Source organism: Sphingobium indicum BiD32, assembly GCF_000382885.1.
Taxonomy (GTDB): Bacteria; Pseudomonadota; Alphaproteobacteria; order Sphingomonadales; family Sphingomonadaceae; genus Sphingobium; species Sphingobium japonicum_C.
In genome coordinates this window covers 1-106,718 of sequence record NZ_CAVK010000061.1, presented here as the reverse complement: position 1 = coordinate 106,718, position 106,718 = coordinate 1, and the positions used below count along the sequence as shown (strand labels likewise).

Sequence of the window (106,718 nt, the reverse complement as noted above, 5' to 3'; positions counted from 1 at the left end):
TCCGTTGCTACTCAACCCCCTACAAGCACAAGACGGTAAATGACTTTCTCCGCTTGCTTGAGCTTGCCGTCCGGCGAGACGGGCCGCCATCACCAGGAACCCTGCCCGATGATTGAGATGCTCCAGAGGAAACTGCGCGACTATGGCGCGACCAACGCCGTCGAGGAGGAGAATGCGACCAAGGAGATCCTCCAGGAGATCGCTCTCTATGCCCTCTGGCGCGCCGACTTTTTCGATGTGGCGCTGTTTCAGGGGGGCACGAGTTTGCGCATTCTGCATGCCCTCCCCCGCTTCTCGGAGGATCTCGACTTCCTGCTCCGCGCACCCGACCCCGATTTCCAGTGGTCCCCCTACCTTTCGGCGCTCGTAGACATCTTCGGTCAGTTCGGGCTTAAGCTGGACGCGCAACCCAAGGACAAAATGGACAGGGTGGTGCGCGAGGCCATCCTCAAGGACGATTCAATCGCAAGCCAGCTCAATCTGAGTTTCGCCGGATCAGGACGCGCCAAAACGATCAAGATCAAGCTTGAGATAGACACCAATCCGCCAGCGGGCTCCGGTGAGGGGGCGACCTTCCTCGATTTTCCCGCCGACTATGAGGTGCGGCATCAGGATCTTCCTTCCAATTTCGCGCTCAAGATCCACGCGCTGCTCTGCCGACCCTATCTGAAAGGCCGCGACTGGTTCGACTTCTCCTGGTATGTCGCAAATCGCACATCTCCAAATCTCCCGCTCCTTTCTGCCGCTCTGCGCCAGGCGGGGCCGTGGCAGCATGAGCTTGGTCTTTCGATCGACGACGCGTGGGTAATCGCAACTTTGAAGGCGAAGATCACCTCGATCGACTGGGATGCGGCGGCGGCCGATGTAAGCAGATTCCTGCGTCCGGCCGAGGAGAAGTCGTTGAGCCTGTGGAGCGAGCGCTTCTTCCACGCCAAAGTCGATCAGCTTGCAAATAGCATGCTCAGATGATGGCCAGCTACGGGCACCGGGTTGAGGGCAGCTCTGGAACATTGGTTTGATAGGGCAAGATTTCCTACCACTTTCGGTCGGACTCCTTGCGGATCTGCTCGCGGAGATCGAGGGTGCGTGCGACACGCTGGCGGCGTCCAAGGCCCGCTCTATCCAAAAGGAACTCAATGGCTCGTTGAGGGCCGTCGAGCACTATACGCTGTTCCGCGTTAGCGGTTGTGCGAGGCTGCCGACTATGCCTGCTATTGCCCTCCGCAGGTACAGGGGGTGGCATGGGGAGCGGTTCGCGGCAGGTTTCTGTGGTTGTGAGGTGACGCCGGCTCCGATGCTACCGGGCAAAAAAGGCGGAAACGCGCAGCGATGGAAATAAACAGAAGACATGCAAGAAAGTGTTCGCAGGTCTGAAAATCTTTCGTTGATTGTCTCGCGCCTTCAAATGGTAACGTGACCACCAAGCGTAAGAGAAGGAGAAGGTCGCGGTGCCGAACGATATCGCTTATTCGCGCAAACTGGGTCCGCTGACACCACTCGTCGGTGAGTGGGAAGGCAATGTCGGGGTTGATCTTTCCTATCACAATAAGGATGATTGGACGACCGAGACGACCTATTTCGAAAAGGCGTCGTTCAAGCCGATTCCTGTGCAGGAGAACGGTCAGCAAACGCTGTGGGGGCTGAACTATAGCATGACTGCCTGGCGTCACGGCGAGGAGGCCATGGACCCCTTCCATGATGAAATCGGCTTTCTGCTCTGGGATAAGGCGCATGGCGAGCTCATGCGTACAGTGGTATTCGGGCGCGGGATCGCCATCCTTGCGGGCAGCAACGCCAGGCAGGAAGACAAGATCCTGACCTTCGATGCCAAGCCAGGTTCGCCCTGCTACGGCGTTTTGCAGAATAAATATCTTCTTGAGCGCGCCGAAATTCGCGACTTCAAAAGCTGTTTCACGATCAACGACGACGGTACCTTCAGCTATACATCGGACTTGTTGCTAAAGCTCGCCGCCACGGGCACTGAAATGCATCATACCGATCGAAACACCTTGCACCGTGTCAAGCGCTATCATCCGAGTGCCGAGGGCTGACCGGGCAACGATTTACTCGGTAGGGACTTCCCAACGACCGTGGTGCAAGACGAAAATGCGCCTCGGTGCTGGTCCGCATAATCGCCGAGCAGTGCCTTGCCTGGCGCGCTGATCACGGCCGTAGAGCCGGTGCATCGAGATGGACACGTCAAAGAGCGCATTTCAGCTGCATCGTATGTATCCATCCGGCGGGTCCCGCCTTGTCGATGAGGTGAGCGACCGGTCTTAAGCGTGCTCTTAAGAGTGCGCTTAGGAGCGGTCGATGGGGCAGATCACGGTGTTTTCCGGGCCGGAGCGGCGTCGACGCTGGAGCGACGGGGAGCGGCTAGAGATCCTGACCGAGGCCTTCGCGCCCGGCGCTTGCGTCGCCGAGGTCGCGCGGCGGCACGACGTATCGACGGCCCTGGTCTACACTTGGCGGCGTAAACTGCGCGAGGTTCATGCCGAACCGGAGCCTGATGATTTGGCGGCTCCCGGTTTCGCCGCGGCCGTGATGATCGAGGACGAAGGTGTAGCTCACCCCGGTCTGCAGCCCGCAATCGTCATCGACCTGGCACGGGGCAAGCGGATCAGCATCTTTGCCTCGGCATCCCCGGCGCTGGTGGCCTCAGCGTTGAAGGCGCTGCGATGATCCCTTCGGGAGCCCGCGTGTGGATCGCGATGGGCCACACCGATATGCGCAAGGGGATGCAGGGGCTCGCTTTGTTGGTCCAGCAGGGCCTCAAGCGCGATCCCCATGGCGGCGACCTGTTCGTGTTCCGCGGGCGGGCTGGATCGCTGGTGAAGCTGATCTGGCACGACGGGATCGGCATGTCGCTCTATGCCAAGCGGCTCGAGAAGGGCCGGTTCGTCTGGCCGTCGGCGAAGGACGGCATGGTGTCGCTGACAGCCTCGCAACTTGCCTGCCTGCTCGACGGCATCGACTGGCGTAACCCGCAGTATTCCTGGCGCCCCCAGAGTGCCGGATAGGGCGCGCGATTTCTTCACTACCCTCGCATTTTGCGCTTCATTCGGGCGCTTTTCTGTGATTCCATCGCGGTCATGGAAGCAGCCGTTTCGCCCCTTCCTGACGATATCGAAGCGCTCAAGGCGCTGCTGGCGAGTGCGACCCAGCGGGCCAATGAGGCCGAGGCCAAGCTCGCCAATGCCCATGCTCGGGAGAGTGCCACCGAGGCGGTGATCGCACACCTCAAGCTGCAGATCGCTAAGCTGAGGCGCGAGCAATACGCCGCCAGCGCCGAGCGTACCCGCCGGCTCCTCGACCAGATGGAACTGCAGCTCGAAGATCTCGAGGCCGACGCGGCCGAGGACGACGTTGCTGCTGAGGCCGCGGCCGAGAAGACCGCAACCATCTCCGCCTTCGAACGCAAGCGGCCGGCCAGGAAGCCGTTTCCCGAACACCTGCCGCGCGAGCGGGTCGTCGTGCCGGCACCGTGCTCTTGCCCGGCCTGTGGCGGCAGCCGGTTGTCCAGGCTGGGCGAGGACATCACCGAGACGCTCGAGGCGATCCCGCGCGCCTGGAAGGTCATCCAGACCGTGCGCGAGAAGTTCTCCTGCCGGGACTGCGAGGCGATCACGCAGCCGCCAGCGCCCTTCCACGTCGTACCGCGTGGCTGGGCGGGACCAAGCTTCCTCGCCATGCTGCTGTTCGAGAAGTACGGGCAGCACCAGCCGCTCAACCGCCAGGCCGAGCGCTTCGCCCGTGAAGGCGTCCCGCTCAGCACTTCGACGCTCGCCGACCAGGTCGGTGCCACCGCCTTCGCGCTGATGCCGCTCTACCGGCTCATCGAGGCGCACATCCTCGCCGCCGAGCGATTGCATGGCGATGATACGACCGTGCCCGTCATGGCCAAAGTGAAGACCGATACGGCCCGATTGTGGGTCTACGTGCGCGATGATCGACCGTTCGCCGGCGCCGATCCTCCAGCGGCGCTATTCCACTACTCGCGCGATCGGCGCGGCGAACATCCAAGGACGCATCTCGCATCCTGGTCAGGGATCCTGCAGGCCGACGCCTATGGCGGTTACGGCGAGCTCTACGCCCCCGGTCGCTTGCCTGCACCCGTGCTCGAGGCCGGCTGCTTCGCCCACGCGAGGCGCAAGTTCTTCGAGCTGGCCGACGTTGCCAGCGCGGCCCGCAAGAAGAACCGCGGTGAACATGCCGGCATGATCTACCCGATCGCGCTCGAGGCCGTGCAGAGGATCGATGGCCTGTTCGACGTCGAGCGCGCCATCAATGGCAAGGATGCTGCCGAGCGGCTCGCTGCGCGCCGCGAGCTGAGCGCGCCGCTCATGGCCGAGCTGCACGCCTGGCTCACTACCCAGCTCGCCAGGCTCTCGCGCAACCACGACCTCGCCAAGGCCATCAACTACATGCTCCGGCGTTGGGATGCCTTCACCCGCTTCCTGGACGACGGCAGGGTTTGTCTCACCAACAACGCCGCCGAACGCGCCCTGCGCTGCGTGCCGCTTGGAAGGAAGGCCTGGCTGTTCTGCGGATCTGATCGCGGTGGCCAGCGCGCTGCCATCATGTACTCGCTGATCGGTACCGCCAAGCTCAACAACGTCGATCCCCAGGCCTGGCTCGCCGACGTCCTTGCCCGCATTGCCGAGCATCCCGTCAGCCGCCTCGACGATCTGCTGCCCTGGAACTGGAGCGGCCCCGTTCAGCTGCCCGGAGCCGCCTGAGAGTCCTCCCTGCGGGCGAAAAGGCGATAAAAGGCCGCCTCACTGCGCCGGCGTCCTTCTTCCGTGATGACAACTGACTTGGTCTTGCCAACCGGGTCGAGGATAAGATCCTTCTCGTAGAGCCGGCCCATCGCGGCCCAGTCGAATGACTTCCACGCGCGCCAGATCGGAAGCTGACGATCGTCCCTCTGCACCGTCAAAAACATCAACGCCAAAATCGCCTCGTCGATCAGATCGACGTCAATCTGCGGATCATCCATCGGCAGACTCCCGCTGAAACCGGTAACCTACAGCAGCCAGCTCCATTCTTCATGCGGTTCTCACCGGATGGATACCATCGTATGGATTTGGGCATGGATCAAATGGACGGTATACGGGATGGAATTCAGTCCTGATCTCGGATGGCTTGTCACCGGCGCTCACAGTGATCCCCTCGTGCCAGATAGTTCAGGAGACAGGCTGGCTAGGCTCGATGGACGTACGCCGCGGGAAAGCCATCAAATCCACATGACCTCGTCACTGGGGAGTCGCACTGGCGCGCGCCGGAAAGAAGAGGTCGAATACGCTTCCAGCCCCGATCGCACTATCGATTCTCATGAAACCACCAGCCTGCTTCACAAAGGCATCCACCTGCGGTAGCCCCAGCCCGGTTCCGGTTTCGGCCTTGGTCGTAAAGAAGGGATCGATGATTCTGCGCATGACGCTCGCCGACATGCCAGTCCCGTCGTCCTGCACGCGGATTTGGACATAAGCCTCGAGGTTCACGCCGGTAAATGCCGGTTGGGTGACCAAATCTGTGCTGATTTGGATGACTCCACCGTCTGGCATCGCATCTCGAGCGTTGATGACGAGATTCATGATCGCTGCATTGAATTGCGGACGATCGAAATCAAAGTCCGGGACATTGGAACCGAGTTGCAGGATCAGTCGGGTATCGGCACCGGCGGCATACCGCAGAAGTGCTTCCGACTGCCGCAGAGCGTCATTGACGTTTTCGGCATGGACTTCACAGTCATGACCGCTCGTAAAATCCAGCAATCGCGTCGCCATTTTCAACCCGCGATCCACCCCTTCTTGAGCTCCTGCAAGGAATCCATTTGACGCAACCGGGTCAGATTCGTGACGCCTTGCCAAGCTCAGTCCAGCGGAAATCACGGCGAGGATGTTTCTGAAGTCGTGCACGAAGCCACTGCTCATCTGCCCCAAGGCGATCATTCGCTGAATGGCAGAAGCACTCGCTTCCTCAGCGGCAGCTTCTTCGCTGTCTACCGTCGGCAAGTCGCGGACACGATCTGGAGCCTCATGCTCACTTGAGGATTTCAAAGATGTCTCAACCGACATACCGGGGCTCCTCCCTGCCGCTTGGTGCCCAGCGCTATTTGGCGGTCGCATCGTAAGTTGAAAGGTGAACGCAAATTTAAGATAAGTCGAATTAATATTATTATCACTTAGCATCAATATTTTGATGGTTTCGAACGTCATAATCGCCGTGGCTGACGACCTCCTGCCGGTTGCTTCAGCATCAGGCGGACAGCTAGTCCAACCATCGGTTCATGTGTCGGCGTCCATGGTGCCAGGCGCGGTGATGGCATCGGCTTTGGCTTTGCGCAAGACCGTGCCGACGCTGTTACATATCTCGAACTAGGCGGTTCTTTCCGGCCAGCGCCAGGCCTCAATCGCCTGTTCGGCGGCGTTGGTCCTGTTCGTCACTCGGAGTGCAGAACTGGCCAAGGTCGGCCATACGGCCCAGGCTTGGTCTGAAATATGGAACGCGGCAGGCGCCGACGGCGTGCGTCAGATCGCTGTACGTATCATCATGCGATCATGGCACCCCGTGACATCCGGACGGGTCATCAATTCCCGGGAACCAATCCGGCCGATCGTTATCAATAGTAGAGGGAGCCAAGCGGCGCCTGCTTGCGTGACTGGGCTGTCAGGCGAGTGCGCCAACAGCGCGAAGGAGTATCGCATGACCACCGAAACGCCCGCCTTGTCCGGACCCGATCTTAGCCTCGGAGTCTCACTTGCATCGCTGCCGGAGGGAACCATGCTCCAAGGACATTCGGGGGGTGACGCTGTCTTGCTTGTTCGACGTGGGGGCCGCCTGTTCGCGGTTGGCGCCTTTTGCACGCATTACGGAGCGCCGCTCGCCGATGGGGCTCTTGTTGATGAGACCATCCGGTGCCCATGGCACCATGCTTGTTTCGACCTGCGCACGGGCAGCGTGCTTCGCGCACCGGCTCGTGATCCCCTGCGGCGTTGGCGCGTGGAGGAGGTCGGCGATATCGCTTTTGTCCGGGAAGAGCTCCACGAGCCGGAGGCGCCTGTACTGGCAGGCGAGGCCGGGGTGCCAGCATCGGTTGTCATTGTCGGCGGCGGCGCGGCCGGCAATACCGCTGCAGAAACCCTTCGGAGGGAGGGCTATACTGGGCCGATCACGATGCTGAGCGCTGACGATGCCCTACCGTGCGATCGGCCAAATCTATCCAAGGGTTATCTGGCTGGCGCGGTCCCCGAGGATTGGATCCCGCTTCGATCAATCGAATTCTATCGCGAGCACAAAATCGATCTGCATCTGAACGCGCTGGTGACCAGCCTCGATCTGGCGGCTCGGCAGGTGATCTTGGCGGACGGAAGCCGCTATCCCTATGATGCTCTCCTGCTTGCTACCGGCGCCAGGCCTGTGCAGCTCGATATCCCCGGTGCGTCCCTCGCGCATGTCCACTATCTGCGCACCGTATCCGACAGCCGCAATCTGGTCGCAGCCGCAACCTCGGCGAAGAGCGCTGTCGTGATTGGCGCAAGCTTTATCGGTCTTGAGGTCGCCTCTTCGCTTCGGGCCCGTGGGATTGACGTGCATGCAATCGGCCGTGAGGCGGTTTTGATGGAGGCCGTCCTGGGGCCGCAGATAGGCAGGTTTCTGCAGACCTTGCACGAGAGCCACGGCGTCACCTTCCATCTCGAAACAACGGCTACCGAGATCGATGACGAGGGGGTGACGTTGACGAATGGCGAAAAGATCGCTGCCGACCTGGTCGTTATCGGCGTGGGTGCGCGCGCTGAGACGGCGCTGGCCGAGGAAGCGGGCCTGGCCATTGATCATGGCGTGCTGGTGAACGAATATCTTGAAACGAGTAGGCCTCATGTGTTTGCGGCGGGGGATATCGCGCGGTGGCCGGACCCGCTCACCGGCGAGACAATTCGCGTCGAACATTTTGTCGTGGCCGAGCGTCAGGGCGAAACCGCGGCCCGAAACATTCTCGGACGCCATGAGCGATTTGCGGCAATCCCCTTCTTCTGGACCGAGCAATATGATCTTGGGATCGCTTATGTCGGTCATGGCGCGGGCTGGGATGCGATCGAGGTAGATGGCGACCTGCAGGAGCGAATTTGTTCGATCATTTTCAGGCGCGGCGGGAGGAAGGTTGCAGCAGCATTCGTCCACCGTGATCTCGAAGGCCTGTGCACTGAACTCGATTTTGAACGGTCGATCGTTCGGCGAGAAGGCAGGCCGGACCCAGGCGGTTCGGCCTTGCTGCCAATGGGCGACTAAAACCTGACGGCTGCAGAGGGGTGCATATTATCGATGGCCGCGCCCAAGATGCCAAGATTTGGAGGAACAATCATGGGAATTGATCAGGCGTCAGGTGCGCTGCGGGAAGCGGTAGGTATTTTCCACAGTCACCGAGGACTTCAGGATGCGATCGACGAGCTGCTGAGCTCGGGCTTTCACCGCGCCGAACTCAGCTTGTTGGCAAGCGAGCGCGCCGTGGAGGAGAAGCTGGGCCATCGATATTCCAGGGTAGATCTGCTGGCAGACGATCCCGAGGTGCCACGCACGGCCTTTGTATCGACCGAGGCCATTGGCGACGCGGAGGGCGGGATCATTGGCGGGCTCGTCTATGTGGGGGCACTCGCCGCGGGATGCGTCATCGTGGCGACAGGAGGGAGCTTGCTCGCTGTTATTGCTGGCGCAGGATTGGCCGGTGGCGCCGGCGGTCTTGTTGGCTCGATGCTCGCCAACAAGCTTGGCAACCATCATGCAGAGTATCTTGAGGAGCAGATTGTACGAGGCGGTCTGCTCTTATGGGTACGCGTCCGGGACCCGCTCCATGAAGAACGGGCGATGGCGATCCTCAGGAAGCATTCCGCAGACAAGGTTCACACCCACATATTGCTGCGCGACGTTGAGGATACCTGACCGGACTGCGCGGCTCATTGGTATGGGCCATCAAAAGCCCTGCGAGCGAAGTTCTCGGTGCCGATCCGGGGCTGAACGCGTCGACCAGATTGTGATTGGGCAGCATCAGACCGGTCGGTCGTGCCTGTCCATTAAGCTGGTCATCATGTTGGGCGGTGCGGAACCATCGGGGTTTTCCCGTGACGGAGCCAGCGCACGAGTTCGTATCAATTAAATTGGTCTCAAATAACAATTATATTCTCTTGCTTCATATTAATGGCGGGGCGATCATGACGCTCCGGCAAAAGCTCGGCGGCGCCTGCCCAAGCATTCGTGGCGCTCTCTCTGAGAAAACCAAGCGATCGGAACAATGTTGGCAATATAATGACGGGTTTCTTCATTGTCTGTCGCCTGCGAATCCATCCAGGCAGGAGCATCGTCCAAGTGTTGAGCGGTGTGGGCGTCATGATCCCAGCGATGACAGAAAGTATGATCTGACGTGGAATCAGGCCTTCGCAACCTTCTGTGCCGGATGAGCGTTTGAAAGGAGGCCGCCGTGTTTGGATTATGCTTTGGGATAATTGGGGAAATGGTGTGAACGCCAAGACCCCGCCTCTTCCTGAAGCGCATTCCGGCCTTGGATTGGGGACAGAAGCCGAGCGCGTTGACTCAACGACGCTGGGTTTTGTCATGCAACGCAATCATCAGCGTCTGTTTCGGGCTGCATGGCGGATCGTAGGCAATCGCGAAGACGCCGAAGACGCGGTGCAAAGCGCTTATCTTAGCGCCATTGCGGCAATTGGCAGCTTCGAGGGACGAGCTACGCTTTCGACTTGGTTGACCCGTATCGTCATCAACGCGGCTCTTGCACAGGCCAGGAGTCTCCGCCGACGTCGGGTATGGCTCGAAAAGCACTCCGCCAGCCTGATTGAGGATTACAACGAATACCTGATGCGCGGGTCGATGTCGGGATCGCCTGAGCATGCTTTGGCATGCCGCCAGATCAAGCGGTTCATCGACGATGCGATCGATCGGTTGCCGGCACAATTCCGTACGGTCTTCGTTTTGCGACAAATCGAAGGATGCGATGTTGGCGAGGTCGCCCAAACGCTCGGCATCAACACCGCTACCGTCAAGACCCGGCACTTTCGTGCACGGCGGAGACTTCATCGCGCGTTCGTGGGCAAGTTCGGGAGCGCACTGTCCGATATTTTGCCGTTCGCTGGCGAAGCTCGCGACCGATCTGACGGTCGATCGTCGGGGGGCACACTACACGGCGCCTGACGCGACGCCCGAAGGAGGATTGCATGAGCCAAGATCGCAGTGGCACTGTTCCAACGCATCCTTCCGCGTCGAGCTTGGGCTTCAGGCATCTGCTGGGCCGCGCGGCCTCCAGGTCACCTTGGGACGATACGGCCGCCATTCGCGAGGTGATCTTCAGCGTCGAACGCATGGAAGAGCATGCTCGGAGTCTGGCGCGGGCGCAGGCGGTCAAGTCGCATCACCAATTGGGTCATCCTTTGCTCGATCGCCTGGCGGCGAATGAAACAAGCCTTATCCAATCCTATCGAGCGATCATGGCGGCCGTCGTCGACAAGGCGGCCATCACCCCGGCTGCGGAATGGCTCATCGATAACTTCCATCTTGTGGAGCGTCAGATTCGAGAAATTCGGTTAGACCTCCCGCCACGCTATTACCGACAATTGCCCAAGCTCGCCGATGGTCCTTTCAAAGGCCTGCCGAGAGTATTCGGCCTGGTCTGGGCCTTCGTTGCGCATACCGACAGCCGGTTCGACAGCAACATCTGGTGCGCGTATATCCATGCCTATCAAGAGGTGCAGCCACTGACGATCGGTGAGCTATGGGCTTCGGCAATCACCTTGCGCATCATTTTGATAGAGAATTTGCGGCGTATCGCAGAACGGATCGTCTACAGCCGCGACGAACGTCGCATCGCCGATGAAATTGCGGACAAGCTGTTGAGCGCTTCTACCTCCGACCAGCCGGAAGTGGACTTCATTGATGAACTCGGCCCAGCGGCGCCTTCCGATGCGCTGGCGCTGCAACTGATCCATCGATTGAGGGATCAGAGCCCGGCCCTTACCGCCATGCTCGATCAGCTCAACGAGCGGCTCGCCGAAGATGGACGGTCGTCGGACAGCGCCATCCATGACGAGCAACAAAGGCAAATCGCGGCCAATGTGACGGTGCGTAACATCATAACAAGCATGCGCCACATCTCCGATGTGGACTGGGCAGTTCTCTTCGAACGCGTCTCGCTGGTCGATCGCGTGCTCGCCGAGAACTGCGATTTCGCTGCGATGGATTTTCCCACGCGCAACCTCTATCGCACGGCGATCGAGCAACTTGCCCGCGGGTCGAACCGTGAAGAGTTGGATGTCGCGCGCCGCGCTGTCTCTGCCTCGGCAGAGGCGGCCGAACGGCGGCGAAAGGATCCCGGCTATTATCTGACTGCCGAAGGTCGCGCGGGTTTCGAAGCCGCTCTCGGCTTTCGCCCTTCCTGGTGGGGGATGGTTAGCCGGGCGTACCGGGCCCTCGGCGTCGGCGGATATGCCGGAGCTGGAGCGCTCGTCGCTCTGTTATTGTTGGGCTTACCCGTCATTTTCCATGTTGAGGCCAACATGGGCTGGCTATTGCTAGCCGTGCTCGGACTCCTGGGGTCGGTGCCGGCGATCGATTCGGCGGTGTCGCTTGTGAACCAGATCGTGACCCGCCAATTCGGTGTGACTCAGGTACCCGGTCTCGAGCTTCGCGGAGGGGTACCCGCCAGCTTGCGCACCCTGGTGGTCGTGCCCACCTTGCTGACCCGGCCCGAAGCGGTTCTCGAGCAGGTCGAGCAACTGGAAATCCATCATCTCGCAAGCGTGAACGGGGACATTCAGTTCGCGCTCCTCTCCGATTGGGCCGATGCCGCAAGCGAGACGGTCGAGGGCGACGAGGCGCTGTTGCAAACGGCCATCGATGCCGTCGCACGCCTGAATAGACAGTACCCGCCGGCGCCCGCCGGGGACAGATTCCTGCTGCTCCACCGCCGCCGTGTCTGGAATGAGAGCCAACGCCAATGGATCGGTTGGGAACGCAAGCGGGGCAAGCTGCATGAGCTCAATCGCCTGCTCGGCGGCGCTGAAGATACCACTTTCATGATGCTCGACGGACACCCGCCAGCAGGTCCCGCGGGCGTGCGCTATGTCATTACTCTGGATGCGGATACCCGCCTTCCTCCAGATACCGTCCGGCGGTTGATCGGCAAGATGGCGCATCCATTGAACCAACCGGTTGTCGATCCCGCCAGGCGCAGGGTCGTCGAAGGGTACGCCATCCTTCAGCCGCGTGTAACACCGAACCTTCCGATCGGAGAGGAAGGGTCGGCTTATCAGCGAGCCTTTTCCAGCCCGAGCGGCATCGATCCGTATTCCGCAGCCGTATCCGATGTCTATCAGGATCTGTTCGGGGAAGGATCATATGCCGGCAAGGGCATCTATGCGGTCGAGGCTTTCGAGGCTGTTCTGGCCGATCGCGTCCCTGACTCGACCCTGCTCAGCCACGATCTGTTCGAAGGCGTGTTCGCCCGCACAGGCCTCGCCTCCGACGTCGAAGTCGTCGAATCTTTCCCGGCCCGCTATGACGTCGCATCGTTGCGGTACCACCGCTGGGCTCGTGGCGACTGGCAATTGCTACCCTGGGTTCTGGGCTGGAGCGCGCTCCTTGGGACGTCCCGGCGCATGCCCGCTGAGATGCCCGCTAGCGGCCGCTGGAAAATGGTCGATAATTTGCGGCGGTCAATCACGCCTTTGACCTGTGTTCTTGCGCTTGTCGCGGGCTGGGCGTTGCCGTTCGAAGCCGCTCTGGTCTGGACGCTCTTCTTCCTGGCGACCATCGCCTTGCCGAGCTTCTCCCCGGTCCTGGCCGCGGTCTGGGCCCGTCATCCCGGGATCCCGGCCCGCGCCCATTTTGCGAGATTCCTGTCCGATCTGGGCAGTGCGTTCTCGCAGACCTTCCTCATCATCATACTTCTCGCGCATCAAGCGTGGTTGATGGCTGATGCCGTCATTCGCACACTGCTTCGTCTGTTCGTCACCCGGCGAAATCTCCTGCAATGGACACCCGCAGCACAGGCGACGATCGGCCGCGATCCCACCCTTGGCGCATATTACCGGTGGATGGCGGGTGCCGCCATGACCGGCGCGGCTGTTATCGCAGGCACGCTCTATCTCGGCGATAGGACAGTATATCTGGCCGCGCCTTTCGGGTTTCTCTGGATCATTTCCCCCGCTGTCGCGCGATGGGTAAGCCGGCCGTCGCGTGCGGTCACGGAGCGTCCGTTGACCGACACCGATCGGCAGGCGCTCCGTTTGACCGCGCGGCGAACATGGCGCTATTTCGAGACCTTCGTAACGCCAAGCGATCACATGCTTCCGCCGGACAATTTCCAGGAGGTGCCATCGCCCGTCCTCGCGAGACGTACCTCCCCGACCAACATCGGCCTCTATCTCTTGTCCACTGCGAGCGCGCACGATTTTGGCTGGATGGGGGCGCTTGATACGGTCGAACGGCTCGAGGCGACGATGACGACGTTGGCCCAGCTTGAGCGATATCGCGGCCATTTCTACAATTGGTACGATACGCAAAATCTGCGTGTGCTCGACCCCCAATATGTGTCGTCGGTCGACAGCGGTAATCTTGCAGGTCATCTCATCGCGCTGGCCGGTGCCTGCGAGGAGTGGTGCACGCGACCCCAGGAAGATGCCAGGCGGCTCTCCGGCATTGTCGATACGCTGTCGCTCGTCCGGGAAGAGGTCGAAACGCTGCGGGATCGTCGTCGCACTGAAACAGTGACCTGGCGCCAGCTCGATGAGGCACTCGCACTCATTCGCGCGCAATTGAGCGCGCCTGCAGTGGACCGAGAACCGCTCGGGGCCCTGCTCGACCGGCTTGCGCATCCCGCCGAACTCCTCGTCGATCTGGCCAAAGCCTTCGCGGTGGAGCGGGGCGAGGATGCCACAGACATCCTCTTCTGGGCGCGAGCGATGTGCCGTACGATTGCCAGCCATCAGCGCGACGCTGGCGCCGGCGACGAGCTCACGGCGCGCTTGTCGGCGGTCGCCCGCGCGGCGCGCGAGAGCGCATTGGCGATGGAGTTTGGTTTTCTATTGAATGACGAGCGCGAGTTGCTTTCCATCGGCTTTGTGGTTCGCGACGGCGCACTGGATGAAAGCTGTTATGACCTGCTGGCTTCAGAGGCCCGGCTGGCAAGCTTCTTTGCCATCGCCAAAGGCGATCTGCCTGCGCGGCATTGGTTCCGCCTCGGACATGGCGTCATTCCCGCCGGCGGCGATGCGGCCTTGCTGTCCTGGTCCGGCTCGATGTTCGAATATCTCATGCCAGCCTTGATCATGCGTGCGCCGAGCGAAAGCATCATAGGACGGACCAATCGCGCGGTAATCAAGAAGCAGATCGAATATGGCAGGAGCCTCGCCACGCCGTGGGGCATATCCGAGTCAGCCTACAATGCGCGCGACCTGGAGCATACCTATCAATATTCCAATTTCGGCATCCCTGAACTTGGTCTCAAGCGGGGACTGGGCGAAGATGCCGTCATTGCGCCTTACGCAACAGCGCTCGCGGCAATTATCGATCCGGTCGCCGCGACGCGGAATTTCTCACGGTTGGCCGCTTACGAGGCCCGCGGGCGCTTCGGATTTTTCGAGGCACTCGATTTTACGCCGCGTCGATTGCTGGACGATCAGAAGGTCGCGGTCGTTCACGCATTTATGGCCCATCATCAGGGGATGACGGTGGTCGCCATCGCCGACGCCCTGCTCGGCGGATTGATGCGCGAGCGCTTCCATGCAGAGCCGATCATCCGCGCGGCCGAACTGTTGCTCCATGAACGAATGCCGCGTGAGGTCGCTAGTGCGCCTTCATGGACAAGCGATGTGAAGTCCAATGCCCGCATCCGCGAGTTCGAAGCATTGGCGGCATGGCGGAATGCCGACCCGCATGCCGCCTCGCCTGCTACGCATCTGCTCTCCAACGGCCGTTACAGCGTTATGCTCACTGCGGCCGGATCGGGCTATAGCCGCTGGCGGGATCTCGCCGTGACCCGTTGGCGCGAGGACGCAACTTGTGACGACTGGGGTTCGTTCATCTATTTGCGTGACGTGGAGAGCGACCTGCTATGGTCCGCAACCTACCAGCCGACGAGCGCTCAACCCGATCAATACTCAGTAGCCTTCAGTGAAGAGCGAGCGACATTCTCACGCCAGGATGGCGATCTTCACACAACGCTTGAGGTGGTGGTCTCGACGGAAGACGACGCCGAAGTCCGCCGTCTGACGCTTGCCAACAACGGCCGGCGACCAAGAGAGATCGAAGTCACATCCTATGCCGAAATTGCCATCGCCCCCCAGGCGGCAGATGCTGCCCATCCGGTCTTCTCGAAACTCTTTGTCGAAACCGAATATGTGGCGCGCTTGGGCGCGATCCTCGCCACCCGTCGCCGCCGATCGCCCGATGAGCCCGAGATTTGGGCGGCGCATCATTCGGTCGCATCGAACGAAGGGGTTGGAAAAGCGGAGTTCGAGACCGACCGAGCCCGCTTCCTCGGCCGCGGACTCGGGGTTCGAACCCCGGCCTCTGTGATCGATGGTCGCCTTCTCTCACGCGCGACAGGCGCGGTGCTCGATCCTGTCTTTGTCCTGCGTCGACGGGTGCGCCTGGCCCCCGGTGCGGCCGTACGCATCGATTTTTGGACATTGGTGGCGGAAACAAGGGACGATCTGATCGATGCCGTCGACAAGACCAATGATATCAGTGCCTTTGAACGGGCAGTGACCCTCGCCTGGACGCAGTCTCAGGTGGAACTCCACCATCTTGGCATCGATCGGGGTGAGGCCGGCGCGTTCCAGCGTCTCGCGGCACATCTCATCTATGCCGGCCCGGCGCTGAGGCCATCATCGGAGGTGATCGTCCGCGGCGCCGGGCCGCAATCGGGCCTTTGGCCGCAGAGCATTTCGGGCGACCTGCCGATCATCCTGCTTCGCATCGCGAATGTCGAGGATATCAGGATCGTGCACCAATTGCTTCAGGCTATGGAATATTGGCATGCGCGTCGGCTTGAGGTGGATCTCGTCATCCTCAATGAACGAGCTTCCTCTTACGTCCAGGACCTGCAAACCACGATCGAGACTGTCTTGCGCACGAGCCAGGCTCGCCAGCCGGCATCCGAGGGGGTGACAGGCCAGGTGTTCGTACTGCGCGCTGACCTGGTGCCCGCCGAAACAACCGCATTGCTGGCATCGGCCGCGCGGGTACGGCTTACGGGCGACGGGGGCGGGCTTGCCGAGCAGCTGGGCCGGCTCAAGGAGCCGGCCGCCCCTGTGCGTGCAGCGCAAAACGCGATGGGACGTAGGCGGCAACCGCGCGTCGCAACCGGTCCTGAACTGGAATTTTCCAATGGGATCGGAGGGTTTGCCGACAAGGGCAAGGAATATGTCATCACTCTCGGACCTGGCCAGTCCACTCCCGCGCCCTGGATCAATGTCATGGCCAATCAGGGTTTCGGATTTCAGGTTTCGGCCGAAGGCTGTGGTTTCAGCTGGTCGGTCAACAGCCGGGAACATCAGCTGACCCCTTGGTCGAACGATCCGGTGACCGACCGTCCCGGAGAAGCCATCTACCTGCGGGATGAGGATAGCGGTGACCTCTGGAGTCCGACAGCGCTACCCATACGCGACGACTCCGGTATCTATGTTGCCCGGCACGGTTGGGGTTACAGCCGGTTCGAGCATGAAGCGCACGGCATTGCGGCTGAACTGCTGATGTACGTGCCCGTGGCGGATCCGATCAAGATCACGCGGATCAAGTTACGCAACACAACGAGCAGACAGCGGCGTCTGTCGATCACAGCCTATGTCGAATGGGTGCTTGGCACCGCCCGGGCGGCTTCAGCTCCATATGTTGTCACCTCGATTGACCCAGAGACGAGCGCGATGTTCGCACGCAATCCGTGGAATGCGGCTTTTGCCGGTCGCGTAGCATTTCTCGATCTTGGGGCGCGGCAAACGAACTGGACGGGTGATCGCCGCGAGTTCATCGGCCGCAATGGCTGTCTGTCGGACCCCATTGCCCTGGCGGCAAGCGCTCCGCTCTCCGGGGCGGTCGGGGCTGGGCTGGATCCATGCGGCGCGATGGGCACGATTGTCGATCTCGGACCGGGCGCCGAAACCGAAATCGTGATCCTGCTGGGCGATACCGATGGCGCGGAACAGGCCTCCGCGCTGATCGCCCGCTATCGCGATGCGGACCTGGACAGTGTGCTTGCCGAGGTTTGCGGGCAATGGGAGGGTTTGCTCGGCACGGTACAGGTCAAGACGCCAGACCGCTCGATGGACATCATGCTCAACGGCTGGCTACTCTATCAGACAATCGCCTGTCGTCTCTGGGCGCGTTCTGGCTTCTATCAGGCAAGCGGAGCTTACGGTTTTCGCGATCAGCTCCAGGACGGCATGGCGCTCGCCGCTCTTCGGCCATCCCTGACCCGCGAGCATTTGATCCGCGCTGCGGGCCGTCAATTCCCCGAGGGTGATGTGCAACACTGGTGGTTGCCGCATTCCGGACAAGGCGTTCGCACCCGGATTTCCGACGACAGGCTCTGGCTTGCTTATTGCGTCGCCCATTATCTTGAGACGACTGGCGACGCCTCGTTGCTCGAAGAGGAGATTGCCTTCCTGGAAGGGCCGGGTCTGAAAGAAGATCAGCATGACAGCTTCTTCACACCGATTGTTTCAGAGCGCATGGCCAGCCTTTATGAGCATTGCGCGCTTGCGCTCGATGCGAGCCTCGCTCGCGGGGTTCACGGCCTCCCCCTGATCGGCGGGGGCGACTGGAACGACGGCATGAATCGAGTGGGGGAGCAGGGCAAGGGAGAAAGCGTGTGGCTGGCCTGGTTGTCGCACATGTCCCTCACCAGCTTCGCGGCGATAGCGCAGGCCCGGGGCGAAACCGAGCGTGCTTCCACATGGCGTGAAGAGGCCTCAAACCTGCAAAAAGCGCTTGAACGTGAAGCCTGGGACGGGAGTTGGTATCGGCGGGCGTGGTTTGATGATGGCGTCGCGATCGGTTCGGCGGCAAACGACGAATGCCGGATCGATACAATCGCGCAATCCTGGGCGGTCATGTCGAACGTGGCCGACCCCGAGCGGGCGCAGCGCGCCATGGCGGCCGTCGAGCGTGAGTTGATCCGGAGCGACGATGGTCTGGCATTGCTGTTCACGCCGCCCTTTGATCGGACTGCTCACGATCCCGGCTACATCAAAGGTTATCCGCCTGGCATCCGCGAGAATGGCGGGCAATATACCCATGGTGCCATCTGGTCGATCATCGCGTTCGCCCGCCTCGGCGAAGGCGAGAAAGCATCTGGGCTCTTCACGATGCTCAATCCGATCAACCACGCCAGAAACCGCTCGGACCTGCGTCGCTACAAGGTGGAGCCTTACGTCGTGGCAGCTGACGTATATGCGGCGCCAGATCATCTGGGGCGAGGAGGCTGGACCTGGTATACGGGCTCTGCGGCATGGCTATACCGGGCTGGGTTGGAAGAGATATTGGGCTTGCGGATGCGCGGGTCGTCGCTCCATCTGGATCCTTGTATTCCGCATGGCTGGCCGGGCTTCGAGATCGCCTTGCGCCGCGGGTCGACGCGCTTCGACATTCGCGTCGCCAATCCTGCCGGTGTCGCAAATGGCATTGCCGAGGCAAGGATGGATGATGTCCGCATTACCGAGCGACCGCTCTGCTTCGACCTGCCGGATGACGGCAAGAGCCATGAAATCCTGGTCACGATGGGGTGAATGATGCCGTGCGCCGCCGGCCATCGGAATGGGATCGCTTGGAAGCTGTTCGATAACGCTGACACTATGGCATGCGCGGTGGCGGACGCTGTGGAATCGATCATAAAGTGCGCGATCGAGGTTCATGGATCGGCGGTTCTGGCGCTTCCAGGTGGGACCACGCCGGTGCCGATTTTTCGGGAGTTGGCCAATCGCAACCTGAACTGGTCAGGCGTAACGTTACTGCCAACCGACGACAGATTGGTGCCGATCGATCATGTGCTCAGCAATGCAGGATTGATCAGGAGGTTTTTCGGCAGCACCGAGGCCAGGCTCGTAACTCTGCTTGATGACGACGACGGTATCGACACCGTCGGCTACTCCGCAAGCAGAACGCTGCGCACGCTTCGTTGGCCGCTCGATCTTGTCTGGCTTGGGATGGGAGAAGATGGCCATACGGCATCGATCCTGCCCGGGCCAGACTTCGAAGCGGCCTTGAACAGATCGTCAGAGCACCGTGCTTGCAGCGTAGTCCCAGATCCGATGCCACTGGAGGCAGCGGTGGCCCGGATCACGCTCACGCGCGCTGCGCTTGTGGCAACCCGCTGCCTGATCCTCACGATCACTGGGGAAAAGAAGCGCCTCGTAGCTGAACGCGCGTTTCGCGAAGGCTGCGCGTCCACCGTGGCGATTGGACGTGTGGTGGCTTGGGCGCAGGCGCCTGCAGTCGTATTCTGGTGCAAGTAAAAGCTGCTTCGCAAGAGCGGTCATCCGAGGCGGGTGTCCCGCGCCGATCGATACAAACGGGAGCGGTCAACCGTTGTCTTGGAGGTGTGCGCTCCCAATATGAGGCTTGATGTCCGAACCGTTAACCGCGTTGCTAGAGGCCATTCGTGCCTGCCGTGCCTGCTCCGACCTGCCGCATGGACCAGGGCCGGTCGTCCAGGCCGGCTATGGCGCGCGGCTGCGGATCATCGGCCAGGCACCGGGGCGCAAGGTTCATGAGAGCCGTGTCCCTTGGGATGACCCTTCCGGTGTGCGTTTGCGTGACTGGCTAGGACTGAGCATCGACGAATTTTATGATCCGGAAAATGTTGCGATTATCCCTATGGGGTTCTGTTATCCGGGCAAAGCGTCTTCGGGGGATAACCCGCCGCGATCCGAATGTGCACCGCTCTGGCATCAACGGCTCATGGCACTGCTGCCAAACGTTTCGCTCACCATCTTGATCGGCCATTACGCCCAGGGCTGCTATCTTGGTCGGAACCGTAAAGGCTCGCTGGAAGAGACAGTCCGCGCCTGGCGCGATTATCTTCCGGGAGGTTGGCTGCCGTTGCCGCATCCGTCGCCGCGCAATCGCCCCTGGTTCGCCAGAAACCCCTGGTTCGAGGCGGAGCTCGTACCAGAGGTACGATCTGTTGTCCGTTCCCTGTGTTTTCAGGAGCGGACCTGATGGAGGAACCAAGGGAGTGTCCCCTAGGAAAGAAGCCACGAGAGTAGGCCGACGCCTGCGATCAGCGGCAAGATGAGCGCTAGGACAAGTCGGAACGTAGGTGCGCGGAGCCGGTCACCATGATCTCGATAGAACGCTCCGAGCTTCGCGGAAAATCGATCATCGGCCGTCATCAAGGCCTGTTCGATCACTGGCATGAATGGAATACGCTCGACCAGTTCGTCGAGCTCCCGCTCGTCCAGATCGGGATAACGCAGAATGAGTGCCTCGATCCGGACTGTTGCCTGCGATGATGGCCGGGCATGGGATAAGGCGTAGCTCGCCATGGGAAACCTCCTTGGGTTGATGGCAACACGCCGGTTACACTCGGTTGCCGTGAAGAAATACCTCGTATCAAACGAGTGCAACCGGGGCGGTATGCAGAAAACATAAGGTCTCCTGCCGAGCCATTGGAGCGTTCTTTAATAGCAATATAGGCATTTCTATAAAAATAGCAAATTTCTGCGGAAATATATGCAAGTCATTGCCGTGTAGAATGTGTCAACAATAATTTATCTATATGTAGAAGAATTATGTATGAATGTTGAACGCTCTGGGGTGTTGGCAGTATTTCATAAGATGAATTTTTGCGTTATTTCACAAACTTGATTTTTTTGCTATCACTATCGCCATGATGCGGTCTGACGCCGCTTGAATCGGCAATGGCGGAAGCTTCGAATGCAGCAGACAGTGACTGGCCTCGAGACTCTCCTTGCGAAGGGGGAGCCTGACCAAATTGCACGGGTGCTCATGCATGAACACCCTGCCGATATAGCCGTTGCTCTTCAAGCCATGCCCCCGGAGGAAAGCTGGCGTATCTTACGGCAGGCCGGCCAGCGGCGTGTGGCCGCTATCTTCAGCTATCTCGACCATGCGTGTCAGATGCAGCTCGCGATGATTGTCCCGCGCGCCGATTTGGCGGCAATCGTAACCGACATGCAATCGGACGACCGTGCGGATCTCTATCACGAGTTGTCCCCTGAGCAGCGGGAGGCGCTCATGCCCGCGCTTGCCCAGGCTGAACGGGAGGATATCCGGCGTCTCACCGCCTATCGGGAAGGCACTGCCGGCGCAATCATGACCTCCGATTACGCGGCGCTGCCGTCCGATATCAGTGCGACCCAGGCGTTGAGACTTTTGCGCCGTGAAGCGCCGGCGAAGGAAACCATCTATCGGGCCTACGTGATTGACGATGAGCGCCGGCTGATCGGTGCCGTTCGGCTCGAGGACATCATTACCGCGCCGCATCGCGCGACCATCGCCGATATCATGGACACCAACTTGCATGCGGTCCGCGTTCACGACGATGAGGAGGCTGCCGCCCGCAAAATCGCGCGATACGATATTATCGCCCTGCCCGTCATCGACGATCAGGATCAGTTGGTCGGCATCATTACGCATGACGATGCACTTGATGTCATGGAGGCCGAGGCTACCGAGGACTTCCATCGCGTGGCAACCATTACCGACCTGGATTCCAGCGTGTCCCGGGCAACAGTGCCCATCCTTTATCGAGCCAGGATTTCCTGGCTTATGATCCTCGTCTTCGGGAACATTTTTTCCGGTGCTGGCATCGCCCATTTCGAGGACACGATCGCTGCACATCTGGCGCTCATGTTCTTCCTCCCGATCCTGATTGCATCAGGCGGAAACGCGGGCTCACAATCCTCGACGCTCATGGTCCGCGCGCTTGCCACGGGTGATATCGCCTTGTCCGATTGGGGGAAGGTCTTCGCACGTGAACTGGCGGTCGCTGTCCTGCTCGGCCTGAGCATGGCGGCCGCGATTGCGGTGATCGGGATCTTCCGGGGTGGGCGTGAAATTGCCCTCGTGATCGCTCTTTCGATGATACTGATCGTCATCGTCGGCAGTCTGATCGGCATGTTGCTGCCGTTCATTCTCAGCCGTTTTCGTATGGATCCGGCTACCGCGAGTACCCCGCTCGTCACATCGATCGCCGATGCGACCGGGGTGCTGATCTATTTCAGCATTGCAAGGCTGGTTCTTGCCATGCCTTGATGGGCGTATCCGGATGACCGCGCCGAGTACGCTATGTTAAGCTCCGCTCGTCGTCGGCGGCGGTTATGTTTCTCAGGTTATCTCATCTATAGGCACGGTTGTGCAACTACTTGTCCAGAATTGAGAGAAGGCTTTGAAATTTTGATTATCTTCAGCAGTCATTGAAAGACCTTCGCATGTCCATAAAGGTGATCGTTGCGGGGATAGCGCTGGAGTGCGATGCGGACCCGGTCTTCGAACGGGCTCTGCAATTGGCACAAATGCATGACGCGCGTCTCATACTTGTCCATGTTCTGGAGAATCTCCTCCTTGTGGAGGACGATATCGGCGCCTGGTCCTCACTTGCCACACTACGTCAGACGTTGGAAGATAACGCACGCGAGCATATCGCTCTGCTCCTTGCTGGTCAGAACCGACAGAATGTTGATGTCGTCGTTGATCATGGACGCGCGCACGAATGCATCGAAGCTGTTGCCCTCGCCCGGGACGCCGATCTTCTCGTTATCGGCCCCGGCAATCCCGCTACGCTTCGCGAGAGGTTGTTTGGGTCCACTGCCGACAGACTGACGCGCAGTGGCCGCGTCGCGGTTCTCGTGGCGAGAGCATCGCCCGAAGGTCCTTATAGCCGGGTCACGGTTGCGATGGATCTTTCGTTGTCTTCCCGACAGGCGCTTGACAAGGCTGTCGCGTTGACGCCGGCTTCCATGTTCGAAATCGTTCATGTCATCGACCTGCCGCTTCCTTTCGAACAGGCTTTACTGAAGGCCGGAACGCTGGCAGCCGAAATCGAGACATACCGCAGAAGCAAAGCGGAGGCCGCGCGAGGCAGGTTGCGCGCGTTACTAATCGATGGCGGGCTTGAGGGGCTGATCTCACAAATCCGTATCGTGGAAGGAGCACCGGCTGAGATCGTGGCGGGGCTCTCGCACGACGTCACCCGGGATCTCCTGGTACTGGGCTCGCACGGTCGCAATGTCGTCACACGGGCCTTGCTTGGAAGCGTGGCCCGGCGCGCCTTGCATAATGCTACTCGCGATATTCTCGTCGTCGCTGCGACCTGATCGGGATGTACCATGCTAGCAGCAGCCCGGCCGGACTATGGGGACAGGGCAGCAGGCGCCGATGCAATCAACGCTTGCGCCTCCGGCCTCAAGCGGGGCCTCGAGTTCTGCGCGGCGGTTCAATCAGGGGAAATAGGACATCATTGATCGCGGTGGCGAGTCCATCGTCGTCATTGGACAGCGTGACACAATCCGCTGCAGCGCGAACAGCGCCGGGCGCCTGTCCCATCGCGATCGAAAGGCCGGCCTTTGCGAACATCGGCAGATCGTTGCACTGGTCGCCGATCACCGCCACATTGGCGAGATCGATGTTTGCTCTGGCGGCGAGAGCCATCACCCCATGCCCCTTGTTTGCGTCCAGCGCCGTAATATCGAGGTAATAGGATTGCGATCGCATGACGGTAGCTTCTTTGCCCAATGTCTGAGTGAGTTCGCTCTCCAGATCGTCCAGTGCCGAAGGATCATCCGACACGGCGACGATTTTGTCGGCCTCAGCGAGAAGATCCGAAAAGTCAGATCGAACACAGGGTTCCTGCCTGGTCGTTACACGCTCTCGATCGGCGTGATGCCCGTCCGCGCTTTGCGTATACCAGCGGCCGGCGCTGAATAGCCATCTGACAATCGCCGGACGTTCGAGCGAATCCCACGCCCGGGTGGCCACCTGTAACGGCAGCCGGGATACAGCGAGTATCGCCCCGTCCTGCCCCACGAGGGTGCCGCCATTGAACGCAGCCATGGCATGCGACAGCCCGAGTTCGTTTGCCAGCCAAAGCATACCGCTCGGCGGCCGGGCACTAATGAGAGCAACCTCGACGCCGCTAGCCATCAGGCGGCGCACGGCGGTGATGACGGGAGGCCCAAGGCTTTTGTCGCTGCGCAAAAGCGTGCCATCCACGTCGGATATCAATAGGCGTAGCGGACCCATCATCGGACAGCGTGCCACGTACGATTATCCCGGGCGATCAGCGCATCCGCAGCATCAGGCCCCGCGCTGCCGGCCACATACTCGTCCGGTTCGCCCGACCGCCAAGCATCGAGCAACGGTTGAATGGCGCGCCAGCCCTCTTCGATCTGATCGGCACGCTGGAACAGGGTCTGATCGCCGACGAGGACATCGTAGAGCAAGGTCTCATATCCCGTACGGTGACCCAGATCGAAAAGGTCAGCATAAGCAAAGCGCAGGCTGGCGGGTGTCGTCTGAAGCAAAGGCCCCGGTTGTTTGACGGCCCACTCCAGCGCCAGGCCTTCACGGGGCTGAATCTGAAGCACCAGACGGTTGGGCGGCAATTTTTGAGCGGGGGCATCCCGGAACAGGCTGAGAGGCGCCTCACGAAAGCGGATGATTATTTCGGTATCGCGCGCTTTGAGGGCTTTACCCGTGCGTAAATAGAACGGAACACCGTGCCAGCGCCACGTTTCCACCATCAGCTTGAGCGCCACATAGGTTTCGGTTCGGCTATCGGTTGCGACACCCGGGGAGCTCCGGTAATTGGCGACCGCCTCGCCGTTGATCGCTCCATCCGTATAGCGGCCCCGCACCGCGTCCATCGGATCGATCGGCCGGATTGCTGCGATGACCTTTGCCCGTTCCGTCCGCAAAGCTTCAGCGTCCAGACTGATCGGAGGCTCCATGCCGATGAGGGCGAGCAACTGGAACAGGTGGTTCGGCACCATGTCACGCAGTGCGCCTGTAGCATCGTAGAAGGCACCGCGGCTGCCAATGGTGACCGTTTCTGCCGCCGTGATCTGGATATGATCGACATAATGGTTGTTCCACACGGCTTCGGTCATTGCGTTGCCGAACCGTGTGACTAGAATGTTCTGAACCGTTTCCTTGCCCAGGAAATGATCGATCCGATAGAGTTGCTGCTCGCTGGCTTGGGCCAGTAGACGCTGGTTCAGTGTTCGAGCTGAAGCCAGATCCGTCCCGAAAGGCTTTTCGATGACGATCCTGCGAAACCCATCCGCTTCATCCAGTAGCCTGGCATGACCCAGGGCCTCGGCGATCGGCGCAAAGAAAGCGGGCGCGGTCGCCAGATAAAAGATGACATCACCCTTGAGACGGTTGGCGAGAAGCTCGTAAATGGCCGGATCTTCGAATTCACCTGCCAGATAGTCTATGTTTTCGCGCCAGGAGTCCCATTCGGCATTTTTCTCAACGAACTGCGAGAGTCTTTCGTACAACGCCACAGCATCGCCCTCGTCATGACTGACGCCCAGAAAAGTGGTTTTCCTGTGTAGCAGCCCGCTTTGCTTCAGATTGACAAGCGCGGGCATAAGAAGGCGACGAGCCAAATCCCCCATTGCGCCGAAGACGACGATTGTCGCGGCAGGAGGAATCGGCGCTTTCCTCATTGCGGGATTTCGACGTGGCCGCCGAAGCCGAAGCGCATGGCCGAGAGCAGCTTGTCGCCGAACGTGCCTTCCACCCGGCTGCGATAGCGCGCGAAAAGCGCGGCCGACAGGACATGGACCGGGATCGCTTCTTCCATGGCGGCCTCGACCGTCCAGTGGCCCTCGCCAGAATCGGCGACTCTCCCGCTGAAGTCGGTGAGCATCTGGTCTTTCGCCAACGCTGCGGCGGATAGGTCGAGCAGCCAGGAAGAGATGACGCTGCCGCGCCGCCACACCTCGGCGATATCGGTGAGGTTGAGGTCGAATCGTACGTCCGCCGGGAGCGTGTCCGATGATCGGCCGCTCAGCACGTCGAAGCCTTCGGCATAGGCCTGCATCAAGCCATATTCGATGCCGTTATGGACCATTTTGACGAAATGGCCGGCACCCGGTGGTCCAGCGTGGATATAGCCCTTTTCGGCACGGGAATCCTCTCCGGTCTGCGCCAGTCGGCCCGGAGTACGGGGGATCGTTCCGAGTCCGGGGGCGAGCGCGTCGAAGATCGGATCGAGCAGGTCGACAGCCGCCTTCTCGCCGCCGATCATCATGCAATAGCCGCGCTCCAGCCCCCAGACGCCGCCCGACGTTCCCACATCGACATAGCTGACCTCCTTCTTCGCTGCGATCCCGGCACGCCGTACGTCGTCCTTGTAGAAGGTGTTGCCGCCGTCGATGATGATGTCGCCCGGACTGGCGAGATGCAGCAGTGCTTCGACCGTGCTTTCAGTGGGGGCACCGGCAGGGAGCATCACCCAGAAGATCCGCGGCTGGGGGAGCTTTCCCGCCACCTCTTCCAGCGAACCGGCGCCAGTCGCACCTTCCTGCTTCAGCGTGTCCACCATTTGTGGTTTGCGATCGTAGACCACGACGCCGTGCCCTCCACGCATCAAGCGGCGCGCGATGTTGGCACCCATGCGTCCCATCCCGATGATCGCGAGTTGCATGTCAGTCCTTCCTTGCCGGGTTACAACGCCGCAGCGATCGCGGCTTGCAGAGCCTCAAGACCGCCGCCTGATTTCTTGAGATGAAGCCGCAGGACGCGGCGGCCGCGCTGCGCCAGTACGGCGGCGTCGCCACGGGCTTGCGCAAGCTGCACGGTGCCGAAACTGGCCTTGTGGCCGGGGATGGCAAGGTCGGGGTCGGGGTCGCGTGTGATGACGAGAAACACGCCGCTGTTCGGGCCGCCCTTATAGGCTTGTCCCGTGGAGTGGAGGAAACGCGGCCCAAAGCCGGCAACGGTCGCCACCCGGCGCGCATCCCGCACCGCGACGCGCATCATCGCCAGCGCGGCCGCATCCGACGCATTGCGTTCCAGATAGGCCAGGAAGCCGGCATAGTTGCCCGGTTCCAGGGCCGCGAAATGCCGGCGCAGCATCGCGATAACGGTGTCGTCCGGTGCGCTTTCATCCTGCAGTGCGAAGATCGCGAAATTCTCATCTTCGGCGACGGGCGTTTCGGGTTCGAGTGTGCCGGCGGTCTCATAGGCGGCGACGAGCTGGCGCGCCGCGACCTTGGCGGCCTCGACGTCGGGTTGGTCGAAGGGATTGATGCCGATGATCGCGCCCGCAATCGCCGTGGCGATCTCCCAGCGGAAGAATTCCTGCGTGATCCGTTCTGGCTGAGCGAGGGAGATGCGCACGATCGGCTGGCCGGCGGCCTCCAGCATGTTCAGCTTCGCCTCCTGTTCCGCATCGACGTCGCTGGTCAGCGCGAAATGAACGAACAGGCGATCATCGCCATAGCTCGCAGGATCACCCAGCGGCTCGAGATCGACGGGAACGATTCCGTGCCCGTTCTTGCCGGTGGATTCGGCCAAAAGCTGCTCGAGCCAGGCCCCCAAAGGTTCCAGGCGGGCGGATGCGACAATAGTCAGCTTGTCGCGGCCTGCGGTGGCAGCTTCGCCGATGATCGCGCCGAGCCACAGGCCTGGATTTTCCTGCGGTGGGACATCACCGCCGCACGACAGGACCATGGGCGATGCAGCCGCATAGAGCGCCATCACGTCGCGACCGATGACGGCTGCGGGCACCATACCGAAAACCGACAGCACCGAATAGCGCCCACCGATTGTGGGATCGCCGGAAAAGATTTGCGCGAAGCGGTCGTTCATGGCGATCTTCTCAAGATCGGACCCCGGATCGGTGACCGCGATGAATTGGTCGCCTTGCCGGCCAGACAGGGCAAAAAAATAGCTGCGCAATAGCGCCGGTTCCATCGTCGAGCCCGATTTGGAGGAGACGATGAACAGCGTTTTCTCCAGATCGATCGACCTGGCGACCTCCGTGATCTGAGCAGGGTCGGTGGTGTCCAGGACATGCAGGCGCGGGTGGCTGGGAGCGTTGCCCAAAATGCGCGCCAGCACTTCTGGACCAAGACTGGACCCACCCATGCCGAGCAGTACGGCATTCGTATTGGTCTGTGCGTGCTCGCGCAGCCGGACGAGCGCGTCGGGGTCGACCTGCCGCTCTTGCCCGGCAGCGAGCCAGCCGAGCCAGTGGTCCTCGCCTTTGCCGGTCCACAGCGATGGATCGCCTTCCCACAAGCGCCGCGGCCACGCTTCCTTGCGCATCATCTCCAGCCGGACCTCGACCTTTTGTCGCAAGGCCTCAGGCAACGTGGCGGTCATCGTGTTGATCGTGTCTCCAACAATTTCTGCGCGCTTCGCGGCTACCGTGCCCAGCAGCGCGTCGGTAGCCTGGGCAAACTGGTTTACGCCGTCACTGACGAGGCTCGCCGTGACCTCGGCGAGGTCGAGCCCGAGCCGGTCGACTTCGGCCAACACATTTTGTGCGCCGATAAGGTCTGCCGCGAGTGTCTGTGCCAAAGTGCCATGGTCGCGGAACGCGGCCATCGTCTGGGGCGGCATGGTGTTGATCGTATCCGGCCCAATCAGCGTATCGACGTAGAGCGTGTCGGGAAATCTCGGGTCTTTTACTCCGGTCGAGGCCCACAGTAGCCGTTGCGGCATCGCGCCCTGCGCCGCGAGATTGCGCCAGCGTTTGCTTTCGATCATCTCCTGGTACCAGGCGTAAGCGAGCTTGGCATTGGCGATGGCGACCTTCCCGCGCAGCGCCGTCAGCGCCTCGGCTTCGCGGTCACCCGCTGCAAGGCGCGCGTCGATCGTCTTGTCGATACGTGCGTCGATCCGGCTGACGAAGAAGCTGGCGACGCTCGCGATCCGGTCGATTGGATCGCCTTTGGCGAGGCGCGCCTCGAGCCCCGCCATATAAGCCTCGGCAACGGCCTGATACGCCTCGATCGCAAACAGCAGTGTGATATTGACGTTTACCCCATCGGCAGTGAGCTGACGGACCGCCGGCACACCGGCCGAGTTGCCCGGCACCTTGATCATGAGATTGGGGACGCCGATCCGGTGCCAGAGCCGCTGCGCCTCGGCAATTGTCGCACCCGTATCGTTCGAAATATAGGGCGAGACCTCCATGCTGACATAACCATCCCGTCCGTTCAGCCGCTCATAGACCGGGCGCAGGTCCGCCGCGGCTGCCCGGATGTCTTCGATCGCTTGGCTCTCGTAGAGGTCCTGGGCACCGATATCGCCTTGCGCCAAGGCAGCGCGGAAGCCCGGGTCATAGGCGTCGCCATGACCCATCGCCTTTTCGAAGATCGACGGGTTGGAAGTTACGCCGGTCACGCCATCGTGCAAGGCGAGCTTGCGCAGCCCGCCCTCCGCGAGGAACTGGCGATCCAGGAAATCGAGCCAGATCGCCTGGCCTGAAGCGTGCAGTTGTCTGAGCAGACTTGTCATCGTTCCACCTACCTAACGTCCCTCCACCAGCTTGCGCGCGGCCAGGCACACCGCATCGAGCGTGAAGCCGAACTTCTCCTGCAGCGCGGCGATTGGCGCCGAGGCACCGAATGTGGACATGGTAATGCTCGCGCCATCGGTACCGACATAGCGGTCCCAACCGAGCGCGCCGCCCTGCTCCACCGCCAGCCGGGCACGGACGCCGCGTGGCAGCACGCTCTGGCGATAGGCTTCACTCTGCTGCTCAAAAAGATACCAACTCGGCAGCGAGACCACGCGCGATCTGATCCCTTCACCGGTGAGCCGCTCATGGGCAGCCACGACCAATGGCAGTTCCGAGCCGGTGCCGATCAGGATGATATCGGCCGTTCCCTCGCTCTCGGCCAGGACATAGCCCCCCTTCTCCAGGCCGCCTGCGTCAACGTAGCGCCTGCGGTCGAGTGTTGGGATCGACTGGCGTGAGAAGATCAGGGCGGTGGGATGATCGGTAGCGTGCAACGCCATTTTCCAGGCGACGGCAGTTTCATTGGCATCGCCGGGACGGATTACATCGAGGCCAGGTATGGCGCGCAGTGCCGCGAGTTGTTCGATCGGCTGATGTGTCGGTCCGTCCTCGCCCACACCGATCGAGTCATGTGTGAAGACGAAGATCACGGGCAGTTTCATGATCGCTGCCAGTCGGATCGGCGGCCGCATATAGTCCGAAAAGACCAGAAACGTGGCAGTGTAGGGCCGCAGATAGGTCAGCGCCATGCCATTGGCGATTGCCCCCATGGCATGCTCACGGATACCAAAATGCATGTTGCGCCCGCTGGGGGTCATCGCTTCAAGTGAGGCGGCGTCCTTGATTTCGGTTTTGGTGGACGGTGAAAGATCTGCCGCACCGCCGATCAGCCACGGGATCTTGGCGGCGATGGCGTTCAGCACCTTGCCGCCGGCGTCACGGCTGGCGATGCCTTTGGCGTCGGGCGTGAAGTTGGGCAGAGCGTCTTGCCAATCGCCGACCATCCGGCCCTCGCATAATGCGTCGAACAACACCGCAAGATCGGGATAGGCCGCGCGATAGTGTGCGAGCATTTTCTCCCACTGCTGGCGCAGCGGCTTGCCGCGCCCCCCAATGGCGCCGGAAAAGCTTCTCCTGGCCTCCTCGGGTACCAGGAAGGAAGCATCCTCGGGCCAGCCATAGCTGCGCTTCGCGCCGCGTATCTCCTCTTCGCCCGGAGCATCGCTATGCGCCTTGCGCGTGCCGGCCCGCGTCGGGAAGCCGATCCCGATCACGGATCGCACGATAACCAGCATTGGCCGGTCGTCGACTGCGCGATAGGTCTCGAGTGTACGGGCGAATGCCTCGGTATCCTCCGCATCCTCAACCACCGCGACCTGCCAGCCATAGGCGACGAAGCGTGCGGCGACATCCTCGTCGAAGGTGAGATCGGTGCCGCCCTCGATGGTGATGCGGTTGCTGTCGTAGATCCAGCAGAGGTTGGACAGGCGCAAATGGCCGGCCAGCGAAGCCGCCTCGCTCGTCACGCCTTCCATCATGTCGCCGTCCGAGCAGATCGTATAGACGTCACCATCGAACAGCGGAAAGCCGTCACGATTGAAGGTTTTGGCGAGCCAGCGCAGCGCGATCGCCATGCCCACTGAATTGGCGCAGCCTTGGCCGAGCGGTCCAGTCGTGGTTTCCACCCCGGTCGTCATACGAAATTCGGGATGACCAGGGGTCCTGGAGCCGAGTTGGCGGAAGTGTCGGATATCATCGAGACTGACCGCAGGCTGGCCCGTCATGCGCCCTTGCGCGTCAATCTCGCGTACATTGGCCAGATGCAGCAGGGCATAAAGCAGCATCGAGGCATGGCCGCAGGACAGCACGAAACGGTCGCGATTGGGCCAGTCCGGCATTTCGGGATCGTAGCGCAAGAACCGTGTCCACAAAGTGTGCGCGACGGGGGCCAGTGCCATTGGCGTGCCCGGATGACCGGAATTGGCCTTTTGTACAGCGTCCATGGCCAGCGTGCGGATCGTGTCGATCGCGAGGCGCTCAAGCGAACCATCTTCGCGCGTATGCGGACGAGCGGGAGGTTTCACGGCATTAATATCCTTGGGTTCTATCTCCCCTAATCCGTAGGCGGTGAGATGGTTTCATAATTTCTTGGAGCTTGCTGACGGCCTGTGGCGCGCTGTCACCAGAGACGCTTTGATGAACACGGACACGCGCGGATCGATCAGGCAGGCAGTGCTCCCAACCCGGCGAGCGGCCGGCTCGCCAGTCTGGGCGACGCTCGCCAGGAGTATGCAACGGCCGCGCTGGAGACCGCATTTTGCAGACACCCGGCAACCAGGAGAAATGCAGACGGCCCGTGTCTGCTCCCGACGGTGCGGCTCTTGGCGAGCGTTCAAACCCGCGGGAGAGGGCGCTGATATTTTCCATCATCCGAGACCTCAATGAGAGAGAAACAAGGCAGCACCGGATTGGCTTTCAAGCAGAAATTGCGTCGTGCCACCGAAAATGAACCGTTGCAGCCGCGGATGGCCAAAGGCGCCGGAGACGAGGAGATCTGCGCCGACATTCTTGACGGCTTCCAGGATCGCCGGACCGGCATCACCGTGCGTGTGAAGAACCGTGGATTCCGCTCGGATGCCTTGGTCTGCCAGATAGTCCACCGCGCGCGACCCATCGCACGGATGGGTCATCGCATGAGGAACGCTCAGGAGGACAACCTTGGCGGCGCCGCGTAGCAATGGGACGGCACGGCGGAGCGCGCGTGAAGCTTCGCGGCCGCCATCCCAGGCGATCGCGATGGTTCCCCCCGCTGGCAGCGGTCTATCGGCGATAAATGCGGGGCGGCGCTCGTCGAGCAGGATTTGCTGGAAGGCGCTAGCAAAGAACCCGTGCCCGCGCGTGGCAGACCGCTCCCAGATCACGACGTCAGCCAGTCTCGACACCGTGCGCAGGCCAAGCCAATCCTCTGCATCAACGGCTTCGAACACGGTCTTCGGATAGCCCAGTGCCGCAAGAAGTTCGCGGCAGCGAGTTCGCCCCATGTCGGCACTTTCCTGCAGCGCTCTGATCGCGACATCTGTCGGGCCAAAGCTGCCTTCTCCCGCCCAACTGAAGAGGCTGAGTGGCGATGGCGATGCGTAGACCATCGTGATTGTGGCATTGAACGGCTCGGCCAGTGCTTTGGCGACAGTCAGGAGTTGGGCGTCTTTTTCGCCGCCCAGTACCGGCACAAGAATGTTGGTCCAAGCCATCGCACCTTCACTTTGCTTCAGTTCGCCGTCAGACAACCCGACTACGCCGACATCTGATCGCCCGATTGATTGCCCGATCTGACATCCGCGACACCCGAAGGGGCACGCACCTGATAGTGAAGCAAAATTAAATGCAGACAAGCGAATGGTATTGCTGTTTGTCAGAAAAATAATTGACTTTGGATTTCAATATCCGATTGCGACGGGGCTTTGACGCGGCCTACCCTGGGGGCGTTAGGCGCATGCACTAGGAATGGGAGCTTTTTAAGGCTTTGCGCGTTTCCACTGATTGCTCGTATCGTCCAGCGGCAATTTTCCAGACAGTGGTCAATTGTGTGGGGTCGCGATCAGGCTCCAATATCATGCAATATGATTGCGTTTATTGAGATATAATATGAAACAGCTCATTGCCTTTGACCTTGATGGAACGCTTGCTGAAAGCAAGCAGCCCTTGGCGGAGGCAATGGGTGAAGCCTTGGCCGATTTACTGCAAGTGACGGATGCGGCGATCATTTCCGGCGGCGACTGGCCACAGTTTCACAAACAGGTCGCCTCGCGATTGCCGCATCGGGCCGATCTTGCGCGCTTGTGGCTGTTGCCGACGACAGGCACAAAACTCTACGTCTATCGTGATGGGACATGGATGGCGCTCTATGCGAACCTGTTCAGCGATCGTCAGAAAGCCGAGATTCTCGAAGCCTTTGACGTAGTGCTCCAAGAGACGGGACTGGTACCGGAACAGTCCTGGGGGGAGCGTATCGAGGATCGCGGAAGCCAGATCACATTTTCCGCATTGGGGCAGCGGGCGCCGTTGGCGGCGAAGGAGAAATGGGATCCTGATTTCCGGAAGCGCAAGGTCATTCAGGCTGCCCTGCGCGCAAGACTGCCCGACGTATCGATCAATATCGGCGGCACCACCTCCATCGATGTTACGCAGGCGGGGGTCGACAAAGCATATGGTCTGAAAAAATTGCGGGATGCGAGCCGTGTCGCTCTGGGCGACATGATGTTCGTGGGCGATGCCGTTTTTCCAGGCGGGAACGATTATCCCGCCAAGCAATTGGGACTTGATACCGTCCGTGTCACCGGCCCGGACGCCACATTGGCGGTGATTGCGACCGTCATTGCCTGCCTGAAATGAGGGGCTCAACGCAAGCGCACGGACTCCGGCTTGAACGCCCCTATCCGTCTGTCGACGATACGAGGGTCTCCATGGACTGCGCGCGGAAAGGCTGTTCGCCGGTTGCGGGCGCTTCCGTGAAAATATGCATCTCATATATGACTTTTGACAAGCCCTCGAGCGTTCGTCAGAATGCGGTACGGCGCAAGCGCGCTGTTTTAGGTTTCCTCTGCTCGGTGCACTGGCATGAGAGCGTGATGGTCGGGGATACTCCTGCAGGCGGATGCTTCGCACAGGAATAACAATGGAAAGGACGCGATATGTCTGAAACCTGGCTTCCTACCCTACGGACCGCAACGCCGCAGGACGGCTTCGACCTGGCTACCAAGTTGGCCCGCATCGGCGTCAAGGTCACTCAACCATCCGCGGAACTGCGGGACAAGCTTCGCTCATCATATGAGCAGGATACGGCCCAATTGATTGCATCTTCGCAGGTGATCGCAACGCATTTTCAAACGGTTGCTGCCGCCAATAACTACTGGCGGGAGTGAAGGGCAGGATCTTGAGTTTTCCGGGCTGCCAGCGAGGCCTCTGCCTATCAGGCAAGCTGATTACGCAAGGCGGGATACTGCGGCAAGGGCAAGGAGAGTTGGCGACATGGCACTAGAACATGCAAAACCTGGCGAGATCGTCGATCTAGCCCCCCTTGGTTCAGGCTTGAGACAGACGCCGTCGACTGCCATCGTGAAAACCGCCCAATTTGAGGCGATCCGTCTGGTTCTGCCCGCGAACACCGAAATCCCGGCGCATCAGGTGCCCGGTAATATCACATTGCATTGCCTGGAGGGTGAGGTTGAGTTGGATATCGCGCCAACGCGCATTCGCCTCAAAGCGGATCAATGGACCTATCTTGACGGCGGGGCATCCCATGGGGTGCGGGCGATTGTCGATACTGCCCTTCTCCTGACGATCTTTCTCGACGGCCGAGGTGCTTCGAATAGCAATCTGTAGGGGGCGCAGAAGGCAGGCGACGACAAAGCGGATTTGGAGCCCTGCCTGAAGGCGCTCGCACGCCATGCATGGCGGCTCGGCACAGCTGAAAGAATGTTCTTGCCGACGTTTACAAGGCCACTGTCACCCCAGGGTAGGTAATCTTCCCATCAGTAGCCCGTTGTGCTCCCGCGGTCGGAGCGGCTGGCTCGGCACGGCCGGGCGCCATCAGATGATCGACTGGGTGACCGTTCAGGAGCAGATAGTCGGTTATGATGCGGCGATGACAGCGCCACCACGCGACTTCCGAACACATCAGCGCAATGCGGCCAGCATGGACGAGGTCAATCAACTCCTCAAGTGCGCTGGCGAAAGAATTACTCAGCGCATAGTCGGCATAGTTGTGAAAGCTCTGCACCCGCCAGAACGCGTTGAGCGCGGTATCGACGTCATTCTGCTTGGGCCTGCGTCCGCCCAGGGACGAACTATGCCGATACCCAATTTGCACCGCGGCCAGCGCAACTGGCAATCGATCAATATTGAAAGCCGGATTGGTCCGCGAGCGGGGAAACGCGCGAACATCAACCAGGGTGGCGACTTGCGCATCACGCAACATAGCGAGGAATTCATCGAGATCGCGATTGGAATGTCCAATGGTGACGAAAGGTGCAGACATTATTCGATCTTTGTCAGCGCGGCTTCTTTGTGAGCAGCGATATGGTCGGTCCTGTCGCTTTTGATTTCATACTGCGGGTCGCTCTTTGAGGCCCGATGCCGGTACCCGCGATAGTCGAAATCGGCGTGATGCACCCGGATGATCCGGCCCGACACACGCCCCGCTTCTGAGTTCCAGCTGACATGGTCGCCAACAGAATATCGCGTCAAGATTGGCCTCCTCTCACCGGAGAAACGACCCGTCATGAATGTTGTTCCGATCCATTGACCTGCGCCATGATGTCTTCGCAACCCCCTATCGCCAACTGCATCCGCGCCGTCCGATGTTTCGGCATGCCGGGCACCGCTCCAGGGCCTCAGTGGTGCATTTGAGTTTTCAAACAGGTTCTTCTTCGCCTGCTTCAACTGATCGGCCAGGTTCCGTGATGGCGCTCCATGTGCTGGCGCACGCGTCTGGAAGCTCGGAGCCCTGAACAGGCGAACGGGCACGATATCCAAGGAGATTGCCGGGAGCAGCGCACAAGGCCATACGGATATAGCGCGACTTTAGTCACGTGAGGCGAAGACGGCCAACCAGAGGCTGAGGGGGCAGTGGGCAAAACGGGCAGGAACGGAAGGCCGCCCATTACCGCGCACAAGGCGAGGTCGTGGCGTGGTCAAGTGCATGAATATTTCCACAGGGGGTGATCCGCGGCTTCTGCCCCATTGCGATAGAAGGGTCGGCACATGGTGTTAAGTCGCAGCGTTTCGCAGGCAGATCAGAACCTTGCCGGCCAGGACGCCCAATGCGATTCCTCTGCGTTGCTCGCACGCAACCATGCATGGGCACGGACCATGCAGAACGTTGACCCCGGTTTCTTCCTCCGCGGGGCTGAACAGCAAAATCCCCGCTATTTCTGGATCGGCTGCTCAGACAGTCGCGTTTCGGCGACGCAGGTGCTCAACTTGAATCCAGGTGAGATCTTCGTCCACCGAAACGTCGCCAATCTCGCACCTGCGGATGACCCGAATTTTTCGGCAAGCTTGCAATATGCGGTCGAAGCATTGGAGGTATCGCACATCCTGGTCGTCGGTCATTATGGTTGCGGGGGTATCCGTGCTGCCATGGAGGCAGCGACCGATGACCCAGTTGGCGATTGGCTGACCCCTATCCGCGACCTGCATGCCGCCCATGGTGGTTCTTGTGCGGCAGGAGATGCGGACTGTCTCGCGGAGTATAATGTCCGTGCGCAGGTCGAAGCCCTCGCCTGCAATGCCATTGTCCTGGGGGCCTGGAAGAAAATGGCATCGCTTACCATTCATGGCTGGGTGTATCTGATTGATCAGGGCATTCTAAAGCCGGTCTGTGCGCCCGTTTCAGGTGGAATTGAGAGCAGAGAATGAGAAAGCGGGTCATGAATGGATATTTTTCAAGTTCAGGCTTCGTAACCGAAGGTGAGGATGCTTTCTCTAGGACCGTCGGCTTTTTCGATTCCGTTCTACGCGGGATCGGCCAGGTCATGTTTCAAGGAAACAGCTACACTGGAATAATATTCACTATTGGTATTTTCTGTAATTCCGTACCGTTCGGGGTGGCCGTTCTGCTTGGCACGATCGTCAGCACAGCCACGGCGATGTTGCTCGGAGCCGATCGAAATCTCGTACGTATCGGCCACTATGGTTTCAATGGCGGCCTCGTTGCCATTGCCCTGCTCTATTTTCTCCAGCCGACATCGCTCACCTGGTTGTGCGTCATTCTTGCCGCCGCTGGCTCTACCATTGTCATGGCAGCGCTGGGTCGGCTGCTGGATATCTGGAAGATCCCGGCACTGACGGCACCTTTTGTCTTCACCTCGCTGTGCTTCTTCCTGGCGACAGCCCGCTTCGGGCGTCTTCAGTCCACGGACCTGCTTCCGACTGCCGGCCTGCCAAGGGCCGTATCAGTCGAGGGAGTGGTGGTCGCCAAAACGATCGGCGAAGGGCTTTTCAATGGTATTGCACAGGTCTTTTTCCAGCAAAGCGTGCTGACGGGCTTCCTCTTCACAATTGGTTTGTTGGTGGGGTCGCGGGCCGCTTGCCTGGCGGCGTTGGCTGGTTCCGCTACCGGACTGCTGGTCGCCTGGGGCATGGGAGCGGCCGAGCCCGCGATCCGTGCCGGCGCCTTTGGCTTCAACAGTGTGCTGGTCGCCATAGCGCTTGGCGCTACCTTCCTGGCGCGAGGCCGAGCGTCGCTTGTTTACGCCCTATTCGCTGCGACTATCACGCCGTTCGTCTATGCTGCCGTTTCGGCGGCACTTGCCCCGCTGGGTGTACCTGCATTGACGTTCCCGTTCGTGCTGGTCACATGGATATTCCTGTTCGCAGGGAAAGCTTTCATGGCTCAAAACCAGAACCCGATGTCCTCGCTCGACTCGCCCCAGAGGTCGAACACGTCGTTACTGCCCTTGCCGCCAACATCGAACGCAAAATGACGCGGCTTTGGGCAATTGCCATTACAATCCTGGCGTTTGCAACGAGTAGCGGGCCGGCCCTGGCGCAATCCCAACCAGATGTTCCCAAGCTGCGGGAACTTTGTCCGGATCGCCCGGGCCTCGGTACCCCGGCATGTACGATCGATAGGGGTCATGTCGTCGTCGAACTTGGGATGGGCAGCTGGGTACGAGACAGCGACGCTGCGGTTCGAACCGATAGTGTTTCGAGCGGAGAATTGCTCGTCCGAGTTGGTGTCACCAATTCACTTGAAGCACAATTCGGATGGTTCGGTTATAGCCGCACTCGAACGCGCGACTTGCAATCTGGAAGCTTGAGCGAGGCTGGCGGCGGAGGCGATATCAGCATCGCCCTGCGTCAAAATCTCAGTAATCCTGATGGCTCGGGGACTGCCGTTGCGGTAATGCCATATGTGACATTGCCGATTGGCACGTCACCATCGGGGGCTGGCGATTGGGGGATTGGCCTGCTGGTGCCGATGAGCGTTGAGCTCCCGAAAGGACTTTCAATATCGCTCACGCCCAGAATCGACGCAGTAGTCGACAGCGATGGCCGCGGCCGCCACCTGGCGTTCGGGACGACGGCTGGTTTCGGCTTTGAGATCATCAACAAGCTCTCCGCCACGGTTGAGTTATCCATGGCTCGTGATTGCGAACCGGCCGGGCATAGCACGATCGGGCTAGCCGGCCTGTCATTTGGGTGGCAGCCCACTGACGCGTTGCAGCTCGATGCTGGGCTCAACATCGGCCTCAACCACGACAGCCCCGATAGGGAAGTTTACGTAGGCATTACGCAGCGCTTCTGAGATGGACATGGTGATCTCGAAGCAGGCTCAGACCGGAGGCGATCCGGTCCCTGGGAGAAACAATGCTTGTGTCCTGAAATTCTTGCGCTTCTGAAAATCTGTTCCGGGGGACCTGTCGTATCATGAGTGTGATTTTACATGTCGACGCCTGGAAATTGGGCATTGCCTTCTTCGTTTTGATGCTGCTGGCGGGTTGGGTTGGCGTCGTGGTTGCCCCCAAAGTCGGTCAGGCAACTGACAACGGTCGAACGCGAATAGCCGATGCAAGTATCGCGCTGTTCGCACTCCTGTTGGCGTTTTCCTTTTCGGGGGCTGCGGATCGGTATGAAAACAGGAAGGGCTTTCTGCTCGACGAAGCTATCGCCATAGGTGATTTTGCGGCCACCTCTTCCATGCTTGAAGACCCAGAAAGAGGGCAAATCCGCAGCGAACTGATCGGGTATGTCAAGGAACGCCTGGCGTTCGGCACCGTTCACATCGAAGCCCCCGAGATGAATGCGATTACCGCCCACAGCAGCGCACGGCAGGAGAATATCCGGTCGCTTCTAGCCGCGGTCATATCCGAGAAAAAATCGCCAACCTTGCATACGCCACTGATGAACGGTTTCAACGGGCTGACGATGACGCATGACAAGGCATTATATGGCAGCCAGAATCAGGTTTCGGATACCATAATCATTCTCCTGGTTCTGTTCGGGATGGTGAGCGTATTCATGATCGGCAAAACGGAAACCTCGCACAAACAATACAAGGGACCATCGATATGGATTGTGGTCTACATAACCCTTGTCACAGCCGTCTTCATGGTGACTGTGGATCTTGAGCAACCGCATCGCGGGGTCATGAGAAGTTCGAAGGCTCCATTGATCGATCTCCTGGATTCGCTGGAACGTCCCGACGCGCCTGATGCGCGCCGATGATCAACACGGATGACAGACGCGATATCGGGGAACGCGCCGCGGCCTGTTCGCCGATCCGATGGTGTCAGGGCTTTTGGGCAACTTGCTGATATAGGCGCCGAATATCGTTTGGCTGCGCCAGGTCGTGGCCCGGGCTCATGACTGCGGCAGCGCCAGCGGCGATCCCGAAACGAAACGCTGCATTCATGTCCCAGTCAATCGCGATCGCAAAGAGCATGGCGGCGAGGAAGCTGTCGCCGGCACCGACCGCGCTCTTGGCCTCGATGGGTGCTGCTGGCAGGTGGAGGTGTCCGGCAGTGCTGGCGAGGATCGCGCCGTCCCGCCCCATCGTTACGGCGACATGGGCGGCTTGTCCTGCTCGTACGATTGCCATGGCAGCATTGGCGATATCGTCAGGATTGGAGAGTGCCAGTCCCGTGAGTTGCCGCAACTCACCGATGCTGGGTTTTACCAGGAAGATTCCGCCTTCATCGAGACAGCCCCTGAGACCGGATCCTGAACTGTCGAGCACGACAGGGATGTCCCGGCGACGCATCAGTGCGGCAACCTGACCATAAAAGTCGTCGGGCACACCTGGCGGCAGCGAGCCGCTCAAGACCATGAAGTCGCATTGTGTGTTTCCGAGCAGGGCCAGACATGCCTGCCATTCGGCAGGCTGGATCGCCGGACCGGGCGGGACAAAGCGGAATTCCTTGCCGCTTTCGAGTTCGAGCACGGCAGATGCGATACGCGTCTGCCCCGCGATGCATATGCGGCTGCGAACCAGATGATGAAGGTCGAGCAAGGCGTCGAGGGCATCGCCCGTTGCGCCGCCCGCCAGATAGTAGCTGCTGGCCTTGCCGCCGAGGCGGCCGAACACGCGCGCGACGTTGATGCCGCCGCCGCCCGGATTATGAAATTCAGACCTGGTTCGCATCTTGCGCGTGTGGAAGAGGCGGTCGATTTCATAGGCGACGTCGACGGTGGGGTTCAGCGTCAGGGTGGCGATGTGGGGCATCCCGGAGTTTGAGCAAGCTGGACGCCTTCCGGTCTATCCGCAATATTCCCAATGCGCCCTGCCGGTTGAACGTGCGAAGATCGTCTCGCCGGGATGCCTCCACGATCAGGGCTGCGCGATATTTTGGCGGGTGCACATCTGGGGGGCACGGAAAATGAGGCAGAGATACGTTCGTCTTCTACCCTGGACTATCCTGTGTCTGGGGGCTGTTCTGGCATTGCTGTTGGCGGTGACCGGTTCGCGCGGCTGGTCGGTGGTGGCTGGCGCCGCCGCCGTGCTTGCTTTGCTCGGCGCACGCGACTGGCTCCAGCCTAAACACGCCGTACAACGCAACTATCCCGTGATAGGGCATGTTCGGTGGTTCGTCGAAAGCTTGCGGCCCGCTGTTCGTCAATATCTCTTCGAAGCCGATGAGGAGGCGGCGCCGTTTTCCCGCGCGCAGCGAACACTGGTCTATCGACGGGCAAAGAACGAGGCCGGGGATCATCCATTCGGGACTCTCCTTGACGTCTATCGCGATGGCTACGAATTCATCAATCACTCGACGCGGCCCGTCCCGAGCGCCGATCCGGCCGATTTCCGGGTGACGGTTGGCGGTGATCAATGTCGCCAACCCTACTCGGCATCGATCCTCAACATTTCCGCAATGAGCTTCGGATCACTATCCGCCAATGCGATCCGGGCCCTAAATCGGGGCGCTGCGCGCGGTGGCTTCTATCACGACACCGGAGAGGGCAGCATCAGCCCCTATCACTGCGAAGGGGGCGATCTGGTTTGGGAGATAGGTAGCGGCTATTTCGGGTGCCGGGATGAGCACGGCCGGTTCGATGCCCAGCGTTTCGCCGCGCAGGCAGCACTAGAGCAGGTCAAAATGATCGAGCTCAAGCTCAGCCAGGGCGCGAAGCCAGGACATGGTGGGATCCTCCCAGCGGCGAAGGTGACTCCTGAGATTTCAGCGACACGCAAGGTGCCGTTGGGGCAGGACTGCGTTTCGCCGGCTCTTCACCAGGAGTTTTCGAACCCGATCGAAATGATGCAGTTCATCGGCCGTCTGCGCGAATTGTCGGATGGCAAGCCGGTCGGCTTCAAACTGTGCATCGGCCATCCCTGGGAGTTCATGGGCATGGTCAAAGCAATGCTCGAAACGGGCATCCACCCCGATTTTGTCGTGGTTGACGGAGCAGAAGGAGGAACGGGTGCTGCTCCGGTCGAGTTTGCCGACCATATCGGCGTCCCGATGCGTGAGGGGTTGCTGTTCGTCCACAATGTCCTGACCGGCGCAGGGCTTCGCCATCAGGTCAAGGTGGGCGCTGCTGGCAGGATAATCAGCGCTTTCGATATCGCGAGCGCGCTTGCGATCGGGGCGGACTGGGTCAACTCGGCCCGAGGGTTCATGTTCGCGCTGGGGTGCATCCAGTCGCTTGCCTGCAATACCAATCGCTGTCCGACGGGTGTTGCAACGCAGGATCCGTTGCGCCAGCGAGGGCTGGTCGTGCCGGACAAGGCAGACCGCGTGTTCCGCTTTCATGCGAACACCTTGACCGCGCTTGCGGACATGGTCGCCGCGGCGGGATTGCGCCACCCGTCAGCGCTTCGCCCGCGACATCTGGTGCGGCGGGTAAGCGCAACCGAAATTCGGCAATTCGCGCAGCTCCATCGCTTTCTGGAACCCGGTTCTTTGCTGGACGACAGCCTCGCTGATGGCTTCTACCGGCAAAGCTGGGAGGTTGCTCGCGCTGAGAGCTTTGAGGGGCTTTCCGACGATCTTCGGCCCTATGGCGGCGTTGGCGAAGCGCTAACGGCCTGTCCGCGAGGTGAGGGCACTCGGTAGCCCACCATGGAGAAGCCCGGAGGATTGGTGACGATCCACTTCAGCAGCGGATCACCCCTGTCCGCAGGATCAGCTTCAAAACAGCGACAGCAGCTTCAGTCTGCGCGGACGAGGGAAATGCCCCGGTCCGCGAGATAGCCGGCCAGAACGGTGGCTTGGTTTATTCGGGTATCCCTGGCGCCGTAGAGCAGCGTGACGTCTTGGCTCTTGGCGAGCGCGCCAATGCGGGCGACGGGTTCGGGATTACCGTCGAGTTCCTCGCGATATTTTTCCCGGAATTCGGTAAAGTGGGCGGGGTCATGGCCGAACCATTCGCGAAGGGCCTGGCTCGGTGCGATCTCCTTGAGCCAAAGATCGACGTGAGCGGCCTCCTTCGAGAGCCCCCTCGGCCAGAGACGATCGACGAGAACCCTGAAGCCGTCCTCCGGTGCGGGAGATGCGTAAATCCGCTTGATGTGTACGGTGCCCATGATCAGCTTCTCCTTGTCCCACCGCCGATCCAGGCCGGCGGATCGCTCGCTGGGAAAGATTCGATCGAAGCTTCATCGACCTCGTCGATCACGTCGCGATTGGCGACAATGATGTGGACCTGGCGCGTGATTTCCTGCTTCAACCCGACAAGAACCGCCCCGCTGCGGTTTTGCGTCGAGTTGGTACTGCCGCAGAAGCGTTGAACGACGACCTCTTCGACAAGTTCTTCCAGGCTCCGAGCCTCGACGCGGTGCCGCCCGGCAACGAACCGAGCGGCCTCCGCGAGCAGTTCGGGGGCGATGGGATCGTCATATTCATGGGTCATAAGACTATCCTGCTTCTGCCAGGAGAAATGCGATATCGGCACCGACACGCATATCCTCCTCGGTTCCCAAGGCATGTTTTCGCATTAACCCCCGTCGATCGATCAGGATCAAGGACGGCGTGCCCTGAATCGCATAGGCCGCCATCGTCTGTGGGATCGGCCCGGTCTTGCCAGGAAGATCGACGCCGATGGGGAAGGTCAGGCGATATTCGTGGATGAAGGCTGCGAGTGCCTGAGGAGGCATCGCCTCGTGATGCTCAAACACCGTATGCAGACCGATGACGGCAACATGATCGGGGCCGAAGAAGCGAGCGATCCGCTGCGCCTGAGGTATGCCGTTGGCGACACAGCCCGGACAGAGCATCTGGAACGCGTGGAGCACGATGACCTTGCCGCGCAATGCTGTCAGGGTGAGCGGATCGGTATTGAACCACTGGCTGACATGCCAGTCTGGTGCGGGAGAAGCAGAAACCTCATCCATCATTGCCTCCGGGCCAGCGTGAACCGCGTTACCTCAGGTTGACCAGGGTGACCATCCCGCCCATCACGATGCCAAAGACCATGATCATGATGCCTGCAATGCGCAGGATGTAGGTGATCGGATCATCTTCATTGTTCGCACGAGCAATCGATGTGGCGGGCGGTGACGGGCGGCCGATGAGACGCCGGACCGCCCTTTGGCGGAAGGCCATCGAGAAGCCGGCGAAAGCGAGCATAGCACCGAAGATATCGACGATCAGTACATAGCCAGGCATGGATTCTTTCCTCCCTTCGTTGGGGCGCCAGGACTTGTCAGTCCCGACATGCTGCGAGGCCTTCGGCAAGACCGGCAAGCAGATCCTGCTCGGCCTCCAGGCCAACCGAGAGCCGCAGCAGACTGTCGCTGATACCTGCGGCAGCGCGAGCCTCCACTCCCATATCGGCATGGGTCATGGTGGCCGGGTGAGCAACCAGGCTTTCGACGCCCCCGAGGGATTCCGCGAGCGTGAAGAACCGGACCGAGGCGATGAACTGCCGAACGGCCGATACGCCGCCCGCCAGCTCGAAGCTCAACATGGCGCCAAAGCCGCGTTGCTGGCGCGAAGCGATAGCATGGCCGGGATGCGATGAGAGACCCGGATAGTGGACTTTTGCCACGACCGGATGGCGCTCGAGATAATGAGCGATAGCCATGGCGTTGATTTGTTGTCGTTCCATGCGCGCAAAAAGCGTGCGCATGCCGCGCAGGGTCAGCCAGGAATCAAAAGGAGCTCCTGCACTGCCGACGACGTTCGCCCATTGACGCAGTTCGCCGACCTCGGCGGGATCCGCTGCGACGACTGCTCCGCCAATCACGTCAGAATGGCCATTGAGGTATTTTGTGGTGGAATGGACGACATAGTCCGCGCCCAGTGCGATCGGCCGCTGGATTGCGGGAGACAGGAATGTGTTGTCGACGGCAATCTTGGCCCCGACGGTCCTCGCCTTCGTGGCGAGGGCGGCGATATCGACGACCCGCATCAGCGGATTGCTCGGCGTTTCGATCAGCACAAGCGCCGGAAACTCTTCCAAAGCGGCGGCATAGGCAGCTATATCCGATTGATCGACGAAACGAACCGAGCAGTGACCGCGGTCCGCTCGTGCCTTGAGCAGGCGCATGGTGCCGCCATAGCAGTCATGCGGCGCGAGGATCAGATCGTCCGGCCGTTGGCGGCTGACGAGCAGATCGAGAGCAGACATCCCGCTCGAGGTGATGATGGCCCCTGCCCCACCCTCCAGCTTGGCAAGAGCATCGGCGAGAAGATTCCGGGTCGGATTGCCCGCTCTGCCATAATCGTAGACACGTGGTTCGTCGAAGCCGGCGAACTCGTAGGTACTGGAGAGATAGAGCGGTGGGGCGACCGCGCCAAAAGCGGGGTCGGCCGCGACGCCATAGGCGGCCGTTATCGTCTCCGGACGAGGAAGTTCGATCCTGTTGTCAGTCATTGAAGTGGCGCCCCTCCGTAACTTCGCGGACAATGCCGGCCCTGATGGTGAAGTCTCCAAAATGCTCGCCGGGTTCCCGTTCACGGGCGAAACGCCCGATCGCCTCTGCCAGAATCTCGAGGATTGCAGGCTCACCGATATTCTCGCGAACCATGCGATTCAGTCGCTCGCCGTGAAAACCGCCCCCCAGATAGAGATTGTACTTACCCGGAGCACGGCCGGTGAGCCCTATTTCTGCAATATAGGGCCGCGAGCAGCCGTTCGGGCAACCGCTCATCCTGACCGTGATAGGCTCATCGGTGAGCCCGTTATCAGCAAGGATTGCCTCGATCCTGTCGAGCAGTTTGGGCAGGTAGCGCTCACTCTCCGCCATGGCGAGACCGCATGTGGGAAAGGCCACGCAGGCGATGGCGTTGCGCCTGAGAACAGACAAATGATCAATGTCAGGAAAGTGCTCGGCAAGGATCGCATCGATCGCCGGCCGATCTTCGGAGCGGACGCCGGCTATGATCAGATTCTGATTGGGTGTTAGCCGAAAGGTACCATGGTGGGTTCGCGCAATGTCGCGTAGCGCATCAAGCAGCGTCAGATCGAGACGGCCGTTCTCGACAATGAGCGTCCGATGATGCCGACCGTCGGGCGTGGAGTTCCAGCCATAACTGTCGCCGTTGGAAGTAAAGTCGCAGGGCCGCGCGTTCTCGAACGGTAGCCCCATGATGCGTTCGATCTCAGCCTTGATCCAGTTGAGGCCCTTGTCGTCTATCGTATATTTGAAACGCGCGCGCTGGCGGTCCTTGCGGTCGCCGTAATCGCGCTGGACGGTCATCACAGCGTCGGCGCAAGCTATGACGCGATCGACGGGAACAAAGCCAATGACGCTGGCCAGGCGCGGGTAGGTTTCCGGCGCCTGGTCGGTGCGGCCCATGCCGCCGCCAATGGCAACGTTGAACCCCTCCAGGCCAGCGGCGCCACCGATCGCGATGAAACCGAGATCCTGTGCGTAGACATCAATGTCATTGGAGGGCGGAAGCGCAAAGCCGATCTTGAACTTTCTCGGCAAATAGGTTCGCCCGTAGAAAGGTTCTTCCGCTTCCGAGCTGGCCGCCAGTTCGCTGCCATACCAGATCTCATGATAGGCTCTGGTCTTGGGAATGACGTGATCGCTCACCCGCTTTGCCATGGCGGCGACTTCGGCATGAAACCGCGAGCTCTGCGGGTTGACGGTGCACATCACGCCGCGGCTGTCATCGCCGCAGGCGGCAACGGTATCGAGCAAGGCCTCATGCAGACCCTGAATGATCGGCCGCAAGCTGTCTTTGAGAACCCAATGAAACTGGAAGGTCTGACGCGTAGTGAGGCGCAGCGTCTCGCCACCGTGGCGACGGGCGAGTTCATCGAGCTTGAGCCACTGCGCCGGCGTGCAGACGCCACCCGGCAGGCGGACCCGGATCATGAACTGATAGGCCGGTTCCAGCTTCTGACGGCGGCGCTCATCGCGCAGGTCGCGGTCGTCCTGCTGATAGATGCCGTGAAACTTCATCAGCTTCACGTCATCGGCCGAAGGAACAGCACCCGTTATCCGGTCCAGCAAGCCTTCCGCGATGGAGCCGCGCAGATAGTTGCTGCGATCCTTCATGGCTTCGTCCGGCCCGAGCCGTTCGAGCGACTGTGACAGGTCCCGGCTACGGTCGATCAGGGTAGTGTCTGTCATTTCAAGTCCCTTCAATAGACATCACGCTGATAGCGGCGGTCGGCCTGAAGCGAACGGACATAGTCCTCTGCGGCTTCGCGGCCGGTGTGAGCTTCATGGGCGACGATATCGATCAGCGCCTCGTGCACGTCAGGCGCGAGATTGGCCGCGTCGCCGCAGACATAGATATGAGCGCCTTCCTCCAGCCAGGCGAAGATGTCGCGTGCCTGCTCCTTCAGGCGGTGCTGGACGTATATCTTGTCAGCCCGGTCGCGCGAGAAGGCGACATCCATCCGGCTCAAGGTGCCGTCCTTGAGCCAGCCCTGCCATTCGGTCTGGTAGAGGAAGTCCGTGCGGAAATTGCGTTCACCAAAGAACAGCCAACTCTGGGCAGCGATGCCGCGTGCTTCGCGCTCCTGAAGGAAGGCGCGATAGGGCGCGACGCCGGTGCCCGCTCCGATCATGAGGATCGGGGCATCGTTGGCTGGCAACCGGAAATGCTGGTTGCTCTGGATGTAGACCGGCAGGACCGTATCGATTTCCGCACGGTCGGCGAGGAGACCTGAGGCAACGCCGCTCCGCGCAGTGCCGTGGAGGCCGTAACGCAGCGGTGCAACCGTGAGATGGGCTTCGTCGGGGGTCGCACAAAGACTTGAAGCCAGCGAATAGAGCCGCGGCTGGAGGGGACGCAGGGCCGCGACAAAGCCCTGGGGCATCACATCTCGCACCGGGAAGCGGCGCACGATGTCCAGAATATGGTGGGTCCGCAGGAAGACAGAGCGCTCACCAGCGCGGTCCTCCTCCTGCAGTTGCCGCAGGAAGGGTGCTTCGCTGAGCAGCGCCCAGTAATCGAGAAAACGGGGCGTCGCGGCCGTGATCTCGAAGCGATGAGTCAGGGCCTCCTCCACGGTAGAGACCTGGCCCTTGAGCTCGAACTTCGTTTCTGACGCCAAGCCCAATGCTTCCAGCAAGTCGACGACCACCGCGGGATCGTTTGAGGCGGCGATGCCGAGCGCATCGCCAGGTTCGTAGACAAGACCCGAACCGGCGATCGAGAATTCGATATGCCGCGTTTCCTTCGTCGAGCCGCGGCCAACGATCGCCATGTTCTCGATGATGGGCGCGGGAAAAGGATTGCGTTTGTCGTAGGCCGATGGCGCCGTGGCGATCGGATGGGCTTGAGTAACTGCAGTGAGAGGCGGACCAGCGTGCGCCTCGGCCGCAAGCTGATCCGAAACAGCGCTTATCCATGCGTCGGCGGGGTCCTCATAGTCCACATCGCAGTCGACGCGGGCGATGAGACGGTGTCCGCCGAGCTCCTCGAGACGTTGATCGAGGCGCTTGCCGGCCTGACAGTAATATTCGTAGGTTGAATCGCCGAGAGCGAGCACGGCGAACCGCACGCCGTCCATCTTCTGGGCTTTCCGCCCCTCGATGAATTCGAAAAAACCGGTCGCAGGCTGCGGCGGGTCGCCCTCTCCATAGGTGCTGACAATGACCAGAAGATCCTGTTCCTGGGAGAGCTGGCGCACCTTGTAATCGGTCATGTCCGATAGAGTGCAAGTGAGCCCCTTCTCCTCGACGGCGGTTTTGAGGGCTCTTGCGAGTTCCGCGCAATTCCCTGTTTCGGTCCCATACAGAATGGTCAATGCCCGGGCGGAAACGGAAGACGCCGGCTGCGGGCGGGGCGGCCGCGAACCGGCGTCTAACCCTGAGAAGTAACCGCTGAGCCAGCACATCTGCATCGGATCAAGCGACCGGGTCAGTTCTTCGACCTGTCGCCATTGGTCCAGGGTCAGGGGGTTCCCTGGCGATTCCGGTGCGTTCATGTGTATCGTCCTCGGCTTTTTGCTCCTTCCTGCGCTCCGGCCTGTGATCAGGATCCTCTCTTCCGGGCACCGTTGTGATGAAGCGTCTCTCACTCAGAGCGCAATTTTGCGAGAGGATGATCCATAAGGCAAATGACTATTATTGTTATTTTAATGCAAATAATGTGGTTTCAAATTCTCTTTTCTCGAGCAAGGCACTACGGGATATCTCGCATAGCCCGAACCTCACCAGCGACTAAGGCTACGAGAATTTCCATCCAAGCTGGAGCCGGGTGAACCAATGAGCAACGAACCAAGGATCACCTTTTACGGCGCCGCTGGTGCCGTCACCGGTTCCTGCATGGAACTCCAGTATGGCGGACAGACAATCCTTATCGATTGCGGTCTGTTCCAGGGGCCGCGCACTCTGGAAGCGCTGAACCGGGAGCCATTTTCGTTTGATGTGAGCAAACTTGCAGCGGTCGTCCTGACCCACGCGCATATCGACCATAGCGGCCTGTTGCCGAAGCTTGTCGCGGAAGGCTATCGCGGACCGATCTACGCGACACCACATACGCGCGACCTCCTCTATTACATGTTGCCCGACGCCGGGCGCATCCAGGAAAGTGAGGCCGAACGGCGTAATCGCCGCCAGGACAGACGTGACGAAACGCCCGCCGAGCCGATCTACACCGAAGAGGATTCCAAGACTGCCTACGAGCAGATCGAGACGATCGCACTAAATCTTTGGTCCGACGTGGCGCCCGGCTTCAAAGCCAGGCTCTGGAATGCTGGGCACATCCTGGGATCTGCGTCCGTCGAAATCGAGGTGGGTGGTTCCCGGCTACTCTTCTCCGGAGATCTGGGACCGGATCACAAGGCGTTTCATGCCGACCCTGAGGGGCCTTCCGCACTGGATCATGTGATCTGCGAGAGCACTTACGGCGATCGCGTTCGCGAGGATGTGACGATCGAACAACGGCGGACTTTGCTGGAGGCGGAAATCAAGGCCGCCCTCACGCGTGGCGGCAACCTTGTCATCCCGGTTTTCGCGCTCGAGCGCACCCAGGAACTGTTGCTCGACATTGCGACGCTTATCAACACTGGCCGCCTGGCCCATCCGCAGGTCTTTATCGATTCACCGCTGGCGACACGCGCGACCGAAGTGTTCGCTAAGCATGCGGATGAACTCGAAGACATGGGTTCGGGCGAGATTTTCCGCCATCCCTCGTTTCATTACACCGGCAGCACCATGGAATCGATGCGCCTGAACGAAATATCAGGTGCGATCATCATGGCCGCATCCGGGATGTGCGAGGCAGGGCGCATTCGCCACCATCTGCGGCACAATCTCGCCCGACGCGAGTCAACGATCCTGTTTGTCGGCTTCCAGGCAGCCGGGTCACTGGGGCGAACGATCCTCGACGGAGCAAGCCGCGTGCGCATCTGGGGACAGGATGTGGCGGTCCGTGCCCAGATTCGGCGGATCGACACCTATTCCGCGCACGCCGACCAAAATGATCTTCAGCGGTGGATCAGGGCGCGACAGCCGATCGAGGGCAGTCTCTTCCTCAGCCATGGAGAAGCCGGTTCAATCGAAACCTTGCGGCGCCTGATGCAGTGCGAAGACGCCGCAGCATCGATCATCGCACCCAAGATCGGCGAGACCTATGCATTAGGCGCCCGCGCGCCAGCCAGACGCTTGAAGACAGGAAATCCTGAGTTGCAGGGGGCGGTCGAGCGCGACTGGCAGAATGACTATGCCGACTTCTCGGCCCGCCTGAAGAGGCAGCTGCAGGACATTGAAAGTGCGTCTGCCAGGCGCGAGGCTCTCGCCCGGATGGCGGAGATACTGCATTCTTACCAAGCCCATCGCGAGAAGCGAAAGGAGAGCAGGAACTGACTGCCTGCAGTGACTGATCTGACCTCGTTTGGGCTTGTTTGGCAAGCGAACCGCGAGCGCCAGGCATTAGGAAAGCTACTTATGGGCGCGCTCCGTCGCATCACCTATTTCACCTAGGGAACACACAACGGAGTATGACATGTCGAACACGCCGCATACCTTGGGGGAAGAGTTTCCGGGGCAGATGGACAAGATTCATGCACTGAAGGTTTCGGATCCTCGCTTCGCGCAACTGCTCGCGGATTATGACGCAGTGAACGACGAAATTCATGTGGCGGAGACCAACCTCCAGCCTGTATCGCAAGATCACGAAACCGGCTTGCGTAAACGCCGCCTGGTGATCAAGGACCAGATCGCCGAAGCGCTGTCGCTGATGGCCTGATCGGTGAGGGGGCCGGCTGCGGTGCGCCTGGCACCGTTTCGGCTAGGCCAAAGAACAGAAGGCTGGAGCGGACCATCGTTCCGCTCCAGTCCTGGGTTCCCGTTCACGCAATGACAGGCACCGCTCAATATGGGCGAGTGCCCTCACCTCCGTCCGGATGCCTGGAAACCCCGGTAGATCGGTTGGCTGCTCGATGCGCCGGAGCCACGAATGCGCGTGGTTTTGCAGCAAGCAAGCTGCTATGCCACTGCCGATGAGTCACTTCTTGATGGTCCTACGCATGCAAGCTCATGGCGGTCGCCTGATGACGCGCCTGCACCCCTCGGCGCGGCACGGGCTCTAACCGGGTTCGTTCCGACCGCGGTCGAGGATCTTCCGGGCCCCGGCAGCCGATGGCCCCTCCCTTTTTTGCGCTGGGAACAGCGCCACGGCGAGAATCACACCTCAAGGGTGCTGGAGAGAGAAATGACAAGTCATTCCAAGGGGACGGACCCTGCTCAACCACTGATCGCCCGCCGGGCGCAGATCGAGGCGTCGATGGCACTCTATCTGACAGGGCCAATAGGGGACGAGCCTTCGCGCGAAGACAACGACGCGGCTCACCGTCTTGTCGAGACCCTGATCACATCCTTGCGCGAACCGGAAGCGTCCGCCACTGCGTTTGCAGGGCAGCCCGTCGCGCGGCATTACTACAGTCGGTTCGGAGATGGGCTCGCCCCCATATTGAGGGATGTCCTCGGCTCCGATGCCGATGCAGGATTGCTCGCTAGCGCTATCGACGGTTACTGGCGTGCGGTTCGAAGCCAGCTCCAATAGTGACCGGCTGGTTTGGGTAACCCGGACTGCGCCCCACAATCTCCTGACGGCTCGGCATCTGCGAGCCGAAGGGTTCAACCCCTTGATCGAGCCGGTTCTGCGCGTCACGACAATCCGGTCCGGTGAGCCCATTGCTGTGCCCGATGCCCTGGTATTCACTAGCCTCCAGGGCATACGCCGGCATCGCTTCTTCCCGTCATTGGCAACGCTACCGGTCTTCGCGGTCGGCGACCATAGCGCACGATTTGCCAGGTTGCGTGGCTATCGCAACGTCGCTTCGGCGGCGGGCGACGTGCACGATCTTCGCAGGCTCATCCGCGAAACGATGCGCCCTGGATCGAAAATTCTTCACTTGAGCGCTGCCCAGCCGGCAGGAAATCTGCTGGAGATGCTGCGAGAGGACGGATTTATGACTCAGAGGCAATGCGTATACGAGGCAGTCGAGGCGAGGCCGCAGGATCTCGACTGGATCGCTGGAAAGCTGGCGCTGATCGAGGCTATCATGATCCACTCACCGCGAGCAGGGCGACATGTTGCAAGCTGGCTACGACAGCAAATTCCTTGCTGGAAAGGCAAGGTCGTGTGCATTTCTGCGGCAGCAGCCGCCGCATTTGAAGGCCTCCCTGGTGCACGCACGGTGGTTGCGGCACGACCGAACGAAGCGGATCTGATGGCCGTGCTGAATGGCAGCACCTGACGCACACCCCGGCACGAAACCCCAATTTTCTTGCTGCATTCCAACGAAAAGATGATCTTTGTTGCGGATAGGCAGAATGATAGGCCCGAGATCGAAGAGACGATCCGCCACCTCATCGTGACGAGAGGCCGTGCAGTCCTGCTCCCGCCAGTGCGAATAGTTTTGCCGGCGTACAGCGTTTAAGCGGTTTCTGAACTCCGTCGTCTCCAGTTTGCGCGGAGGAGACGGCAATGACCGGTGCTGCAGCAACAAGTGAATTTCATGCGTCTGCGGATGAAGATCATGCCCGGCACGATGACAAACCGGCCTTTTTTCCTCGCTGGTTCATGTCGACCAATCACAAGGACATCGGGACACTTTACCTGATTTTCTCGATCATGGCGGGTATTTTGGGCGGTGCTATCTCGGGACTGATGCGGTTGGAACTAGCCCATCCGGGTATCCAGTATCTTCCGCTCTGGCTCGGAAGTGGCGACTTTTCAGGCGCGCTGCACCTTTGGAACGTTCTTGTCACCGCGCACGGCCTCATCATGATCTTCTTCGTGATCATGCCAGCCATGGTCGGAGGTTTTGGGAACTGGCTCGTTCCCCTCATGATCGGCGCGCCCGACATGGCGTTCCCCCGGCTGAACAATGTCAGCTTCTGGCTATTGGCTGCAGCCTTCCCGCTTTTCCTCGCCTCAGCCTTCGTGCCGGGTGGATCGGGCAATGGCGCTGGAACCGGATGGACGCTCTACGCGCCCCTCGCGACGAGCGGATCGCCGGGTCCGGCCGTCGATATGGTCATCTTCTCGATGCATCTGGCCGGTATCTCCTCCATTCTGGGGGCGATCAACTTTATCACGACCATCCTGAACATGCGTGCGCCCGGCATGACGCTTCACAAGATGCCTCTCTTTTGTTGGGCGATCCTGGTGACGGCCTTCATGCTACTTTTCGCTCTGCCAGTGCTTGCTGCCGCGATCACGATGCTTTTGACCGACCGAAATTTCGGCACGACGTTCTTTGATCCGGCCGGAGGCGGCGATCCCCTGCTCTACCAGCACCTGTTCTGGTTCTTCGGACATCCAGAGGTGTACATCATGATCCTTCCCGGGTTCGGGATCGTCAGCCATGTGACGTCGACTTTCAGTCGGAAGCCGATCTTCGGCTATCTCGGCATGGCCTACGCAATGGTGGCCATCGCCGTGATCGGGTTCATCGTTTGGGCACACCACATGTTCACCGTCGGCCTCTCGGTCAACGTGAAGATCTATTTCACGGCAGCCTCGATGGTCATCGCCGTGCCGACAGGGATCAAGGTCTTCTCCTGGCTCGCGACTCTATGGGGCGGTTCACTGACATTCCGGACACCGTTGCTCTGGGCACTGGGTTTCATTTTCATGTTCACGATCGGCGGGGTCACGGGCGTGGTGTTGGCCAATGGCGGTATCGACGATGCCTTGCAGGACACGTATTACGTCATTGCACATTTCCATTATGTTCTGTCACTCGGCGCTGTATTTTCATTGTTTGCGGGATTCTATTTCTGGTTCCCCAAGATGACGGGACGCATGTACAGTGAGCTTCTCGGCAAGCTGCACTTCTGGATATTTTTCATTGGTGTGAATATCCTGTTCTTCCCGATGCATTTCCTGGGCCTCCAGGGCATGCCACGACGGTACCCCGACTATCCTGAGGCTTTTGGCTATTGGAATCATATCGCGTCGATCGGCTACGCGGTGATGGCGGTCGGCATGATCTTCTTTTTCATCAACATTGCTTGGTCGTTCATCTGGGGCAAGCAGGCGGGTGACAATCCGTGGGGTGAGGGGGCAACGACGCTCGAATGGACGCTTTCGAGCCCGCCCCCGTTCCATCAATTCGAAACGCTGCCGCTGATCAGATGACGGGCCCGACGCCGTCCCAGTCCTCCTGCTGTTATGCACGCATCTGTTCTCGTCTCCATGCACGGTGCTGGTTCTGCGCAGCCAGGGCTCTGCTGGCTGATTAGGCTATCATAGGAACCCTGGGGGCCGTGCGGTCGCGGGAGTCATGGCAGGGAGACGGGAACTCGCGCTGCGTGGAGGCTACAGCTCGTTCCAACGGCAGGTTCAGGAAATGAGACAATGGCCGCTGGACCTGCTAGTGCGATTGCGTGGCCTCGATCTTGTCATGGAGACGGCCCGAGATCGCGATCGATTTCGGGACCGCAAATATACGCGTCATGCGTAGCGATGAAGGCATTGTTTTCGACGAGCCTTCGCTCTGCTGTTTTTCACGACGTAACGGATTTTCCGACCTAGTGGCGGTGGGAGCGGAGGTACGGTCGATGCTTGACCGCACACCGGCGAATCTTAGTGTCAAACGGCCACTTTGCCGCGGAGTCCTGCAAGATATAGACGCCGCCAAGGGGCTGCTGCGCTACGCTTTGTCGCAGGCCACTGGCGGGAAGCGCATGCGAACGCCCAATGCGCTCATCGGCGTGCCCGCCGATGCAACTCAGGCCGAACGCAGCGCGATGCTGACCGCCGCCAATGATGCGGGTTTTAGCAAGGTAGTTCTGGTTGACGAGCCGTTCGCAGCGGCGGTCGGAGCAGGACTGCCAGTTGAACAAGCCGCGGGCTCAATGATTATCGAATGCGGTGCCGGGACCACTGAGGTGGCAATTTTCTCGCTGGGTGGACGCTGTGAAACGGGCACTGTTCGGATCGGCGGCGCAGCGCTCGACAAGGCTTTTGCCGATCGCCTGCATCTGCAGCATAAATTCCTGATCGGGGACCTGAGCGCCGAGCAGCTGAAGCTCGACTACGCAGCGAAATGTCAGGGCCCGCAGGTCGAGCGCGAAACCCCAATCGTGGTCGGGGGGCGCTGCCTCAGGGCGGGCTTACCGAAGGCGATCGAAGTTGCTGCTTCGGATTTCGATCAGGCTGTTGAAAAGCATGTCGAACAAATTGTGCATGTCGTGCGGACCGTACTCGGGCGCACCGCTCCGGAATTGAGCCAGGATATCTATGATCGGGGGGTCATGCTGACAGGGGGTGGTGCTTTGATGCCACTAATGAGTGCGATGATATCGGAAGCGACGGGTCTTCACGTTGCGACTGCCGCGGAACCCGCGAATTGCGTAGCGAATGGCTTGCACCGGATGCTTACGTCCTAGCCTTAAGGCGGGTTCCGACTGGCAGGCCCGGCCACCTTTTCCAGCAGCTTCTTGTGCTCCATCCCGATCGGTCGCACGCCGCCGCTCACCGGCAACATGCCTGCTCACGCGGGCGCATTAAATAGAAGTACCACCAATACTTCTTTAATGCTACGGGAGGCTTACCTGCCGGCAGGAGGGACTCGGAGCGTGGTATCAGGACTGACCGTAAGCGAGCGCCAGTGGAGCATGGCGATACTCGTCATTGTGGCTTTCGTCGGACTGGCGATGGCCGCAGCAGGGGCGAACCGCGCCGATCCAATGCAGGCGCATGGATTCATCGTGCTGCTTTTCAGTCTTGCCGTGTTCTGTTTTGTGCTCAGGGACTATTATCAGCCTGAGCCGGCTGCGGCGCGCCTGGCCAGCTACTATGACGACCCCAGCAAGGCGGGGATCGTCGTAGCCATGCTTTGGGCGGTGTTCGGCATGTTCATCGGCGATTGGGTCGCCTGGTTGCTGGCTTTTCCGGATCTGACGTTTGACGCGGCCTGGTCGAGCTTCGGGCGGCTCCGACCTGCCCATACCACCGGCGTGATCTTCGGGTTCGGTGGCAATGCCCTGATCGCCACCTCCTTCCATGTGATGCAGCGCACGTCCCGCGCACGCCTGCCGGACCAGTTCAGTCCGTGGTTCGTGCTCGTCGGCTACAACCTGTTCTGTCTTCTCGCGATCTCTGGCTACTTCCTGGGGATCACCCAGTCGAAGGAATATGCCGAGCCCGAATGGTATGCCGATATTTGGCTCGTCATCGTCTGGGTCGTCTATCTTGTGCTCTATCTGCGTACGCTTGCCCGGCGCAAGGAGCCCCACATCTATGTCGCCAACTGGTATTATCTGGCGTTCATTCTGGTAGTGGCGATCCTCCATGTCGTGAACAACCTTGCCGTTCCGGCCTCGTTCGCCGGTGCGAAAAGCTATTCGCTGTTCTCGGGCGTGCAGGATGCGATGACCCAGTGGTGGTACGGGCATAATGCCGTGGCGTTCTTCCTGACCGCTGGCTTTCTGGGCATGCTGTATTACTATCTTCCCAAGCGCGCCGGGCGCCCGATCTACTCCTACCGCATGTCGATCATCGGATTCTGGGGGATCACCTTCTTCTACATGTGGGCGGGCTCGCACCACCTCCACTACACGGCACTGCCGCAATGGGTGCAGACGCTGGGTATGACTTTCTCGGTGATGCTGCTCGTGCCGTCATGGATCGCCGCCGCCAACGCGCTGCTCACGCTCAATGGCGCCTGGGACAAGGTCCGCGATGATGCGACGCTACGCTTCATGATGATGGCCGCGGTCTTCTATGGCCTCTCGACCTTCGAAGGTTCGTTCATGGCGATCCGGTCGGTCAATGCTCTGTCGCACTATACCGACTGGACAATCGGGCATGTGCATGCGGGCGCAATGGGCTGGGTCGCGCTCATCACCTTCGGCTCGATCTACGCGGTCGTGCCATGGCTGTGGAAGCGCGAGCGGATGTATTCTCCCGTCCTCGTCGAGGTCCACTTCTGGCTCGCGCTCGCGGGCACGCTGATCTACGTCTTCGCGATGTGGAACTCAGGCATCATCCAGGGCCTGATGTGGCGGACCTATAACGACAGCGGCACGCTGACCTATTCGTTCCTCGACACCATGGTCGCGATGCATCCCTATTATGTGGCGCGTGCGATCGGTGGGCTGCTCTTCCTGCTCGGCGCGATCGTCGGTTGCTACAATATCTGGATGACGATCCGCCGGCCATCGGAGCTGCCTGCCGCTTCAGGCGACATCCCCCTGCCCGTCAACCTCCAGCCTGCGGAATAAGCGCCGATGTTCGGAACCCATTATCGGATCGAACGCAAGTCCATCGCACTAGCGGTGACGATCATGATCGTCGCGAGCATCGGCGGGCTGATCGAGATTGCGCCGCTCTTCACGATAGACGACACGGTGGAAAGCGATCCCAGCATGCGCGTCTACACGCCGCTCGAACTCGCCGGCCGCAATATCTACATGCGAGAGGGGTGCTACGCCTGCCATTCGCAGATGGTGCGCACCTTGCAGGACGAGGTCGAGCGCTACGGCCCCTATTCGCTCGCGGTCGAGTCCAAATATGACCATCCGATGCTCTGGGGCTCGAAGCGCACGGGGCCGGACCTCGCGCGGCTTGGGGGAAAATATTCGGACCAGTGGCACACTGCCCACCTCAAGAATCCACGTGACGTCGTGCCCCAGTCGATCATGCCGCGCTACAAGTGGCTAAGCGAAAGCCAACTCCAAACGAAGCACCTCGGCGATGATCTGCGCGCCCTGCGCGCGGTTGGCGTTCCCTATACCGATGCCATGATCGAGAATGCGTCTGACGACGCGGTCGCGCAAGCCTCGCCCGACGACGATACGGCCGGCCTGACGAAGCGCTACGGTGACGCGACGCAGATCCGTTCGTTCGATGGCGACAAGGCCACCGTCTCCGAGATGGATGCGCTCGTCGCCTATCTGCAGATCCTCGGCAAACTCAGCGACGCCGCGCACCAGCCGCCGCCTCCGAAGGAATAGAGCTGTCATGGACATAGGGCATTATACGTTGGTCGGCTTCGCCAAGTCCTTTGGTCTTTTCTACCTGCTCGCATTGGCAGCCGCAGCCCTGCTCTATGCCTGCTGGCCTGCCAACAGAACCCGGTTCGACAAGGCTGCGCGCGACATCATAGAAGACGAGGACAAGCCATGGCGGTAAGCGAACGCGATCCCCATAGCGGGCACATGACCACCGGTCACGAGTGGAACGGGATCAAGGAACTCAACACACCCGTTCCCAAGGCAGTCTGGCTCTTCCTTATCCTGACCGTGATCTTTTCGATCGGCTACTGGATCCTCATGCCGGCCTGGCCGCTGGGCAAGACCCATACACGGGGCCTGCTCGACAACGACCAGCGCGAGATCGTTGCCAGGCGGGTCAGCGCGGCCGCCGAGGCGCGGTCGAACTGGATGCATCAGATCGGCGCTATGAGCTACGGCCAGATCAGCGCCAACCCGGAATTGATGGCCTATGTGCGCGAGGACGGTTACCGCTTGTTCGGTGACAATTGCGCGGCCTGTCACGGCATGGACGCAAAGGGCAATTCGGGCTTTCCCAACCTCACCGATCGGGATTGGCTGTGGGGCGGCTCCCCCGATACGATCGCACATACGATCGAGGTCGGCATCAACAGTCCGGCAAGCAAAGACACCCGTGTCAGCCAGATGCTGGCGTTCGGGAAAGACGGGACCCTCGACAACGATGCGGTTCTCGCGGTAGCCGACTATGTGAAAACCCTGTCAGACCCCGCCTGGGCGAAAGGGAAAGCCGCATCGGTCGCGAAAGGCCGGGAGGTCTTCGCGGCCAACTGCGTTGCCTGCCATGGAGATCAGGGCCATGGAAACCTACAGGTCGGCGCGCCGAACCTGACCGACCAGACCTGGCTCTATGGCGGTGACATCAGCGCGATCTATACGACGATCTACGAAGGGCGGCAGGGCGAAATGCCAGCCTGGGCGCACCGCCTGAGCCCGGTCGACCGCAAGATCCTGACCCTCTATCTCCTCGACAGGGGAGGTAAGCAATGAGGCTCCCTCAGTCACGCGGCTTCTACATTGGGCTGACGATTGCTGCTCTGGCCGCCGTCCTGCTCGCAAATGCGCATCTGGTTTATGTCGCGTCGACCTCGCAGCCACAATGCGTCACTCATGTGAAATCCGACGGGTCGGCGCGATCGTCAGGTGCATTTGGCGCCGCCAAATCGTCATGCTGAACTGATGGGGAGAAGACGATGACCACCATCCCGCCTGTCGTCCCGCCGCTCCCGACGGAACGCCTCTATGCACGCGATCTTGGGCCAGGCGCCCCGCTCGCGTGGTTGCGCGCAGGCTGGCACGATCTCGTCAACCATCCTGGCCCAAGCCTCCTGTACGGCGTTTTCGTTTTTCTGCTCTCGGCGGGCATCGTCGCCGGGTTGATCTGGCTCACGCTCGATTACGCCCTGTTCCCGGCGGTCGCCGGTTTTCTCGTCTTTGCCCCCGCACTGGCGATCGGCCTCTATGACAAAAGCCGGGCGCTTGAACTCGGCGAGCCGGTTTCGCTGCGGCACATGCTCCTGCCGCATGCGCGTGCGGGCGGACAGGTCCTGTTCACGGGCGCTCTCCTGTGCGGCGTCATGCTACTATGGATGCGTGCCGCAGTGATCATCTATGCGCTGTTCTTCGGCGTCCGGCCTTTCCCCGGGCTTGATCACATTGCGCCGATGTTGTTCACGACGTCGACCGGGATCGCCATGCTCGTCGTGGGAACTCTGATCGGCGGCCTGTTCGCAGCATTCTCGTTTGCGATCTCCGCATTCTCCATTCCCATGATGCTCGACAAGCGGGTTGATGCCCTGACTGCCATGGGCACGAGTTGGGCGCTGGTCTGGAACAATCTGTCGGTCATGCTCATCTGGGGCGTCCTTGTGCTCATTCTGTTTCTGTTGTCGGCGGCGACGGGGTTCATTGGACTGATCATCGTCTTCCCGTGGCTTGGCCATGCGACCTGGCACGCCTATCGCGCGGTCCGGTGATGCCGTGACCGGAGCGTCTGCCCTCGCCCGGTTGTCGGCCGACGAGTTGCTCCTTGCGAGCCGGGAGGTCGATACGGGTCTTCGCCAGACGGACCTGTCGGTTCCGGGCATCAGCTGCGGCGGTTGTATCCGCAAGATAGAGGAGGCTCTCGGCCGTCTCCCCGGCGTCACACGCGCGCGCGTCAACCTCTCGACCAAGCGTGTCGCAGTCGACTGGCGGGAGAATGAGGGGCCACCGCCGCTTGCCGATGCACTGGCCGGTCTCGGTTATGACGGATATCTCTATGAAGCACATGAGGACGCAAAAGATCCGCAACTCGGGGCCCTGATCCGGGCTCTGGCGGTTGCTGGCTTTGCCTCGATGAACATCATGGGGCTCTCGATCTCGGTGTGGTCTGGTGCTGCCGGCGAAACCCGGGACCTGTTTCACTGGTTGTCGGCGGCGATCGCGCTGCCCACGCTCGCTTATTCAGGAAAGGTGTTCTTCCAATCCGCCTGGCAGGCGCTGCGGCATGGGCGGACCAATATGGACGTGCCGATTTCGATCGGTGTGCTGCTCGCTTTTGCGATGAGCCTCTACGACACGATCGTGCACCAACCCCATGCCTATTTCGACGCATCCGTCTCATTGCTCTTCTTCCTGCTCATCGGGCGGACTCTCGATCATGCGATGCGCGAAAAGGCGCGTACGGCCGTAAAGGGGCTCGGCCGCCTTGCCGCCTATGGGGCAACCGTCATCACCCCGGACGGCCAGCGTACCTATGTGCCGACGGCGGAGCTTGAACCGGGCATGACCATCCTGCTGCGAGCCGGCGACCGTATCCCCGTCGACGCGGTTGTGCTCGAGGGACAATCCGATATCGATGCGGCGCTAGCGACGGGCGAGAGCATGCCGGAACCGGTTGCTCCGGGCAGCAGCCTGCGTGCAGGAACGCTCAACCTGACTGGATCTCTCACCATTCGTGCCACTGCGGCATCGCGCAACAGCTTCCTTGCCGAAATGATGCGCCTCATGGAGGCGGCGGAAGGCGGCCGCTCCCATTTTCGCCGCGTGGCAGACCGCGCAGCGCGCCTCTACGCTCCCGTGGTTCACAGCGCCGCGCTACTCAGCTTTCTGGGTTGGATGATCGCGGCGGGCGACTGGCATCATGCCGTGACCATCGCGGTCGCGGTGCTGATCATCACATGTCCCTGCGCGCTCGGGCTCGCAGTGCCCATGGTTCAGGTGATGGCCGCGCGCGCCTTGTTCGAGCACGGGGTCATGGTGAAGGACGGCTCCGCGATGGAACGGCTGGTCGAAATTGATACGGTGATCTTCGACAAGACAGGCACTCTGACCCTTGGCCGCCCCCGGCTGCGCCGGGATGTGGCCGGCGACGACGCCTATCTCGCAATCGCGGCGCGCATCGGCTCCCACTCCCATCATCCCTATGCGCAAGCTCTCGCCGACGCCGCCCCGCCCGCCGATATCGCGTTCGATACGATCGCCGAACATGCCGGTCTGGGTCTTGAGGCACGGATCGGCGAGGATGTCTGGCGCCTGGGGCGCGGTGGATGGGTGACCGGCGGCGCCATCGACAAGGACAGTACCGGCACAGCGTTAGCGTGCAACGGCCAGCTCGTGCGATCGTTCGCATTAGAGGACGCTTTGCGCCCAGGCGCAGCCCCGACCATCGGCGCCCTTCGCGACGAAGGCTATGCGATCGAGATCATGTCCGGCGATACGGCCGCCGCGGTATTGCCGGTGGCTGCGGAGCTCGGGATCGAGCAGGTCCAGGCGGGACTGCTGCCCCCGGAGAAGACGGCCCATCTGCAAACGCTCGCACGAGCCGGGCATAAGGCGTTGATGGTCGGCGACGGTCTGAACGACGCCCCGGCGCTGGTCGCTGCCCATGTCTCCATAGCGCCCGGGAGCGCCGCCGATGTCGGGCGGCAGGCCGCCGATTTCGTCTTTCTCAGGTCTGATCTGGGCAGTGTGCCCTTCGCAATCGGCATCGCCCGGAAGGCGGACCGATTAATTCGGCAGAATTTCGTTCTGGCCGTGCTGTACAATGTCGTTGCGCTACCGGCGGCCATTGCCGGTTACGTCACGCCGCTGATTGCCGCCCTGGCCATGTCAGGCTCGTCGATCCTCGTTGTCGCGAATGCTCTGCGTCTTACCCCGCATCCGGCACGCTGGAAGCAAGCGGATGACAGCGCGTGAACGTCCTGTGGTACCTGATACCAATCTCACTCGCTCTTGGCGCGATGGGCCTGGCTCTGTTTTTCTGGGCGCTCAAAAGCGGGCAATATGAGGACGTCGCAGGCGCTGCGGAACGCATTCTGAATGATGAGGATCGGCCGCTCTGAGCAGCGCGTACCGCCCCTCGCCAACGGCCAGGGAAACAATGAATCATGTCAGCATCGCTTTCCATGTCGAACCTTACGCGCGCGCCGCACCGGTTGATGTTTTTCGTTGGCGGGCTCAACCTCTTGTTGGCGATGGCGTGGTGGGCGGCCTGGCTGATTACCGCCCGATGGGATGTCTTCCCTATGCCGCAACCCGATCCCTATGCGGGGCGCCTGCACGCCTTTCTGATGCAGTATCAAGTCCTACCGAGCTTCTTCTTTGGTTTCCTGCTGACTGTTTTTCCCCGCTGGATCGGCGAACCGGATCTTGGTCGACGCGTGGCGTGGCCGGTCGGCGCCGGATTGGTAGGCGGGCAAGCCCTGACGATAGCCGGCGCCGTGGGCTGGCACGCGGCCGTCATACCAGGCACCATCGCGACCCTGACCGGCTGGATCATCGGGCTGGTTCCGCTCGCGAGACTTGTTGTCCGGGACCGGGGCAAGACATGGCATGCCCTGGGATGCTTTGCGGCTCTGTGCGCGGGCGCGGTCGGCTTGCTTTTTTGGCTAGTCTATCTCGTAACCGGAAACGAGGTCCTGGCTGACAAGACTATCCGGATCGGGACTTTCGGGCTGCTGCTGCCTGTCTACTTCACCGTTGCACACCGGATGATACCGTTCTTCTCGGCAAGCGCATTGCCCGGGTACGAGCCATGGCGACCCAAATGGGCTCTTGGAGCGGGATGGGGGCTGTTCTTGCTTCGATTGGCTTTGCCAGCGGAGTGGCTTTGGCTCTCTGATCTCCCGCTGTTCCTATTGGCCTTGCTTCTGTTCATGCGGTGGTTTCCGGGGCGACGCATGCCACCCTTGCTGTTCGTCCTCTATGCTGGCCTCGCCTGGCTACCAGCAGCCTTTGCCCTCTTTACGGTGCAGGATATCGTCTTCGCACTCAAGGGAGCCGTCATCCTTGGCAAGGCTCCTGCCCATGCCCTGTTTATCGGCTTCTTCGGCAGTATCCTCGTCGCAATGGTGACCCGGGTCACGCAAGGGCATTCCGGACGGCCACTTTCGTTGCCCCCGGTCGCCGCCTATACATTCGCTGCGGTCCAGTTCGTTTGTATCGTGCGGATCGCCGCCGAACTGGTGAACGATTGGCTGGCGTGGCAGGCCGTGGCCGCCGCCGGCTGGCTGATCGCATTTCTGCCCTGGATCCTCTGGGCCATGCGCATCTACATATTGCCACGAGCCGATGGCCGGCCGGGTTGAGCCTGAATGACCAAGGCCGTGGGAGAGCGCCGCGAAACACAGGTTGCCTTATCGCCGAACGACGAGCTGCCCCCGCATTCCTGGATGGAACTTGCAGAAAAATGTGACCGTGCCCGCTCGCTTCAGCACAAGTGTTCCCTCCGTGGCCGGCAGGAGGTCGATTTCGAAACTCCGGTTGGTTGCAGTGGCCGTGTGCCGAAACAGGTCACGATTGATCCAGCGGATCTTATCGCCAACCCGCAGGCCCGATGGGACGGGGCCGAACTTCATCTTGTCGATGATCACCGTGTAGGTCCGGGGTGCGGGCACCGACGCTGGCACGGCGGAGGTCGAGAGCGCCAGGACAGCGATCGCGAACACTACCGTGCTGCGCGCAGGCATCAGCGGGCACTCGCCGCGAGTTGTTCGGCATGGGCCTGATGTTCGGTAAACAGAGTGAGTCCTGTTTGGAGAAGCGCTTTCAGTTCGCCGTTGTGCGTGCTGGGTATGAGCGTATCCTTCAGCGCCATGTTCACCGATCGATGATAGGCAATCTCGTTGCGCAGATAGGCCTGGTCGAAGGCCGCGCCATCAAGCCGAGCAAGAGTGGCATGTTCCGTTGCGGCCTGCCGGGAAAGCTCCTGGCTTGTCCCATTGTCTTCCGGCTTCACACCGAGCTTCTGAACCAAAGCCAATGCCTGATTGTTGACCGCCTCGTGATCGCGAACCATCTGCTCGGCAAACTCGCGGACCGCCCTGTTCTTTGATTTCTCCAAGGCCTGTTTTGCAGCGCTGACGTCAATCACACCGGCTGTATAGGCGACGTGCGCGATCTGGGCGTCATTGATGCCGTTACTGCCGTGCGCCAGGACCGCTCCAGACAATGTCAGCAAGCTCGCTGATCCGATAATGGCGAATTTCTTGAGCATCCCGATATCCTTCTTCCAGCAGGGAAACCTCTCCCCATACGAAGCTTGGATGTCGAGGGGGCGCCAAGGTTCCCGAAGTTCCAGTGATCTCTTCTGGGGAACCCTCGTCCGATTATGGCATCAAACGGGAAAGGTGGTTGTTGGAGGAAATAGCCCATGGATCTTTGCGAGGGCGGATTGGCCGCCGATGTGAACTATAGCGGGACCGCCTCCCTATGCGGATCAAGATCGCGCCCGAACGACGCCGACATCGAGCGCGCAGTGTCGATTTTGATTTCCGCCACGGGGGACGACCCCATGCGCGAGGGATTGGTTGGTACGCCTGAGCGAGTAGCCCGAGCCTGGCGTGAATGGTTTGGGGGATACGCGATCGATCCCGCAACTCTTCTCACACGTACTTTCGGCGAGGCTTTGGAATACCAGGATACGATCATGCTGCGAGCAATCCCTTTGACATCGACCTGCGAGCATCATCTCGCACCGATTACCGGCTTCGCCCATGTCGCTTATCGACCTGCATCCCGTGTCGTCGGCATTTCCAAGCTTTCTCGCCTGGTCGACGCCTTTGCCCGCCGCCTCCAGCTTCAGGAACGACTGACGAGGCAGATCGGACAGACTTTGGAAGACGTCTTGAAACCACGCGGCGTCGCGGTCGTGATCGAGGCAAGCCATGGCTGCATGTCCGGCCGCGGTGTCAGGCAGCACGGCGTGTCGATGGTCACACATTGCTGGCTCGGTGAGTTCAACGATGACCAACAGCTGCGCCGCGATCTTCTCGCCGCCCTGCCGCTTGGCGGCACGGGACGCTAGGAGGCAGCAATGGCGGTTCCCAAGCAGGAGGTCGCGCAACTGTCGGACCTCGAACTGGCCCGGCGTATCGGACAACGCGACGCAGCTGCGGTCCGGCTTATGACCGAAAGGAACAATCAACGGCTGTTCCGCGCAGCCTGGAGCATTCTCGGCAACCGCGCAGACGCCGAGGATGCCGTTCAGGCCTGCTACGTTCGGGCCTTCGGCGCAATCGAAAGCTTCGCGGGGCGTTCTTCACTATCAACCTGGCTCACGCGCATCGTCATCAATGAAGCGCTCGGCCGAGAGCGTGCCGCACGCCGGCGCCTGGCGCGCCTGGACACGGAATCGGTCGTTCACCTTGACGAATATCGGGAAAAGCTGATGGGCGGATCAACAGAGCTTGGCGGACCTGATAGCACTGTCGCCATCAAACAGATCCGCGCCCTTATCGAAGCCGCGATCAGCACATTGCCGCAAGATTTCCGGCTCGTTTTTGTCATGCGGGAGGTGGAAGAGATGTCCATCGAGGAAATCGCCGATGCGCTGCAATTGATGCCGGCGACCGTAAAGACACGACTATTCCGCGCCCGCCGCCGACTGCGCGAAGCACTTGCGCCAGATGTGGAGGCGAGCCTCAGAGGGAGCTTCCCCTTTGCTGGCGCAAACTGCGAAGCGATGACCGAAAGAACGATCGAAAAGCTGTGCGGCGGCACCAAGCAAGCGAAGTAGATGTTCCTATCGAGCGTCGTGCCGCGACAGCGACGACCATCGGAGAATCTGGTTTGGCAGCGCCGCTGTCCCACTCATATCCGGACCCTGAAGCCGGCGTAGATTGCTCGCCTTTCCACGGGATAATAGATCTCGGAGGCAGGACTGGATCTGATGACCGCGGATATGTCGCCGATCGCTTTCCTGTCCGTCACATTGCGGGCATCGACAAAGATATCGAGATTGCGCCCGAGCTTCGCCCCTACCGTCAGGCCTAGCATCGCATAACCCGGCGCACGGGTTGTATTGGCATAATCGGCCCAGGCCCCTTCGGGCACCCATTCGAGGTTCGGGGCGATATGGAGAGCATCGGTGCCGAGCCGGATCTCGGTTCGCAAGACATGACGCGGCACAACGGGTAGGCGGTTGCTCCCAAACTGAGCATCATCTCGGAAGCGGAAATCCGAATATTGCCAGATTTGCCGGATTCTGAGCCAGGCATTGGGTTCGAGCGTCAAACCAGCCTCTATCCCTTGATGCAGGGTTCGGTCGGCGTTGAAGGTCGAGGCGGGAACATCGCGGCCCAGGGCGAACTGAAGCATCTCACCCTGCAGCTTGGCCCTGTACAACGAAACGTCCCAGCTAACCCAGCCCGCCGTCCCGCGCGTTCCGATCTCAACCGTCCAGGCACGCTGTTCGCGCACCGGGACGAAGGCCGCAATCTGGGCCAGCTCTACGAAAGTTGGAAACTCAGCCGAACGGCTGAAATTGGCGTAGACCTGGATCGAACGGGTCGGCTCCCAGAGAAGGCCGAAACGAGGCGAAAAGCTGTGATAGGACGCCTCACCAAGAACTGGAGCAGGCACGGACTGCGTCTGACGCCGGTATCCATCGGCGTAGATTGCGCCCGCGATCAGTTGAAGATCTGCGGCAGGCCTCAATCTGAATTCGGCGTAGAGCGTGCTGGTGCGCGCTGTCTGGCGAGCATCGAAGGTCAGGGCTCCCCGTTGCCCATCGACATTGAGGAAGCGTTTGGCGCGGTTGGTACCCCACCGCGTTTCGCCGCCTAACGTCATCTCGACGGGGCCCGCTGCATAGTCGAGACGCGCGAAGACCCCGCGATCGGTCGAGTCCTGATCGATTACCTGATAAATGGGATGGAACAGATGCTTGGTATTGAGGAAGGCGCCCACATCGAGCGTTGCGCGGCCCAGCTCAAACGTGGTGCGGTTCTGCATGCGGAGTGAATCGATGTCCCGCGCCTGGTCTCCCGAGAAGTTACCGGTACGCGGCGCGGCAAGGGCCGCTGCCCGGGTCAGCGCACCGGGAAGTTGCTGGTTGATGCTGTTCGCGCTGAGATAAAACCGGGTTACGATAGTGTCGGAGAGCCGAAGACCAGCGTTGCCGTTAAGGCGCAGCGAGTGACGTCTGGCGTGATCGCGGTCGCCACGCTGCGTATCCGCGCTCGCCGCGAGCCAGCCGTTCGTGTCACGATCCCCGAAACCAAACGACGCCAGGCCGCGGACCATGTCGAAGGAGCCGAAATCGAGCCTGGCATAGAGGCCATGGGACCGATCGCCCCTTGGTGTGATGCCATTGATCGCTCCGCCGAGCGTTCCCGATCCCAGGCGCAGCGCGTTGGCGCCGCGGTAAACCTCGAGATGATCGAAGAAAGCAGGCTCAAGCTCCTGGAAGTCGCCATTGTCGTCGGCAAGATTAATCGGGACGCCATCCTGGAGTAGCGTCAGCCCGCGCATATGATAGCCGCGCGATAGGCCTGAGCCGCGAATGGATATCCGGATTTCCTGGCCGAAACGCGGCTGCGTATAAACGCCTGGCGCGAACGCAAGCGTGTCGCGAAGCGAAACGAGAGATTTGTCAGCGTAGTCCTCGTAGGTGACGACGCTGCTGCCGCCGGGCGTCGCATGCACGCGGCCCTCGGCATCGTTGGCCGCTATTCGGCCGATCACAACGATCGTGGCGTCGTCAGCGCCGCTGGCAGGAACCACGGTTTGCGCGCGTGTGGGCGCCACCACCATGAACGCGCTGACCAGCCCAGCAAGACCTAGCGCGAAACAATGTGCTTGTTGGGGCGGCCTGCGTCTGCGCGACGACTGTCCGGGAAGAGTAGGATGGCACCTGTGCACATTGGGCCTGCATCGGGTTACGCCGCGACCTCGGGTGAAGACCCGGCCGCCCAGGATGAGGGGGATGGCCGGCCGGGTTCATCGAGGCCGCGGCGCCGGCGCATTGCGCGCGCGGGGCGACGGGGATCGAGCGTAACCTCAGGGTACGAGGATGAGGTTCCCGCGCCCCATCTTGGGGTCGGCGTCGTTCGAGAACATGACGACCGCCATGGCACCGGTGTGGGCATGCGACATGGAGTGGTCAACGATCACGTTGGCACCCTCGACCGGAGAGATCAGGTCAAAGGTCGCGCCATCGCCGGGGCCCACAACCAGGCTCTGCATGCCGACCTTCTTGTTCTTGGGATTGCCGCTGGGATAGACAGCATCCCAGATGCCCGCGATCGGATGCAGTGTTGAATATTCGTTGGGACCAGCGTTGACGAAGTAGACCCGAACGCGCTCGCCGGGCTTGGCAACCAGCATCTTCGTTGATGCGGGATCGTGGACAGGGTCATATTTGAAAGCAACCCCGTTGAAGACGACATGTTGCCAGTCGCTCTTCATGATCGAATGCAGGTCGTCGGGGTTAGAATAAACCTCGGACTGGACCAGTATATATTCGCGATCGGCAGGCGGGAGTGCCTTGGCATCCTTCGGGTCGACCAGGATGACGCCGAACATGCCCCGGGCGATATGCTGGTACATCGGGTCGGAGCCGCAATGATAGTAGAACGCGCCAGGATAGGTTGCGACGAAACTGAACGTCTTCGTCTCACCTGGTTTGATCGCCTCGAAGTCCTTGACCACGTCAACGCGCGCAGCGTGGAGGTCGATCGAATGCGAGTTCTTGTTGGCTGGATCGTTGGTCAGGATGATCGTGACACGGTCGCCCTCGGTAACCCGCAGCACGGGACCGGGAACCTGTCCCTCAAAGGTCCAGGAGGCCTGCATCGTTCCCTTGTTGTCGATCGGCAGCGAGACCTCTTTCGCTGTCAGACGCAATTCAATATCTTTGGCAAGCACAGGCTGCCAGGCAAGACCGATAAGCGCGGAAGCGGCAAAAAGTAGAGTCTTTCGCATGTTGTCACCCCTGTTTGTGGTTCTTGGTCACTTTTTCTGGTCACATTTACAGACGTAGATCAGGTAGTCGGCCATATCCTCGATCTGATCCTTGGTAAGGACGGCCGACCAGGAAGGCATGAGCGCCGACTTGTTGACCGAGGCTCCACCATCGGAAATTGCCTTGATCATCTGTTCGCGTGGCAGCGAGGACATGGCGACGGTATCGCTATGATCGCGTGGCTGGACCGACAGGCCGACGGTATTGACGCCTTTCCCGTTGCGCTGGACCCCGTGGCACTGTGCACAATAGGTATCGTAGAGGTGGGCGGTGGCCTGGATCTTCGGGCTTTCCGTCCCCGCCGTCGCGGGTTGATGCAAGATGACCCCGGCACCCAGCGCGATCAGGCTCAGCGCAGCCAATCCATAGCGGAGCATCACTTGTTCTCCTTGCCCAATGACGTGATGTAACCGGTGAGGCGCTGAAGATCGGGCTCCGACAGCGTGGCGGTCGGCATCCAGATGTGCGGATCGAACTGCTGTGGGTTCTTGGTGTATGCGATGACATAGTCAGGGCGCAGTCGCTGGCCGGCATCGTAGAGTTCCGGTCCGGAAAGCCCGCCCTGCCCTCGAGCATCCTGATGGCAGGCGACACAGCCGCGCAGCTTGCTGAAGGCCAGCTTGCCCATCGTCATGTTCGCGGCTTCCGGCTTGTAGACGCCATCGGGAGCAAGGCCGCTCTTCAGTTGCAGCAATGCATCGGCCAATCGGCCAGCTGTGGCTGCGTCGACTTTCGGATGCTTCTCGACGGCGGCGGCGTCGATCGTGTCGCGAGGTTCGCCAGCCTTCGCGTGCTTAAACCAGAATACGCCGCCAGGGCGGATGGTCGTCGGGTTCTGCAGCCAGCTTGCGAGCCAGTCCCGATTGAACTTGTCGCCTGCGTACCAGAGGTCCGGGCCTTTTCGCGTCCACAGATGATCCACCGTGGGGTTGGCTGGCTTGGTCAGCGCGTGACAGGAAGCGCATTGCGTGACCAGTTCCGAACTAGCCCCTTGGGCGTCCACCACGGCAGGGCGGGCTGCGAAGACCAGAACGGCGACACCCGCGCATGCGGCGAAGATAACCGGTGCTTTCATAGTGGCCTCCTCAACTGACCGGGACACCCTTGAAGACAGGGTTCGGGTAGATCCCGTGGGGCTTCTTGAGGCTCTGCTCGTAGTAGAAGTCCGGGACGAACTCCTTGTGAGCCCAGTGGTACCAGGGCTGGTCTCGCGGGATGCCCTCATATTCGATCAGGGTCATGACCCCGCCATGCGGCGTATGGCCGTTCATCGTATGATGGTCGATGTGGTCATGGATCATCCAGCGACCGGGATTATCGCAGCGCAGGATGATGTCGTAGCGCTCGCCCGGTCCCACGAGGACGGTGTCGGCGTTGATCGGCGCGGGCAAGGGATGCCCGTCCTTGAAGGTGATCTGGAAGACGTGGCCATGGATGTGGATCGAGTGGAATCCGCCGCCCGCGCCGAACATCCTCAAGCGGATGACATCGCCTTCCTTGACCCGGATGGGTTGGGTTTCGGGGAAGGATTTCCCGTTGATCGTGAAATAATCGAACACGTCGCCAGGCATGCCGCCCTGCCCCAGCTTGTCGGCCCAGGCCGACGCCCACTCCGAGAACATGAGGATGTAGTCGCCCGTGACCTCGCGTTCGATCGGTGTCGGCTTGATCGGGTCGATGATGAACGGCCCCCACATGCCGCGGGTAGCGACATGTTCGTTCACATTGACATGGCAATGATACCACATCGTACCCGCGGGTTCGGCGACGAACTTGTACGTGAAGCTGTCGCCCGGCTGGATGCCGAGCTGCGTCATGTCGGGCACGCCGTCCATTTCCCAGCTGCCTCTCTGCAGCAGCCCATGCCAATGTATCGTATGCGGAAGCGTCGTAAGGTTGTTCAGAACGACCTCGACCTCATCGCCTTCCCGCACATGGAACAGGGGCGCTGGCACCTGCCCGCCGAAGGCAAAGGTTTGGAACGTCTGCTTGCCGACGAGCGTGATACGCGTCTCTTCGATGTTCATTTCGAACTTGTGGTACGCCGCTCCGGCCTTCGCTTTCGGATGCTTTGCTGGTTCACGGGCATTCGAGGAGGTCGCCGCCGCCGTCAGCGCCGGAACTGCAACTGCTGCCCCCAGACCCGTCAGCACGGCATCCCGTCGCGTAATGTTCGGCATCATACATTCCTATAAGATGTATAGAATCTGCATCAATGCTATGAGAGAGCGAACGGGGTGCCTAACGAATTAGTTTGTGCCTCAGGCGCAATAATTTTGATATAAGATTGCTTGGGCGCCAGTTCGTCTGAGCCGGCGTTGGCCGCTCGCCGACGCCCCTACTGGCACGCGATGGGATCCATACTCCCTGGAACCGGTCTGCGACCCAAGGCAGCCGGGATCGGGCACTTAACATGTCCGAGATATACAGGTATAGAACTGGACTGGCGTTCCTCTCAGGAGTGGAATGTGCGACTTACGCGCTACACGGATTATTCGCTTAGGGTCTTGATCCATCTGGCGCTCAACGATGAGCGCCTGTGCTCGATCGGCGAAATCGCGCGTACCTATGACGTGTCTCACAATCATCTGATGAAGGTTGTGAACGCACTCGCGCACGATGGCTTTATTGAGACCGTGCGTGGACGCACGGGCGGCATGCGCCTTGCGCGTCCGGCGGATACAATCACCGTCGGCGAAGTGGTGCGCAAAACCGAGGAAGGCTTTCAACTCGCGGATTGTTCGGGCTGCGCCCTTTCGCCTGCTTGCGGCCTGACAGGTGTTCTCGCGCAAGGGATGCAAGCGATGATGGCGGTATTCGATTCCTATAAGGTCTCGGATTTGCTGGCCGACCGCGAAGCAATGCGCCGGCTGATGAACCGGCAGTCGCCACTCGGAATCGGCACAGGGTGATATCCGACTGAGGCGGGACGCGGACGAAGCGCGCCTAGGCGGCCAGGCGCATGTCGAGGCGATGCCAGATCTCGACAAGCGCTTGTGTGAGGTCGCGTACCATTTCGACGCTATGCGACGGACCCGGTGTAAAGCGAAGCCGTTCGGTTCCGCGCGGAACCGTCGGATAGTTGATCGGCTGCACATAGACGCCATATTCGGCAAGCAGGATATCGCTGATCTTCTTGGCCTTGACCGGATCACCGACCATCAGTGGCACGATATGCGTGGTCGAGGCCATCACAGGCAATCCCGCCTCGGCGAGCGCGCATTTGAGTCTGGCGGCAGACGCTTGTTGTCCTTCGCGTTCAGCACTCGACGACTTGAGGTGGCGCACGCTTGCCAGTGCACCGGCGACCAGCACCGGGGATAGCGACGTGGTAAAAATGAAGCCGGGGGCGTAACTGCGGATAACATCGATGACGCGGTGATCTGCCGCGATGTAACCACCCATGACACCGATCGCCTTGGCAAGAGTGCCCTCGATGACAGTGATGCGGCCTGCAGCCTCGTCGCGGTCGGATATCCCGCCGCCACGCGGGCCGTACATCCCGACCGCATGAACCTCGTCAAGATAGGTGAGCGCGCCATACTTCTCCGCGAGATCGCAAATGGCATGGATAGGGGCGACATCACCATCCATGGAATAGACGCTCTCAAAGGCGATCAGCTTGGGCAGCGCCGGATTCGTTTCAGCGAGTAGCTGCTCCAGATGCTCAAGATCATTGTGCCGCCACACCTTTTTCTCGCAACCGGAATTGCGAATACCCGCAATCATGCTGGCATGGTTGAGTGCGTCGGAGAAGATCACGCACCCTGGCAGAACTCTGGCCAGCGTCGAGAGCGTCGCCTCGTTGGAAATGTATCCCGACGTGAACAGCAATGCGCCTTCTTTGCCGTGAAGATCGGCGAGCTCGGCTTCGAGATCGAGATGATAGTGGGTATTGCCCCCGATATTGCGTGTGCCGCCAGATCCAGCTCCTACGTCATGCAATGCCTCCTCCATGGCGGCAATGACCTTGGGGTGTTGTCCCATTGAGAGATAGTCGTTGGAGCACCATACGGTGATCGGCTTGGGGCCGTTATGCCCGGCAAAGCAGCGGGCATCGGGAAAGGATCCCTTGTTGCGCAGAATATCAATGAAGACCCGATAGCGCCCCTCGCCGTGAAGCTTCGCCAGTGCGGCGTCAAAGATTGCGTCATATCGCATCTTCCGGTCGGGAGCTGATACTTTGGCAATCGCAGCGGCAGTGGTGCTTTGTGAAGTCATGGACAAGGGTCCTAAAAAGCTTCTTCCGCGCGGTTGCGGGAAAACATGCATCTCGAATATACCATAACGCTCGGACGCCCTTGGCTCAAGATGGTTGACATCGATCGGCACATGCAAACAGGAACCGGGCCGCTTCCGAGACACTTAATCCCGTTTGGAGGTCGGATTTGCTTCCAGAAACGCCGATGCCCGCTCGATATTGATGCGGTGGCTATCCAGCATCGCGCGCAGATCGGCATGCAAAGCGTCATCGCGCACACGCGGTGTCAGCGCCTCGAGCTTTCGCACGACCCAAGCTTGCCCACGGTTGAGAAAAGCGAGTCGCTCGAAAGGTTCAGCAATAGCCAGAGCTTTCTGATGAAAAGCTCCCGTCTTACGCGAGGGCAGACCGTTCAGCCGCTCGATCTGCCGCGACAGCATGGCGCACCAACGCGCCTCGTCGTCTCGCACTGCCTGCATCAGATCGCGATAGGCCGCGCCTTCCAAAGAGCGAGCGCTGGCCAATGCCACGCGGGTGCCGGCTCGCTCGGCCTCCAGCAGCTCGTCCAACGCGGCAAGAATTTCATCGCGGGAAGCATAACCCATATAGGCATCGTCCGCCTGCGCCCCGTAACACACGGGTGAGGATGGTTCGTTGGTCATGCCGCGATTGCCGCCGCGGCCCTCAGGCCGGCCCGGATGCGGTCCATCACGCCGGCATCGGCTTTTGTCGAATGGACGACATAAGCCGAATAGGAAAACTCTGGACTTCCCGGGACGAGTGCTAGCCGACCTTCCTCCAGATAGGACCGGATAAAGCCCTTGCGAAAATAGCCACTACCACCGGTCGCCAGGATATATTCTAGTGCGAGCGGTCCATAGCTGATCGACACGACTGCATTAGGGTGATCGGGAAACGCAGCGTGATAGCTGGCCGCGAATTCGTCGCCCCAGTCGATCTGCACATGGTCCTCAGGGGCCAGAGCCCTGTTGGTCGGTGTCGTCCTGACAAGCACCAGCTTCTCCTCGAACAGAAGCTCGGCAATGACGCCAGGGCGACTGGGCGCGGCGTAAAGAATCGCGACGTCCAACGATCCGTCTTGCACCTGCTCCATGAGGCGTTCGGATGTGTCGATCTGCGTGCTGACCGCAATCTCTGGGCATTCACGCCGCATCCAGAGCAACCAATGGCGCAGCAACGGACTCCAGAGGCTGAGCTCGGCGCCGACCGTCACCACCGTTTCCCGGCCTGGTGGCAACGCCACGGACCGACGCGCCCGTTCCCAGACTTGAACCAGCGTGGTCGCGAAACGCAGAAACTGCTCACCGGCCGGTGTCAGTTTCGCACCGGCCTTGTTGCGAATGAACACGGGACGATCGAGTTGGTCCTCCAGAACGCGGATGCGGGCGCTCACCGCGGTCTGGGTAAGATTGAGATTGGCCGCCGCACCCACGAAGCTCCCGGTTTTCACGACCTCCAGAAACGTGCGCGCGACACTGATATCCATTCCTCAAATTCCCTACGCTCAACGCACAATAATATTCATTTGCTTGATGGATGCTAACGGGTCGAAGGTGTTTCCGCAAGAAGCAGCGTGGTTCTTGGGGACACTGCTGCATGGATGGGTTGATCGAGACATGAAACCGCTGGGCCACTTTCGCCCCGAACCGCCGCCGAAAGCAGAATTCTGGAAGATCTGTCTGGCGCTTGCCATGCTGGTTCTCGCGATTGGCGTTGCGCTCTACGGCTTTCATGCTGCCGGCGCGATCACCGATACAGTGTTCTTGGCCGTCATGGTCTTCGTGGTAGCGGTCTGTGCCGGCGTCATCCTTGCATTGGACATGGAGCGCCAGGCACACCGCGATGCGCCAATCCCCTTCAGGGAGGTTCCGCCTCCATTTGATTTCAGCATCGTCTGGCCCCCATCGGCCAGTGCCGAAGACCAAAAATCTTCCAATGAGGCCGATGAAGAGGGGCACGGCCGGACTCCAAGGAAGGGACGCCGTGATGAGCAACAGTGACAATGACCAGTACAGGCGGAGACCACGGCTGCCGCGAACATCAGCCATTCCCTATTGGGTGATCGCGATCGGAATTGCCATCGCGACAATCCGCCTCTTCGTGTGGAAGCTCAACCAGGAAGGCATTGTCAGCGAGGAAGATGGCAATCTCGTGGTGCTTGTCGCCCTGCCGGTTGCGCTGTTGAGGGTCGGCTGGCTGGCGCCTCCGCAAAACGGTCACTAACATTACAACATTATTTTTGCCGGCAACCATTAATAACATTCGTTTGTTTGATGGACGTCACTCCCCCACATTGAACGAACAGCATCCAGGAGTTCCCATGACCATTCAACTCGGGCAGATCGCCCCCGATTTTGAGCAGGACAGCACCCACGGCCGCATCAGCTTCCATGACTGGCTCGGCGGAAGTTGGAGCGTTTTATTCAGCCATCCCAAGAATTTTACGCCAGTCTGCACGACCGAACTCGGCGAAGTGGCTAAGCTTCGTCCGGAATGGGATAAGCGGAACGTCAAGCCGATCGGGCTTTCGGTTGATCCCGTCGAAGCGCACCATAAATGGGAAAGCGATATTCAGGAAACCCAGGGCGCCAAGCTTGATTTCCCAATGATCGCCGACCCGGACGGCAAGGTCTCGACCCTCTACGACATGATCCATCCAGAAAGCGACCCTACGGTCACGGTGCGGTCGGTCTTCGTCATCGATCCGTCTCGCAAGATCCGGCTGATCCTCACCTACCCTCCGTCCACAGGCCGGAATTTTACTGAGATTCTCCGTGCTATCGACAGCCTCCAGTTGACCGACGCTCGCAGTATCGCGACCCCGGTCAACTGGGAACCGGGCGAGCCAGTCGTGATCTCGCCGAAGCTATCCGATGAGGAAGCCGCGCGGCAGTTTCCGCAAGGCTACAAGACACTTAAGCCCTATCTCCGGATCGTCGATTTACAGGCATCCGTGCGATGAGATCGACGAGGGAAAATTGGAATGAGGAGCCAGTCATCGCCGAAGGGCGCGATGACTGCCATTCCCTGTTTTCCCGCAATCGCGCATGGGCCCAGGCCAAGACAGGTGACGATCCGAGTTTCTTCAAACGCCTCGTAGGACAGCAGCATCCCCGCTATTTCTGGATAGGGTGTTCTGACAGCAGGGTCCCGGCGACCGAGATCGTCGATCTTGATCCAGGTGAGATGTTCGTTCACCGCAACGTCGCCAATTTGGCGGTTGATAGCGATCCGAACTTCTCAGCCGCTTTGCAGTTCGCAGTCGATGTTCTCAAAGTCGAACACATCATCGTGGTTGGCCACTATGGATGCGGCGGCATCCAGGCTGCGATGGCACCAGCGACCGATGACGCTATCGGAGTATGGCTGGCGCCAGTCCGTGCGCTTCATGAGGCTCATGGCTGCTCCGCGCAGGCAGATGCGGATCGCCTGTGTGAACGTAACATTCTCTCTCAGGTCGAAGCACTTGCCGCGAACCCGCTGATACGACGCGCATGGGACCAGCGCGCGCCACTGACGCTGCACGGTTGGGTCTATGCGATCGGGGACGGCTTGCTGCAGCAGGTCTGTGAGCCCGTGAGGGGCCCTTGGCAGACAGAGCCATGACATCTTTCCTGACAGGCGGCTTGTCACTCTGTGCGAGCGCCAGCACCCGCGGGGAGCGCGCGAGACTGATCGAAGCGATTGAGGCCTGCAAGGCGGCCACTGCGGCCAGCCGTCAACTCGATGCGCTGATTGCGATGGCCGTGTTTCCCGCACTCACCGAGTTGAGCGGCGTTGAGGCCGGAATCTGGCGACAGGACAATGGAGCGCGTGTCCGCGCCCTCCTTTATTCTTCCAGTCAGTCGGCAGCGACAACGCTGATACCCCCGGGATGCTGGATCGAGATGGCGCAGGGCGATGTCATCGTTCTAGGCACGCGGGGCGAATGGTATGGATCTCATCCGATCGATGCGATCGCGCTGTGCATCGCAGCGCTGAATGCCAGATTGGCAGAGGTAGCCGATGCCGATTGAGCCAGAAATATTCGCCTTGATACGCGGCTGTCGAACGGGTCAGCCACCTATTGCCGAGATCTCGTCCAGGCTCTCTGAGGCGACTTTCATGAACAAGGTAACCATGCGCGCCTGCGGACACCTGGTGATCGCGCGCGATCACTCCATGACCGCCTGGCGAGATGCCCTGACACGGGCGCCCCGTCCGGATCGAGACCGTTGTTCAATAGTCCTTAAGGAGAACTCCCATGGCTGACCGAGATCTGAACGGCACACTTGCCGATCATGATGAGGAGGCGCCGGTGTTCGAACTTCCACCCTTGCCGTATGGCATTGAGGCACTTGCACCAGTGCTTTCCGCCGAAACGCTGGAGATCCATCATGGCAAGCACCATGCCCGCTATGTTGAGACACTCAACCGGCTGCTTGGTGAGCAGAATTTCTCGGCCCACACGCTCGAGGAAATCGTCCGTATCGCACAAGGCAGCGGAGCAAAGGGCCTCTTCAACAACGCCGCCCAAGCCTGGAACCACAGCTTCTTCTGGGAGAGCATGAGTGCAACGCCATCGAAACCCTCGGGCGATCTTGCGAACGCGATCTCGACGGCCTTTGGTAGCCACGATGCTCTCGGGCAGCGGTTCATAGCTGAGGGCACCGGCCATTTCGGTTCAGGCTGGGTGTGGCTCATTGTCAAAGGCGGTGCGCTGGAGCTGATCTCGACCCATGATGCAGGCATTCCCATTCTTGCAGATGGAGTAACACCGCTTCTTGCCTGCGACGTCTGGGAGCACGCCTACTATATCGATTTTCGGCAGGATCGAGCCGCTTGGCTCGCTTCCTGGTGGGACAGGCTCGCGAACTGGCACTTCGCGGAGCAACAATATGCCGCAGCGCTCGGCCAGGGTGAACCCTGGCACTATCCCGCGCCGAAAACGACCCCTGTAACGTGAGAGGAAATCGACATGCTCATAGACGTCCTTGCCGGTCGCGACAGCCGTTCCGCGGCATCCAGGGGTTGCTTCCACTTCGCGCGCGCGCCCAAACCCGGTGATGAGATCGAGATCGATGGCGCCTTTGTCACCGTAACGAAGGCCTGGCATCGCCCAGACATCTACTACAAGGGCGCGAAGTTCGCGATCCTGGTCGGCGATCCGGTGAGCCAGGTGAAGGCCGATATTCCCGTTCGGGATGAAGCCGAAGTGGTCCTCTGAGCACTTTCATCGTTTTCGCTCAAGGCTGGGAGGATCACATCCGCGCGGCTGTGACACGAGGGAGATTTCATCGAGACCCGTGAGCGAGGCCGCCTTTGGAAACTGTAACGCTCATCCTGGCATTGCTGTTCGCCGTTGTCATGAGCGGCATTCTGGCTCGGCTTCTCCCATTTTCCCTACCGCGCCCGTTGGTTCAAATCGCCATGGGCGCGGCCATTGGACTGGTGGCGGGCTGGCGGGTCGTACTCGATCCGGACATCTTCTTTCTTCTCTTCCTTCCACCACTACTTTTTCTCGATGGTTGGCGCCTACCGAGCGAGGATCTCTTCAAGGATCGTACGACAGTCCTTGAACTCGCGCTCGGTCTTGTGGTTGTCACGGTCCTCGGCATGGGGCTCTTCATCCACTGGCTGCTGCCCGCCATGCCGCTACCGGTCGCTTTCGCCTTGGCCGCAGTGGTCTCACCAACCGATCCGATTGCGGTCGCCGCGATCGCGCAACGAACGCCCATTCCCAAACGGATGATGCATATCCTCGAGGGCGAATCTCTACTCAACGATGCGTCAGGTCTTGTTTGCCTGCGTTTTGCGATAGCCGCGACGCTGACCGGCACATTTTCGCTGGGCGCAGCAACATTCGATTTTCTGTGGGCTGCACTGGGCGGCCTGGGCGTGGGGGCGGGACTAACCTGGCTTGTCGGTTGGGCCAAAGCTGTCATCACGCGGCGCCTGGGAGAAGAAAGCAGCTCGCAGATCCTGATCAGTCTGCTCATTCCTTTCGGCGCCTATCTGGTGGCCGAACACCTCCATTGCTCGGGTATCCTCGCCTCGGTGGCTGCCGGGCTCACCATGAGCATCGTCGAGGCGCGTGGAAATGCCCTGGCCGTCACGCGGATCCGGCGGACGACAGTTTGGGATGTGATCCAGTTCACCGCCAATGGAGTCATATTCGTACTGCTAGGCGAACAATTGCCGACCATTCTTGCCGGTGCCGCCGCATCCGTCCACTTGACCGGTCATCATGCGCCTTGGTGGCTGATCAACTATGTCATCGCGATCAGCCTCGGTCTTGCGGCCCTCCGCTTTGTCTGGGTCTGGCTATCCTTCCGATTGACGCTGTTCCGACGCAGGAAAGATCGTGCACAGCCCCATTGGCGGGTCATCGGAGCCATGTCCTTCGCCGGTGTGCGAGGCGCAATCACCCTTGCCGGCGTACTCACACTGCCCCTGACGATGTTGGACGGCACGCCCTTCCCCGCGCGCGATCTCGCGATCTTCCTGGCGATGGGGGTGATCATCTTCTCGTTGATTGCCGGATCGATCGGACTGCCTCTGATGATGCGCGGCCTCGAGATGCCGCCCGAACCGGCCCGCGACGCGCAAGTCGATGCGGCGCGGACCGCAGCGGCAGAAGCCGCGATTGCCGCAATCGAGCGTACCCAGCACCGCCTTGCCGACGGCCGGAAGGACGCCGACGCCTATGTCAACATCGCCGCCCGCCTCATGGACCTTTACCGCGAGCGGATCGGGCATCCGGCAGCTGAACCTCAGCAGCAGGAAATGCGAAAGCGCGACGAAGCGATCGAACGCGATCTTCGTCTTGCAGCGCTCAGGGCAGAGCGCCAGGAGGTTTTCCGCCGCGTTCGCAATCGGGAGCTGGGCAGCGAGGCCGCTCGCAGGCTCGTCCGGGAGATCGATCTCTTCGAGGCCCGGTTCTTGATTTGAGGCTTGGAGGGTTCTCGTTTGACTCGAGGCGGAGACCCCGACATCATGACAGGATGCAGACTCATCACTGCCATTTTCGCTTTCGCCACCACGGGGGGCAGATTCTCGCGGGCCTTTAGCCCCGGGTTCCGGTGCGCGCTGCCCCGAACTCGGGGCACAGATCATCTCATGCGAAGACGGCGCCGCATTGGCGGTAGCTGCTCATTTGGAAAGCGAAATCGATGACGAACACCAAGGCGCGCCGACGGCCGCCGATACATATGATTGATACCGAAGCCGACGCCCTGACCGACCTGGCCATGGCAGCGCAGGAGCGTTCGCCGCAAGTGAGCGAGTTGCTGCTCAATGAGCTCGCGCGCGCCACGACGCACCCGGGCGAGCGCATTCCCGACGACGTCGTGACAATGCACGCCACCGTCCGCTTCATCGATGAAGCAAGTGGCAAGGAATACAGCTACCAGCTCACCTATCCCAGGGAAGCGGACATTTCAGCGGGACGAATTTCGATCCTGACGCCGGTCGGCGCAGGGCTCATCGGACTTCGAAAAGGACAGTCGATCCTGTGGCCTGATCGCGAAGGCAATGAGCGCGAGCTCAAGATCGTGGAAGTCGCGCAAATCGTGCGCAACGACTGATCAGGTCTCTATTCACGGCAAGGAAAATCTATGAGCGCAACCCTGCTCGACCAGGCACTCACCCGGCTCGATGACGCCGCGCAGCATCTCAAGCTCGATCCTGATGTTCTTGAAAAGCTCAAATACCCGCGGGAAACGACCAAGACGCGGCTGCTGATCAGAATGGACGATGGTTCTCGCAAATCCTTCATGGCGTGGCGCTGTCGCTATGACGATACGCGGGGGCCGACCAAGGGGGGCATCCGGTTTCATCCCGATGCGACGGTGGATGAGGTCGAGACGCTTGCGTTCTGGATGACCTTCAAGTGCGCGGTGATGAACCTGCCCTATGGCGGCGGCAAAGGCGCTGTCCAGGTCGACCCGCGCAAGCTCTCGAAAGCCGAGCTGGAGCGACTGTCGCGCGCCTATATGCAAGCCTTCTCGGGCATCATCGGACCGGACAGGGATATCCCTGCCCCCGATGTCTATACCAACGCCATGATCATGGGCTGGATGGCCGACGAGTACGCGTCGATCGTCGGCCGTGTGTCTCCGGCGGTCATCACGGGCAAACCGATTGCCCTGGGCGGATCGCTCGGCCGCGATGATGCGACGGCGCGCGGCGGGTTCTATCTGCTGCGCCATCTCGAAAACGAACTCGGGGTGGGCCCTGGTTCACGCGTTGCGATCCAGGGCTTTGGGAACGCGGGAAGTCATATGGCTCGCCTGCTGGCCGAAATCGGCTACCGGATTGTTGCCGTCTCGGATTCCCGCCACGGCGTCCATTCGGCAGCGGGCATCCCGTTCGACCGGCTGATCGAGGCCAAACGGGATGCTGGGCTCGCGAGCCTCGTGGGCTCTGATGGTGTCGGGGCACTGGTACCCGGCGACATTGTCGGAGTGGACTGTGATGTGCTCGTTCCAGCGGCGCTCGAAAACCTCATCCATGCGGACAATGCCGCGAGCGTGAAAGCCAAGGTGATCGTCGAATTGGCGAACGGCCCCATAACACCGGCCGCGGATGACCTCCTGAGTGCCCGCGGAGTAACGGTCCTCCCCGATATTCTCGCCAATGCCGGCGGCGTGACGGTGTCCTATTTCGAATGGGTGCAGAACAGGCAGGGCTATTATTGGACAGTCGCCGAGATTCACGAAAGGCTGAAAGCCAGCATGGAAGCTGAAGGCCGCGCGATTTTGGAGCGGGCGAGCGAACGCAAGATCACGATGCGGAGTGCTGCCTATGTCCATGCGCTCGGCCGACTGGCCGAGGCGATCGAAGCCCATGGAACCCAGCAGTTCTTCACGTCCTGACTGGTCGCCCAGACGCACATTGCGCGATCAGCCAAAAGCCAGCGCGCCTTGTTGCGGTAGCTTAACGGGAACCGTCAGCGGACGGCCAGCCTGGAACAGTTTGCGAACGATCGGCGACAATGTGTATACTGCCTGGCGTTGGCCGCCGCGATTGTGATGATCGACGCGGTAACCTTGGTAATGTCGATGCAGCATGCCGGCACGGACGAGGTCGGATACGGCACGGCTCACATTGGTCTTGCCGGACGCTCGGACCCTGGCGCGGACTTCGCTGTCGATTTCCCGATCGGCCGCCCGCGGATCGGCCGGCAATGACCCGGCATTTGTCATTTCCTCGCGAACGCGGGCGACAAGGGCAAGCCGGCGCGGGAAACTGCCTGCCATCGGGGAGAGCGCGTCGCAGAGCCATTCCCTGATCGGGATAGCATGCCCGTCGTGGAAAACGAGCGGACCGGCGCTGCCATCGGCACCGGCAATCTTGGCGATAAGGTCAAGGACCATGTACGCGTAGCGGGGTCGTGACGAACTTTGCGCGAGCAGTTCGACGACACCGGGCATATCGAGCGGTCCGGCATCAGGATCGGCGATGAGGCTGGTCTGGAGCATGGAAGAATCATGCACAGGTAGAACGAAAAGTGAATCCCCCAATGCTCGCTCGCGACCATTTGTCATCTGTGACACTTTGACCGGCGGTAAAGTGTCGCAGATGCTTGTTTGAATCGAACGATGCTGGTCATCCGATCACGCCAATCCGGTTTGGCAAAACCTACCCGCCCAGAAGCGCGCTCAGTGCTGCGACAAGACGACTCATCCTGTAAGGTTTATGAAGGAAACTCGCCCCTTCCGGCAGTTCACCATCCGTAGGGAAGACACCGCCCGATGAAATCAGCAGAGCTAGTCCAGGATCTCGTTCTCGCAAAAGATGCGCAAGCGCGAGACCGTCGATCGATCCTGGCATCTGGATATCGGTTACGACTTCCCGAATGTCGCAGCGACCATGCATCACGCGCAATGCATGGTCCGCGCTACCAGCTTCGATCACCTCAAAACCACAGCAGGTCAGGTGGGTGACAAGCATGGTACGTATCTGGTCTTCATCATCAACAACCAGAACGACTTGTTTGCTTCGAGATGGAGGTAGCTGCAAGCCACTACCGCCTGTTAATCACCATAAGCGTAGTCCGGTGTTTCATTGCCATGTCATACCCTCTGCACCCGCACCTTGATGGCCAATCGACTATATGCCCAGTATCGGCCACGCCCGGTTTCAGCCCGGAGTTTATCCATCATACACCCATTCCCGGCAATCCGGCGTGGCGACCCATGTCCTTCCTGCCAGAAAGCCGCAATGTAAACGGTATCCCAGTCGCCGGACCGGAGAGAACGGTGGCGCCTGGGTCCGGATTCCGGATGTCCCGCCCGCAGCTACTCGGCGAGTTCCGGGACAGTGGGTAGTTCGCTCACCGCTCGCGCCGCCATGCCCAAAGCCCGGGCCACACCGGCGCCATAGGCCGGATCGCAGCGGGTGCAGTTGTCGATGTGCCGCTGCTTGATGAAGTCCGGCGCGTCGCCCATCGCGCGGGCCGTGTTGGCGAACAGGGCCTCCTGCTGCGCCGGGCTCATCTGCTCGAACAGCTTGCGCGGCTGGGTGAAGTAGTCGTCGTCGTCCTCGCGGTAGTTCCAGAAGGCGGCATCGCCGTTGATCTTGAGCGGCGGCTCGCCGAAGTCGGGCTGGTCCACCCACTGGCCGAAGCTGTTCGGCTGGTAGTGCGGCAAACCGCCGTAGTTGCCGTCCATCCGCCCCTGGCCGTCGCGGTGGTTACTGAACACCGGGCAGCGCGGGGCGTTGACCGGAATCTGGTGGTGGTTGACCCCCAGGCGGTAACGCTGGGCGTCGGCATAGTTGAACAGCCGCGCCTGGAGCATCTTGTCGGGCGAGAAGCCGATGCCCGGCGGCACCGTCGAGGGCGCGAAGGCGCTTTGCTCGACGTCCTGGAAGAAGTTCTCCGGATTGCGGTTCAGTTCGAACTCGCCGACCTCGATCAGTGGGTAGTCCGCCTTGTACCAGACCTTGGTCAGGTCGAACGGGTGGAAGCGATAGGTCTCGGCCTCCGCCTCGGGCATGATCTGGACGTACATCGTCCACTTCGGGAAGTCGCCGCGCTCGATCGCCTCGTAGAGATCGCGCTGGTGGCTTTCGCGGTCGCCGCCGACCAGCTCCGCCGCCTGCGCGTCGGTCAGGTTCTCGATGTCCTGCTGGGTCTTGAAGTGGAACTTGACCCAAAACCGCTCGCCCGCCTCGTTCCAGAAGCTGTAGGTGTGGCTGCCGAAGCCATGCATGTGGCGGTAGCTCTTGGGGATGCCCCGGTCGGACATCACGATCGTCACCTGGTGGAACGCCTCGGGCAGCAGGGTCCAGAAGTCCCAGTTGTTGGTGGCCGAACGCAGGTTAGTCCGCGGATCGCGCTTCACCGCCTTGTTGAGGTCGGGGAACTTGCGCGGGTCGCGCAGGAAGAAGACCGGCGTGTTGTTACCGACCATGTCCCAGTTGCCTTCCTCGGTGTAGAACTTCAGCGCGAAGCCGCGGATGTCGCGCTCGGCATCGGCCGCGCCGCGCTCGCCGGCGACGGTGGTGAAGCGGGCGAACATCTCGGTCTTCTTGCCGATCTCAGAGAAGATCTTGGCGCGGGTGTAGCGGGTGATGTCGTGGGTGACGGTGAAGGTCCCGAACGCGCCCGAACCCTTGGCGTGCATCCGCCGCTCGGGGATCACCTCGCGCACGAAGTTGGCGAGCTTTTCGTTCAGCCAGACGTCCTGCGACAGCAGCGGCCCGCGCGGGCCGGCGGTCTGCGAGTTCTGGTTGTCGGGTACCGGGGCGCCGAAGGCCGTGGTCAGGTGGGTGACGGGGCAGGTCCCCTTGTTCAGGATGGAATCGGACATGGTCTTGCCTCCTCTTCTGGCGACAGCGCGCCCGGATCAGTGCGAAAACAGCAGGGGAATCGCAGCTCCGCCAAGCAGATCTCGTGTAACTCCGCCAAGAATGATCTCACGCAGGCGGGAATGTCCATAGGCTCCAAGCGACAGCAGCCCGGCGCCGCGTTCGCGCGCAGCTTTGACCAACGCATCCGCATCGGACAATTCACCTGCGGAACTGGGAACGACCGTCGATGCGAATCCGTGCCGAGCGAGATGCCGCGCGATATCCGTCCCCGGCTCAGAACCGTGACCCTTCGTTGAGGGCTTGGCATCGAGAACGATCACGTCGATCTTGGCACCCGGCATGGCAAAGGCTGTAGCATCGCGTAGCGCATGGGTCGCTTCGCGGGTTGCGTTCCAGCCAATCGCCAGATGCGCAAGCGCGCGAGGCTTGTGCCCGTTAGGCAGGACGAGCACCGGCCGACCTGACGCGAACAGGATGCTTTCGATTGTTTCACGGCGGATCGGCGGGTAGTCGTAGTTACCGGCAGGGCCGAACAGGACGACGTCGGCGTAACGCGCGTAGACCGCGGACTTCGTGAAGATATTGGCTGGCAGGTCGGATATTGTCCGGAGTTCGACATTGGAAGCTCGGGCAAGCTTGGCGATACGCTGCTGCTTGACTTCGACCGCATCCGTATATTCCTGAAGAAAGACATAGGGTCGCGCGATAGTCAGCGCGTAATCGGTCGAGGGAAGAGCTGACAGGACAAGGATCGAAAGGCTGGCGCCATGGAATTCGGCGAAGGCCAGCGCATCGCGCACGAACTGCTCATCCCTGTCCCCGGTATCGACCACGGCGAGAATATCCTTGATAGCCATTATGCTCTCCAATTTGCCGGTACCGGTATTGGCTACCCCGCGCCCAAGAGAGATTCATTTGGGTGTTCTACGTAGTGTTTCAGCGCCAGGCATGGCCCCGTGCTGGTCGAGCGCAGCATCGGCCGCCGCCCTGGATACGTTCCATTGCCTGACATGCGCTCCGCGCGAAATGAGCAGTGTCGGCCAGGCAGATGGTTTACCGGTGGCTTCCATGCGACGGTCCGTGGGGGGACACGAACGTATGTTCGGATGGGAGGGCATCATACCTTCATGACAGAAACCGGGCGTGCAACGCCGTAATGAAGATGTCTCGCTGGTCCCGTCCCGTTCTTTTGCAATCAGTTAGGTGCAGCCAAACCTCGGAACTTTACGGATGTGCACGCGCTGCCGAGTAGAGGCAGTCTGAGAGCATGACCGAGTTTCTGGCGGCGCTCGCCATATTCCTTGCAAGCCATAGCATCCCGGCCCGGCCGCGTACGCGCGCGGCGCTGGTCGGGATTCTTGGTGAGCGGTTCTATATCGCGATATACGCCTTGATCTCCCTTGCTCTCCTCGGCTGGCTGATCGTAGCGGCGCGGCACGCGCCCTACATCCCGCTTTGGGCTCCGGAGCCATCCCTATACTGGGCTCCGATCCTGGTGATGCCGGTGGCATTGTTTTTTCTGATCGGTGGCACAATCATCCCAAACCCCCTGTCCGTCGGCTTCATGGCCAATCGCTTCGATCCGAAGAAGCCCGGTTTAGTGGGAATAACGCGCCACCCTATTTTGTGGGGCTTTGTGTTCTGGTCAGCCTGTCACGTCATTCCCAACGGAGACCTCGTCTCGGTAATCCTGTTCGGCGGCTTCGCAGCGTTCGCACTCCTGGCCATGCCGATCATCGACCGGCGGAAGCAGCGCCAATTGGGTCTGGGCTGGCCCGATCTTGCCAGGCGGACATCGGTCATACCATTCTGGGCAATGTTGCGAGGCCCAGGCAGCCGGGCGTGGCCTGGACACAGCTTCGCGATGACGGCCGTCATCACGATCATCGCCTATGCCGCGCTGCTTCTTGCCCATGCCACTCTTTTCGGACCAGATCCGACGATCATTCTATTTTGAGGCTGCTGTCGCGCATGCCCGCAGAATCTGACGAACCGAGGCTACTGCAAGATGTGTTTTGCTTGCAAATTTTTGGCGAGTGCATATAGATGCATTACAGATGCATGATTGGAGCATGAGTCGTGACTGCGATCAAAGGAATCGACGAAAGGCGGTTGGAAAAGCTCGTCGAGAGTTTCTACGCCCGGGTGCGCGCCGATGATGCGTTGGGGCCGATCTTTAACGACGCGATCAACGATTGGCCTGAGCATCTCGAGAAGCTGACCGCCTTCTGGTCGTCGGTCATGCTGACCAGCGGACGCTACAAGGGGCAGCCCGTGCCGGCCCATCGCAAACATGGCGAGCGTATTACGCCGGAGCTTTTCGAGCGGTGGCTCAGCCTCTGGAACAGCACGACCGCCGAACTGATGGAGCCCGAGGCCGCCGCCGCGCTCCAAGCGAAGGCGGCACGGATCGCCGAGAGCCTGCAGCTCGCTCTTTTCTTCAAACTTCCGGACGTTCCGCCAGCAAAGGCGGCTGCGTGACCAGGAACCGTCCCGCATCTCCCCTTTTGTCCATTGCTGCAAGGAACAGACATGGCTGAGCCTTATCGCTCGACGCCGATCTTCGACGAAATCACCCTTCCTGCGGCGCTACGAGCCAACCACCAGACCAAGGAAGGCGTCTGGGGCATCATCCGCGTGCTCGAGGGCGAATTGAATTTGACCTATGTCGAGCCGCACGCAGAGCAGGTTCTAACCCCGGGCGCCCCGGGGTTGGTCGCGCCGGAACAGGTCCACTATGTCACCGCGCTCGGCCCGATGCGCATGCAGGTCGATTTCTATCACGAACCACCCAGCCTCTGAAAAATATATCAGGGTCCTTTTTCATACCAGCAGGAGATTTTGATGTCGCAGACCTTGAGCGGCGAGACCATTTCGCTCGTCAAAGCCACCGTTCCCGCGCTCGAGGCGCATGGGCTCGACATTGTCCATGAAATGTATTCCCGGATGTTCCAGAATGAAGAGATTCGGGATCTCTTCAATCAATCGCATCATGGCGATAGCGGGTCACAGCCCAGAGCGTTGACCGGGGCCATCCTCGCCTATGCCAGCAACATCGACAACCTCGGTGCCCTTGCACCGGCCGTCGAGCGGATCGCGCAAAAACACGTCGGTCTGCAGATTCTTCCGGAACATTATCCGCATGTCGCCGAAGCATTACTCGGCGCGATCAAGGCGGTGCTGGGCGACGCAGCAACCGACGAAATCCTGGCTGCCTGGGGCGAAGCCTATTGGTTCCTAGCAAACATCCTGATCGCTCGCGAAGGACATATCTATCGTGATCTTGCTTCTGCGGATGGCGGCTGGAGCGGCTGGAGGGATTTCATCATCGATGACGTCCGGCGCGAGAGCGAGATCATCACCTCTTTTACGCTCCGCCCCAAGGACGGCGGTTCCGTCATCCGGCACAAGCCGGGTCAATATCTGACCTTCTGGCTCGAAATCCCCGGACATCCGCCGATCAAACGAAACTATTCGATCTCGGATGCCCCCAACGGCAAGACCTACCGCATCTCCGTGAAGCGCGAACCCCAAGGGCTGGCATCGGGTTGGCTCCATGACGAAGCAAAGTCCGGAACTCTGCTCAAGGTCGCTCCGCCTGCCGGTGAATTCTTCCTCGCGGAACGGCCCGAACGTCCGGTGGTTCTGCTTTCGGGAGGCGTGGGCCTCACACCCATGGTATCCATGCTCGAGCATATCGTTGCCAAGCATCCAGACGTTGCGGTGCACTTCGCACATGGGACCCTCGACGGCACGACGCATGCCATGGGCGCCCATATCCGCGCGCTCACCGAACGACATCACAATGGCCGCACCACGATCTTCTACCAGGCACCGCGCGCAGCCGATGTCGCTGAACATGACTATGATGTCGCCGGCCTTATCGATGCCGAGTGGCTGACGGCAAACACACCTGTCGATGAAGCCGATTATTTTCTGTGCGGACCACGGCCGTTTCTCCGGGCATTGGTCGCTGCGCTGTCACTGAATGGTGTCGCCAACGACCGTATCCATTATGAGTTCTTCGGTCCTGCCGACGAACTTCTGGCAGCTTGAAGGCAGGCATGATCTGCTTCTGAGAGGAGGTGGTGATGGACGATTTCACCTTGGCGCGTGTTCTCCACATACTCGCCATCGTGCCCTGGATCGGAGGGGTTGCGTTCGTCACCACCGTCCTGATGCCGGCGATCCGCCGGAACAACGCTCCGGGTGAACGGCTCGCAGCATTCCATCGGTTCGAAGCAGGATTCGCCTGGCAGGCCCGGTTGTGGGTCGGGCTTGCCGGTCTTTCCGGTCTCTGGATGATTTATCGCGCCGATCTCTGGTATCGCTTTTCCGACCTTCGCTTCTGGTGGATGCACGCGATGGTAGCGGTCTGGGCAATTTTTGCAGCGATGCTCTACGTTGCCGAACCGCTCTTCCTGCACAGGCGGATGGCGCAAAGCCGCACCCCGGAGCGCGACTTTGCGCGCATGGAGCGCATGCATCGGATTCTGCTTCTTGCTTCCCTGATCGCCACAGGGGGCGCCATGGCCGGCGCCCACGGCCTCATCTAGATGAGGCCTGACCATGCACGCACCGCATGCTCATCGTAACGGTCATCCGCTATATCCAGGTCATCGATGCTTCGGGCGTGATGGCAGTAAAGAAAACCAAAGAATGGCGCGCCCTGCAGTCTAACCCTGAAGTGCTTTGAACCAGACCCCCCAAGGTTACGCCTTCCCGGTCGAACTTGGCAGGCCTTACCGCCTCTGCTTCATGACAGCAGGTTGCGAGGAAGCACTACTGGATCGGAGGCCGGTAATCCGGGTGCTGTAGGGTCAGCATGTAGGAGGAAAGATCGTCTATTTGCGCGGCTGCGATCTCGAAATTCATGACCTCCGGATAATTGTGCGAGTCCCTCAACCAGGACTTGAGTGTTTCAGCAGTCAGCCCGGGCACGTTGACCACAGCCTCGAAGGGCGGCGCTGCGGGCTCGCGCGAATTACCGGTGTTCACGGCGTGGCAAGCCGAACAGTACATCCCAGCAAAAGCGAGCCCGCGTGTCGCAGCGCTGTCTCCTGGCTGGAGCGCATCCACCCCGGCTTTCGCTCGCTCCGGCATATTTGTTCCGCCAACGGCCGAAAGGGCGACGAGGCAAACCAGCGTGAAGATTGCGCGCACAGCGAACTCCCCGGTCACGACAGGGAATGTGCTTCACTCGTGCCGGTCAACTGCGCCACGGCATCGCCAAGTGCATGTTCGCGAAAGGGCTTTTCGAGAACCCGACTGAAGCCATGCGCCAAAGCCCTTTCGCTGAGATCCGCTGACGGGAAAGCTGTGATCAGAACCGCAGGCCCCGACCACCCTTCTGCTCGTAGCCGGGACAACACTTCGATCCCATCGGTCTCCTCCAGCCTGTAGTCGGCCACCACGCAACAGGCATCCTGAGCCAGTGGGTCGGCCAGCAACGCCCCGGCCGTCGCATAGGCGCGGACATCGAAACCTCGTGCTCGCAATAGAAGCTGCAAGGATCGCCGCACACCGGCGTCGTCCTCGACCAGGAGAAGTCGGGGGCGTTCTGGAGATGGAGATGCAATAATTTCGCCTGCCATGTCGCACCATCGAACCCAGCAGCATTGCTGGCCCATTGGCAATGTCAGCAATTCCTGGCAGGGTCGTTACGTAAGTCTCCTGATCCTCAATCGGCAACGCTTGCCGCAAAGGCTATCCGGAGCGCTTCCGACAGGCTACGAACGCCTAGTTTCGCCATCAGGTTCGCGCGGTGAACTTCGACCGTTCGGGGCGAAATTCCCAAATCATAGGCTATGGTTTTGTTGGGCAGCCCCTGTGCCAGTCCCTTGAGCACATCCTGCTCTCGTGCCGAAAGCCCGGCGACGAGGATTGCCGCATCGGCGGCGCGGCTGGCGCGTCCTTCGGTGTCAGCCAGACGCTCGAAGGCACTTTCGATCGCATTCAGCAAAACTGCTTTCTCGAACGGCTTTTCGATGAAATCCACAGCACCCGCCTTCATGGCACGCACCGCAATCGAGACGTCGCCATGGCCGGTCAATACGACAACCGGCATGGAAACACCGCGCTCGCTAAGCTCCTGCTGAACCTCGAGGCCGTCCATCTCGGGCATGCGGACATCAAGAAGGATACAGCCTTGCTCGGCCTTCTTGACATGCTTCAGGAATTCCACGCCAGAAACCCACGGCGTTACGGCAAACCCCGATTTCTTCAGCATGAAACCAGCCGAACGACGAATGGCCTCCTCATCGTCGACTATGTGAATGACACGCTTATCTTCCATCAGGGTTCTCCGCCTCCGCCCTTACCAAAGTGAAATGGAATTGCGTGCCGCCGCTCCCGCCCGGAGGTTCCATCCAGATTCGGCCACCATTAGCTTCCACGATAGTGCGACAAATGGAGAGGCCCAGCCCCATGCCCTCCGATTTTGTGCTGACGAAAGCCGTGAAGAGCTGCGCAGCAACCTCAGGCACCACGCCGGGCCCCGTGTCAGCGACAGTAACCCGTACGAAGCCATGTTGGTCGGGTAGCGTACGGATTGTGAGCAAGCGCTGAGCAGATTGGCCCATGGCATCAACCGCGTTGCGGATCAGGTTCACCAGGACCTGCTGTATCTGGATTTTATCGACGAAAACACTTGCAGCCTCATGATCGATATCCATTCTTGTTTGGATAGATTTTTCGTTCGCGCCCAACAATCCAAACGCCGCGGCTTCATTGATGAGGTTGGGTAAGCTCTCGACGGTCTTCTCAATCTCGCCCCTTGCGACAAAATCACGCAGTCGGCGCACGATATGGCCTGCCCGCATCGCCTCCCTAGCTGCGTCTCCGAGCGCCTCATGGATTTCAGGGAAATCCTCAGGGTCAGGATCGGCCAGCAGATCCCGAATGGCTTCCACATAATTTGCGACCGCTGTGATCGGTTGGTTCAACTCATGTGCAAGGGTCGAGGCCATGGTCCCCATCGCGCTTACCCGTGCGACATGAATCAGTTCGGACTGAAGCTCCTCAAGCTTCTCCTGGGTGCGCTGGCGATCTGTAAGATCGCGAATGAAGCCCGTGAAGAGCCGCTGCTCTTCGCCCATAGCCTCGCCAACGGACAGTTCCATCGGGAATGTCGAGCCATCCTTGCGCATTGCGAAAACGACGCGGCCGATCCCGATGATATGCCGTTCCCCGGTGCTCAGATAGCGGGAGAGGTAGCCATCGTGACGTTCGCGATCCGGTGACGGCATGAGTATGCTGACATTGGATCCGGTTACTTCGGCTTGTGTATATTGGAACAGGCGCTCAGCGGCCGCGCTGAAGGATATGATCACCCCGCGCTCGTCGATGACGATCATCGCATCTGGCACCGTCGAGAGGATAGAACGGAGGTGAGCTTCGCTGTTTCGCAATGAGCTTTCCAGCGCGCGCTGGTCGGTGATGTCGTGGACGATCGTTGCAAAACCTCGCAGTGCGTCACCCGCTTCCTTTAAGGCCGTGATGGAGATGCCGGCGAGGAACTCGCTACCGTCCTTGCGCACCTGCCAGTCGTCAACCTCGATCTTGCCCTTCTCCGCGGCCTGCGCCAGGAAAGACTTGGGTTTGCCTGCCGCGACCGCATCGGTTGGATAGAAGAGCTCCATCGGCCTGCCGACCATCTCTGCGGCGGTCCAGCCATTCAGGCGTTCGGCCCCCTGGTTCCAGATCGTCACCTTCCCCTCGGGGTCGAGCATATAGATCGCATAGCCCTCGGCACCATCGATCAGAAGGTTCAACTCCTCGGCCAATATAGCCGTCCTGTCCGCAAGCCGACGGGCCGCCAAAGCAGTTTGGCAATGGTTTTGCCAAAGCAGGATCATACCAGCTAGAAATAGGCCGACAGCGAGCAATTGACTGACGGTGTCAGGCCAGCCATCCACCACGATAAGCGTTATAAGCGTAGTAACCGCCACACTCGAAATAACAACAATGCCAGGTCGCAATGCGACCAGTACCATGGTCGCCACGCCCAGATTCACGAAATAGTGCACACGTACATCGACATGTTCGGCGAGCTGCTCGCGCGTCAGGACGGCAATGATCGCAATGGCGATCCCGGCAAGAACCGCGGTCAGGAACTGGCGGAGAATGGATTGCTCGATGAACGTCGTCGCCGAGAGATCCCCCATTGTTCCGGATTGCCGTTCCGCATCAATTATGGCCCTGCCCCCAAACGATCTTTCACAGGAGGCAGCACTTGGCTGGGATCTCCCCTTTCCAGAGGGTTTTTATCAATTCTCATCCTGCGGAGCCAACAAAAGTTCCGGGGCCAACCAAGCATGCCTCTCCGAACGGCCAATCGGCATTCCCCTGGACGCGGCACGAGACCGGACCCAGGGGATCGCAAGCACCACCTGCGGATTCCTTTCGCAGCGCGCTAACACTAGACAGCGCCTCCTGCACGAACAGGCCGCAACCTCAGTAAGTTTCCGGATAGAGGGAACGCTGCTGCAGACATACTTTCGGCTGCACATGAGATCCGGATCGGTTGGCTGCCGACACCCCCGGGTCGTTGCATGCAAGGTGCTGCATGAGCTGATCATACTTGGACCGGCCCGCCGTTCGGCGCCCGAGCGAGGAGAAGCAAGAAGGTGGAGGTCGCGGTATTCAGCACCCGGAGTTATGATCGAGAGTTCCTCGATCTGGCAAATGCGGCAGACGGTCATGCGCATATATTGCGATATCTCGAAGCTGGCCTTTCAGAACAGACCGTAGCGTTAGCCGCAGGAGCTGACGCGATCTGCGCCTTCGTCAATGACCGCCTCGATCACACAGTGCTCGCGGCGCTTCGTGGTCATGGAACGCGATTGGTTGCGTTGCGAAGCGCTGGCTTCAACCACGTCGACCTCAAAGCGGCCGAAGCGCTTGGGATCGCGGTCGCGCGTGTCCCGGCCTATTCGCCGGAAGCGATCGCCGAGCACACTGTCGCGCTGATCCTCTCACTCAACCGAAAGTTGCACCGGGCCTATGTCCGGGTTCGCGAAGGCAACTTCGCTCTGGATGGCTTGCTCGGGTTCAATCTCAGCGCGCGAACCGTTGGCATCGTTGGAACTGGCAGGATTGGCGCGGCGGTGGCGCGCATCCTTCAAGGGTTCGGTTGTCGGCTTTTGGCTTTCGATCCGGCCCCCGATGCAAAACTCCGGCAGTTGGGCATAGAATATGTCCCGCTCGCAGAGCTGCTGCAACAGTCGGACATCATAACCATTCATTGTCCCCTGACACCCCAAACGCACCATCTGATCAACGACGACGCGCTTCAGCTGATCCGCAAGGGAACCATGCTGATCAACACGAGCCGGGGAGCTGTCGTGGATACGAGAGCCGTCATTGCCGGCCTGAAGTCAGAGCGCATCGGGGCCTTGGGGCTCGATGTCTATGAGGAGGAGGGAGACCTCTTTTTCAGGGACTTGTCGGAAAGCATGCTGCAGGATGACGTCTTCGCTCGTCTTTTGACATTCCCCAATGTCTTGATCACAGGCCATCAGGGGTTTTTTACACGCGAAGCGCTCTGGGCCATCGCGGAGACCACGATCCGCAACATCTCCAGCTTCGAAAAAAGCGGGCGCGCCATCCATCAGATTGGCACGGAGCTTCTGGCCTGACCATCAACGGACTGTCCGGCACCACGACCTTTGGACAACTCACTGCGTAGTATTGCGGATAGGTCCACACGCGCGAACAGCCGAAGCTGCGGAAATCGAGAAAGGGCGCAGTAACGCATGTACATTCTCTCAGCACCGGACGCGCATAAACGCCGCCTCTCACAATCGCAGCTTCGCACCTTGGTCGGGCTGGTGTTGCTGTCCATAACGCTGGGCACCCAGGCAATATGGGCCCTTAGCGTCCACTGATCTTTTTTCAGTATCCGTACGCCCATGAGACCCGCTGTGGACCCTGTTCTCCCAGCAGATCGGACGTGTGCACCAGTATCGCGAAGGCCGAAACGATGAAGGTCATCAGCGCCAGCCATCCCGGCGGCCCTCGCCATTGTCACGCAGATTGCGGCCATCGAGCGCCGACCGGCGGATATTGAGCTCGACCTCCTCGCCCTTGCGGGTGATTTGCACGTCTCGCGGATCGATATTGTTGCGCTTGGCATAGTCTTCGGCCGCCCGTTCGCTGCCGAACTTTCCGGCTTCTTCGAATTCCCAACCCATCGTTCATCTCCTTCATTTCGCCCCGGCACCACGCCGGCGGCAGTCACGTCACAAATCGAGTCCCAAGCTGCGCTCGGGAAGCGGCGGCAGCGGATCGGCCCGTTCGGGCTTCAGATCAGGCGGTGCTTTCGGATCCTTCGCTGCCGGGCCCGTGGCTGGACCGGTCGGCAGGGGCGGCAAGTCGCTCGGTAGCGGTGGGAGATCCGAAAGGTCGATGCCATCGATTGGTCCGGGATCGAATTTCTCGCGCGGCTGGGCGCTGGGGCCCTTCCTGCCGTCGATGTCGAGCCAACCCAGCGTCTCCAGCGCGGAGGTCTTGTTACCCGGGTTCATGTCGAGCTGGCGCTCGAGTTTCTCCCGATCGTCGACCATTATCGTGAGCTCGTCGCGCACGCGGGTCACGCCGACGTTGAAAAGGCGCTGGTTCGAGAGGTTGCGCTCATGCGCCGACATGACCGTGATCGCCTTGTCGGTGGTGATTCCTTGCGCCATGTGCATGTTGAGGCTGTAGGCAAGGTCGAGGCGGGACAGCATGGGATCACCGAGCCCTAGCGTCAGCCGGCCCTTGTCTGCAGTCTCAACCGTCACGCCGGACGCATCCACGGCTAGGACCCGCGCGAGAGCCGCGTTGTGAAGGCCCCGCTCCTTGTCGTTGGCGGTCCAGCGGATACGATCGCCTTCGCGCAGCTGGAGCGTCTTCTTTTCGGAGAGCTGTAGCCGATCACGCTGCTCGGTCGGTGAGAGTTTCTGGGGATCGAACCGGATCTTGCGACGTCCGTCGGCCAGTTCGACCTTACCGCCCGCATGGACCTTCAGCACATCATAACGTCCGCCGGCGAGACCGACGTCCTGCGCGCCGCCCCTCCCGACCTCGAGTGTTTGGCCAGCCCGATAGGTCGAGGCGTAGCGCAGCTCCTCGCGCGTCGTGTTGACGCGCTCGTAGACCGTCAGATGAATAGCCTCGCCCTTGACGCCGCCTTCAGCGACGAGGCCGTCCTGGATGCGCTGATTGATGACGGCGCGCGCGTCGCGGCCCGAGGCGAAGACGGCAGTCACCCCACGCTCCGGCTCCGAAAGCGCGAGCCACATATCGGCCGCGGCAGCCGCCGGTTCCGCCGTCTCGACGACGCGGTCCCCGAGCACCTTCATCGCCGCGCTCGCCCTGCCGACGTTGGCGAGAGCCGCGACGGTACGGAGCTTGTCGGTCCGTTGGCGGATATTCTGGTCCATACGCGCCAGGGTACCGCCGCCCGCCTGGATCATGGCGAAGGCCTTGCCGGCATCGATCGAGGATAGCTGCTGGCGGTCGCCGACCAGCACAAGTTTGTCGAGCCCAAGCGCGCTGCTGATCTGATGCAGCTTCAGCATATCGCTGGACGACACCATCGAGGTCTCGTCCACGATGACCATGGTGCCGCCGAACTTTTCGCGGGCCTCTTGATAGCGAGGCGTGTCGCGCTCAGCGATGAAACGTTCATTGGCGAGCACGAAGGAGGCAATCGTCTGGGCCTTGATACCCGCGCCCTCGGCAAGGTCTGCCACCATCTTGTTCTGGAAGGCGAGGCCGGTGACAGTCCGGCCTTCGGCTTCCGCCACGCGCGCGACCGCCTGCAACATGGTCGATTTACCGGCGCCGGCGACACCCTGGACCGACACGGTGCGATCAGCCGAGGAGAGGATCATCGTCGCGGCGGCCAGCTGGCCGGGATTGAGGGCGCGCGTCGCGGCATCCTGCAACCGCTGGGGCGCATCTGCATGCGGTAGCAGCGGCTCGGCCTTGCTCTTCCCCTCTTCGACGGCGCCAAGAATTTTCTCTTCGGTGCGCAGGGCCTCCTGTGTCGTCACCATCCGGCCGGTTCTGTCCGCTGCCGTCGCAACGCCGGGTATGAGCTGGCGGTTCTGGACCAACCGGTCGATCCGCCGTTCGATCATGTCGACGGTGACACCCTTGAGTCCGAGATCGATCGCTGTCTTGGAGAGCAGATGGACCGGCCAGGCCGCTTCGCGCTCCGACAGGATCCGCACCGCCGATGCGACCGCGAGCTGCGCGCGCGCTTCGCCGGGCGATTTGACGGCACGGACAAGAGCATTGTCGACAAGGGGATCGCGAGGGCGGGCCAAGCTGCCGAGCCTTGTCCGGGCACCATCAATGGCATCCGCGATTGCCCGGTAGCCGCGTTCGAGGGCACCTTCGGGCGGCGCCAGTCCCGCACGCGCCTCTGCCGCGGCGGCGAGATCCTTTCCGTCGAAGCCGAGTGCCGCCGCGCGGTCGATCCAGTCCTGTTTGAGCGCAGCGCGATCCTCCACGTCGAGCTTGGGATCACGCGAGCGCTTGGTGATTTCTCGCAGGCCTTCGGGCGACTTGATGCCGAGCTTCGTCGCGCGATCGAGGATCTCCTCGCGCCGCTGACTATATTCCTCGATCACTGCTTTGGGCACGCCGGTAATTTCGAAGGTGCCGTGCTTGCCTTTCAGGTCGATCTGGTAGCCGATCCGCTCCAGTTCGGAACGCAGGTACGCATGATAGATCGAGCCGATGATGCTGTTGTGGCTCCAGATCTTGTCGGCATGGAGCGCCTGCCATTTGCCGTCCGGCATGCGCGTCAGGTTGGCGATGACCGCGTGGATATGAGCCTGCGGGTCGAGCGCCCGGCTCGTATCGTGCTGGAAGAGGGCGTAGACGAGATTGCCGGTCTGGACCGGAACCTTGCGGCCTTCGACGTCGCGCCGCCCTTCGGCGAGGTTCTTTTCGACCCAGGCCATAGTGGCCTTGACCGCGGCCATGTTGGCGCCGAGCACGCGCTTGTCGTCGGCGACATAGGCCATGACCGAGGCGGACTTCGGCATGGAGAAGGTGAGATCATAGCCAGCGCGCCGGTTTTCGACCTGGGCGACGGCTTCGCCGCTCGGCAGGATACCGTTCAGAACGCCTTCGAAGGCGTCCTTGGACACCTCGCCGGCAAGCCCGATCGCGTCAGCCCCCTCCCCTCCCCAAGCGCTGATCTCGGACGAACCCTCGACCGTGTAATAGTCGTCCTTCGCGAAATAGTTCGCGGCACCGGAAGCGGAGCGGACGCCGGCGACCGAGAGCATCAGATCCCCATGTCCATGCCGTCATGGTCGCGACCCGATGAGAAATCCTGGCGCAACTCTGCAAGCGTCTGATCCTCGACCTGGGGGCCAGCCGTTGGCGCGTGGCGACCATCGCGCCGATCATCGCGGTCGCGGCCGGAGACGGTCTGCTCCTCGCCGGGCGAACGCGCGGCCTGTGCACGGTCGGCCGCGTGGGTCTGCGGGGCGGGCTGGTCACCGCGATCATCGGCGCGCTGTCCCGCCCTCTCGGCCGTTGCCTCGGTCTCCTCCTCGACCTCGGCCGAGAGGATGCGCGCTGCGAGATCCTTCGCGACATTGCCGGTTTCGGACACCTCCTCCACGACCTGGTTTGCGCCGTCCCGTCCGCCGGCTTCCCCCGCCTCATCCTCCTCGAACACCTCCTCTCCGCGCCTTGATCGCACCGGTCCGACATCGGGCCTTTGGACGAAGCCCTGGGCGATCTGTGGATAGTCCTTCCACTCGAGCAGGATCCGCGCAGCCGGGAAGCCGTCGGGGAATTTCACGAAGCCGTGCATCGAGGGCAGGTTGGTGATGTCGTCGGCAATGACGAGCGGCTCGACCTGTTTGCGCGGTGTCAGCGTCGAGGCGTCGCGGGTGTTGTTGTAGCCATAGGAATAGGCTTCATCCATCTGACGGACTTCGCGGTTGCCGATGTATCGTGCGCACTGCTCGGCGGTGTCGAGGTCTGCGGTCGCGAGGATGAGTTTGGAGCGGGCGAGCGAGGCGAGATTTCGGCCTCCCTGTTCGCCATAGACCTCGACCAGCTTCTCGAAGCTGTGGATGCCGAGGATCATGGCGCCGCCGAACGCGCGCGCCGTCTGGAGGCCATTCTCGATCGCCGGCAGACGATGCAGTGCGCCGAGCTCGTCGAACATGAACCAGGTGCGCAGCGAACGGGTGCGCGGCAAGGTCATCAGTCGGTTGATCGCAAGATCCATCCACAGCGTGAGCAGCGCCCGGTTCATCGGCAGATCGACATAGCTCGATGTGACGAACAGGATCGATCCGGGCTTCTTGTCCCGCGTGATCCAGTCGCGGATCGAGAAGGGTTCGCCCTCGTCTGGAAGGAAGCGCAGCACCTGCGCATTGGTGTTGAAGACGGCGCGGATCGATTCCGCCATGCGCGCAGCTTCCGGAGCGGTCAGCGGATCGGCGATGGTGTTGGCGAGGAAACGGTGAACGCGCTTCAGGTCCGCCGTCATCAGGTTCTCGGAGAGGGCAAGGTTGGACGTCTGGCCACGCTCCTGCAACCGGACGCACATCTCGATGAAGAGGGTGCGCGCGGCCAGCGCCCAGAAGGGTTCGGAAGAGCCGCCATCCGACGGGATCAAGGCTGCGGCGGCGGCGGTGAACTCGCTGTGCGTGCGGCAGTCGTTGAAGATCGACCAGGCCGGGCAGCGCTGGTCCATGGGATTGAGGATCGTGTCGCGTGAGGGATCGTAGAAGGCTTCGACATATGCGCCGGTGAGATCAAAGATGACGGCCGTGTCCTGGCGCTCGCGCATCTGGGTGACGAGACTCCTGAGCTCGGTCGTCTTGCCCGAGCCGGTCGTGCCAATGAGCATGACGTGGGATTGCTCGGTGCGATGCGGGAACGGGATCCCGGCAAGTGTGTAGGGATGATGGATGCCGGCTTCCTTCCGCGCGCGAAACGGCAGCGCGAGGACTTGCCGCGAGGACATGCCAGGAAGGAACTCGGCGGCTTCCTCTTCGAACTTCGCGCGGTTGTGTTCGTTGATCTCGGTAAGGAGCACGCTGCGGTCGACCAGCATGGCGCCGCGCTCGTGTCGTTCCTGAAGGATCGAACGACCGCGCCGGTGGGACAGGTCCACGAACCATATGGCCACGGGAATGGTGATGAAGATCGAGATGAGAAAGGCACCCAGGAGACCGCGCATCGCCACGGACCACGCCTTGATGACCTCGGGGATATAGGGGACCGCCTGCATCACGGTCCGCATGATCTCGCCGCTTGGCAGCGTGACGTTGACGCGCTTGTTCGGATTGAGGTCGATCCAGTTCCAGAGCGTCGCATAGATCTTCATGCAGACGAGCTGGAAACCGTGCTCGTCGAGCTTGAGCGACATGATGATGAACCAGGCGCCAACGAAGGCGAAGAACCAGAGCATGAAGGGCAGCTTGGCGCCCGAGAACCACATCATCATCTCGTGGGTGAGAAGCTGGCTGCCGCGGGTGAAATTGCCGGCATTGCGCTGCACGCGGCCGCGCGCGCTGTGGTGGGTCAAAGGGACGGGTCGGCCGTCGCTGCGGATGTCCTCACGCGCCATGATATTGCTCCAGGCGCTTGTCGGTTTCCGCGATGATGCGGTCGCGATATTCGGGAAACTGCTCGCGGATGATGATATCGAGGGCGAGCTGCTGAAACTCGCTGATGCGGGCGATCCGGCGATGGCTGGAGCTCAGCAACTGGCCCGCCGAAAGGAACCCGTCGACGGCCAGCCGGAGCAGGTCGGACGGCGTGCATCCGCGCTCCGCGGCGAGCGCTACGACGCGATCATATTTGCCGCGGTCGAGGCGGATCGAGCAATGCTTGTAGGGGGAAGTCAAACCAAGCCTCCTAGCAGGGAGGCTGGCGGGGTCTCAGAAACCGTTGCTATTTATAGATGAGTTCGAAGACCAGGGCAAGAAAATCGGGTGGCATTGAAACCATGTGTTCTCGCGTAACACGCTGGAATGGCAGAAATCCGCGGGTCTCGGAGGCCCCGAAAAGCTGTCCCACAGCCGCATACGCAATCAGATCGCTGTAAGTATCTGGAATTGTTTCAGAACCCCATGCACCTTGGTGCGTTCGGTGTGCTTCTCTGCACCAGGGCTGATCCAGTCCCAGGGGCGTCATGTGACGCGGTCGATATGGATGGGATATCGCCGCCGGCGGGGCGCCAGGCCGTCCAGTGGACGGAAGCTTTCGAGCGCGATTGAGCGTGAAGCGATCGCTCGGGCGGCGGAGCAGACGGAAGGCGGTCCTCAGGCAACGATAGCTGGGCCGTTGATGACCGATACGCGAACTTGCGCTTCCAGTGCGGCAAACCTGCCTTATAACGAACAGGTTCATAGCCCGATCAGCGTGAACCAAGAGGCCCTTCATGGCACGCACATTGGAACAGGAAAGAGCAGCGTTAGCGGAGGACGCCCGCAAGCTCGAAGAGCGGCGGCAACGGTTGGAAGAAAAGGAACGCGATGCAGCGGTTCAGGCTGTCGAAAGGGCTGGTCTGCTCAAGCTGGACGCAAAGCGGTTGAATGCACTGCTGGCGCGCATTCGCAGCCTCGGAATCGAGGAAGTGGAAAAACGCCTGACTGCGTGACAAGCCCCCGCCGCGAGGCAACTCGCGGTACGGACATGGGGGGTTCGATGCCCCCCATGTCCGTCTCCATCCTCACAACAAAAAAGGGGAGAGGCGACGCCGCGCCCCTCCCTTCTGTCGTTCAATATTCGTCGAGCACCCCGCCCTGCGCGGTGTAGACGATCCGGTCGATCATGCCCGGCGTCAGCGCGCCATAATCACCTTCGTCGATGGCGAGATAGCCAAGCTCACCGTCCTGGATGACGTGCTGGTCGAAGTAGCTGTGGAGCGCTCGGCGCTCGGCGCATGCGACGGCGGCGAAGTAGGCTGCGTGATCGGCGGCGGCGGGGTTCGTGATGGTCTGCATGTTGGCCTCCTGGCTGTCTTGAATGACAGGGTCAGGCGCGTCGGGCGGGCGAGGCCGGGTCAAGGATCGCCGGCTTGCCGGCGACCGCGTCAGCGGCGGCGGGGGTCACGATTTTCTTCGGCGGCCACCACCGCCGATTGCTTGGCACCACCGCTCGACCCGCCGAAGAAAATGGTGGGGCCCCGCCGTCCTTGAGGCGGCCTCGTTCGCCCGACAACATGGGAAGGCTGTGAGAGATTTTTCCTCTCGGGGATGCGTCCGACGCGAGGCGTAGCGGCGTGCGGACCGAAGGGTCTGCGCGGCACGCGAGCGAGGCGTCCCTGTCGCCAATCGCCGCCCCTTCGGCAGTCTTCACCACTATATCGGGTGCCCGCGATAATGTTGCGTATCCTGTTCGGCTTGGTGCGGATGGATGGCTGTGATAGGGCTGAAGCGCGCTGCGAAAACGGTGGCGCCGGGGCTCGAAAACCCTGTCGATAACGGCACTCGGTGTGAGGTTCACGCCGGGGTGCCTGCGCATATGTCCAGGTACCCCGGTACTAAAAGCGTAGGCGCACTGTTTCGACTGTGTTTTCGAGCCCCGGCTCCCGCGCCCAGCGCGCGGGAGTTTCCGGGTTCAGCATGTCCCCCGAACCCCTGCATGGGCATCACGACACGCTCCGGAGGGATGAATGCTCGAGGACGTCGACAACCGGCCAAAGGCTGACCAGACAGCCACGCGTGCGCTCGCGATCGTGCTCATGCGAAAGGTCATGCCACTGCTCGACACGCTGGGTGAGGACATCGCGGCAGGCCATCTGCAGATGGCGATCGACACCGTGCTCGGGTCCGCAACAAAGATGCCGGCGCAAGGGTCCTGCTGACTATTTGCGGTCCTTAGTCTTGGGATCAAGCCCAGACGAGCCGCGCCTCGTCGCTGACACTGGCGCTGGCAACGAGGCGCTCCAGTCGGGGAAGATAGTGCTCGACGCGTCGTTCGGCCGCGCGGGCCGGCGTCGCCGGATCGGCGAGCCGCTCGCGGAGGGTTGCAAGAGCGATATCGCCGACGCTTTCGGCCTCGATGTCGAGTGCTTCGAGCAACGCATAGGCATTGCCATAGGCAAGATCGAGCTCGAGACCGCAGTCCGATGTCAGGGCAACCCGCATCCGGATTTCCGCATCGCCGGCGCTATGATGGATGGCGATGCGGCGGCCCCTGAACTGGGCCTCTTCGACCACGGTGATGATGGCTGGATCATGGTCAAACTGGCCCGTCACCGCGGCGAGCGCCAGAGGACAGACACGCACCTCGAAGCTGTCGCCAAGATATTCGTCGGGCTCCATGAGGTCGACGCCGATCCGCTCGCCCTCGGCGCGCAGAAAGCGACGGAAGCCGGCGAGCTGGCGGGCGGTGATGACTGCGTGCGGATCGGTTGCATCATCGGCGGGAACAGCGATGCGGAAGAGGACGGACATGGTCTTTTACTCCTTGGGCAAGCCGCTTTTGTTCCCCCTCTTTCCTCGGCTCCCGATGCGGCGGCACCGGCCGGGTCGCGGGCCAGCAGCCTCGGCGGTGGGCGGGGGTTCGATGCCCCCGCCCACCGCGTGCGCCGCGCAAAAAGGAGAGGAGAGGCCCCGGCGGGTGCCGGAGCCTCTCGTCGATGCACTCAGGTCAGGCCCTGTGCGCCATGCGCTGGGTGCCCGGAGCCGTGTTGCGCTGCTGGTCGAGCTTCACGACGTGGAGCGGAACGCCCGCCTGCCGCAGCTTCTGGGCGAGATTCATCTGGATGCCAGAGCCTTCGCAGACGACGGCCTCCACCGGCTTCAGGGCGAGTAAGCGGTCGTTGCGGACGAAGGCGGCCTTGGCTCCGAGACGGCGATCCAGGCGGAACATGATGACCTTGACGCCGCGTGCTGCCGCCCAGGCTTGCGCGATGGCATCGCAGCCTTTGGTTTGTGCGGTCGTGGCGAGGATCATTTCCGGAATGCGGCCCTTGATCATGTCCAGGCCCTTCCAGAGCAGCTCGTGATCTTCCCAGGCCTGTCCGCCCGAGAATGCGACGACAGGGCCTTCGGGCGTGAACTGCTCGCGCCGCTCCCGCCCCCTCGCGGCAAGATAGTCGCGGGCGTCGATCATCGAGGCAGTGACGCCGTTGGAAACCCGGCTGCCGCGCGTCGGCGAATAGGGCCGTCCGGTCTCCACGCGATAAACCTCGGCGGCGTGATCGCGCATGCATTCCATCGCATCGCGGCATCCCTGGAGCGTCTGGCAAAGCAGTTGCGCTTCTTCGAGTTGCGAGGCGTAGATCTCGCTCGGGTCGAAGCTGCGGGCGAGATCGCCAAGCTCCTTGGCGGCATCGTCTTCGCGGTCACTGATGCGCTTCGCGACGACATGGAAGCTGTTGACGAAGCCCCAGGCGAGGTCGCTGGCGAAAGCTTCCAGGCGAGTGTCGCGGAACACGTCGAACAGCGTCGCCATCACCATCTCGACAGCGGCTCGGGCTTGCTCCGGATCGGGCATTTCAAGCTGCTCGGTCTCGTCGACGGGCGAGAGCTTCGCGCGCTCGTCATGTTCGATGAAAGCGTGCTCGTAAGCCGGGCTGCGTCCGTCGGTTCCGGTTTCGCTGGCTATGAAGCTGGCGAGGTCGGCAAAGTTTGCAAAAGACTTGGTCATGTGAGCCTCCATGGCTTTTGGATGTCTCATCCACGCGATGAGGTCTTGCTCACGGCATGCGGCGGTCAGGGAGGTCCGGCACGTTAACCGGGAAGCCGGCCCGCGGCCGGACCCTGGTTAACGCCGCGCCAGCGGGGAGTGGGGGAACCGATTTTTCCGAGTGGTCGCGCCAGCGTCCGCGCGGAAAAATTGGGGGGACCGCTCATGCTCGACGGACCGCCAACCCCGCATGCCACACTAGGCAGACACAAGAGAGGAATAGGGGTGTACGAACCTCTCCCTGTGATCCCCCCGCAAGCGGGTTCGTCACCCGAATGGGCGGAGACGGGCCGCAGGCCTGGCTCCGTGAGCTTGGCCGCAGGTCCGCGCGGCACGTGCGAACCCGCGGCTTAGCGAATAGAGCCCCGGTCCCGTCCTGAGCATGGCGAAGGGCGGGATGCGCCGCCCCCTGCTCCTTCCCGTTCAGTCGAAACGGCACAGAACCAGGATCAGCGCCCCCTCTCCCAGGGATGAGAGAAGGTCCGGAAACTGCCATTACGGCTAAATCCGTTTCTTGCGCGGAGATCTGGCATGCCGGGCTGTCGCGGACGGGAACGTTGGCGCAGCCGGATCGCATCGTACGCCCGCAAGTCGGCCCAATGCCGGGCCGGCAGTGTCATGAAGTAGGATCGAGGCGGCAGGCAAAGACGTCCGACGATGGCGCCCCCACGAGCGAAAGCGCCGCACAAGGCGCAGTACATGCCGTGATACAAACCGGGTACCTTGGGGTGAACGCGCCAGCATGAGGGGAATGCGTCGATCGAGCCAAGCCGGGTTCCGGCTCACCAGACGCAAGGGCGACCGCCGTAGCCCAGGGCGGCGAGACCGAAACCGGCGTGAGCGGACCACCCCGGCAGGAAAAGAGGAGCCGGCGGCCGACGGCCGCCGAGCCTGCCGCCGTGCTCAGTTCGGCCTGATCCAGTCGGCCGCTTCGCGCCAACCGATGATGTCGCTTCCGCTGTCGCCAACCGCATCGTTCGAGATGTCGCGCCAGGGCGAGCGCGGGCGGTAGGTCGGCATGTACCGCGCGGTGAGCAGTTCGAAGATCGAGCAGGTGTAGCCGCTGAGCCGGATCGCCAGCACGGGCTGGTTCTCGCGTGGGACGGCGGCGAGGACCGAGATGAAGCCCGAAGGGACCGGATGCAGCGTCGCATCGATCATGGTCCGGGCGAGCCTGGTCTCGAGTTCGCCCGCCTGCGAACCCTAGGGGTGCGCGTCGAGGTCGAACAGGTCGGCGTCCACGCCGCTCTGCACGATGGAGAACTCGCCCGACCAGCAGGAGTAGCCGGGGTTGAGGGCCGCGACATCGTTGCCGCGATGCGTGTCGCCGGTCTCGTCGCGCAGCCAGTCGGCGAGGGCCGGCGTGAGCCCTGTCTCTTATACACATCTGACGCTGCCGACGAGCGATCTAGTGTAG

102 protein-coding genes are annotated in these 106,718 nt (G+C 60.9%); 56 read left to right on the top strand and 46 right to left on the bottom strand.

Translation table 11 applies throughout. The features are described 5' to 3' along the window. The first annotated feature begins 108 nt into the window (after nucleotides 1-108). The 5 genes from EBBID32_RS06885 to tnpC all read left to right on the top strand — a co-directional run bounded on the left by EBBID32_RS06885 (nucleotide 109) and on the right by tnpC (nucleotide 4,739). Nucleotides 109-969, top strand: coding sequence for a nucleotidyl transferase AbiEii/AbiGii toxin family protein (locus EBBID32_RS06885; RefSeq protein WP_006952878.1), 861 nt, complete (start codon nucleotides 109-111; stop codon nucleotides 967-969). A 479-nt stretch (nucleotides 970-1,448) separates the two neighbouring features. Continuing rightward, nucleotides 1,449-2,051: an FABP family protein gene (locus EBBID32_RS06875; protein ID WP_006952872.1), complete on the top strand. Its 603-nt coding sequence runs from the start codon at nucleotides 1,449-1,451 to the stop codon at nucleotides 2,049-2,051. A gap of 262 nt (nucleotides 2,052-2,313) precedes the next feature. Further along, nucleotides 2,314-2,682, top strand: coding sequence for an IS66-like element accessory protein TnpA (gene tnpA, locus EBBID32_RS06870; RefSeq protein ID WP_006952871.1), 369 nt, complete (start codon nucleotides 2,314-2,316; stop codon nucleotides 2,680-2,682). Further along, on the top strand, nucleotides 2,679-3,020 hold the full coding sequence (tnpB, locus tag EBBID32_RS06865) for an IS66 family insertion sequence element accessory protein TnpB (protein WP_036524680.1): 342 nt from the start codon (nucleotides 2,679-2,681) through the stop codon (nucleotides 3,018-3,020). The genes tnpA and tnpB overlap by 4 nt, the downstream gene beginning before the upstream one ends. Nucleotides 3,021-3,092: 72 nt before the next feature. Continuing rightward, the gene (gene tnpC, locus EBBID32_RS06860) at nucleotides 3,093-4,739 is read left to right on the top strand and encodes an IS66 family transposase (RefSeq protein ID WP_006952866.1); all 1,647 of its coding nucleotides are present in this window, start codon (nucleotides 3,093-3,095) and stop codon (nucleotides 4,737-4,739) included. On the opposite strand, the gene EBBID32_RS06855 is transcribed toward tnpC, so the two are convergent. Next, on the bottom strand, nucleotides 4,718-4,999 hold the full coding sequence (locus tag EBBID32_RS06855) for a DUF6429 family protein (RefSeq protein ID WP_006952864.1): 282 nt from the start codon (nucleotides 4,997-4,999) through the stop codon (nucleotides 4,718-4,720). The genes tnpC and EBBID32_RS06855 overlap by 22 nt on opposite strands. Nucleotides 5,000-5,255: 256 nt before the next feature. Further along, a complete protein-coding gene (locus EBBID32_RS06850) occupies nucleotides 5,256-6,080 on the bottom strand; it encodes a two-component system sensor histidine kinase NtrB (protein WP_231382129.1) in 825 nt (274 codons plus the stop codon). Nucleotides 6,081-6,708: 628 nt separating this feature from the next. On the opposite strand from EBBID32_RS06850, the gene EBBID32_RS06845 reads away from it, so the two are divergent. Then, entirely contained in the window at nucleotides 6,709-8,292 is a 1,584-nt protein-coding gene (locus tag EBBID32_RS06845; protein ID WP_006952860.1) for an FAD-dependent oxidoreductase, read from the top strand. Nucleotides 8,293-8,364: 72 nt separating this feature from the next. After that, nucleotides 8,365-8,940, top strand: coding sequence for a hypothetical protein (locus tag EBBID32_RS06840; protein WP_006952858.1), 576 nt, complete (start codon nucleotides 8,365-8,367; stop codon nucleotides 8,938-8,940). A gap of 221 nt (nucleotides 8,941-9,161) precedes the next feature. Here EBBID32_RS06840 and EBBID32_RS24015 read toward each other — a convergent pair whose 3' ends face one another. Then, nucleotides 9,162-9,320 carry a hypothetical protein gene (locus tag EBBID32_RS24015; RefSeq protein WP_156022486.1) on the bottom strand — a complete coding sequence of 53 codons (159 nt, stop codon included), beginning with the start codon at nucleotides 9,318-9,320 and terminating at the stop codon, nucleotides 9,162-9,164. 193 nt (nucleotides 9,321-9,513) lie between these two features. Here EBBID32_RS24015 and EBBID32_RS06835 point away from each other — a divergent pair, with 193 nt between their 5' ends. From EBBID32_RS06835 to EBBID32_RS06820, 4 genes are all read left to right on the top strand, one after another. Next, on the top strand, nucleotides 9,514-10,203 hold the full coding sequence (locus EBBID32_RS06835; protein ID WP_006952855.1) for a sigma-70 family RNA polymerase sigma factor: 690 nt from the start codon (nucleotides 9,514-9,516) through the stop codon (nucleotides 10,201-10,203). Between the two features lie 236 nt (nucleotides 10,204-10,439). Then, nucleotides 10,440-18,791: a GH36-type glycosyl hydrolase domain-containing protein gene (locus tag EBBID32_RS06830; RefSeq protein WP_231382128.1), complete on the top strand. Its 8,352-nt coding sequence runs from the start codon at nucleotides 10,440-10,442 to the stop codon at nucleotides 18,789-18,791. Beyond that, entirely contained in the window at nucleotides 18,792-19,517 is a 726-nt protein-coding gene (locus EBBID32_RS06825) for a 6-phosphogluconolactonase (protein WP_051093295.1), read from the top strand. It abuts the gene before it with no gap. A 109-nt stretch (nucleotides 19,518-19,626) separates the two neighbouring features. Beyond that, entirely contained in the window at nucleotides 19,627-20,223 is a 597-nt protein-coding gene (locus EBBID32_RS06820) for a uracil-DNA glycosylase family protein (RefSeq protein ID WP_006952850.1), read from the top strand. Between the two features lie 23 nt (nucleotides 20,224-20,246). Here EBBID32_RS06820 and EBBID32_RS06815 read toward each other — a convergent pair whose 3' ends face one another. Next, the gene (locus EBBID32_RS06815; protein ID WP_006952849.1) at nucleotides 20,247-20,549 is read right to left on the bottom strand and encodes a hypothetical protein; all 303 of its coding nucleotides are present in this window, start codon (nucleotides 20,547-20,549) and stop codon (nucleotides 20,247-20,249) included. A 391-nt stretch (nucleotides 20,550-20,940) separates the two neighbouring features. On the opposite strand from EBBID32_RS06815, the gene mgtE reads away from it, so the two are divergent. Together mgtE and EBBID32_RS06805 are read left to right on the top strand one after the other, a co-directional pair. Beyond that, entirely contained in the window at nucleotides 20,941-22,281 is a 1,341-nt protein-coding gene (gene mgtE, locus EBBID32_RS06810; protein ID WP_037489314.1) for a magnesium transporter, read from the top strand. 176 nt (nucleotides 22,282-22,457) lie between these two features. Further along, nucleotides 22,458-23,342 (top strand): universal stress protein, encoded by an 885-nt coding sequence (locus tag EBBID32_RS06805; protein ID WP_037489311.1) that lies wholly within the window; start codon nucleotides 22,458-22,460, stop codon nucleotides 23,340-23,342. A gap of 88 nt (nucleotides 23,343-23,430) precedes the next feature. Here EBBID32_RS06805 and EBBID32_RS06800 read toward each other — a convergent pair whose 3' ends face one another. The 6 genes from EBBID32_RS06800 to EBBID32_RS06775 form a co-directional block, all read right to left on the bottom strand. Then, nucleotides 23,431-24,267 (bottom strand): Cof-type HAD-IIB family hydrolase, encoded by an 837-nt coding sequence (locus EBBID32_RS06800; protein WP_196805607.1) that lies wholly within the window; start codon nucleotides 24,265-24,267, stop codon nucleotides 23,431-23,433. Continuing rightward, the gene (zwf, locus tag EBBID32_RS06795) at nucleotides 24,267-25,697 is read right to left on the bottom strand and encodes a glucose-6-phosphate dehydrogenase (protein WP_037489309.1); all 1,431 of its coding nucleotides are present in this window, start codon (nucleotides 25,695-25,697) and stop codon (nucleotides 24,267-24,269) included. Before zwf ends, EBBID32_RS06800 begins: the two co-directional genes overlap by 1 nt. Continuing rightward, on the bottom strand, nucleotides 25,694-26,680 hold the full coding sequence (gene gnd, locus EBBID32_RS06790; protein WP_006952845.1) for a phosphogluconate dehydrogenase (NAD(+)-dependent, decarboxylating): 987 nt from the start codon (nucleotides 26,678-26,680) through the stop codon (nucleotides 25,694-25,696). Before gnd ends, zwf begins: the two co-directional genes overlap by 4 nt. A gap of 20 nt (nucleotides 26,681-26,700) precedes the next feature. Continuing rightward, complete coding sequence (locus EBBID32_RS06785; RefSeq protein WP_006952843.1) at nucleotides 26,701-29,502, bottom strand: bifunctional transaldolase/phosoglucose isomerase; 2,802 nt, start codon at nucleotides 29,500-29,502, stop codon at nucleotides 26,701-26,703. A gap of 12 nt (nucleotides 29,503-29,514) precedes the next feature. Beyond that, on the bottom strand, nucleotides 29,515-31,590 hold the full coding sequence (gene tkt, locus EBBID32_RS06780; protein ID WP_006952838.1) for a transketolase: 2,076 nt from the start codon (nucleotides 31,588-31,590) through the stop codon (nucleotides 29,515-29,517). A 354-nt stretch (nucleotides 31,591-31,944) separates the two neighbouring features. Beyond that, complete coding sequence (locus tag EBBID32_RS06775; RefSeq protein ID WP_231382126.1) at nucleotides 31,945-32,793, bottom strand: universal stress protein; 849 nt, start codon at nucleotides 32,791-32,793, stop codon at nucleotides 31,945-31,947. 358 nt (nucleotides 32,794-33,151) lie between these two features. Here EBBID32_RS06775 and EBBID32_RS06770 point away from each other — a divergent pair, with 358 nt between their 5' ends. From EBBID32_RS06770 to EBBID32_RS06760, 3 genes are all read left to right on the top strand, one after another. Then, on the top strand, nucleotides 33,152-33,898 hold the full coding sequence (locus tag EBBID32_RS06770) for an HAD-IIB family hydrolase (RefSeq protein WP_006952834.1): 747 nt from the start codon (nucleotides 33,152-33,154) through the stop codon (nucleotides 33,896-33,898). Nucleotides 33,899-34,197: 299 nt separating this feature from the next. Continuing rightward, on the top strand, nucleotides 34,198-34,428 hold the full coding sequence (locus tag EBBID32_RS06765) for a hexameric tyrosine-coordinated heme protein (RefSeq protein ID WP_006952832.1): 231 nt from the start codon (nucleotides 34,198-34,200) through the stop codon (nucleotides 34,426-34,428). 106 nt (nucleotides 34,429-34,534) lie between these two features. Next, on the top strand, nucleotides 34,535-34,888 hold the full coding sequence (locus EBBID32_RS06760; RefSeq protein ID WP_037489308.1) for a cupin domain-containing protein: 354 nt from the start codon (nucleotides 34,535-34,537) through the stop codon (nucleotides 34,886-34,888). A gap of 109 nt (nucleotides 34,889-34,997) precedes the next feature. On the opposite strand, the gene EBBID32_RS06755 is transcribed toward EBBID32_RS06760, so the two are convergent. Together EBBID32_RS06755 and EBBID32_RS24810 are read right to left on the bottom strand one after the other, a co-directional pair. Further along, nucleotides 34,998-35,543: a DUF488 domain-containing protein gene (locus EBBID32_RS06755; protein WP_037489307.1), complete on the bottom strand. Its 546-nt coding sequence runs from the start codon at nucleotides 35,541-35,543 to the stop codon at nucleotides 34,998-35,000. Then, nucleotides 35,543-36,031 (bottom strand): DUF2945 domain-containing protein, encoded by a 489-nt coding sequence (locus EBBID32_RS24810; protein WP_231382132.1) that lies wholly within the window; start codon nucleotides 36,029-36,031, stop codon nucleotides 35,543-35,545. Before EBBID32_RS24810 ends, EBBID32_RS06755 begins: the two co-directional genes overlap by 1 nt. A gap of 345 nt (nucleotides 36,032-36,376) precedes the next feature. Between EBBID32_RS24810 and EBBID32_RS06745 the strand changes: the two genes are divergently transcribed. The 4 genes from EBBID32_RS06745 (at nucleotide 36,377) to EBBID32_RS06730 (ending at nucleotide 39,736) form a co-directional block, all read left to right on the top strand. Next, nucleotides 36,377-36,925, top strand: a complete 549-nt coding sequence (locus tag EBBID32_RS06745) for a carbonic anhydrase (protein ID WP_006952828.1) — start codon at nucleotides 36,377-36,379, stop codon at nucleotides 36,923-36,925. 11 nt (nucleotides 36,926-36,936) lie between these two features. Continuing rightward, nucleotides 36,937-37,992: an urea transporter gene (locus tag EBBID32_RS06740; RefSeq protein ID WP_006952827.1), complete on the top strand. Its 1,056-nt coding sequence runs from the start codon at nucleotides 36,937-36,939 to the stop codon at nucleotides 37,990-37,992. Then, on the top strand, nucleotides 37,989-38,816 hold the full coding sequence (locus EBBID32_RS06735; RefSeq protein ID WP_006952826.1) for a transporter: 828 nt from the start codon (nucleotides 37,989-37,991) through the stop codon (nucleotides 38,814-38,816). The genes EBBID32_RS06740 and EBBID32_RS06735 overlap by 4 nt, the downstream gene beginning before the upstream one ends. Nucleotides 38,817-38,938: 122 nt before the next feature. Then, on the top strand, nucleotides 38,939-39,736 hold the full coding sequence (locus EBBID32_RS06730) for a hypothetical protein (protein WP_006952824.1): 798 nt from the start codon (nucleotides 38,939-38,941) through the stop codon (nucleotides 39,734-39,736). 64 nt (nucleotides 39,737-39,800) lie between these two features. Here EBBID32_RS06730 and EBBID32_RS06725 read toward each other — a convergent pair whose 3' ends face one another. Then, the gene (locus tag EBBID32_RS06725; RefSeq protein WP_006952822.1) at nucleotides 39,801-40,733 is read right to left on the bottom strand and encodes a 1-phosphofructokinase family hexose kinase; all 933 of its coding nucleotides are present in this window, start codon (nucleotides 40,731-40,733) and stop codon (nucleotides 39,801-39,803) included. Here EBBID32_RS06725 and EBBID32_RS06720 point away from each other — a divergent pair. Next, nucleotides 40,723-42,564, top strand: coding sequence for an FMN-binding glutamate synthase family protein (locus tag EBBID32_RS06720; RefSeq protein ID WP_231382131.1), 1,842 nt, complete (start codon nucleotides 40,723-40,725; stop codon nucleotides 42,562-42,564). The two genes, EBBID32_RS06725 and EBBID32_RS06720, sit on opposite strands and share 11 nt — an antisense overlap. Before the next feature lie 95 nt (nucleotides 42,565-42,659). On the opposite strand, the gene EBBID32_RS06715 is transcribed toward EBBID32_RS06720, so the two are convergent. From EBBID32_RS06715 to EBBID32_RS06685, 7 genes are read right to left on the bottom strand one after another with little or no spacing between them, the layout of a single operon-like run. Next, on the bottom strand, nucleotides 42,660-43,034 hold the full coding sequence (locus EBBID32_RS06715) for a DUF488 domain-containing protein (RefSeq protein ID WP_006952818.1): 375 nt from the start codon (nucleotides 43,032-43,034) through the stop codon (nucleotides 42,660-42,662). A gap of 2 nt (nucleotides 43,035-43,036) precedes the next feature. Next, nucleotides 43,037-43,360 (bottom strand): hypothetical protein, encoded by a 324-nt coding sequence (locus EBBID32_RS06710; RefSeq protein WP_006952816.1) that lies wholly within the window; start codon nucleotides 43,358-43,360, stop codon nucleotides 43,037-43,039. Between the two features lie 4 nt (nucleotides 43,361-43,364). Beyond that, nucleotides 43,365-43,844, bottom strand: coding sequence for a TlpA disulfide reductase family protein (locus EBBID32_RS06705; protein ID WP_006952814.1), 480 nt, complete (start codon nucleotides 43,842-43,844; stop codon nucleotides 43,365-43,367). 25 nt (nucleotides 43,845-43,869) lie between these two features. Next, on the bottom strand, nucleotides 43,870-44,115 hold the full coding sequence (locus EBBID32_RS06700) for a hypothetical protein (protein WP_006952812.1): 246 nt from the start codon (nucleotides 44,113-44,115) through the stop codon (nucleotides 43,870-43,872). Nucleotides 44,116-44,152: 37 nt separating this feature from the next. After that, nucleotides 44,153-45,325 carry a cystathionine gamma-synthase gene (metB, locus tag EBBID32_RS06695; protein ID WP_006952810.1) on the bottom strand — a complete coding sequence of 391 codons (1,173 nt, stop codon included), beginning with the start codon at nucleotides 45,323-45,325 and terminating at the stop codon, nucleotides 44,153-44,155. After that, entirely contained in the window at nucleotides 45,318-47,051 is a 1,734-nt protein-coding gene (locus EBBID32_RS06690; protein WP_269212853.1) for an NADPH-dependent assimilatory sulfite reductase hemoprotein subunit, read from the bottom strand. The genes metB and EBBID32_RS06690 overlap by 8 nt, the downstream gene beginning before the upstream one ends. After that, nucleotides 47,048-48,844, bottom strand: coding sequence for an assimilatory sulfite reductase (NADPH) flavoprotein subunit (locus EBBID32_RS06685; protein WP_037489246.1), 1,797 nt, complete (start codon nucleotides 48,842-48,844; stop codon nucleotides 47,048-47,050). The genes EBBID32_RS06690 and EBBID32_RS06685 overlap by 4 nt, the downstream gene beginning before the upstream one ends. A gap of 280 nt (nucleotides 48,845-49,124) precedes the next feature. On the opposite strand from EBBID32_RS06685, the gene EBBID32_RS06680 reads away from it, so the two are divergent. The 14 genes from EBBID32_RS06680 to EBBID32_RS06615 all read left to right on the top strand — a co-directional run bounded on the left by EBBID32_RS06680 (nucleotide 49,125) and on the right by EBBID32_RS06615 (nucleotide 63,958). Next, the gene (locus EBBID32_RS06680; protein WP_006952797.1) at nucleotides 49,125-50,726 is read left to right on the top strand and encodes an MBL fold metallo-hydrolase; all 1,602 of its coding nucleotides are present in this window, start codon (nucleotides 49,125-49,127) and stop codon (nucleotides 50,724-50,726) included. A gap of 139 nt (nucleotides 50,727-50,865) precedes the next feature. Beyond that, nucleotides 50,866-51,108, top strand: a complete 243-nt coding sequence (locus EBBID32_RS06675) for a YdcH family protein (protein WP_006952796.1) — start codon at nucleotides 50,866-50,868, stop codon at nucleotides 51,106-51,108. 465 nt (nucleotides 51,109-51,573) lie between these two features. After that, nucleotides 51,574-51,924, top strand: coding sequence for a hypothetical protein (locus tag EBBID32_RS24480; protein ID WP_037489243.1), 351 nt, complete (start codon nucleotides 51,574-51,576; stop codon nucleotides 51,922-51,924). Further along, on the top strand, nucleotides 51,839-52,621 hold the full coding sequence (locus tag EBBID32_RS06665; protein WP_081628048.1) for a uroporphyrinogen-III synthase: 783 nt from the start codon (nucleotides 51,839-51,841) through the stop codon (nucleotides 52,619-52,621). Before EBBID32_RS24480 ends, EBBID32_RS06665 begins: the two co-directional genes overlap by 86 nt. Before the next feature lie 230 nt (nucleotides 52,622-52,851). After that, on the top strand, nucleotides 52,852-54,510 hold the full coding sequence (gene ctaD / locus EBBID32_RS06660) for a cytochrome c oxidase subunit I (protein WP_006952793.1): 1,659 nt from the start codon (nucleotides 52,852-52,854) through the stop codon (nucleotides 54,508-54,510). A 248-nt stretch (nucleotides 54,511-54,758) separates the two neighbouring features. Further along, nucleotides 54,759-55,763, top strand: a complete 1,005-nt coding sequence (locus EBBID32_RS06655) for a rod shape-determining protein (RefSeq protein WP_037489236.1) — start codon at nucleotides 54,759-54,761, stop codon at nucleotides 55,761-55,763. 189 nt (nucleotides 55,764-55,952) lie between these two features. Continuing rightward, on the top strand, nucleotides 55,953-57,599 hold the full coding sequence (ccoN, locus tag EBBID32_RS06650) for a cytochrome-c oxidase, cbb3-type subunit I (RefSeq protein WP_006952791.1): 1,647 nt from the start codon (nucleotides 55,953-55,955) through the stop codon (nucleotides 57,597-57,599). A 6-nt stretch (nucleotides 57,600-57,605) separates the two neighbouring features. Further along, on the top strand, nucleotides 57,606-58,331 hold the full coding sequence (gene ccoO, locus EBBID32_RS06645) for a cytochrome-c oxidase, cbb3-type subunit II (protein WP_006952790.1): 726 nt from the start codon (nucleotides 57,606-57,608) through the stop codon (nucleotides 58,329-58,331). Nucleotides 58,332-58,338: 7 nt separating this feature from the next. Continuing rightward, nucleotides 58,339-58,509, top strand: a complete 171-nt coding sequence (locus tag EBBID32_RS06640) for a CcoQ/FixQ family Cbb3-type cytochrome c oxidase assembly chaperone (protein WP_006952789.1) — start codon at nucleotides 58,339-58,341, stop codon at nucleotides 58,507-58,509. Continuing rightward, complete coding sequence (ccoP, locus tag EBBID32_RS06635; protein ID WP_006952788.1) at nucleotides 58,500-59,378, top strand: cytochrome-c oxidase, cbb3-type subunit III; 879 nt, start codon at nucleotides 58,500-58,502, stop codon at nucleotides 59,376-59,378. The genes EBBID32_RS06640 and ccoP overlap by 10 nt, the downstream gene beginning before the upstream one ends. A gap of 203 nt (nucleotides 59,379-59,581) precedes the next feature. After that, nucleotides 59,582-60,364: a DUF2189 domain-containing protein gene (locus tag EBBID32_RS06630; protein ID WP_006952786.1), complete on the top strand. Its 783-nt coding sequence runs from the start codon at nucleotides 59,582-59,584 to the stop codon at nucleotides 60,362-60,364. 4 nt (nucleotides 60,365-60,368) lie between these two features. Next, on the top strand, nucleotides 60,369-62,567 hold the full coding sequence (locus EBBID32_RS06625; protein ID WP_006952785.1) for a cation-translocating P-type ATPase: 2,199 nt from the start codon (nucleotides 60,369-60,371) through the stop codon (nucleotides 62,565-62,567). Then, the gene (ccoS, locus tag EBBID32_RS06620; protein WP_006952784.1) at nucleotides 62,564-62,713 is read left to right on the top strand and encodes a cbb3-type cytochrome oxidase assembly protein CcoS; all 150 of its coding nucleotides are present in this window, start codon (nucleotides 62,564-62,566) and stop codon (nucleotides 62,711-62,713) included. Before EBBID32_RS06625 ends, ccoS begins: the two co-directional genes overlap by 4 nt. 45 nt (nucleotides 62,714-62,758) lie before the next feature. Continuing rightward, the gene (locus EBBID32_RS06615; RefSeq protein ID WP_006952778.1) at nucleotides 62,759-63,958 is read left to right on the top strand and encodes an NnrS family protein; all 1,200 of its coding nucleotides are present in this window, start codon (nucleotides 62,759-62,761) and stop codon (nucleotides 63,956-63,958) included. Nucleotides 63,959-64,006: 48 nt separating this feature from the next. Here EBBID32_RS06615 and EBBID32_RS06610 read toward each other — a convergent pair whose 3' ends face one another. Together EBBID32_RS06610 and EBBID32_RS06605 are read right to left on the bottom strand one after the other, a co-directional pair. Continuing rightward, complete coding sequence (locus tag EBBID32_RS06610) at nucleotides 64,007-64,339, bottom strand: cupredoxin domain-containing protein (protein WP_037489233.1); 333 nt, start codon at nucleotides 64,337-64,339, stop codon at nucleotides 64,007-64,009. Continuing rightward, nucleotides 64,339-64,866, bottom strand: a complete 528-nt coding sequence (locus EBBID32_RS06605; protein WP_006952776.1) for a DUF4142 domain-containing protein — start codon at nucleotides 64,864-64,866, stop codon at nucleotides 64,339-64,341. Before EBBID32_RS06605 ends, EBBID32_RS06610 begins: the two co-directional genes overlap by 1 nt. A 156-nt stretch (nucleotides 64,867-65,022) precedes the next feature. Here EBBID32_RS06605 and folE point away from each other — a divergent pair, with 156 nt between their 5' ends. Further along, on the top strand, nucleotides 65,023-65,676 hold the full coding sequence (gene folE / locus EBBID32_RS06600; protein WP_006952775.1) for a GTP cyclohydrolase I FolE: 654 nt from the start codon (nucleotides 65,023-65,025) through the stop codon (nucleotides 65,674-65,676). Between the two features lie 9 nt (nucleotides 65,677-65,685). Then, the gene (locus EBBID32_RS06595; protein WP_006952770.1) at nucleotides 65,686-66,387 is read left to right on the top strand and encodes an RNA polymerase sigma factor; all 702 of its coding nucleotides are present in this window, start codon (nucleotides 65,686-65,688) and stop codon (nucleotides 66,385-66,387) included. A gap of 74 nt (nucleotides 66,388-66,461) precedes the next feature. On the opposite strand, the gene EBBID32_RS06590 is transcribed toward EBBID32_RS06595, so the two are convergent. From EBBID32_RS06590 to EBBID32_RS06570, 5 genes are all read right to left on the bottom strand, one after another. Continuing rightward, a complete protein-coding gene (locus tag EBBID32_RS06590) occupies nucleotides 66,462-68,405 on the bottom strand; it encodes a TonB-dependent receptor family protein (protein ID WP_006952762.1) in 1,944 nt (647 codons plus the stop codon). Between the two features lie 246 nt (nucleotides 68,406-68,651). After that, a complete protein-coding gene (locus tag EBBID32_RS06585) occupies nucleotides 68,652-69,575 on the bottom strand; it encodes a multicopper oxidase domain-containing protein (RefSeq protein WP_006952760.1) in 924 nt (307 codons plus the stop codon). A gap of 27 nt (nucleotides 69,576-69,602) precedes the next feature. After that, nucleotides 69,603-69,992, bottom strand: a complete 390-nt coding sequence (locus tag EBBID32_RS06580) for a c-type cytochrome (protein WP_006952757.1) — start codon at nucleotides 69,990-69,992, stop codon at nucleotides 69,603-69,605. Then, complete coding sequence (locus EBBID32_RS06575) at nucleotides 69,992-70,690, bottom strand: c-type cytochrome (RefSeq protein WP_006952756.1); 699 nt, start codon at nucleotides 70,688-70,690, stop codon at nucleotides 69,992-69,994. Before EBBID32_RS06575 ends, EBBID32_RS06580 begins: the two co-directional genes overlap by 1 nt. Before the next feature lie 10 nt (nucleotides 70,691-70,700). Then, complete coding sequence (locus EBBID32_RS06570; RefSeq protein WP_231382123.1) at nucleotides 70,701-71,795, bottom strand: multicopper oxidase domain-containing protein; 1,095 nt, start codon at nucleotides 71,793-71,795, stop codon at nucleotides 70,701-70,703. Between the two features lie 288 nt (nucleotides 71,796-72,083). On the opposite strand from EBBID32_RS06570, the gene EBBID32_RS06565 reads away from it, so the two are divergent. Beyond that, a complete protein-coding gene (locus EBBID32_RS06565; protein WP_006952753.1) occupies nucleotides 72,084-72,527 on the top strand; it encodes an Rrf2 family transcriptional regulator in 444 nt (147 codons plus the stop codon). Between the two features lie 34 nt (nucleotides 72,528-72,561). Here the strand turns inward: EBBID32_RS06565 and hemA are convergent, their stop codons facing one another. The 3 genes from hemA to EBBID32_RS06550 form a co-directional block, all read right to left on the bottom strand. Then, nucleotides 72,562-73,776 (bottom strand): 5-aminolevulinate synthase, encoded by a 1,215-nt coding sequence (gene hemA / locus EBBID32_RS06560; RefSeq protein ID WP_037489330.1) that lies wholly within the window; start codon nucleotides 73,774-73,776, stop codon nucleotides 72,562-72,564. 204 nt (nucleotides 73,777-73,980) lie between these two features. Next, entirely contained in the window at nucleotides 73,981-74,478 is a 498-nt protein-coding gene (locus EBBID32_RS06555) for a DUF6306 domain-containing protein (RefSeq protein ID WP_037489228.1), read from the bottom strand. Further along, the gene (locus EBBID32_RS06550; protein WP_006952740.1) at nucleotides 74,475-75,323 is read right to left on the bottom strand and encodes a LysR family transcriptional regulator; all 849 of its coding nucleotides are present in this window, start codon (nucleotides 75,321-75,323) and stop codon (nucleotides 74,475-74,477) included. Before EBBID32_RS06550 ends, EBBID32_RS06555 begins: the two co-directional genes overlap by 4 nt. A 130-nt stretch (nucleotides 75,324-75,453) precedes the next feature. Here EBBID32_RS06550 and EBBID32_RS06545 point away from each other — a divergent pair, with 130 nt between their 5' ends. The 10 genes from EBBID32_RS06545 (at nucleotide 75,454) to EBBID32_RS06500 (ending at nucleotide 82,692) form a co-directional block, all read left to right on the top strand. Beyond that, nucleotides 75,454-75,837, top strand: a complete 384-nt coding sequence (locus EBBID32_RS06545) for a hypothetical protein (protein ID WP_006952738.1) — start codon at nucleotides 75,454-75,456, stop codon at nucleotides 75,835-75,837. Next, complete coding sequence (locus EBBID32_RS06540) at nucleotides 75,824-76,060, top strand: hypothetical protein (RefSeq protein WP_006952737.1); 237 nt, start codon at nucleotides 75,824-75,826, stop codon at nucleotides 76,058-76,060. The genes EBBID32_RS06545 and EBBID32_RS06540 overlap by 14 nt, the downstream gene beginning before the upstream one ends. Before the next feature lie 97 nt (nucleotides 76,061-76,157). Then, nucleotides 76,158-76,799 carry a peroxiredoxin gene (locus tag EBBID32_RS06535; RefSeq protein WP_006952736.1) on the top strand — a complete coding sequence of 214 codons (642 nt, stop codon included), beginning with the start codon at nucleotides 76,158-76,160 and terminating at the stop codon, nucleotides 76,797-76,799. Beyond that, on the top strand, nucleotides 76,796-77,443 hold the full coding sequence (locus EBBID32_RS06530) for a carbonic anhydrase (RefSeq protein WP_006952735.1): 648 nt from the start codon (nucleotides 76,796-76,798) through the stop codon (nucleotides 77,441-77,443). The genes EBBID32_RS06535 and EBBID32_RS06530 overlap by 4 nt, the downstream gene beginning before the upstream one ends. Next, a complete protein-coding gene (locus EBBID32_RS06525; RefSeq protein ID WP_051093291.1) occupies nucleotides 77,440-77,853 on the top strand; it encodes a hypothetical protein in 414 nt (137 codons plus the stop codon). The genes EBBID32_RS06530 and EBBID32_RS06525 overlap by 4 nt, the downstream gene beginning before the upstream one ends. Nucleotides 77,854-78,080: 227 nt before the next feature. Continuing rightward, entirely contained in the window at nucleotides 78,081-78,782 is a 702-nt protein-coding gene (locus tag EBBID32_RS06520) for a superoxide dismutase (protein WP_006952733.1), read from the top strand. Between the two features lie 12 nt (nucleotides 78,783-78,794). Continuing rightward, nucleotides 78,795-79,043, top strand: coding sequence for a hypothetical protein (locus EBBID32_RS06515; RefSeq protein ID WP_006952732.1), 249 nt, complete (start codon nucleotides 78,795-78,797; stop codon nucleotides 79,041-79,043). A 95-nt stretch (nucleotides 79,044-79,138) separates the two neighbouring features. Next, nucleotides 79,139-80,767: a Na+/H+ antiporter gene (locus EBBID32_RS06510; RefSeq protein WP_006952728.1), complete on the top strand. Its 1,629-nt coding sequence runs from the start codon at nucleotides 79,139-79,141 to the stop codon at nucleotides 80,765-80,767. Nucleotides 80,768-80,988: 221 nt separating this feature from the next. Further along, complete coding sequence (gene rnk, locus EBBID32_RS06505; RefSeq protein WP_037489225.1) at nucleotides 80,989-81,402, top strand: nucleoside diphosphate kinase regulator; 414 nt, start codon at nucleotides 80,989-80,991, stop codon at nucleotides 81,400-81,402. Nucleotides 81,403-81,432: 30 nt separating this feature from the next. Then, entirely contained in the window at nucleotides 81,433-82,692 is a 1,260-nt protein-coding gene (locus EBBID32_RS06500; RefSeq protein WP_006952725.1) for a Glu/Leu/Phe/Val family dehydrogenase, read from the top strand. A 27-nt stretch (nucleotides 82,693-82,719) separates the two neighbouring features. Here EBBID32_RS06500 and EBBID32_RS06495 read toward each other — a convergent pair whose 3' ends face one another. The 4 genes from EBBID32_RS06495 to EBBID32_RS06480 all read right to left on the bottom strand — a co-directional run bounded on the left by EBBID32_RS06495 (nucleotide 82,720) and on the right by EBBID32_RS06480 (nucleotide 86,433). Continuing rightward, nucleotides 82,720-83,298 (bottom strand): hypothetical protein, encoded by a 579-nt coding sequence (locus EBBID32_RS06495; protein WP_006952722.1) that lies wholly within the window; start codon nucleotides 83,296-83,298, stop codon nucleotides 82,720-82,722. 160 nt (nucleotides 83,299-83,458) lie between these two features. After that, nucleotides 83,459-83,839 (bottom strand): response regulator, encoded by a 381-nt coding sequence (locus tag EBBID32_RS23480; protein WP_156022484.1) that lies wholly within the window; start codon nucleotides 83,837-83,839, stop codon nucleotides 83,459-83,461. A gap of 278 nt (nucleotides 83,840-84,117) precedes the next feature. Continuing rightward, on the bottom strand, nucleotides 84,118-85,632 hold the full coding sequence (locus EBBID32_RS06485; protein WP_006952719.1) for a catalase: 1,515 nt from the start codon (nucleotides 85,630-85,632) through the stop codon (nucleotides 84,118-84,120). Between the two features lie 36 nt (nucleotides 85,633-85,668). Then, a complete protein-coding gene (locus tag EBBID32_RS06480; RefSeq protein ID WP_231382122.1) occupies nucleotides 85,669-86,433 on the bottom strand; it encodes a universal stress protein in 765 nt (254 codons plus the stop codon). Between the two features lie 467 nt (nucleotides 86,434-86,900). Between EBBID32_RS06480 and EBBID32_RS06475 the strand changes: the two genes are divergently transcribed. The 5 genes from EBBID32_RS06475 (at nucleotide 86,901) to EBBID32_RS06455 (ending at nucleotide 90,189) form a co-directional block, all read left to right on the top strand. Further along, nucleotides 86,901-87,590: an NnrU family protein gene (locus tag EBBID32_RS06475; RefSeq protein WP_006952715.1), complete on the top strand. Its 690-nt coding sequence runs from the start codon at nucleotides 86,901-86,903 to the stop codon at nucleotides 87,588-87,590. Nucleotides 87,591-87,712: 122 nt separating this feature from the next. After that, nucleotides 87,713-88,114 (top strand): group III truncated hemoglobin, encoded by a 402-nt coding sequence (locus EBBID32_RS06470; RefSeq protein ID WP_006952713.1) that lies wholly within the window; start codon nucleotides 87,713-87,715, stop codon nucleotides 88,112-88,114. Nucleotides 88,115-88,165: 51 nt separating this feature from the next. Beyond that, on the top strand, nucleotides 88,166-88,435 hold the full coding sequence (locus EBBID32_RS06465) for a DUF1971 domain-containing protein (RefSeq protein ID WP_006952711.1): 270 nt from the start codon (nucleotides 88,166-88,168) through the stop codon (nucleotides 88,433-88,435). A gap of 42 nt (nucleotides 88,436-88,477) precedes the next feature. Beyond that, nucleotides 88,478-89,689, top strand: a complete 1,212-nt coding sequence (gene hmpA, locus EBBID32_RS06460; RefSeq protein ID WP_006952709.1) for an NO-inducible flavohemoprotein — start codon at nucleotides 88,478-88,480, stop codon at nucleotides 89,687-89,689. 35 nt (nucleotides 89,690-89,724) lie between these two features. After that, the gene (locus EBBID32_RS06455) at nucleotides 89,725-90,189 is read left to right on the top strand and encodes a hypothetical protein (protein WP_006952707.1); all 465 of its coding nucleotides are present in this window, start codon (nucleotides 89,725-89,727) and stop codon (nucleotides 90,187-90,189) included. A gap of 226 nt (nucleotides 90,190-90,415) precedes the next feature. Here the strand turns inward: EBBID32_RS06455 and EBBID32_RS06450 are convergent, their stop codons facing one another. From EBBID32_RS06450 to EBBID32_RS06435, 4 genes are all read right to left on the bottom strand, one after another. Then, nucleotides 90,416-90,814 carry a hypothetical protein gene (locus tag EBBID32_RS06450; RefSeq protein ID WP_051093290.1) on the bottom strand — a complete coding sequence of 133 codons (399 nt, stop codon included), beginning with the start codon at nucleotides 90,812-90,814 and terminating at the stop codon, nucleotides 90,416-90,418. After that, nucleotides 90,811-91,227 (bottom strand): response regulator transcription factor, encoded by a 417-nt coding sequence (locus tag EBBID32_RS06445; RefSeq protein ID WP_037489220.1) that lies wholly within the window; start codon nucleotides 91,225-91,227, stop codon nucleotides 90,811-90,813. The genes EBBID32_RS06450 and EBBID32_RS06445 overlap by 4 nt, the downstream gene beginning before the upstream one ends. A gap of 86 nt (nucleotides 91,228-91,313) precedes the next feature. Then, the gene (locus EBBID32_RS06440; RefSeq protein WP_006952700.1) at nucleotides 91,314-91,928 is read right to left on the bottom strand and encodes a response regulator transcription factor; all 615 of its coding nucleotides are present in this window, start codon (nucleotides 91,926-91,928) and stop codon (nucleotides 91,314-91,316) included. Further along, nucleotides 91,918-93,798, bottom strand: coding sequence for a PAS domain-containing sensor histidine kinase (locus tag EBBID32_RS06435; protein ID WP_006952698.1), 1,881 nt, complete (start codon nucleotides 93,796-93,798; stop codon nucleotides 91,918-91,920). Before EBBID32_RS06435 ends, EBBID32_RS06440 begins: the two co-directional genes overlap by 11 nt. A gap of 462 nt (nucleotides 93,799-94,260) precedes the next feature. Here EBBID32_RS06435 and EBBID32_RS06430 point away from each other — a divergent pair, with 462 nt between their 5' ends. After that, nucleotides 94,261-95,271 carry a 2-hydroxyacid dehydrogenase gene (locus EBBID32_RS06430; RefSeq protein ID WP_006952697.1) on the top strand — a complete coding sequence of 337 codons (1,011 nt, stop codon included), beginning with the start codon at nucleotides 94,261-94,263 and terminating at the stop codon, nucleotides 95,269-95,271. Between the two features lie 354 nt (nucleotides 95,272-95,625). Here EBBID32_RS06430 and EBBID32_RS06425 read toward each other — a convergent pair whose 3' ends face one another. From EBBID32_RS06425 to EBBID32_RS06410, 4 genes are read right to left on the bottom strand one after another with little or no spacing between them, the layout of a single operon-like run. Then, nucleotides 95,626-95,826 (bottom strand): hypothetical protein, encoded by a 201-nt coding sequence (locus EBBID32_RS06425; protein WP_006952696.1) that lies wholly within the window; start codon nucleotides 95,824-95,826, stop codon nucleotides 95,626-95,628. A gap of 48 nt (nucleotides 95,827-95,874) precedes the next feature. Beyond that, complete coding sequence (gene mobF, locus EBBID32_RS06420) at nucleotides 95,875-98,919, bottom strand: MobF family relaxase (RefSeq protein WP_006952695.1); 3,045 nt, start codon at nucleotides 98,917-98,919, stop codon at nucleotides 95,875-95,877. Next, nucleotides 98,919-101,228, bottom strand: coding sequence for a type IV secretion system DNA-binding domain-containing protein (locus EBBID32_RS06415; protein WP_006952694.1), 2,310 nt, complete (start codon nucleotides 101,226-101,228; stop codon nucleotides 98,919-98,921). The genes mobF and EBBID32_RS06415 overlap by 1 nt, the downstream gene beginning before the upstream one ends. Then, complete coding sequence (locus EBBID32_RS06410) at nucleotides 101,218-101,508, bottom strand: hypothetical protein (protein ID WP_006952693.1); 291 nt, start codon at nucleotides 101,506-101,508, stop codon at nucleotides 101,218-101,220. The genes EBBID32_RS06415 and EBBID32_RS06410 overlap by 11 nt, the downstream gene beginning before the upstream one ends. 536 nt (nucleotides 101,509-102,044) lie before the next feature. Here EBBID32_RS06410 and EBBID32_RS06405 point away from each other — a divergent pair. Beyond that, a complete protein-coding gene (locus EBBID32_RS06405) occupies nucleotides 102,045-102,263 on the top strand; it encodes a hypothetical protein (RefSeq protein ID WP_006952692.1) in 219 nt (72 codons plus the stop codon). Nucleotides 102,264-102,384: 121 nt separating this feature from the next. Here EBBID32_RS06405 and EBBID32_RS06400 read toward each other — a convergent pair whose 3' ends face one another. After that, the gene (locus tag EBBID32_RS06400) at nucleotides 102,385-102,609 is read right to left on the bottom strand and encodes a hypothetical protein (RefSeq protein ID WP_006952691.1); all 225 of its coding nucleotides are present in this window, start codon (nucleotides 102,607-102,609) and stop codon (nucleotides 102,385-102,387) included. 671 nt (nucleotides 102,610-103,280) lie between these two features. On the opposite strand from EBBID32_RS06400, the gene EBBID32_RS06395 reads away from it, so the two are divergent. Then, a complete protein-coding gene (locus tag EBBID32_RS06395) occupies nucleotides 103,281-103,472 on the top strand; it encodes a hypothetical protein (RefSeq protein WP_006952689.1) in 192 nt (63 codons plus the stop codon). Nucleotides 103,473-103,497: 25 nt separating this feature from the next. Here EBBID32_RS06395 and EBBID32_RS06390 read toward each other — a convergent pair whose 3' ends face one another. The 3 genes from EBBID32_RS06390 to EBBID32_RS24805 all read right to left on the bottom strand — a co-directional run bounded on the left by EBBID32_RS06390 (nucleotide 103,498) and on the right by EBBID32_RS24805 (nucleotide 106,462). Continuing rightward, nucleotides 103,498-104,064 carry a hypothetical protein gene (locus EBBID32_RS06390; protein WP_006952688.1) on the bottom strand — a complete coding sequence of 189 codons (567 nt, stop codon included), beginning with the start codon at nucleotides 104,062-104,064 and terminating at the stop codon, nucleotides 103,498-103,500. 196 nt (nucleotides 104,065-104,260) lie between these two features. Then, a complete protein-coding gene (locus EBBID32_RS06385) occupies nucleotides 104,261-105,262 on the bottom strand; it encodes a DUF2493 domain-containing protein (RefSeq protein ID WP_006952687.1) in 1,002 nt (333 codons plus the stop codon). Nucleotides 105,263-106,204: 942 nt separating this feature from the next. Continuing rightward, complete coding sequence (locus tag EBBID32_RS24805) at nucleotides 106,205-106,462, bottom strand: hypothetical protein (RefSeq protein WP_006952686.1); 258 nt, start codon at nucleotides 106,460-106,462, stop codon at nucleotides 106,205-106,207. Nucleotides 106,463-106,718 lie beyond the last annotated feature (256 nt).

Bases quoted from the DNA above. Each gene is read 5' to 3' on its own strand.
- EBBID32_RS06885 (WP_006952878.1), top strand. From the start codon at position 109: ATGATTGAGATGCTCCAGAGGAAACTGCGCGACTATGGCGCGACCAAC.
- tnpA (WP_006952871.1), top strand. From the start codon at position 2,314: ATGGGGCAGATCACGGTGTTTTCCGGGCCGGAGCGGCGTCGACGCTGG.
- tnpB (WP_036524680.1), top strand. From the start codon at position 2,679: ATGATCCCTTCGGGAGCCCGCGTGTGGATCGCGATGGGCCACACCGAT.
- tnpC (WP_006952866.1), top strand. From the start codon at position 3,093: ATGGAAGCAGCCGTTTCGCCCCTTCCTGACGATATCGAAGCGCTCAAG.
- EBBID32_RS06855 (WP_006952864.1), bottom strand. From the start codon at position 4,999: ATGGATGATCCGCAGATTGACGTCGATCTGATCGACGAGGCGATTTTG.
- EBBID32_RS06850 (WP_231382129.1), bottom strand. From the start codon at position 6,080: ATGTCGGTTGAGACATCTTTGAAATCCTCAAGTGAGCATGAGGCTCCA.
- EBBID32_RS06845 (WP_006952860.1), top strand. From the start codon at position 6,709: ATGACCACCGAAACGCCCGCCTTGTCCGGACCCGATCTTAGCCTCGGA.
- EBBID32_RS06840 (WP_006952858.1), top strand. From the start codon at position 8,365: ATGGGAATTGATCAGGCGTCAGGTGCGCTGCGGGAAGCGGTAGGTATT.
- EBBID32_RS24015 (WP_156022486.1), bottom strand. From the start codon at position 9,320: ATGAAGAAACCCGTCATTATATTGCCAACATTGTTCCGATCGCTTGGT.
- EBBID32_RS06825 (WP_051093295.1), top strand. From the start codon at position 18,792: ATGATGCCGTGCGCCGCCGGCCATCGGAATGGGATCGCTTGGAAGCTG.
- EBBID32_RS06820 (WP_006952850.1), top strand. From the start codon at position 19,627: ATGTCCGAACCGTTAACCGCGTTGCTAGAGGCCATTCGTGCCTGCCGT.
- EBBID32_RS06815 (WP_006952849.1), bottom strand. From the start codon at position 20,549: ATGGCGAGCTACGCCTTATCCCATGCCCGGCCATCATCGCAGGCAACA.
- mgtE (WP_037489314.1), top strand. From the start codon at position 20,941: ATGCAGCAGACAGTGACTGGCCTCGAGACTCTCCTTGCGAAGGGGGAG.
- EBBID32_RS06805 (WP_037489311.1), top strand. From the start codon at position 22,458: ATGTCCATAAAGGTGATCGTTGCGGGGATAGCGCTGGAGTGCGATGCG.
- EBBID32_RS06800 (WP_196805607.1), bottom strand. From the start codon at position 24,267: ATGGGTCCGCTACGCCTATTGATATCCGACGTGGATGGCACGCTTTTG.
- zwf (WP_037489309.1), bottom strand. From the start codon at position 25,697: ATGAGGAAAGCGCCGATTCCTCCTGCCGCGACAATCGTCGTCTTCGGC.
- gnd (WP_006952845.1), bottom strand. From the start codon at position 26,680: ATGCAACTCGCGATCATCGGGATGGGACGCATGGGTGCCAACATCGCG.
- EBBID32_RS06785 (WP_006952843.1), bottom strand. From the start codon at position 29,502: ATGACAAGTCTGCTCAGACAACTGCACGCTTCAGGCCAGGCGATCTGG.
- EBBID32_RS06770 (WP_006952834.1), top strand. From the start codon at position 33,152: ATGAAACAGCTCATTGCCTTTGACCTTGATGGAACGCTTGCTGAAAGC.
- EBBID32_RS06765 (WP_006952832.1), top strand. From the start codon at position 34,198: ATGTCTGAAACCTGGCTTCCTACCCTACGGACCGCAACGCCGCAGGAC.
- EBBID32_RS06760 (WP_037489308.1), top strand. From the start codon at position 34,535: ATGGCACTAGAACATGCAAAACCTGGCGAGATCGTCGATCTAGCCCCC.
- EBBID32_RS06755 (WP_037489307.1), bottom strand. From the start codon at position 35,543: ATGTCTGCACCTTTCGTCACCATTGGACATTCCAATCGCGATCTCGAT.
- EBBID32_RS06745 (WP_006952828.1), top strand. From the start codon at position 36,377: ATGCAGAACGTTGACCCCGGTTTCTTCCTCCGCGGGGCTGAACAGCAA.
- EBBID32_RS06740 (WP_006952827.1), top strand. From the start codon at position 36,937: ATGAATGGATATTTTTCAAGTTCAGGCTTCGTAACCGAAGGTGAGGAT.
- EBBID32_RS06735 (WP_006952826.1), top strand. From the start codon at position 37,989: ATGACGCGGCTTTGGGCAATTGCCATTACAATCCTGGCGTTTGCAACG.
- EBBID32_RS06730 (WP_006952824.1), top strand. From the start codon at position 38,939: ATGAGTGTGATTTTACATGTCGACGCCTGGAAATTGGGCATTGCCTTC.
- EBBID32_RS06720 (WP_231382131.1), top strand. From the start codon at position 40,723: ATGTGGGGCATCCCGGAGTTTGAGCAAGCTGGACGCCTTCCGGTCTAT.
- EBBID32_RS06725 (WP_006952822.1), bottom strand. From the start codon at position 40,733: ATGCCCCACATCGCCACCCTGACGCTGAACCCCACCGTCGACGTCGCC.
- EBBID32_RS06715 (WP_006952818.1), bottom strand. From the start codon at position 43,034: ATGGGCACCGTACACATCAAGCGGATTTACGCATCTCCCGCACCGGAG.
- EBBID32_RS06710 (WP_006952816.1), bottom strand. From the start codon at position 43,360: ATGACCCATGAATATGACGATCCCATCGCCCCCGAACTGCTCGCGGAG.
- EBBID32_RS06705 (WP_006952814.1), bottom strand. From the start codon at position 43,844: ATGATGGATGAGGTTTCTGCTTCTCCCGCACCAGACTGGCATGTCAGC.
- EBBID32_RS06700 (WP_006952812.1), bottom strand. From the start codon at position 44,115: ATGCCTGGCTATGTACTGATCGTCGATATCTTCGGTGCTATGCTCGCT.
- metB (WP_006952810.1), bottom strand. From the start codon at position 45,325: ATGACTGACAACAGGATCGAACTTCCTCGTCCGGAGACGATAACGGCC.
- EBBID32_RS06685 (WP_037489246.1), bottom strand. From the start codon at position 48,844: ATGAACGCACCGGAATCGCCAGGGAACCCCCTGACCCTGGACCAATGG.
- EBBID32_RS06680 (WP_006952797.1), top strand. From the start codon at position 49,125: ATGAGCAACGAACCAAGGATCACCTTTTACGGCGCCGCTGGTGCCGTC.
- EBBID32_RS06675 (WP_006952796.1), top strand. From the start codon at position 50,866: ATGTCGAACACGCCGCATACCTTGGGGGAAGAGTTTCCGGGGCAGATG.
- EBBID32_RS24480 (WP_037489243.1), top strand. From the start codon at position 51,574: ATGACAAGTCATTCCAAGGGGACGGACCCTGCTCAACCACTGATCGCC.
- EBBID32_RS06665 (WP_081628048.1), top strand. From the start codon at position 51,839: ATGTCCTCGGCTCCGATGCCGATGCAGGATTGCTCGCTAGCGCTATCG.
- ctaD (WP_006952793.1), top strand. From the start codon at position 52,852: ATGACCGGTGCTGCAGCAACAAGTGAATTTCATGCGTCTGCGGATGAA.
- ccoO (WP_006952790.1), top strand. From the start codon at position 57,606: ATGTTCGGAACCCATTATCGGATCGAACGCAAGTCCATCGCACTAGCG.
- EBBID32_RS06640 (WP_006952789.1), top strand. From the start codon at position 58,339: ATGGACATAGGGCATTATACGTTGGTCGGCTTCGCCAAGTCCTTTGGT.
- ccoP (WP_006952788.1), top strand. From the start codon at position 58,500: ATGGCGGTAAGCGAACGCGATCCCCATAGCGGGCACATGACCACCGGT.
- EBBID32_RS06630 (WP_006952786.1), top strand. From the start codon at position 59,582: ATGACCACCATCCCGCCTGTCGTCCCGCCGCTCCCGACGGAACGCCTC.
- EBBID32_RS06615 (WP_006952778.1), top strand. From the start codon at position 62,759: ATGTCAGCATCGCTTTCCATGTCGAACCTTACGCGCGCGCCGCACCGG.
- EBBID32_RS06610 (WP_037489233.1), bottom strand. From the start codon at position 64,339: ATGCCTGCGCGCAGCACGGTAGTGTTCGCGATCGCTGTCCTGGCGCTC.
- EBBID32_RS06605 (WP_006952776.1), bottom strand. From the start codon at position 64,866: ATGCTCAAGAAATTCGCCATTATCGGATCAGCGAGCTTGCTGACATTG.
- folE (WP_006952775.1), top strand. From the start codon at position 65,023: ATGGATCTTTGCGAGGGCGGATTGGCCGCCGATGTGAACTATAGCGGG.
- EBBID32_RS06595 (WP_006952770.1), top strand. From the start codon at position 65,686: ATGGCGGTTCCCAAGCAGGAGGTCGCGCAACTGTCGGACCTCGAACTG.
- EBBID32_RS06590 (WP_006952762.1), bottom strand. From the start codon at position 68,405: ATGGTGGTGGCGCCCACACGCGCGCAAACCGTGGTTCCTGCCAGCGGC.
- EBBID32_RS06585 (WP_006952760.1), bottom strand. From the start codon at position 69,575: ATGCGAAAGACTCTACTTTTTGCCGCTTCCGCGCTTATCGGTCTTGCC.
- EBBID32_RS06580 (WP_006952757.1), bottom strand. From the start codon at position 69,992: ATGCTCCGCTATGGATTGGCTGCGCTGAGCCTGATCGCGCTGGGTGCC.
- EBBID32_RS06575 (WP_006952756.1), bottom strand. From the start codon at position 70,690: ATGAAAGCACCGGTTATCTTCGCCGCATGCGCGGGTGTCGCCGTTCTG.
- EBBID32_RS06570 (WP_231382123.1), bottom strand. From the start codon at position 71,795: ATGCCGAACATTACGCGACGGGATGCCGTGCTGACGGGTCTGGGGGCA.
- hemA (WP_037489330.1), bottom strand. From the start codon at position 73,776: ATGCGATATGACGCAATCTTTGACGCCGCACTGGCGAAGCTTCACGGC.
- EBBID32_RS06555 (WP_037489228.1), bottom strand. From the start codon at position 74,478: ATGACCAACGAACCATCCTCACCCGTGTGTTACGGGGCGCAGGCGGAC.
- EBBID32_RS06550 (WP_006952740.1), bottom strand. From the start codon at position 75,323: ATGGATATCAGTGTCGCGCGCACGTTTCTGGAGGTCGTGAAAACCGGG.
- EBBID32_RS06545 (WP_006952738.1), top strand. From the start codon at position 75,454: ATGAAACCGCTGGGCCACTTTCGCCCCGAACCGCCGCCGAAAGCAGAA.
- EBBID32_RS06540 (WP_006952737.1), top strand. From the start codon at position 75,824: ATGAGCAACAGTGACAATGACCAGTACAGGCGGAGACCACGGCTGCCG.
- EBBID32_RS06535 (WP_006952736.1), top strand. From the start codon at position 76,158: ATGACCATTCAACTCGGGCAGATCGCCCCCGATTTTGAGCAGGACAGC.
- EBBID32_RS06530 (WP_006952735.1), top strand. From the start codon at position 76,796: ATGAGATCGACGAGGGAAAATTGGAATGAGGAGCCAGTCATCGCCGAA.
- EBBID32_RS06525 (WP_051093291.1), top strand. From the start codon at position 77,440: ATGACATCTTTCCTGACAGGCGGCTTGTCACTCTGTGCGAGCGCCAGC.
- EBBID32_RS06520 (WP_006952733.1), top strand. From the start codon at position 78,081: ATGGCTGACCGAGATCTGAACGGCACACTTGCCGATCATGATGAGGAG.
- EBBID32_RS06515 (WP_006952732.1), top strand. From the start codon at position 78,795: ATGCTCATAGACGTCCTTGCCGGTCGCGACAGCCGTTCCGCGGCATCC.
- rnk (WP_037489225.1), top strand. From the start codon at position 80,989: ATGACGAACACCAAGGCGCGCCGACGGCCGCCGATACATATGATTGAT.
- EBBID32_RS06500 (WP_006952725.1), top strand. From the start codon at position 81,433: ATGAGCGCAACCCTGCTCGACCAGGCACTCACCCGGCTCGATGACGCC.
- EBBID32_RS06495 (WP_006952722.1), bottom strand. From the start codon at position 83,298: ATGCTCCAGACCAGCCTCATCGCCGATCCTGATGCCGGACCGCTCGAT.
- EBBID32_RS06485 (WP_006952719.1), bottom strand. From the start codon at position 85,632: ATGTCCGATTCCATCCTGAACAAGGGGACCTGCCCCGTCACCCACCTG.
- EBBID32_RS06475 (WP_006952715.1), top strand. From the start codon at position 86,901: ATGACCGAGTTTCTGGCGGCGCTCGCCATATTCCTTGCAAGCCATAGC.
- EBBID32_RS06465 (WP_006952711.1), top strand. From the start codon at position 88,166: ATGGCTGAGCCTTATCGCTCGACGCCGATCTTCGACGAAATCACCCTT.
- hmpA (WP_006952709.1), top strand. From the start codon at position 88,478: ATGTCGCAGACCTTGAGCGGCGAGACCATTTCGCTCGTCAAAGCCACC.
- EBBID32_RS06455 (WP_006952707.1), top strand. From the start codon at position 89,725: ATGGACGATTTCACCTTGGCGCGTGTTCTCCACATACTCGCCATCGTG.
- EBBID32_RS06445 (WP_037489220.1), bottom strand. From the start codon at position 91,227: ATGGCAGGCGAAATTATTGCATCTCCATCTCCAGAACGCCCCCGACTT.
- EBBID32_RS06440 (WP_006952700.1), bottom strand. From the start codon at position 91,928: ATGGAAGATAAGCGTGTCATTCACATAGTCGACGATGAGGAGGCCATT.
- EBBID32_RS06435 (WP_006952698.1), bottom strand. From the start codon at position 93,798: ATGGGGGATCTCTCGGCGACGACGTTCATCGAGCAATCCATTCTCCGC.
- EBBID32_RS06425 (WP_006952696.1), bottom strand. From the start codon at position 95,826: ATGGGTTGGGAATTCGAAGAAGCCGGAAAGTTCGGCAGCGAACGGGCG.
- mobF (WP_006952695.1), bottom strand. From the start codon at position 98,919: ATGCTCTCGGTCGCCGGCGTCCGCTCCGCTTCCGGTGCCGCGAACTAT.
- EBBID32_RS06415 (WP_006952694.1), bottom strand. From the start codon at position 101,228: ATGGCGCGTGAGGACATCCGCAGCGACGGCCGACCCGTCCCTTTGACC.
- EBBID32_RS06405 (WP_006952692.1), top strand. From the start codon at position 102,045: ATGGCACGCACATTGGAACAGGAAAGAGCAGCGTTAGCGGAGGACGCC.
- EBBID32_RS06400 (WP_006952691.1), bottom strand. From the start codon at position 102,609: ATGCAGACCATCACGAACCCCGCCGCCGCCGATCACGCAGCCTACTTC.
- EBBID32_RS06395 (WP_006952689.1), top strand. From the start codon at position 103,281: ATGCTCGAGGACGTCGACAACCGGCCAAAGGCTGACCAGACAGCCACG.
- EBBID32_RS06390 (WP_006952688.1), bottom strand. From the start codon at position 104,064: ATGTCCGTCCTCTTCCGCATCGCTGTTCCCGCCGATGATGCAACCGAT.
- EBBID32_RS06385 (WP_006952687.1), bottom strand. From the start codon at position 105,262: ATGACCAAGTCTTTTGCAAACTTTGCCGACCTCGCCAGCTTCATAGCC.
- EBBID32_RS24805 (WP_006952686.1), bottom strand. From the start codon at position 106,462: ATGATCGATGCGACGCTGCATCCGGTCCCTTCGGGCTTCATCTCGGTC.